The 115,343-nt window shown below is 37.4% G+C and carries 114 protein-coding genes, 2 pseudogenes and 1 riboswitch (2 of these 117 running past the window's edge); of the genes and pseudogenes, 93 read left to right on the top strand and 23 right to left on the bottom strand.

Annotated features, from left to right (window positions below; all coding sequences use genetic code 11):
- Both QUE18_RS08490 and QUE18_RS08485 read left to right on the top strand, forming a co-directional pair.
- Nucleotides 1-809 carry the 3' portion of an electron transfer flavoprotein subunit alpha/FixB family protein gene (locus tag QUE18_RS08490; protein ID WP_008392573.1) on the top strand. It extends 226 nt beyond the left edge of the window, so the window shows 809 of its 1,035 coding nt (coding positions 227-1,035); its start codon lies off the left edge, out of view; the stop codon is at nt 807-809.
- Nucleotides 810-938: 129 nt separating this feature from the next.
- Nucleotides 939-1,026, top strand: a riboswitch (cyclic di-GMP riboswitch).
- Nucleotides 1,027-1,440: 414 nt separating this feature from the next.
- Nucleotides 1,441-2,463 (top strand): nucleoid-associated protein, encoded by a 1,023-nt coding sequence (locus tag QUE18_RS08485; protein WP_015530386.1) that lies wholly within the window; start codon nt 1,441-1,443, stop codon nt 2,461-2,463.
- 92 nt (nt 2,464-2,555) lie between these two features.
- On the opposite strand, the gene QUE18_RS08480 is transcribed toward QUE18_RS08485, so the two are convergent.
- Entirely contained in the window at nt 2,556-3,896 is a 1,341-nt protein-coding gene (locus tag QUE18_RS08480; protein WP_009204512.1) for a butyryl-CoA:acetate CoA-transferase, read from the bottom strand.
- A gap of 227 nt (nt 3,897-4,123) precedes the next feature.
- Between QUE18_RS08480 and QUE18_RS08475 the strand changes: the two genes are divergently transcribed.
- The 5 genes from QUE18_RS08475 (at nt 4,124) to QUE18_RS08455 (ending at nt 9,077) form a co-directional block, all read left to right on the top strand.
- The gene (locus tag QUE18_RS08475; protein ID WP_040344527.1) at nt 4,124-5,509 is read left to right on the top strand and encodes a L,D-transpeptidase family protein; all 1,386 of its coding nucleotides are present in this window, start codon (nt 4,124-4,126) and stop codon (nt 5,507-5,509) included.
- A gap of 15 nt (nt 5,510-5,524) precedes the next feature.
- Complete coding sequence (gene mnmM, locus QUE18_RS08470) at nt 5,525-6,079, top strand: tRNA 5-(aminomethyl)-2-thiouridylate-methyltransferase MnmM (RefSeq protein WP_008391517.1); 555 nt, start codon at nt 5,525-5,527, stop codon at nt 6,077-6,079.
- A 73-nt stretch (nt 6,080-6,152) separates the two neighbouring features.
- Nucleotides 6,153-7,304: a D-alanyl-D-alanine carboxypeptidase family protein gene (locus QUE18_RS08465; protein ID WP_009204515.1), complete on the top strand. Its 1,152-nt coding sequence runs from the start codon at nt 6,153-6,155 to the stop codon at nt 7,302-7,304.
- 43 nt (nt 7,305-7,347) lie between these two features.
- A complete protein-coding gene (locus tag QUE18_RS08460; protein WP_009204516.1) occupies nt 7,348-7,698 on the top strand; it encodes an arsenate reductase family protein in 351 nt (116 codons plus the stop codon).
- The gene (locus QUE18_RS08455; RefSeq protein ID WP_008391512.1) at nt 7,695-9,077 is read left to right on the top strand and encodes an aminopeptidase; all 1,383 of its coding nucleotides are present in this window, start codon (nt 7,695-7,697) and stop codon (nt 9,075-9,077) included. Before QUE18_RS08460 ends, QUE18_RS08455 begins: the two co-directional genes overlap by 4 nt.
- A 142-nt stretch (nt 9,078-9,219) precedes the next feature.
- Here QUE18_RS08455 and QUE18_RS08450 read toward each other — a convergent pair whose 3' ends face one another.
- A complete protein-coding gene (locus QUE18_RS08450) occupies nt 9,220-9,585 on the bottom strand; it encodes a VOC family protein (RefSeq protein WP_009204517.1) in 366 nt (121 codons plus the stop codon).
- 126 nt (nt 9,586-9,711) lie between these two features.
- On the opposite strand from QUE18_RS08450, the gene QUE18_RS08445 reads away from it, so the two are divergent.
- From QUE18_RS08445 to QUE18_RS08430, 4 genes are all read left to right on the top strand, one after another.
- The gene (locus tag QUE18_RS08445) at nt 9,712-11,187 is read left to right on the top strand and encodes a L,D-transpeptidase (protein WP_040344529.1); all 1,476 of its coding nucleotides are present in this window, start codon (nt 9,712-9,714) and stop codon (nt 11,185-11,187) included.
- 184 nt (nt 11,188-11,371) lie between these two features.
- The gene (gene leuS, locus QUE18_RS08440) at nt 11,372-13,783 is read left to right on the top strand and encodes a leucine--tRNA ligase (RefSeq protein WP_009204519.1); all 2,412 of its coding nucleotides are present in this window, start codon (nt 11,372-11,374) and stop codon (nt 13,781-13,783) included.
- Between the two features lie 92 nt (nt 13,784-13,875).
- Nucleotides 13,876-14,577, top strand: coding sequence for an acyl-[acyl-carrier-protein] thioesterase (locus QUE18_RS08435; protein WP_009204520.1), 702 nt, complete (start codon nt 13,876-13,878; stop codon nt 14,575-14,577).
- 23 nt (nt 14,578-14,600) lie between these two features.
- Nucleotides 14,601-15,554, top strand: a complete 954-nt coding sequence (locus QUE18_RS08430; RefSeq protein ID WP_009204521.1) for an L-lactate dehydrogenase — start codon at nt 14,601-14,603, stop codon at nt 15,552-15,554.
- A 7-nt stretch (nt 15,555-15,561) separates the two neighbouring features.
- On the opposite strand, the gene QUE18_RS08425 is transcribed toward QUE18_RS08430, so the two are convergent.
- Entirely contained in the window at nt 15,562-15,825 is a 264-nt protein-coding gene (locus QUE18_RS08425; protein ID WP_008391501.1) for a hypothetical protein, read from the bottom strand.
- An 11-nt stretch (nt 15,826-15,836) separates the two neighbouring features.
- Nucleotides 15,837-16,322 carry a hypothetical protein gene (locus QUE18_RS08420; RefSeq protein ID WP_015530390.1) on the bottom strand — a complete coding sequence of 162 codons (486 nt, stop codon included), beginning with the start codon at nt 16,320-16,322 and terminating at the stop codon, nt 15,837-15,839.
- 60 nt (nt 16,323-16,382) lie between these two features.
- On the opposite strand from QUE18_RS08420, the gene QUE18_RS08415 reads away from it, so the two are divergent.
- Nucleotides 16,383-16,592 carry a hypothetical protein gene (locus QUE18_RS08415; protein ID WP_009204522.1) on the top strand — a complete coding sequence of 70 codons (210 nt, stop codon included), beginning with the start codon at nt 16,383-16,385 and terminating at the stop codon, nt 16,590-16,592.
- A 52-nt stretch (nt 16,593-16,644) separates the two neighbouring features.
- Here QUE18_RS08415 and QUE18_RS08410 read toward each other — a convergent pair whose 3' ends face one another.
- Nucleotides 16,645-16,881 (bottom strand): hypothetical protein, encoded by a 237-nt coding sequence (locus QUE18_RS08410; RefSeq protein WP_009263905.1) that lies wholly within the window; start codon nt 16,879-16,881, stop codon nt 16,645-16,647.
- Between the two features lie 142 nt (nt 16,882-17,023).
- Here QUE18_RS08410 and thiM point away from each other — a divergent pair, with 142 nt between their 5' ends.
- The 19 genes from thiM (at nt 17,024) to rsfS (ending at nt 34,874) form a co-directional block, all read left to right on the top strand.
- Entirely contained in the window at nt 17,024-17,851 is an 828-nt protein-coding gene (gene thiM / locus QUE18_RS08405; RefSeq protein WP_039861944.1) for a hydroxyethylthiazole kinase, read from the top strand.
- Nucleotides 17,805-18,476 (top strand): thiamine phosphate synthase, encoded by a 672-nt coding sequence (thiE, locus tag QUE18_RS08400; RefSeq protein WP_009204524.1) that lies wholly within the window; start codon nt 17,805-17,807, stop codon nt 18,474-18,476. Before thiM ends, thiE begins: the two co-directional genes overlap by 47 nt.
- A gap of 115 nt (nt 18,477-18,591) precedes the next feature.
- The gene (locus QUE18_RS08395) at nt 18,592-19,554 is read left to right on the top strand and encodes a phospho-N-acetylmuramoyl-pentapeptide-transferase (protein WP_040344532.1); all 963 of its coding nucleotides are present in this window, start codon (nt 18,592-18,594) and stop codon (nt 19,552-19,554) included.
- Nucleotides 19,555-19,680: 126 nt separating this feature from the next.
- Nucleotides 19,681-21,960, top strand: a complete 2,280-nt coding sequence (locus QUE18_RS08390) for a hydratase (RefSeq protein ID WP_009204526.1) — start codon at nt 19,681-19,683, stop codon at nt 21,958-21,960.
- Between the two features lie 20 nt (nt 21,961-21,980).
- Entirely contained in the window at nt 21,981-23,462 is a 1,482-nt protein-coding gene (locus QUE18_RS08385) for a Na+/H+ antiporter NhaC family protein (protein ID WP_009204527.1), read from the top strand.
- 1 nt (nt 23,463) lies between these two features.
- Nucleotides 23,464-24,420 (top strand): AAA family ATPase, encoded by a 957-nt coding sequence (locus QUE18_RS08380; RefSeq protein WP_009204528.1) that lies wholly within the window; start codon nt 23,464-23,466, stop codon nt 24,418-24,420.
- Nucleotides 24,421-24,494: 74 nt separating this feature from the next.
- Nucleotides 24,495-25,367, top strand: a complete 873-nt coding sequence (locus tag QUE18_RS08375; protein ID WP_015530393.1) for a DUF58 domain-containing protein — start codon at nt 24,495-24,497, stop codon at nt 25,365-25,367.
- Nucleotides 25,367-27,451 carry a transglutaminase-like domain-containing protein gene (locus QUE18_RS08370; protein ID WP_009204530.1) on the top strand — a complete coding sequence of 695 codons (2,085 nt, stop codon included), beginning with the start codon at nt 25,367-25,369 and terminating at the stop codon, nt 27,449-27,451. Before QUE18_RS08375 ends, QUE18_RS08370 begins: the two co-directional genes overlap by 1 nt.
- A gap of 102 nt (nt 27,452-27,553) precedes the next feature.
- Nucleotides 27,554-28,018, top strand: a complete 465-nt coding sequence (locus tag QUE18_RS08365; protein WP_009204531.1) for a C40 family peptidase — start codon at nt 27,554-27,556, stop codon at nt 28,016-28,018.
- A 221-nt stretch (nt 28,019-28,239) separates the two neighbouring features.
- Nucleotides 28,240-29,421, top strand: a complete 1,182-nt coding sequence (gene fabV, locus QUE18_RS08360) for an enoyl-ACP reductase FabV (protein ID WP_009204533.1) — start codon at nt 28,240-28,242, stop codon at nt 29,419-29,421.
- Nucleotides 29,421-30,560 (top strand): ribonuclease E/G, encoded by a 1,140-nt coding sequence (locus QUE18_RS08355; RefSeq protein ID WP_009204534.1) that lies wholly within the window; start codon nt 29,421-29,423, stop codon nt 30,558-30,560. The genes fabV and QUE18_RS08355 overlap by 1 nt, the downstream gene beginning before the upstream one ends.
- Nucleotides 30,561-30,652: 92 nt before the next feature.
- Entirely contained in the window at nt 30,653-30,961 is a 309-nt protein-coding gene (gene rplU, locus QUE18_RS08350; protein WP_009263894.1) for a 50S ribosomal protein L21, read from the top strand.
- 18 nt (nt 30,962-30,979) lie between these two features.
- Nucleotides 30,980-31,306: a ribosomal-processing cysteine protease Prp gene (locus QUE18_RS08345; protein ID WP_008391484.1), complete on the top strand. Its 327-nt coding sequence runs from the start codon at nt 30,980-30,982 to the stop codon at nt 31,304-31,306.
- Nucleotides 31,307-31,311: 5 nt separating this feature from the next.
- Nucleotides 31,312-31,593 carry a 50S ribosomal protein L27 gene (rpmA, locus tag QUE18_RS08340; RefSeq protein ID WP_008391483.1) on the top strand — a complete coding sequence of 94 codons (282 nt, stop codon included), beginning with the start codon at nt 31,312-31,314 and terminating at the stop codon, nt 31,591-31,593.
- A gap of 140 nt (nt 31,594-31,733) precedes the next feature.
- Nucleotides 31,734-33,017 (top strand): GTPase ObgE, encoded by a 1,284-nt coding sequence (obgE, locus tag QUE18_RS08335; RefSeq protein ID WP_008391482.1) that lies wholly within the window; start codon nt 31,734-31,736, stop codon nt 33,015-33,017.
- Nucleotides 33,018-33,039: 22 nt separating this feature from the next.
- Complete coding sequence (gene yhbY / locus QUE18_RS08330; RefSeq protein ID WP_009263892.1) at nt 33,040-33,339, top strand: ribosome assembly RNA-binding protein YhbY; 300 nt, start codon at nt 33,040-33,042, stop codon at nt 33,337-33,339.
- 15 nt (nt 33,340-33,354) lie between these two features.
- Complete coding sequence (nadD, locus tag QUE18_RS08325; protein WP_008391480.1) at nt 33,355-33,978, top strand: nicotinate-nucleotide adenylyltransferase; 624 nt, start codon at nt 33,355-33,357, stop codon at nt 33,976-33,978.
- Nucleotides 33,947-34,519 carry a bis(5'-nucleosyl)-tetraphosphatase (symmetrical) YqeK gene (gene yqeK, locus QUE18_RS08320; RefSeq protein ID WP_015530396.1) on the top strand — a complete coding sequence of 191 codons (573 nt, stop codon included), beginning with the start codon at nt 33,947-33,949 and terminating at the stop codon, nt 34,517-34,519. The genes nadD and yqeK overlap by 32 nt, the downstream gene beginning before the upstream one ends.
- A gap of 1 nt (nt 34,520) precedes the next feature.
- On the top strand, nt 34,521-34,874 hold the full coding sequence (gene rsfS / locus QUE18_RS08315; protein WP_008391478.1) for a ribosome silencing factor: 354 nt from the start codon (nt 34,521-34,523) through the stop codon (nt 34,872-34,874).
- 66 nt (nt 34,875-34,940) lie between these two features.
- Here rsfS and lexA read toward each other — a convergent pair whose 3' ends face one another.
- Nucleotides 34,941-35,558, bottom strand: a complete 618-nt coding sequence (gene lexA / locus QUE18_RS08310) for a transcriptional repressor LexA (protein ID WP_008391477.1) — start codon at nt 35,556-35,558, stop codon at nt 34,941-34,943.
- 175 nt (nt 35,559-35,733) lie between these two features.
- Here lexA and yneA point away from each other — a divergent pair, with 175 nt between their 5' ends.
- The gene (yneA, locus tag QUE18_RS08305) at nt 35,734-36,024 is read left to right on the top strand and encodes a cell division suppressor protein YneA (RefSeq protein WP_009204536.1); all 291 of its coding nucleotides are present in this window, start codon (nt 35,734-35,736) and stop codon (nt 36,022-36,024) included.
- Between the two features lie 65 nt (nt 36,025-36,089).
- On the opposite strand, the gene QUE18_RS08300 is transcribed toward yneA, so the two are convergent.
- Complete coding sequence (locus QUE18_RS08300; protein ID WP_009204537.1) at nt 36,090-37,517, bottom strand: N-acetylmuramoyl-L-alanine amidase; 1,428 nt, start codon at nt 37,515-37,517, stop codon at nt 36,090-36,092.
- 114 nt (nt 37,518-37,631) lie between these two features.
- Entirely contained in the window at nt 37,632-39,059 is a 1,428-nt protein-coding gene (locus QUE18_RS08295; RefSeq protein ID WP_009204538.1) for an N-acetylmuramoyl-L-alanine amidase, read from the bottom strand.
- Nucleotides 39,060-39,323: 264 nt separating this feature from the next.
- Between QUE18_RS08295 and QUE18_RS08290 the strand changes: the two genes are divergently transcribed.
- The 11 genes and pseudogenes from QUE18_RS08290 (at nt 39,324) to QUE18_RS13935 (ending at nt 49,761) form a co-directional block, all read left to right on the top strand.
- Nucleotides 39,324-40,040 (top strand): AzlC family ABC transporter permease, encoded by a 717-nt coding sequence (locus tag QUE18_RS08290; protein ID WP_009204539.1) that lies wholly within the window; start codon nt 39,324-39,326, stop codon nt 40,038-40,040.
- Nucleotides 40,030-40,341 carry an AzlD domain-containing protein gene (locus QUE18_RS08285; protein WP_009204540.1) on the top strand — a complete coding sequence of 104 codons (312 nt, stop codon included), beginning with the start codon at nt 40,030-40,032 and terminating at the stop codon, nt 40,339-40,341. Before QUE18_RS08290 ends, QUE18_RS08285 begins: the two co-directional genes overlap by 11 nt.
- Before the next feature lie 60 nt (nt 40,342-40,401).
- Nucleotides 40,402-41,487 carry a 3-isopropylmalate dehydrogenase gene (gene leuB, locus QUE18_RS08280; RefSeq protein WP_009204541.1) on the top strand — a complete coding sequence of 362 codons (1,086 nt, stop codon included), beginning with the start codon at nt 40,402-40,404 and terminating at the stop codon, nt 41,485-41,487.
- Nucleotides 41,488-41,543: 56 nt separating this feature from the next.
- The gene (gene ilvD / locus QUE18_RS08275; RefSeq protein WP_008391468.1) at nt 41,544-43,208 is read left to right on the top strand and encodes a dihydroxy-acid dehydratase; all 1,665 of its coding nucleotides are present in this window, start codon (nt 41,544-41,546) and stop codon (nt 43,206-43,208) included.
- 25 nt (nt 43,209-43,233) lie between these two features.
- Nucleotides 43,234-44,922, top strand: a complete 1,689-nt coding sequence (gene ilvB, locus QUE18_RS08270; RefSeq protein WP_009204542.1) for a biosynthetic-type acetolactate synthase large subunit — start codon at nt 43,234-43,236, stop codon at nt 44,920-44,922.
- 36 nt (nt 44,923-44,958) lie between these two features.
- Nucleotides 44,959-46,041, top strand: a complete 1,083-nt coding sequence (gene serC, locus QUE18_RS08265) for a 3-phosphoserine/phosphohydroxythreonine transaminase (RefSeq protein WP_008391464.1) — start codon at nt 44,959-44,961, stop codon at nt 46,039-46,041.
- 9 nt (nt 46,042-46,050) lie between these two features.
- Nucleotides 46,051-47,214, top strand: a complete 1,164-nt coding sequence (locus tag QUE18_RS08260; RefSeq protein WP_009204543.1) for a phosphoglycerate dehydrogenase — start codon at nt 46,051-46,053, stop codon at nt 47,212-47,214.
- 10 nt (nt 47,215-47,224) lie between these two features.
- Nucleotides 47,225-48,310: an aspartate-semialdehyde dehydrogenase gene (gene asd, locus QUE18_RS08255; protein WP_009204544.1), complete on the top strand. Its 1,086-nt coding sequence runs from the start codon at nt 47,225-47,227 to the stop codon at nt 48,308-48,310.
- 123 nt (nt 48,311-48,433) lie between these two features.
- Nucleotides 48,434-49,303, top strand: coding sequence for a mechanosensitive ion channel family protein (locus tag QUE18_RS08250; RefSeq protein WP_009204545.1), 870 nt, complete (start codon nt 48,434-48,436; stop codon nt 49,301-49,303).
- Nucleotides 49,303-49,401 (top strand): annotated as a pseudogene (locus QUE18_RS08245) (IS200/IS605 family transposase); the annotation flags it as partial. The gene QUE18_RS08250 and the pseudogene QUE18_RS08245, both read left to right, overlap by 1 nt.
- Nucleotides 49,402-49,428: 27 nt before the next feature.
- On the top strand, nt 49,429-49,761 hold the full coding sequence (locus tag QUE18_RS13935; RefSeq protein WP_009263886.1) for a helix-turn-helix domain-containing protein: 333 nt from the start codon (nt 49,429-49,431) through the stop codon (nt 49,759-49,761).
- 286 nt (nt 49,762-50,047) lie between these two features.
- Here QUE18_RS13935 and QUE18_RS08235 read toward each other — a convergent pair whose 3' ends face one another.
- The 3 genes from QUE18_RS08235 to QUE18_RS08225 are packed head-to-tail and all read right to left on the bottom strand — an operon-like array spanning nt 50,048 to nt 52,787.
- Nucleotides 50,048-50,794: an aminotransferase class IV gene (locus tag QUE18_RS08235; protein ID WP_040344610.1), complete on the bottom strand. Its 747-nt coding sequence runs from the start codon at nt 50,792-50,794 to the stop codon at nt 50,048-50,050.
- A gap of 31 nt (nt 50,795-50,825) precedes the next feature.
- Complete coding sequence (gene pabB / locus QUE18_RS08230) at nt 50,826-52,193, bottom strand: aminodeoxychorismate synthase component I (protein WP_009204614.1); 1,368 nt, start codon at nt 52,191-52,193, stop codon at nt 50,826-50,828.
- A 15-nt stretch (nt 52,194-52,208) separates the two neighbouring features.
- Entirely contained in the window at nt 52,209-52,787 is a 579-nt protein-coding gene (locus QUE18_RS08225) for an anthranilate synthase component II (RefSeq protein ID WP_009263882.1), read from the bottom strand.
- Nucleotides 52,788-53,115: 328 nt separating this feature from the next.
- On the opposite strand from QUE18_RS08225, the gene QUE18_RS08220 reads away from it, so the two are divergent.
- From QUE18_RS08220 to QUE18_RS08205, 4 genes are all read left to right on the top strand, one after another.
- Nucleotides 53,116-56,682, top strand: a complete 3,567-nt coding sequence (locus tag QUE18_RS08220; RefSeq protein WP_009204612.1) for an RHS repeat domain-containing protein — start codon at nt 53,116-53,118, stop codon at nt 56,680-56,682.
- A gap of 37 nt (nt 56,683-56,719) precedes the next feature.
- On the top strand, nt 56,720-57,301 hold the full coding sequence (locus QUE18_RS08215; RefSeq protein WP_009204611.1) for a hypothetical protein: 582 nt from the start codon (nt 56,720-56,722) through the stop codon (nt 57,299-57,301).
- Between the two features lie 715 nt (nt 57,302-58,016).
- Entirely contained in the window at nt 58,017-58,991 is a 975-nt protein-coding gene (locus QUE18_RS08210; RefSeq protein ID WP_009204610.1) for an Eco57I restriction-modification methylase domain-containing protein, read from the top strand.
- A gap of 444 nt (nt 58,992-59,435) precedes the next feature.
- Nucleotides 59,436-60,161: a hypothetical protein gene (locus QUE18_RS08205; protein WP_022091764.1), complete on the top strand. Its 726-nt coding sequence runs from the start codon at nt 59,436-59,438 to the stop codon at nt 60,159-60,161.
- 267 nt (nt 60,162-60,428) lie between these two features.
- Here the strand turns inward: QUE18_RS08205 and QUE18_RS08200 are convergent, their stop codons facing one another.
- Complete coding sequence (locus tag QUE18_RS08200; RefSeq protein ID WP_009204607.1) at nt 60,429-61,241, bottom strand: Cof-type HAD-IIB family hydrolase; 813 nt, start codon at nt 61,239-61,241, stop codon at nt 60,429-60,431.
- 372 nt (nt 61,242-61,613) lie between these two features.
- On the opposite strand from QUE18_RS08200, the gene QUE18_RS08195 reads away from it, so the two are divergent.
- The 6 genes from QUE18_RS08195 (at nt 61,614) to thiI (ending at nt 67,072) form a co-directional block, all read left to right on the top strand.
- On the top strand, nt 61,614-61,889 hold the full coding sequence (locus tag QUE18_RS08195; RefSeq protein WP_009264377.1) for a hypothetical protein: 276 nt from the start codon (nt 61,614-61,616) through the stop codon (nt 61,887-61,889).
- Nucleotides 61,890-62,084: 195 nt separating this feature from the next.
- Nucleotides 62,085-62,816: an ATP-binding protein gene (locus QUE18_RS08190; protein WP_008391450.1), complete on the top strand. Its 732-nt coding sequence runs from the start codon at nt 62,085-62,087 to the stop codon at nt 62,814-62,816.
- A gap of 176 nt (nt 62,817-62,992) precedes the next feature.
- Entirely contained in the window at nt 62,993-63,952 is a 960-nt protein-coding gene (gene prmA / locus QUE18_RS08185) for a 50S ribosomal protein L11 methyltransferase (protein ID WP_008391449.1), read from the top strand.
- A 3-nt stretch (nt 63,953-63,955) separates the two neighbouring features.
- Complete coding sequence (locus QUE18_RS08180) at nt 63,956-64,693, top strand: 16S rRNA (uracil(1498)-N(3))-methyltransferase (RefSeq protein WP_008391448.1); 738 nt, start codon at nt 63,956-63,958, stop codon at nt 64,691-64,693.
- Between the two features lie 14 nt (nt 64,694-64,707).
- Entirely contained in the window at nt 64,708-65,850 is a 1,143-nt protein-coding gene (locus tag QUE18_RS08175) for a cysteine desulfurase family protein (protein WP_009204606.1), read from the top strand.
- A gap of 43 nt (nt 65,851-65,893) precedes the next feature.
- Nucleotides 65,894-67,072: a tRNA uracil 4-sulfurtransferase ThiI gene (thiI, locus tag QUE18_RS08170; protein ID WP_009204605.1), complete on the top strand. Its 1,179-nt coding sequence runs from the start codon at nt 65,894-65,896 to the stop codon at nt 67,070-67,072.
- Here thiI and QUE18_RS08165 read toward each other — a convergent pair.
- Nucleotides 67,056-67,289 carry an HPr family phosphocarrier protein gene (locus tag QUE18_RS08165; protein WP_008391445.1) on the bottom strand — a complete coding sequence of 78 codons (234 nt, stop codon included), beginning with the start codon at nt 67,287-67,289 and terminating at the stop codon, nt 67,056-67,058. The two genes, thiI and QUE18_RS08165, sit on opposite strands and share 17 nt — an antisense overlap.
- A 74-nt stretch (nt 67,290-67,363) precedes the next feature.
- Between QUE18_RS08165 and mtaB the strand changes: the two genes are divergently transcribed.
- The 17 genes from mtaB (at nt 67,364) to QUE18_RS08080 (ending at nt 82,333) form a co-directional block, all read left to right on the top strand.
- A complete protein-coding gene (gene mtaB / locus QUE18_RS08160; protein WP_009204604.1) occupies nt 67,364-68,686 on the top strand; it encodes a tRNA (N(6)-L-threonylcarbamoyladenosine(37)-C(2))-methylthiotransferase MtaB in 1,323 nt (440 codons plus the stop codon).
- Between the two features lie 84 nt (nt 68,687-68,770).
- Nucleotides 68,771-69,025: an IreB family regulatory phosphoprotein gene (locus tag QUE18_RS08155; RefSeq protein ID WP_008391443.1), complete on the top strand. Its 255-nt coding sequence runs from the start codon at nt 68,771-68,773 to the stop codon at nt 69,023-69,025.
- A 13-nt stretch (nt 69,026-69,038) separates the two neighbouring features.
- Nucleotides 69,039-69,458, top strand: a complete 420-nt coding sequence (ruvX, locus tag QUE18_RS08150; protein WP_009204603.1) for a Holliday junction resolvase RuvX — start codon at nt 69,039-69,041, stop codon at nt 69,456-69,458.
- A 12-nt stretch (nt 69,459-69,470) separates the two neighbouring features.
- Nucleotides 69,471-69,746, top strand: coding sequence for a DUF1292 domain-containing protein (locus QUE18_RS08145; RefSeq protein WP_008391441.1), 276 nt, complete (start codon nt 69,471-69,473; stop codon nt 69,744-69,746).
- A gap of 175 nt (nt 69,747-69,921) precedes the next feature.
- On the top strand, nt 69,922-71,586 hold the full coding sequence (locus QUE18_RS08140) for a ribonuclease J (protein WP_009264372.1): 1,665 nt from the start codon (nt 69,922-69,924) through the stop codon (nt 71,584-71,586).
- 1 nt (nt 71,587) lies between these two features.
- A complete protein-coding gene (locus tag QUE18_RS08135) occupies nt 71,588-71,989 on the top strand; it encodes a hypothetical protein (protein ID WP_008391439.1) in 402 nt (133 codons plus the stop codon).
- Nucleotides 71,986-72,648 carry an O-methyltransferase gene (locus QUE18_RS08130; protein WP_009204602.1) on the top strand — a complete coding sequence of 221 codons (663 nt, stop codon included), beginning with the start codon at nt 71,986-71,988 and terminating at the stop codon, nt 72,646-72,648. Before QUE18_RS08135 ends, QUE18_RS08130 begins: the two co-directional genes overlap by 4 nt.
- Nucleotides 72,635-73,876, top strand: coding sequence for a peptidase U32 family protein (locus QUE18_RS08125; protein WP_009204601.1), 1,242 nt, complete (start codon nt 72,635-72,637; stop codon nt 73,874-73,876). Before QUE18_RS08130 ends, QUE18_RS08125 begins: the two co-directional genes overlap by 14 nt.
- Nucleotides 73,877-73,973: 97 nt before the next feature.
- Nucleotides 73,974-74,597 (top strand): RNA polymerase sporulation sigma factor SigK, encoded by a 624-nt coding sequence (sigK, locus tag QUE18_RS08120; RefSeq protein WP_009204600.1) that lies wholly within the window; start codon nt 73,974-73,976, stop codon nt 74,595-74,597.
- A gap of 217 nt (nt 74,598-74,814) precedes the next feature.
- On the top strand, nt 74,815-75,558 hold the full coding sequence (locus QUE18_RS08115) for a DUF5058 family protein (RefSeq protein WP_008391435.1): 744 nt from the start codon (nt 74,815-74,817) through the stop codon (nt 75,556-75,558).
- A 16-nt stretch (nt 75,559-75,574) separates the two neighbouring features.
- The gene (locus QUE18_RS08110; RefSeq protein ID WP_009204599.1) at nt 75,575-76,267 is read left to right on the top strand and encodes a hypothetical protein; all 693 of its coding nucleotides are present in this window, start codon (nt 75,575-75,577) and stop codon (nt 76,265-76,267) included.
- A 15-nt stretch (nt 76,268-76,282) separates the two neighbouring features.
- A complete protein-coding gene (locus tag QUE18_RS08105) occupies nt 76,283-77,650 on the top strand; it encodes an amidohydrolase (RefSeq protein WP_009204598.1) in 1,368 nt (455 codons plus the stop codon).
- Nucleotides 77,651-77,777: 127 nt separating this feature from the next.
- Nucleotides 77,778-79,424, top strand: a complete 1,647-nt coding sequence (locus QUE18_RS08100; RefSeq protein ID WP_009204597.1) for a PucR family transcriptional regulator — start codon at nt 77,778-77,780, stop codon at nt 79,422-79,424.
- Between the two features lie 64 nt (nt 79,425-79,488).
- Nucleotides 79,489-80,130, top strand: coding sequence for a helix-turn-helix domain-containing protein (locus QUE18_RS08095; protein WP_009204596.1), 642 nt, complete (start codon nt 79,489-79,491; stop codon nt 80,128-80,130).
- Between the two features lie 158 nt (nt 80,131-80,288).
- Complete coding sequence (locus tag QUE18_RS08090) at nt 80,289-80,615, top strand: BlaI/MecI/CopY family transcriptional regulator (protein ID WP_009204595.1); 327 nt, start codon at nt 80,289-80,291, stop codon at nt 80,613-80,615.
- Nucleotides 80,608-81,255, top strand: coding sequence for a hypothetical protein (locus tag QUE18_RS08085; RefSeq protein ID WP_009204594.1), 648 nt, complete (start codon nt 80,608-80,610; stop codon nt 81,253-81,255). Before QUE18_RS08090 ends, QUE18_RS08085 begins: the two co-directional genes overlap by 8 nt.
- Nucleotides 81,256-81,277: 22 nt before the next feature.
- On the top strand, nt 81,278-82,333 hold the full coding sequence (locus QUE18_RS08080; protein ID WP_009264366.1) for a hypothetical protein: 1,056 nt from the start codon (nt 81,278-81,280) through the stop codon (nt 82,331-82,333).
- 73 nt (nt 82,334-82,406) lie between these two features.
- On the opposite strand, the gene QUE18_RS08075 is transcribed toward QUE18_RS08080, so the two are convergent.
- Entirely contained in the window at nt 82,407-82,550 is a 144-nt protein-coding gene (locus tag QUE18_RS08075; protein WP_015530419.1) for a hypothetical protein, read from the bottom strand.
- A gap of 192 nt (nt 82,551-82,742) precedes the next feature.
- On the opposite strand from QUE18_RS08075, the gene QUE18_RS13835 reads away from it, so the two are divergent.
- From QUE18_RS13835 to iscB, 7 genes are all read left to right on the top strand, one after another.
- On the top strand, nt 82,743-82,991 hold the full coding sequence (locus QUE18_RS13835; RefSeq protein ID WP_077327183.1) for a BlaI/MecI/CopY family transcriptional regulator: 249 nt from the start codon (nt 82,743-82,745) through the stop codon (nt 82,989-82,991).
- A 275-nt stretch (nt 82,992-83,266) separates the two neighbouring features.
- Nucleotides 83,267-84,508, top strand: a complete 1,242-nt coding sequence (locus QUE18_RS08065; protein WP_286256752.1) for a leucine-rich repeat domain-containing protein — start codon at nt 83,267-83,269, stop codon at nt 84,506-84,508.
- A 472-nt stretch (nt 84,509-84,980) separates the two neighbouring features.
- Nucleotides 84,981-85,211, top strand: a complete 231-nt coding sequence (locus QUE18_RS08060) for a hypothetical protein (RefSeq protein ID WP_008391413.1) — start codon at nt 84,981-84,983, stop codon at nt 85,209-85,211.
- Between the two features lie 68 nt (nt 85,212-85,279).
- Nucleotides 85,280-86,530 carry a leucine-rich repeat domain-containing protein gene (locus QUE18_RS08055; RefSeq protein ID WP_009204590.1) on the top strand — a complete coding sequence of 417 codons (1,251 nt, stop codon included), beginning with the start codon at nt 85,280-85,282 and terminating at the stop codon, nt 86,528-86,530.
- A gap of 211 nt (nt 86,531-86,741) precedes the next feature.
- Nucleotides 86,742-87,032: a nucleotidyltransferase family protein gene (locus QUE18_RS08050; RefSeq protein ID WP_008391410.1), complete on the top strand. Its 291-nt coding sequence runs from the start codon at nt 86,742-86,744 to the stop codon at nt 87,030-87,032.
- Complete coding sequence (locus tag QUE18_RS08045) at nt 87,019-87,252, top strand: nucleotidyltransferase substrate binding protein (RefSeq protein ID WP_009204589.1); 234 nt, start codon at nt 87,019-87,021, stop codon at nt 87,250-87,252. The genes QUE18_RS08050 and QUE18_RS08045 overlap by 14 nt, the downstream gene beginning before the upstream one ends.
- Nucleotides 87,253-87,525: 273 nt before the next feature.
- The gene (iscB, locus tag QUE18_RS08040; RefSeq protein WP_040344598.1) at nt 87,526-88,785 is read left to right on the top strand and encodes an RNA-guided endonuclease IscB; all 1,260 of its coding nucleotides are present in this window, start codon (nt 87,526-87,528) and stop codon (nt 88,783-88,785) included.
- A 105-nt stretch (nt 88,786-88,890) separates the two neighbouring features.
- On the opposite strand, the gene QUE18_RS08035 is transcribed toward iscB, so the two are convergent.
- Complete coding sequence (locus QUE18_RS08035; RefSeq protein ID WP_008391406.1) at nt 88,891-89,364, bottom strand: hypothetical protein; 474 nt, start codon at nt 89,362-89,364, stop codon at nt 88,891-88,893.
- Between the two features lie 127 nt (nt 89,365-89,491).
- On the opposite strand from QUE18_RS08035, the gene QUE18_RS08030 reads away from it, so the two are divergent.
- Complete coding sequence (locus QUE18_RS08030; protein WP_008391403.1) at nt 89,492-90,163, top strand: response regulator transcription factor; 672 nt, start codon at nt 89,492-89,494, stop codon at nt 90,161-90,163.
- On the top strand, nt 90,160-91,533 hold the full coding sequence (locus QUE18_RS08025) for a HAMP domain-containing sensor histidine kinase (protein WP_009204587.1): 1,374 nt from the start codon (nt 90,160-90,162) through the stop codon (nt 91,531-91,533). The genes QUE18_RS08030 and QUE18_RS08025 overlap by 4 nt, the downstream gene beginning before the upstream one ends.
- A gap of 46 nt (nt 91,534-91,579) precedes the next feature.
- Here QUE18_RS08025 and QUE18_RS08020 read toward each other — a convergent pair whose 3' ends face one another.
- Entirely contained in the window at nt 91,580-92,857 is a 1,278-nt protein-coding gene (locus QUE18_RS08020) for a cytidylate kinase family protein (protein WP_009204586.1), read from the bottom strand.
- A gap of 8 nt (nt 92,858-92,865) precedes the next feature.
- A complete protein-coding gene (locus tag QUE18_RS08015) occupies nt 92,866-93,291 on the bottom strand; it encodes a MarR family winged helix-turn-helix transcriptional regulator (protein WP_015530422.1) in 426 nt (141 codons plus the stop codon).
- Nucleotides 93,292-93,472: 181 nt separating this feature from the next.
- Between QUE18_RS08015 and QUE18_RS08010 the strand changes: the two genes are divergently transcribed.
- Both QUE18_RS08010 and QUE18_RS08005 read left to right on the top strand, forming a co-directional pair.
- Nucleotides 93,473-94,405, top strand: a complete 933-nt coding sequence (locus tag QUE18_RS08010; RefSeq protein WP_009204584.1) for a LysR family transcriptional regulator — start codon at nt 93,473-93,475, stop codon at nt 94,403-94,405.
- A 116-nt stretch (nt 94,406-94,521) separates the two neighbouring features.
- Nucleotides 94,522-95,817 carry an O-acetylhomoserine aminocarboxypropyltransferase/cysteine synthase family protein gene (locus QUE18_RS08005; RefSeq protein WP_008391393.1) on the top strand — a complete coding sequence of 432 codons (1,296 nt, stop codon included), beginning with the start codon at nt 94,522-94,524 and terminating at the stop codon, nt 95,815-95,817.
- 368 nt (nt 95,818-96,185) lie between these two features.
- Here the strand turns inward: QUE18_RS08005 and QUE18_RS08000 are convergent, their stop codons facing one another.
- A complete protein-coding gene (locus tag QUE18_RS08000; protein ID WP_008391392.1) occupies nt 96,186-96,695 on the bottom strand; it encodes a VanZ family protein in 510 nt (169 codons plus the stop codon).
- A 197-nt stretch (nt 96,696-96,892) separates the two neighbouring features.
- Here QUE18_RS08000 and QUE18_RS07995 point away from each other — a divergent pair, with 197 nt between their 5' ends.
- Both QUE18_RS07995 and QUE18_RS07990 read left to right on the top strand, forming a co-directional pair.
- Nucleotides 96,893-97,492 carry a sigma-70 family RNA polymerase sigma factor gene (locus tag QUE18_RS07995; RefSeq protein WP_040344594.1) on the top strand — a complete coding sequence of 200 codons (600 nt, stop codon included), beginning with the start codon at nt 96,893-96,895 and terminating at the stop codon, nt 97,490-97,492.
- Nucleotides 97,476-98,462, top strand: coding sequence for a DUF4179 domain-containing protein (locus QUE18_RS07990; RefSeq protein ID WP_009204583.1), 987 nt, complete (start codon nt 97,476-97,478; stop codon nt 98,460-98,462). The genes QUE18_RS07995 and QUE18_RS07990 overlap by 17 nt, the downstream gene beginning before the upstream one ends.
- Nucleotides 98,463-98,605: 143 nt before the next feature.
- Here the strand turns inward: QUE18_RS07990 and QUE18_RS07985 are convergent, their stop codons facing one another.
- The 4 genes and pseudogenes from QUE18_RS07985 to QUE18_RS13895 form a co-directional block, all read right to left on the bottom strand.
- The gene (locus QUE18_RS07985) at nt 98,606-100,603 is read right to left on the bottom strand and encodes an oxidoreductase (RefSeq protein ID WP_040344593.1); all 1,998 of its coding nucleotides are present in this window, start codon (nt 100,601-100,603) and stop codon (nt 98,606-98,608) included.
- A gap of 157 nt (nt 100,604-100,760) precedes the next feature.
- Nucleotides 100,761-101,651, bottom strand: coding sequence for a LysR family transcriptional regulator (locus tag QUE18_RS07980; RefSeq protein WP_040344592.1), 891 nt, complete (start codon nt 101,649-101,651; stop codon nt 100,761-100,763).
- A 175-nt stretch (nt 101,652-101,826) separates the two neighbouring features.
- Nucleotides 101,827-103,002, bottom strand: coding sequence for an RNA-guided endonuclease InsQ/TnpB family protein (locus QUE18_RS07975; protein ID WP_055231553.1), 1,176 nt, complete (start codon nt 103,000-103,002; stop codon nt 101,827-101,829).
- Nucleotides 102,965-103,333 (bottom strand): annotated as a pseudogene (locus tag QUE18_RS13895) (IS607 family transposase). The gene QUE18_RS07975 and the pseudogene QUE18_RS13895 overlap by 38 nt, the downstream one beginning before the upstream one ends.
- Before the next feature lie 296 nt (nt 103,334-103,629).
- On the opposite strand from QUE18_RS13895, the gene QUE18_RS07960 reads away from it, so the two are divergent.
- The 7 genes from QUE18_RS07960 to QUE18_RS07930 all read left to right on the top strand — a co-directional run bounded on the left by QUE18_RS07960 (nt 103,630) and on the right by QUE18_RS07930 (nt 110,227).
- Nucleotides 103,630-104,505: a shikimate dehydrogenase gene (locus tag QUE18_RS07960; protein WP_009203140.1), complete on the top strand. Its 876-nt coding sequence runs from the start codon at nt 103,630-103,632 to the stop codon at nt 104,503-104,505.
- 41 nt (nt 104,506-104,546) lie between these two features.
- Complete coding sequence (locus QUE18_RS07955) at nt 104,547-105,740, top strand: MFS transporter (RefSeq protein ID WP_008391377.1); 1,194 nt, start codon at nt 104,547-104,549, stop codon at nt 105,738-105,740.
- Nucleotides 105,741-105,812: 72 nt separating this feature from the next.
- Nucleotides 105,813-106,580: a type I 3-dehydroquinate dehydratase gene (aroD, locus tag QUE18_RS07950; RefSeq protein ID WP_008391375.1), complete on the top strand. Its 768-nt coding sequence runs from the start codon at nt 105,813-105,815 to the stop codon at nt 106,578-106,580.
- A 194-nt stretch (nt 106,581-106,774) separates the two neighbouring features.
- Complete coding sequence (locus QUE18_RS07945) at nt 106,775-107,269, top strand: TRAP transporter small permease (RefSeq protein ID WP_008391374.1); 495 nt, start codon at nt 106,775-106,777, stop codon at nt 107,267-107,269.
- Entirely contained in the window at nt 107,270-108,559 is a 1,290-nt protein-coding gene (locus QUE18_RS07940) for a TRAP transporter large permease (RefSeq protein ID WP_009203139.1), read from the top strand.
- 16 nt (nt 108,560-108,575) lie between these two features.
- Entirely contained in the window at nt 108,576-109,595 is a 1,020-nt protein-coding gene (locus QUE18_RS07935) for a TRAP transporter substrate-binding protein (protein WP_009203138.1), read from the top strand.
- Between the two features lie 131 nt (nt 109,596-109,726).
- On the top strand, nt 109,727-110,227 hold the full coding sequence (locus QUE18_RS07930; protein WP_008391368.1) for a YqeG family HAD IIIA-type phosphatase: 501 nt from the start codon (nt 109,727-109,729) through the stop codon (nt 110,225-110,227).
- Nucleotides 110,228-110,338: 111 nt separating this feature from the next.
- Here QUE18_RS07930 and QUE18_RS07925 read toward each other — a convergent pair whose 3' ends face one another.
- A complete protein-coding gene (locus tag QUE18_RS07925; RefSeq protein WP_009203137.1) occupies nt 110,339-112,327 on the bottom strand; it encodes an oxidoreductase in 1,989 nt (662 codons plus the stop codon).
- A 127-nt stretch (nt 112,328-112,454) separates the two neighbouring features.
- Here QUE18_RS07925 and QUE18_RS07920 point away from each other — a divergent pair, with 127 nt between their 5' ends.
- From QUE18_RS07920 to QUE18_RS07910, 3 genes are all read left to right on the top strand, one after another.
- Nucleotides 112,455-113,342: a LysR family transcriptional regulator gene (locus tag QUE18_RS07920; protein ID WP_009203136.1), complete on the top strand. Its 888-nt coding sequence runs from the start codon at nt 112,455-112,457 to the stop codon at nt 113,340-113,342.
- Between the two features lie 116 nt (nt 113,343-113,458).
- Nucleotides 113,459-114,241 (top strand): shikimate kinase, encoded by a 783-nt coding sequence (locus tag QUE18_RS07915; RefSeq protein WP_008391362.1) that lies wholly within the window; start codon nt 113,459-113,461, stop codon nt 114,239-114,241.
- 52 nt (nt 114,242-114,293) lie between these two features.
- On the top strand, nt 114,294-115,343 hold the 5' portion of the coding sequence (locus tag QUE18_RS07910) for an iron-containing alcohol dehydrogenase (protein ID WP_242852699.1). The gene runs 135 nt beyond the window's last position; 1,050 of the gene's 1,185 nt are visible here — the first part of the coding sequence; its start codon is at nt 114,294-114,296; its stop codon lies off the right edge, out of view.

Here is a 115,343-nt window from a genome sequence, read left to right as displayed (position 1 = left end):
AATACAGAACAGAACCATATACACATGCATTAGCATCTGTGATCAATGAATACAAACCAGAGATCATGTTAGTTGGTGCGACAGCAATCGGTCGTGACCTTGGACCTCGTGTATCTGCACGTGTTCAGACAGGTTTAACAGCTGACTGTACAGTTCTTGAAATCGGTGATTTCCCATTAAGAGCAATCCCAGGAAAAGAACAGAAACACAATCAGTTATTAATGACTCGTCCAGCATTCGGTGGAAATACGATCGCAACAATCGCTTGCCCAGACAACAGACCTCAGATGGCAACAGTTCGTCCTGGTGTTATGCAGAAGATTGATCCTATTGAAGGAGCAAAAGCTGAAGTTATCGAATACAATCCTGGATTTACTCCAGACAACAAATACGTTGAAATCATGGATATCGTTAAATCTGTTACAGATACAGTAGATATCATGGATGCTAAGATCTTAGTATCTGGTGGACGTGGAGTTGGAGAAGAAGGATTTGGAATGTTAAAAGAATTAGCTGAAGTTCTCGGAGGAGAAGTAAGCTGTTCTCGTGCCGTTGTTGATAACGGATGGCAGCCAAGAGATATCCAGGTTGGACAGACAGGAAAAACTGTACGTCCTAACGTATACTTCGCAATTGGTATTTCTGGAGCAATCCAGCACGTTGCAGGTATGGAAGAATCTGATATCATCGTTGCAATCAACAAAGATGAAACAGCTCCTATCTTTGATGTAGCTGATTACGGAATTGTTGGAGACTTAAACAAGATCGTTCCAGCTTTAACAGAAAAATTAAGAGCAGTTGTTAAATAATCATTTTTTGAGAATTTAATTTTTAAAGAGTCCGCGGATCAATACTTCCGCGGACTTTATGTATTGTTAAAAATAATTGACAGATTATGGAAAGTGTGATATTCTATATGCATAGTTAAAAGTTCATATTTATTCATAGGGCAAACCTGTTGAAAGACAGGGACGCAAAGTCAGAAGGGTCTAAGGTCTTATTGGACTATGACAGCCGGTTGCCACATTTAGCATTAAGGGAATGTGATATGGGTATTTAATCCAGATAGAGGCAGCCGTTATAGAAGAGATAATTCTATGAATGGTTTTTTGGTGTCAGGAAGTAGGGAGCCAGATAATAGAATCTGCCATACCGAGAGAATATCAGAAGTTGGTCCTATTAGAATATGAAATTTTATGTTTTCCACAGATTTTATTTGTGAAGGGCTTCACAGTAAGATTACCGGCAAGGGGTTGCCGATTCTTCATTGGTGGGAATACATGGGGATTTTTCATATTAGAAGAAGTCATGGTGTAGGGAACCATGACTTTTTATTTTCGTAGAAGAATTCTGTATAGCAGGATTCTTTCTTTTTGCGTAAAAATGATCGATATGATAAAATGATACACAATGGATAAAACAAAAAGGAGACAATCAATCATGGAACATATACAGAAAGATGATATTATTATCAGAAAAGGAATTTTACATATTTTGGACAGCCACACAGGATATCTTGGCTTATCCAGTCAGCTTTTGGAGATGGGACCAGATTTAATGGAATTTGTCAGAGGACATATTTTTAAGATCATGGAAAGTGATGATGCAAAAAGATGTCAGTTCAATGGAAGTGTTTCGCCAGTATTAAGTTTGTTAGAGAGCATGGAAGAATCAGATGATGAGAGCTTTATAGAGGCGACAAGAGTTTTAGGAGAAAATCTGTTTGATATCATGTGTGATAGTGTAACGATTCCTGCAGCGGATCTTCTTTGTGTGACTTTTCAGGTACAAAGTGTAATTCATATCGCACTGCTTAAGATGAATTACAAAGTGACTTATGTACATCGAGAAGAGGAAGATGCAGAAGCAAATGATATCGTGAAACAAAGAGTTATGCCAACGGATTCGGCAAAGCTTACAGAAGCAGTGATCATCGATCTGACAGAATACAAAGTACGTCTTGTAGAGAAAAAGTATGAGATGTTGAACGGGGATAAGATCAACTATCTTTCTGAGAGATTCTTACAATGCTATGCAGATCTGGCACCAAAGAAGAAATTTCAGATTCTAAATAAAGTTATTAACGATATAAACAACCATTATCCAGAAGATGGGATTGCGAAACGTTTGGACATGAAAAGCCGATTAAGAGAAGAATTTACGGAAAATCAGGCGTTTAAGGTGAATGAGATCGGGGATAAACTATTTGGAAATCATCAAGGTAAGAAGCAGGAATTTGATGAGAAGATTGAACGATATGATATGCAATATGATACATTTACAGTAGCAAAAGAAAATACAGTCAAGAAACTGGAATATCAGATGTTAGAGACGGATACAGGAATTGAGATCAAGATTCCGATGGAAGAATATAATACCAAAGATAATGTTGAGATCATTGAAGAGCCAGGCGGAGGCAGTACGATCATCATTAAGAATATAGAAAATGTAAAAATTAAATAATCAAATAAAAATCCCGAATCTGTAAAAGGTCCGGGATTTTTATTTGGTTTGGAAAATTTAAAAAACAATTATTAAAATAATTGATTGTTAGCTTATTTGTTGGATCTTCTCCAGATATGAGCAGTTTCCGCATCTTTGATCAGCTGATCTCTGAAATCTGGATGAGCGATATTGATCAAGGCTTCTGCACGTTCCCATGTAGACTTACCTTTTAAGTTTGCCATACCATATTCTGTAACGATGTAATGAGCATTCGAACGAGTATCTGTAACGACAGATCCATTATGTAATGTAGGAAGGATTCTTGAGAATGTTTCCCCTTTCTTATTTGTGAAAGTAGAAGATAAGCATACAAAACTCTTTCCACCATTAGATAAGTAAGCACCCATAACGAAATCAAGCTGTCCACCGGCACCACTGATCTGACGGATTCCTGAAGACTCAGCACTAATCTGTCCATATAAGTCAACATCTACCGCATTGTTGATAGAGATAAAGTTATCGATAGATGAAATCGTAGCGATGCTGTTTGTATAATCAACAGGAGCGCTCATGCACTCTGGGTTATCATTTAAATAATCATATAATTTTTTTGTACCTGCTGCGAAAGCATAAGTCTGACGGTAACGGTCGATGTTCTTGTGAGCACCTGTGATCTTACCGGCTTTTGCAATATCAACGAAAGCATCAACATACATTTCTGTATGAACACCAAGATCTTTTAAATCGGATTCTGCGATCAAAGATCCTACAGCGTTAGGCATACCACCGATTCCAAGCTGTAAGCAGGCTCCGTCAGGAATCTGATCAACGATCAGTCTTGCAACTGCCTGATCCACTTCTGTAGCAGCTCCGCCACCACCTAATTCGTCAATAGCAGGATTGTTTCCTTCAACGATCATGTCAACTTTGGAAATATGGATACCTTCTTCGAAACCACCAAGGCAACGAGGCATATTTTCATTAACTTCGACGATAACGCATTTTGCTTTTTCAAGCATAGCTGCTGTATGAGAAGCACTTGGACCAAAGTTAAAATATCCATGAGCATCCATAGGTGCAACCTGCATCATAACAACATCTGTTCCTGGAAGACAATCACGGTAATAGCTTGGTAATTCAGAATAACGGATCGGAGCGTAGAAAGAGAATCCTTCGTTGATCCATTTTCTTTCTAAACCACCCATATGCCATGAATTCCATGTAAAATGATCTGCTGGGTTTTCAATCTGAGTGATTGCTAATGGACGCATAACGATACCACCATGAATCTGAATATTTTCAAGATCAGGCATACGTTTTGCTAAAGCTTCGTCTAAAGCAACTGGAGTAGTAACACACCATCCATATTCCAGACGATCTCCGGATTTTACGACTTTGACAGCTTCATCAGCAGTTGTTAATTTTTTTTGATATTCTTGCGTGAATGACATAATAAGTCCTCCTAAAAATAAATTCCATGAAACGATAGTTTCATTGTTAACACACTAGTTATATTCTAACATTTTGTATCAGTAAGTACAAGAGAAAACGTTAAAAAATTATCAAAGCAGTTTAAATATTTGATGAAAAATTGATTTTATAAAAGTACAAAAAAAGTGTAGTTATTTTACAAAGATTGTACTATAATATGAAATTGTATTTAGGAGGGATAAAACAAATGGAAAATAAAAAACTGACGTGGAAACATTACCTTGGAATCGCAGTTGTTGCGGTATTGGTAATTTATTTAGTGATTGGTTTTAGTTTCAGTAATAAATTCTTCTGGGGAACTAAGATCAATGGAATGAATGTTGCTGGTAAGACAGCGGATCAAGTGATTGAGATGTTTGATAAGAAAGCAAATGACTATTCATTAACGATCAAGGAAAGAAAAGACAAGACAGAGACATTAACAAGTGATCAGCTCAGAACAAAGTTTGAAGGTGCTGATGAGATTAAACAGATTAAGGAAGATCAGGGGTCTTTTGGATGGATCAAGGGCTTATTTGGTTCAGAACATTATGATAATGTGACAATGTATTCATATGATACAAAGTCTTTCACAAAAGCCTATAAGAAACTGGATGCATTTAACAACAAGAAGATGATCAAGATCGCAAATGCAAAACCAGTATACAAAGATGGCAAATTCGAGATTCAGAAAGAAGAAGAAGGAACAGAACTTAAAAAAGATGTAGCAGCTAAGAAGATTGGAGAAGCAGTGAAAGATGGTCTTTCTACTATCTCACTGGATAAAGAAAACTGCTATGATAATCCAGAGTATACTTCTGACAATGATAAATTAATCAATCTGACAAAAGATATGAACAAAAAATTAAAAGGAAGTATTACATATAAATTTGGAAAACAAGTGGTAGTTCTTGATAAGAATACATATAGCAGCTGGTTGAAGATCAAGAAAGACTATTCAGGATATACAGTAGATAAAAATGCCATGGAAAACTGGGTATTGAAATTCATGTACAAATATAATACACAGTATGGATGGCACAAGTTTAAGACACATGATGGACGTACAAAGAAGATTTACGGTGGACCTTATGGATGGCGTATCAGCAAGGATAAAGAAGTGGCTTCTGTGAAGAAGATGTTAGCAAATGGAACAACAGAGACACGAGAGCCATACTGGAGAGAAAAAGGAAAAGTTTACGATGGTGTCAATGGGGATATCGGAGATACTTATGTAGAAGTAGATATGGGAGCACAGACGGTTTACTATTTCAAAAAAGGAAAACTTAAATTCGCAACATCCTGTGTTACAGGTAAGATGACAGCAGACCGTAAGACACCGGAGTGTGTTGCATATATCCTTTATAAACAGCCAAGTGCAACATTAAGTGGACAGGGATACAGTTCTGATGTTAAATACTGGATGCCATTCATTGGAAATGTAGGTTTTCATTCTGCACCATGGAGAGGTTCTTTTGGAGGAAGCGAATATATATCCAATGGATCTCATGGATGTGTCAATCTTCCAACATATGCTGCGGCTACATTATACAAACTTGTAAGTCAGGGAGACCCGGTTGTAACATATTATTAAAAAGGAATCAAAGAAATGAGAATTACTATGACAGACTGGATTCATCGAGTGCTAGATGAATATATCAAAGAAGGAGACTGCTGTATTGATGCAACGATGGGAAAAGGTGGAGACACTTATTATCTGTGCAGTAAAACAGGAGAAAGCGGAAAAGTCTACGCCTTTGATGTGCAGGCAGATGCATTAAGACAGACCAGAGAAAAACTGGATAAACATAAAATGAATGCAGAACTGATTTTAGATGGCCATGAGCATATGAAAGAATATGTCAAAGAAATGGCAGTATCTTGTATTATGTTTAATCTCGGGTATCTTCCAGGTGGGGACCATCATCTTGCAACAAAGACCAACACGACGATTCAGGCAGTTGAAGCAGGACTTGGGATGCTAAAGACAGGTGGGATTATGAGCATCTGTATTTACAGTGGCGGTGACAGTGGTTTTGAAGAACGTGATGGGGTGCTAGAATACCTAAGTCAGCTAGATGACCGTAAGTATTTTATTGCAAGACAGGACTTCCCCAATAAGAAAAATAATCCGCCAATGCCGGTATTTATCATAAAATTATAATAAAGAGACAATGGATTCCATATACTTGTATTAAATTGAACCTTAAAGTAAGCAAAAAAGAAGGGTACAGGATATGAAAACCATTGTTTCTGTTTTTTTATATGTGATAATATGCAGTATACAGATATATGCAGTGTCAGCAGAAGAAATAAACTTAAATGCAAAGGCAGCTGTGATCATGGATGCTGAAAGTGGGAAAATCCTCTATGAGAAATCCAAAGATCAAAAAATGCCGAATGCCAGTACAACAAAGATTTTAACATGTTTATATATTTTAAAGCACTGTGATCTTGATCAGATGGCAGAAGTTTCAAAGAATGCAGCGATGCAGCCGAAAGTAAGATTAGGGGTGAGAGAAGGGGAAAAGTATAAAGTCAAAGATCTGCTCTACGGATTAATGTTAGAGTCCTATAATGATTGTGCAGTTGTATTAGCAGAACATGCAGAAGGAAGTGTGGAAAAATTTGAAAAAAGAATGAATCAGATGGCAGAAAATCTAGGTACTTTGAATACCCATTTTGTAACACCAAATGGTCTGGATGGTATAGATAAGAAAGGACGGCATGAAACGACAGCACAGGATCTGGCAAAGATCATGGCGCGATGTATTAAGAATCAGCAATTTCTTGAAATCACGCAGACAAAACAATATACATTTACAGATGGCAGCAGAAAGAGAAGATTTATCTGCAATAATCACAATGCCTTGTTATCCAGCATGCAAGGAGTGATTTCTGGGAAGACAGGATACACTTCAAAAGCAGGATATTGCTATGTGGGGGCTGTAAAGCAGAAGAATATGACGATGACATTTTCTGTTCTTGCCAGTGGGTGGCCGCCGCACAAGACCTATAAATGGAAGGATGTAAGGAAACTGGTTCAATACGTCACAGATCATTACGAGAGACGAGAGATCATTGCAGATACAAGCAAGATCAAAGAAATAAGTATAAAAAATGGTCTTAAAGAAAAAGTCTTGCTAAAAACAGGAAATCTCAAGGCAGCATTTCTGGTAAAGAAGACAGATAAGATAAAGATTGAGAGTATCTTACCCTCTTTCATTGATGCACCCGTGAAAGAAGGACAGAAAGTCGGGGAGATCAAATATTTTATCAATGGAAAAAATCAAAAGAGCGTTCCAATCTACGCAAAGCAAAGCGTAAAACAAAAAGACTACTGGTATTATTTTGAGAAAATAATTCAAAGATTTACGCTGATAGCCTAATGTGCTATGATAAAACAGATAAGAAAACAAGGGAGGCGAAACAATGCTGTTTTTAGAATATCCAAAATGCAGTACCTGCAAGAAGGCAAAGAAATGGTTGGATGAACAAGATATATCTTACGAAGACCGTCATATCATTGAAGACAACCCAACGGTCGAAGAGTTAAAAGACTGGCACGAAAGAAGCGGATTGCCACTGAAGCGATTTTTTAACACAAGCGGTATGAAATATCGTGAGTTAGGGTTAAAAGACAAATTGCCAGAGATGTCAGAAGAAGAACAATACGAACTGCTTGCAACCGACGGAATGTTAGTAAAACGCCCACTGGTTGTAGGAGATGATTTTGTGTTGATCGGGTTTAAAGAAGCACTATGGAAGGAGACATTAGCATGAATCGAGAAAATGCATGGACAACATATGAAGAAGCAGATATCAAGGCATTAGAAGGACTTTGCAAGGAATACAAAGATTTCTTATCCAATGGAAAGACAGAACGTGAATGTGTAGCACAGTCGATCGAATTGGCAAAGAAAGCTGGATATCAGGATTTAGAAGAACTGATCAAAAACCAGACACCATTAAAAGCGGGTAACAAAGTATACCGCACATGGATGGAAAAAACGATCGCATTATTCCAGATCGGAGAAGATGCGATTGAAGATGGATTAAATATCTTAGGAGCACACATCGACTCACCAAGACTGGATCTTAAACAGAATCCATTATACGAAGACACAGAGATGGCATTATTAGACACCCACTATTACGGTGGAGTTAAGAAATATCAATGGGTCACACTTCCAATGGCATTACACGGTGTTGTTGTGAAGAAAGACGGAACAAAAGTCAATATCTGTATCGGTGAAAAAGATGAAGATCCAGTAGTGGGGATCACAGACCTTTTAATTCATTTATCAGGAAAACAGATGCAGAAGAAAGGAAATGTGATCGTAGAAGGAGAAGATCTTAACGTCCTGATCGGAAGCAAACCATTAAAAGGCGAAGAAAAAGAAGCAGTCAAGAAACAGTTGTTACAGTTATTCGATGAAGAATATGGAATCGAGGAAGAAGATTTCTTATCCGCAGAGATCGAAGTCGTACCAGCTGGAAAAGCAAGAGACTTTGGATTAGACCGCAGTATGATCATGTCTTATGGACAAGATGACAGAGTCTGTGCATATACATCCTTAGCAGCTATGTTAAATGTAGAAGCACCAAAGAGAACATCTTGTTGCATCTTAGTAGACAAAGAAGAAATAGGAAGTGTTGGAGCAACAGGAATGCACTCCAGATTCTTTGAAAATACAGTTGCAGAAATCTTAGCTTTAACAGGAGATTATAATGATCTGAGGCTTAGAAGAACGCTGCAGAATTCTTACATGTTATCATCTGATGTAAGTGCAGCTTTCGATCCAAACTATCCAAGTGTAATGGAGAAGAAAAACTGTGCATATTTCGGAAAAGGATTAGTATTAAACAAATACACTGGAGCCAGAGGAAAATCAGGGTCAAATGATGCAAACCCAGAATATATCGCTCAGTTAAGAAAGATCTTTGATGAAGCAAAAGTAGCCTTCCAGACAGCTGAACTTGGAAAAGTTGACGAAGGAGGCGGAGGAACGATCGCCTACATTCCTGCTGCCTACAGCATGAACGTCATCGACTGCGGAGTTGCAGTGTTAAGCATGCATGCACCATGGGAGATCACAAGCAAATCCGATATCTATGAAGTGGAAAAAGGATATGAAGCATTTTTGAAAAACTGCAGATAAGATTTGAAAAATTGCAGGAAAATATAGTATCATAATAAAAGAAGCAGATTCAAGTAGTGATCGGGAAATTGAATCCCGGCCAAACGCTTGGATTTGCTTCTTTTTATAAAAATACCTAAAACATAGAATATCTTTCAATATACTATTTCGCAGGGATGATCTCAATCCAATATCCATCTGGATCATTAATAAAATAAATCCCCATATCATGATTCTCAAAACAAACACATCCCATTTTCTCATGGAGTGCGTGTGCTTTGTCAAAATCATCTGCAGTCAAAGCCAGATGGAACTCTTCATCCCCAAGATTATAAGGTTCTTTCTGGTCACGCATCCAAGTAAGTTCTAATAAGAAATCAGAAGATCCATCCCCGAGATAAACGATTTTAAAACTTCCGTCGGAAGCATCCTTTTCACGAACTACATCAAGTCCGAGAGCTTCTTTATAAAACTCCAAACTTTTCTCAAGATTTAAAACGTTAAAATTAAAGTGATTAAATTGAAACATATGTATATCCTTTCTTACAATTCTTAAGTTTTTTTTAAAATTATAATAACAACAAATTTACGTGTTTACAAGAACAAAATGCAAAGATATAATGATAAGAAGAATGAACGAAAAGGAAGGAGCAATATGAAAACATTTCGATTAAGATGTAAAAAACTTTGTGCAGTGGTATTAATGATCGTGACAGCATTTGGATTCTCATTTGCAACACCAAAGACTGCACAAGCGGCCAATACAAAGTATTGGATCAAAGTCAACAAACAGGCCAATGTAGCAACCGTATACCAGTTAAAGAATGGAAGATACAAACCAATCAAAGCATTCCTGGTATCTTGTGGAGGTGCCAATACACCAGCAGGTACATTTTATACACCAGCCAAGTACCGTTGGCAGACACTAATGGGACCAAGTTATGGGCAGTACTGTACAAGAGTCCATGGAGGAGTCTTATTCCATTCCGTGTGGTATTATGAAAAGAATCCTTCAACACAGTCTACGGTTCAATTTAATAAACTTGGACAGACTGCATCTCATGGATGTATCCGTTTATCAGTAGGAGATGCAAAGTGGATCTATGATAATTGTGCATTAGGAACGAAAGTTACTGTATATAGCAGCAGTAATCCTGGACCTTTAGGAAAACCAAAAGGGATCAAGGTATCTACAGCAAGAAGACAGTATTGGGATCCAACAGATCCAAGCAAGAAGAACCCATACCGTAAACAGAAAGCTACATTGACAGTAGCTAAGAAGAAAGCTCAAACAGCAGAATATGGAACTTCTTATAACGTAAAATCAGGAGTTACAGCCAAAGACAAGATCACAAAGAAGAGCTTAACAAAGAACATTACATATACAACAACAAAATATGTAAAAGGTAAATACAGAAAAGCAAAATTTTCAACAAAATCTTTAGGAACATATCGTATTAAGTATACAGTGAAATCTTCTTTAGGAGTTAAAACAACAAAGACGATGGTTGTAAGAGTTGTTGATACATTAGCACCAGTGATCACAGCAAAGAACCGTACAGTGAAAGTTAATACAGCAAACGCGGTAACAGGTGTAACAGCGAAGATGAGAAGTGGAGCTAACAGAACAAGTGCAATGACAGTGAAGATCAAAGCACCTGGAGCATCTGCTTACACAACTTATACATATGCAAAAGCCAAAGCATATAAGTTTAGTAAACCTGGACAATATGCGGTACAGTACAGTGTGAAGAATACAAACAAACCATATAGAGCAGCAACAAAGAAGATTACGATCACGGTAACAGGAAATGTAAATGCCCAGATCAATACATCTGCTGAAATTGTAACAGCACCAGCAGCAAGTACAGATCAGACAGTGATCAATGCAGTTCGTGCAGTTGTAACAATCAATGATAATGGAACGGTTGTGGCAGGAACGAATATAACAGTTACAGTTGTTCTAGTCAAAGATCAGGCAGGAACAGTCACAGCAGCGAATGTTTCTTACAAAGGTAAGAATGGAGTGACAGTGACAAAACAGATCAAAGTTCAGTTTGAACAGGCAACAACAGGAACGACAGAACAGCAAACAACATCAACAGAGTCAACAGCACAGCCACAGCAGTAAGGAATCTTAAAAAGAAGGATGTATTTTAACGATACATTCTTCTTTTTTTCGAAGTTTTTTGACGGGAGAGTTGACACGGCATTTCAGTATGATAAAATAAATAAGATTAAAGAATTTATCAGCTGTTTTCACAAAGCATAGAAAGAAGACGGCCAGAGATAGATACGGCTAGGAGGAATAAAATATGGCAACACCTTATAACCATAAGGCAATCGAACAAAAGTGGAGAAAACACTGGCAGGAACATCCTGTCAATGTAAATGACGGTAAGAAACCTAAATATTACTGTTTAGATATGTTTCCATATCCATCAGGAAGTGGCCTTCATGTAGGACATTGGAGAGGATATGTGATCAGTGATGTATGGAGCCGTTACAAATTATTAAATGGATACTATGTCATTCATCCAATGGGATGGGATGCATTTGGACTTCCAGCAGAAAACTATGCGATCAAGATGGGAACACATCCTCGTATTTCTACAGAAGCCAATATTAAGAATATCAAACGCCAGATCAATGAGATTTCCGCAATCTATGACTGGGATATGGAAGTTAACACAACAGACCCAGAATTCTACAAATGGACACAGTGGATCTTCGTAAAGATGTTCAAGAAAGGCCTTGCATACGAGAAACAGATGCCGATCAACTGGTGTCCATCATGTAAGACAGGACTTGCGAACGAAGAAGTAGTAAATGGTAAGTGTGAACGCTGCGGTGCAGACGTAACCAAGAAGAACTTAAGACAGTGGATGTTAAAGATCACAGCATATGCAGATCGTTTGTTAGCTGATCTTGATAAACTTGACTGGCCAGAGAAAGTTAAGAAGATGCAGGCAGAGTGGATCGGTAAGAGCCACGGTGCAGAAGTTAACTTCAAAGTTGATGGAAGAGATGATGAGATCACAGTTTATACAACTCGTCCAGATACATTACACGGAGCAACATTTATGGTATTAGCTCCAGAACATGAATTAGCGAAAGATCTTGCAACAGATGAGACAAGAGAAGCAGTAGAAGAATATATCTATCAGGCATCCCTAAAATCATCTGTAGACCGTATGCAGGATAAAGAAAAGACAGGTGTATTTACAGGAAGCTATGCGATCAACCCGATCAATGGAGCAAAAGTACCAATCTGGTTATCTGATTATGTACTTGCAGATTACGGTACAGGAGCGATCATGTGTGTACCAGCGCATGATGACCGTGACTTTGAATTTGCTAAGAAGTTTGACATTCCGATCATTCAGGTTATCGCTAAAGATGGTAAAGAGATTGAGAACATGGAAGAAGCTTACACAGAAGCATCTGGTATTATGATCAATTCCGGAGACTGGAATGGAAAAGAATCTTCTGAATTAAAAGAAGAAGCACCAAAGATCATCGAAGAGATGGGAATCGGTAAGAAGACAACAAACTATAAGTTACGTGACTGGGTATTCAGTCGTCAGCGTTACTGGGGTGAACCAATTCCTATCGTTCATTGCCCAGACTGTGGAGCAGTTCCAGTACCAGAAGAAGAATTACCATTGACATTACCAGAAGTTGAGAAATACGAACCAACAGGAACAGGAGAATCTCCATTAGCAGACATCGAAGACTGGGTAAACTGTAAGTGTCCTGTATGTGGTAAGGATGCGAAACGTGAGACAAACACAATGCCTCAGTGGGCAGGATCATCATGGTATTTCTTAAGATACATCGATAACAAGAATAATGAAGAATTAGTATCTAGAGAGAAAGCAGACAAATACTTACCAGTAGATATGTATATCGGTGGAGTAGAACATGCTGTATTGCATCTGTTATATTCAAGATTCTACACAAAATTCTTATGTGACATCGGAGTGATCGACTTTGATGAACCATTCCACAAACTGTTCAACCAGGGAATGATCACAGGTAAGAACGGTATCAAGATGAGTAAATCCAAAGGAAATGTCGTATCCCCAGATGATCTTGTAAGAGATTATGGATGTGATTCCTTAAGAATGTACGAACTGTTCGTTGGACCACCAGAATTAGATGCTGAATGGGATGAAAGCGGTATCGATGGAGTGCATAGATTCTTAACAAGATTCTACAAACTTATCATGGATCAGAAAGACAAAGGTGTAGAAGCTGATAAAGAATTATTAAAAGTACGTCATAAACTGATCTACGATATCACAACACGTTTAAATAACTTCAGCTTGAATACAGTTGTGAGTGGATTTATGGAATATACCAATACATTAACAGCAATGGCTAAGAAATCTGGAGTTGACAAAGAAACTTTAGAGACAGCAATTGTATTACTCGCACCATTTGCACCACATATTGCAGAAGAATTATGGGAAGCAATGGGACATGAGGACAGCGTATTTGCTCAGACATGGCCAACATATGATGAAGAAGCTATGAAAGAGGATGAAGTAGAGATCGTTGTTCAGATCAATGGTAAAGTAAAAGGAAAACTTGTCATCGGTGCAGAAGAAGACAAAGATTCTGTTCTTGCGAAAGCTAAGGAAGTTCTTGGAGATAAATTAAACGGTAATATCGTGAAAGAAATTTATGTACCAGGAAGAATTGTAAATATCGTTCAGAAATAGAATAATAAAATGGCGCAGATAACGATAACAGTGTCTGCGTCGTTTTTTTCTCAAGATCAGTAAGGATATATGAAGATCAGAAAGGCTAAAACATGTATACATTTGACAGCAGAATCCGATACAGTGAAATAGACAGAAGTGGCAGATTATCGATTCCGGCAGTGGTTGATTATTTCCAGGACTGCAGTGCATTTCAGTCTGAAGAACTTGGTGTTGGAGTAGAATATCTTGCCAATAAGAAACGTGCATGGATCCTGAATTCATGGCAGATCGTTTTGGAAAGAAGACCAGAGGAATGTGAAAAGATCACAGTTGGAACATGGGGATCTGGATTTGACAAGTTTCATGCAACGAGAAATTTTATCATGAAGACAACACAGGGGGAACGATTAGCTTATGCCAATTCTATCTGGGTATATATAAACACAGAAACAGGAATGCCAGTCAGACCAACCAAAGAAGAAATTGATGTCTACAAATTAGAAGCCCCATTAGAGATGGAATATGAACCAAGAAAGATTAAACTTTCCAGAGAATGGGAAGAAAAAGAACCAGTGAAAGTACAAAGAAGCTGGATCGACAGCAATGATCATGTCAATAACAGCTGGTATGTCAAAACAGCATTTGAACAGCTGCCACAAGATTTGGAGATCAGACAGCTGAGGGTCGAATATAAAAAACAGGCGTATGAAGGAGATATTCTATATCCAAGATATGCAAGGGAAGAACAAAGGATACTGGTAGCATTGTGTGATGAAAAACAAAAACCATATGCAGTGATTGAATGTAGATAGATATTAGATGGAAGGAAAAGCAGATGAAACAGACGAAGATCGTAATTTTAGGAGCGGGACATGTCGGAACACACTGTGCATTGTCATTGATGTTTCGTAGTCTTGCAAATGAAATTGTTTTAATCGACATAGATGAAGAAAAAGCAAAAAGCCAGGCATTAGATCTTGATGATATGGGAGCGTGTCTTCCTGCGAAAGTTGTGATTCGTTCAGGCAGTTATGAAGATCTTGACGATGCGGATATTCTTGTCAATGCGATCGGACGAAGCCGCAAGGAGGGAGAGACAAGACTTGACATGTTCGGAGATTCCATGGAACGATTGAAAGATATCATTCCAAAGATTCAAGATACAAAGTTTCGAGGAATTCTGATCAGTATTACAAATCCTGCGGATGTAGTAGGAGAATGTTTGAGGAAAGCGTTAGGTATCGAGAGATTCCGTTGCTTTAGCACAGGAACGAGTCTTGACAGCTTAAGGATCAAGAGAATTTTAGAAGAGAAAACAGGATATCACAGAAATTCCATAAAGGCATTCTGCATGGGTGAACATGGGGATTCTCAGATTGTTCCATTATCCCGTGTGTCTGTCGGAGGGAAACCATTTGCAAAACTTCAAAAGGAGTATCCTGATACGTTAGGCAAGATTACGATCGAAGATCTACAGGACGAGGTTCGACAGGCGGGCATGACAGTGATCATTGGTAAGAAAAGTACAGAATTTGGAATTGGGATCGCGTTAAGTGAGATCGTCAAATCAATCGTATACGATGAGAAAAGGATCTGGCCGCTTTCTGTCCATCTGGATGGGGAGTATGGACAGAAAGACGTGGCAGCAGGAGTTCCGGTCGTGATCGGAGCAGACGGAATAGAAGAAATTGTAGAAATGGATCTTACAGAAGAGGAGAAAAGCCAATTTGCGCATTCCTGTGATGTGATCCGCGGTTATTTAAAGAAAGCAAAAGAAATGCTTTCTTAAACCTAAATTACATGATCAGTGGACGGATCATATCGATCCGCTGCTGTTCTTCTGGAGACATGGATTCTTTCAGACCATCGATGATCATGGAAATTTCTTCGTTTGTAAAAGAAAGACCTTGTTCTGAAAGACGGCTTGAAGCCGCCATAAGGTCTGGGAGAATTAATTCAAGAGGTTTTCCGTGGCAGCTGGAGATCACAAATTTTATGATTTCCAGCTTTTTTGGGTCAAGAGAAGATAAATGATCGAATGAAATAGGATCGTCAGACATAAAAAACTCCTTTATTTTTTAAGAATCTGGTTTAACTGGTTCATAAAGTCAGAATTTGGTTTTGCTGTATTAGTACAAGGACTGTCTTTTGCCATCATCATAGGCATTAGTTTTGAAAATAGATCATTGTTTTGGCTGTCAGAAGATGAGGGAGATGAATGGTTAGTCGTATCGACAAAACGCTGATAATTTTGATAGACTTCAAACATTTGCATCATCTGAAGAATTTGTTCGATCTGCATAGCGGTTTCCTTCGGGGCGCGAAGTTTCAGAGCATTTAGTAATAATTCCATAGAAGCAGGATCTTGATCAAAACCACAGGCAGAAAGAGTCTGTTCGTTGTCAAATTCAGAAGAGATTTTTGAAAGTTCGGTTAATTTGATATAAATGGCAGCAACCTTTTTTAAGTTTGGTGGGAGATATGGAAGGGCATCTTCTAACATATTAGAAGAGTCATTACGGAAAAAATTTTCCCAGGAAGTTTGATTTTGTTCCATGATTGTCACAACCTTCAGATTTTTTCTCATATCCTATAGTATTAGGAGGTGAAAAAAATTATGAATGAAATTTTGGTAGAAGAAGAAAATACAGTTTATGAACTGGATCCTGAGTGCTTAAGGCACAAAGAAGAACAAAGACAACTGGAAGAAAAGAGGAAACAGGAAAAACAAGAGAATGATAACTATCGGATGCAGAAGAGACCAGAAAAAAGGAATCAGAACAATATGTGGATCATCTGTTTGCTGTTACTGGTGATCTGCCAATAAAAAAGAGGATGCCGGATCAAAAGGCATCCTCTTTTATCAGAAATCATTAAATTCAGCATCCACATCCGCAGCCATTGTTGTTGCCACATCCAAAGCTGCCGTTACCACAGCAGCAGAGGATTAAGATGATCCAGATCAGGCTGTCACATCCGTTTCCGCATCCGCAGCCATCATTATTTCCGCCTCCACAGCAGCAAAGTAAGATTAAAAGAAGCAGACAGCTGTTATTTCCTCCAAAGCAAGATGAACCACAAGATCCTCCACAGCCAGTTGCAGCTAAATCACTCATGTTAAAACCTCCAAAAGATTTATTTACAGTTTATAGTATTCTGGGAATTATAAAGTGTGAGAAAATTCGCCAGTATACCTTTTTTAATATTTGTGGTATAATCTGCAATGAATGCAGGAGACAGGAGAAAAGAAGGAATCAGATGAAGAGAATAGATTTTGAGAGAATTTTTGATAATATCAGAAGAGATCAGACAATGGTCCATTGTATTACAAACTATGTAACGATCAATGATGTTGCGAATATGATCCTTGCGATCGGGGCTTCACCGATCATGGCAGATGACTGGATGGAAGTTAGAGAGATCACAGCAATGTGTGACAGTCTCGTGATCAATATGGGAACTTTAAAACAAAATACAGTGAGATCCATGCTTCTTGCGGGAAAAGAAGCGAATCAACGGGGTCATCTGGTCGTGTTTGATCCTGTGGGAGTCGGTGCTTCCAGATTCAGAAAAGAAACAGCGGCGAAATTGCTTAAGCAGATCCACTTTAACGTGATCCGTGGAAATATATCAGAGATCAAAACCTTATATGAGGGCAGTGATGATGGTTATGGTGTTGATGCGAAGAAAGATGATGCTGTGACAGAAGACAATTTGGAATATGTGATTCAAATGGCAAAGAATATGGCGAAGAAGACCAAAGCAGTGATCGTGATCACAGGAAAAACAGATCTAGTGACGGATGGACAGCAGATCTATTTGATCGATAACGGTGTTTTGGATATGTCAAGGATCACGGGAACCGGATGTATGTTGGATGGCGTGATCGCAGGATTTATCGGAGCTAATCCAGATCAGATCTTAGAAGCAGTGACGACAGCAGTTAGTGCGATGGGAATCTGTGGAGAATATGCAAAGGAGAAAGCAGAAGGAACAGGTACATTGAAAGTGCATCTGATGGATGCGATGAGTAATATGAATGCAGAATGGATGGAAAGGAGCAGTCAAATTGAGAGTAAATGCTGATGCAATGACTTTATATGCAGTAACAGACAGGACATGGGTAGAAGACACTACCTTGATGGATCAGGTGAAGGAAGCTTTGGAGGGTGGAATTACCTTTTTACAGCTTCGTGAAAAACATCTTTCCAAAGAAGAATTTATAAAAGAAGCAAGAGAAATGAAAGAACTGTCCAAGGAATACAAGGTGCCATTTGTGATCAATGATAATATAGAAGTGGCTTTGGCAGTTGATGCTGATGGAGTTCATATCGGGCAAGATGACATGTCAGTAGAAGAGGCAAGAAAATTATTAGGAGAAGATAAGATCATTGGGGTTTCTGCGCACAATGTAGAGGAAGCAATAAAAGCACAAAAAGGCGGTGCAGACTATTTGGGAGTTGGTGCAGTTTGTGCAACATCAACCAAGAAAGATGCCAATGTTGTCTCTAAGGAAGAAATTAAAAAAATCTGTCATACAGTAGAGATTCCAGTGGTAGCGATCGGCGGGATCAAAAAAGAAAATATCAAGACACTAGAAGGAACGGATGTTGATGGAGTGGCAGTTGTTTCAGCAATCTTTGCTGCAAAGGACATTAAAAAAGATACAAAACAGCTGAGAAGCCTCGTAGAGGAGATGAAGCAGAAATAGAACAAAACACGCGGAGTTTATGAAAATAAGAATTGCAATATTTTAAATCCGTGATATACTAGATAATTGTGTGATAAAAAAGAGTATACTAAAAAGATAATTAGGAGGAATACCAATGTTAAATATGATTGCCGGAAGTGTTTTACCGATCACGGCATTTATCGGAGTATTTTTTGCATTTGCTGCAACCTGTATCCTGACATCCTTTTTAAATGATTGGCTGCCAAGAGATATGGGAAGAGAATTTGCACATAATGGAAAGTTATCCGCAGGAAAACCAAGAGGTGCAGGGATCATTTTTATTTCTGTATTTTGTATCGCAGCATTGTTGTTTGGAGAGATGTCTGTGGAGATGTTTATTTATCTTGTTCTTGTTTTTGTTGAAATGTTAACAGGATTTATGGATGATGCAGCAGATGAGCCATGGGGAGAATACAAAAAAGGAATTCTTGACTTTTTGGTAGCAGCAGTTGCAGCACTTAACTATATTCATTTTAATTCTACTTATGTAGAGCTTGCAACGATCGGCGTGAAATTCTATATTCCACCAGTGTTGTTCTTTATTCTTACGATCATTCTTGTATGGGCAGCGATCAATGTAACAAACTGCTCTGATGGAGTCGACGGACTATCTGGAACATTAACGATCATTACACTGGTAACGATCTATGTGATCGATCAGATCCGTGGAAATGAAACACAGTTTCCATATATTATTTTATTGTTTGTTGTATGTATTCTTGGATATTTATGGTACAATGCAACACCAAGCCGTTTGATGATGGGAGATGCAGGAAGCCGTGCCATGGGAATTTTTATCAGTTTGGCAGTGCTTAAGACAGGAAGTCCTTTCTTGTTCTTATTAGTTGCATTGATTCTGATCCTGGATGGTGGATTAGGACTTGTGAAAGTAGCATTACTTAGATTCTTAAAGATACATATTTTTGCGAATACAACGATGCCGTTACATGATCACGTTCGTAAGAAAATCGGTTGGTCTAATACACAGACTGTTTTCAGATTTGCGATCATTCAGATCGTTATTTCAATTGCAACAGTATATATGATCCTTATTTAGAATAAATAAAAATAAAATATATAGGGTGCAGAGCCTTGGTGTCTGCACCTTTTTAACGTTTTACTTCCATAAAGTGTAGAAGTATGTTATAATAACTAGAAAAATGCATTGCAGGAGGACAGATACATGATTCAATTATTTTCAGAAGGTGCATATCTGGTAGACGGAATAACTTTGGTAAAAGAATCTGAAGCCGAAGCATTAAAGCAGCTTGCAGGTGAAGTGGTATCTAAGGAAGAAGCTTCTAAGAACACCATAGCATATGGTATTTTAAGAGACCACAATACATCTGGTAACATGGAGAAACTTCAGATTAAATTCGATAAATTAACATCTCATGATATTACGTTTGTTGGAATTATTCAGACAGCAAGAGCATCAGGAATCGAGAAATTCCCGGTACCATATGTATTGACAAACTGTCATAATAGTCTGTGTGCTGTTGGGGGAACCATCAACGAAGATGATCATATGTTTGGTTTAACAGCTGCAAAGAAATATGGTGGAGTTTATGTACCACCTCATCAGGCAGTGATCCATCAGTTCGCAAGAGAAATGTTAGCTGGCGGTGGAAAGATGATCCTTGGATCAGACAGCCATACACGTTATGGAGCACTTGGAACCATGGCAATGGGAGAAGGTGGACCAGAGCTTGTAAAACAGCTTCTTAACAGAACTTATGATATCAATATGCCAGGTGTGATCGGAATTTATTTAAAAGGAAAACCAGTCAAAGGTGTCGGACCACAGGATGTTGCACTGGCGATCATCGGAGCAGTCTTTGAAAAAGGCTATGTAAACAATAAAGTTATGGAATTTGTTGGACCTGGTGTATCTAATTTAAGTGCAGATTTCAGAATCGGTGTCGATGTTATGACAACAGAGACAACTTGCCTGTCTTCTATCTGGAGAACAGATGATAAGATCAAGGAATTTTACGAGATTCATGGAAGGTCTGAAGACTTTAAGGAATTGAATCCTGGAAAAGTAGCATATTATGATGGAATCGTGGAAGTAGATTTAGATAAGATCAAACCAATGATCGCTATGCCATTCCATCCAAGTAATACATACACGATCGAAGAGGTGAATGCAAACCTTGACGATATTCTTGCAGATGTAGAAAAACGTGCATTAGTAAGTTTAGATGGTGCAGTTGACTATTCTTTAAGAGATAAAGTCCACGATGGAAAACTTTATGTAGATCAGGGAATCATTGCAGGATGTGCAGGTGGTGGATATGAAAATATCTGTGCAGCGGCTAATATCTTAAAAGGAGCAAGTATTGGTTCTGATGAATTTACATTAAGCGTATATCCTGCAAGTACACCAATTTATATGGAACTTGTGAAGAATGGAGCAGTTGCAGATCTGATGCAGACAGGTGCGATCGTTAAGACAGCATTCTGTGGACCATGTTTTGGTGCTGGAGATACACCTGCAAATAATGCGTTTAGTATTCGTCATTCAACAAGAAACTTCCCGAACCGTGAAGGTTCTAAACTTCAGAATGGCCAGATTTCTTCCGTTGCATTAATGGATGCACGTTCTATCGCAGCAACAGCAGCGAATAAAGGATATTTAACACCGGCAACGGATGTAGAAGCAAGTGATTTTATTCCAAAATATCACTTTGACAAGACAATTTATGATAATCGTGTATTTGACAGCAAGGGTGTTGCAGATCCATCAGTAGAGATTCAGTTTGGACCAAACATCAAAGATTGGCCAGAGATGTCTGCACTTCCACAGAACATGTTATTAAAAGTTGTATCAGAGATTCATGATCCTGTTACAACAACAGATGAATTGATTCCATCTGGAGAAACTTCATCTTACCGTTCTAATCCATTAGGACTTGCAGAATTTGCGTTATCAAGAAAAGACCCTGCATATGTAGGACTTGCAAAAGAAGTACAGAAAGCACAGAAAGCGATCGAAGCTGGAGAAGATGCAGCGGAAGCATTCCCAGAAGTTAAAGATATCCTGGAGACAGTCAAAGAATCTTACGCGGATGTAACTCAGGATAATTTAGGAATCGGAAGCACGATCTTTGCAGTGAAACCAGGAGATGGTTCTGCACGTGAACAGGCGGCTTCTTGCCAGAAAGTATTAGGTGGATGGGCAAATATCGCAAACGAATATGCGACAAAGAGATACCGTTCAAACCTGATCAACTGGGGAATGCTTCCATTTACGATTGATAAAGGAGAACTTCCATTTAAGAACAAAGATTACATTTTTGTTCCAGATGTCCGCAAAGCAGTGGAAGACAAGCTTACAAAGATTCCAGCATATGTGGTAAATGAAGGAATGAAAGAGATCACCTTAACACTAGGTGAATTAACAGATGATGAGAGAGAAATCATTTTAAAAGGATGCCTCATCAATTATTACAGAGATTAAAGATTAAGGAGTAAATATACATGACAGGTACATTTTGGGCGATTCTTCCGCCAGTGATTGCAATTGTTTTAGCATTAATAACCAAGGAGGTATATTTATCGCTGATGATCGGAATTGCATCGGGGGCTCTGATGTATCATAATTTTCATCTGATCAAAGCAATGGATACCATTTTTGCAATCATGGGAGAGAAAATTGGAGCTAATTGCGATATTTTGATATTTTTAGTATTATTAGGAATTCTGGTAGCACTGATCACCAAATCAGGTGCTTCCAGAGCCTATGGAAAATGGGCAGCAAAAGCGATCCGCACAAAGAGACAGGCACTTTTTGCAACGATCTGTCTTGGAGTTGTGATCTTTGTTGATGATTATTTTAACTGTCTGACAGTTGGAACGGTTATGCGCCCTGTGACAGATAAACATAATATTACAAGAGCAAAATTGGCTTATGTGATCGATGCAACTGCAGCTCCCGTATGTATTATTGCGCCAATCTCAAGCTGGGCAGCAGCTGTAGGATCATCTCTTCCAGCAGGATGCAATATTGATGGATTTACCTTATTCTTGAGAGCAATTCCATTTAACTATTATGCATTGCTCACACTTGTATTTTTGGCATTTTTGATCATTACGAATATTGATTATTCAAAGATGAAACAATATGAATTAAATGCACATTTAGAAGAGATTGTTGAAGATGAAGAAGAAGTACCGATCGTTGGACATGGAAAGGTAAAAGATCTGATCTTGCCGATTTTATTTTTGATCGCTTCTTGTATTGGATTTATGTTGTACACAGGAGGCTTTTTCAAAGGGGTTCCGCTTGCAGAGGCCTTTGCTAATTGCTCCAGTGCGAGAAGTTTGGTATTAGGATCATTTTTAACACTGATCTTTACATTTATTTTGTATATTCCAAGAAAAGTTCTTGAATTTGTAGATTTCTGTGGAAGCTTTGCACAGGGATTTAAAGCAATGACATCAGCGATCATGATCCTTTGTCTTGCATGGACATTATCAGGTGTTTGTGGAGCAGAGTATTTAAATATTCAGGGATTTGTTAAAGCAGCTGTTGGTGGAAGTACAATGGCGATCGCTGTGATGCCGGTTATCTTCTTCCTGATTTCATTAGGACTTGCATTTGCAACAGGAACATCATGGGGAACATTTGGAATTTTGATCCCAATTTCTGTTACGATCTTAAGTGCTAATTATATGATGATGTCAGTTTGTGTAGGAGCGATTCTTGCAGGAGCTGTTTGTGGAGATCATATTTCACCGATTTCTGATACAACGATTCTTTCGTCTGCGGGAGCGCAGTGTAGGCACATAGACCACGTGGCAACACAGATGCCATATGCATTAACAGTGGCACTTTGTGCAAGTGTTGGATATATTTTGTCAGGAATTACAGGAAATGGATATATTGGACTTGCAGGAGCAGCAATAAGCCTTGCACTTGCTATGATGATCATTGTTATAACTGCAAAACGAGGAAGATAAGATGGATAATTTCTTTATGTACAAAAAAGCAGTCAGAGCAATGGATGAGATCAACCGTGTTATGGAAGGAAAAGGTCATACGGTGCATCAGATCATGACAGCGATTCTTGCAGGAGGACATATCTTGATCGAGGATATTCCAGGTGTAGGAAAGACAACACTTGCATTAGCCTTTTCAAAGGTATTGGGACTGGATTATCAAAGGATTCAGTTTACTCCGGATATCATGCCAACGGATATTGCAGGATTTTCTATCTATCATCAGGGTAGTGAAGAATTTGAATTCAAAGAAGGAGCAGCGATGACGAATCTTTTGCTGGCGGATGAGATTAACCGAACCTCACCGAAGACACAGTCGGCACTTCTAGAAGCAATGGAAGAAGGACAGATCACGGTAGATGGTATTACGAGAGATCTTCCAGATCCGTATATCGTTATTGCAACGCAGAATCCTTTTGGTTCTATTGGAACACACTCGCTTCCAGAATCACAGTTAGACCGATTTATGATCCGGACATCTCTTGGATATCCGGATATGGAGAGTGAGATCAAGATGTTAGCACAAGGAAGTGTGGATATGACGACCTCTGGGATCGAAGAACAGATCTCGGTGGAAGAATTGCGAAAAGCAAGAGAAGAAGCTGCACGATTATTTGTGCATGAAGATATTTTAAGATATATTGTCGAGATTGCGAATGAGACAAGAAGATCCAGAGACTTAGAACTTGGAATCAGTCCAAGAGGAACGATCGCACTTTTATCGATGGCAAAAGCAAATGCATATCTTGAGGGACGTGATTATGTAATACCACAGGATGTGAAAGATGTTTTCTTTGAAACTATCGAGCATAGGGTGATCAGAAGCAAGGAAGCGAAGGTTCAGAGGAAAACGAAAGAAGAGATTTTAAAAGCGATTCTTTATAAGATACCACTTCCAAAAGGAAATCAGAAAGGATAAAGATGTATTTTTTTGTCATAATATTTGCGCTTATATATTGGATCATTTATGGAAATTTCATTGGAGGGTGCCTTATGGCATCCTTATTTGTTGTGCTGGCTTATTCTGTCTGCAGGTGTCAGTCAGAACAAAAACAGATGATATTAACCATAGAAATGGATTCATTAGTACTTACAGAAGGCGATGAAGCAGAGATACGATTGAGGATTCATGGAATTACATCAAAGATAAACAGCTATACATTCCGATTGGAATATGAAATGACATCCAAGTTTCGAAAACAAAGAATGCGAAAGAAGAAAAATATCGTATGGAATCCACAAGAAGGAGATTCGATCACACTGTCTGAAATGATCACGGAATGTGACAGTTATCATATTCAGATTTGTTCAGTTTCGTGGGAAGATCTTACAGGAATGTATAAAGTAAAAAAAGAATTTAACAAACAAATATCTTTTCTTGTTATGCCAAAACGATATGAAATGGGATTTATGCAGGAAAAGATCGCAAGAAGAGATCTTATGGAACAAGGTTTTGAATACGATGGAGTCAGGAAATATCAGGAAGGAGACCGAATTTCAAGAGTTCATTGGAACCTCTATGCTGCGACAGGTGGACTTTGGGTGAGAAAAAATGAAGAAGAGGAAGAAGAACGCGTGAAAATCGGATTATCGTTGGATGATATAGAAAAAGACCGTATTTCTGATTATATGGCAGCTTTTTATTCTATTTCTTTCTTTTTGAAATCGCAGGGAGTTATACAGGAAATCTATTATGGGGAGCATAAATATCTGCTTTGCCATATAGAACAATATGAAGAATTGTTTACGGATATTTTTTGTGGAAAATATGAATTGTCATCGGATCCGATGGAGCATCTTTATAAGATTCCACTTTGTGAAAAGGGACAAGATCTGCAGAAATTTTTATATGATATGGAGTTATAATGTGTGGATATAAAAAAATAAAAATTGAATATATCATGATGGCAGTGGCTTTTGCATCTGTTGTATGGAGTATATTTGCTGGATTTCGGATTTCAAGGTTTCAGTGGCTTTTTGTGATGGGAAGTGTCATTTGGTTTCTCGGAATGTGTAGATTGCTTGATCAGAATAAGAGAAATATTGTAGTCATGGTTGTGATATGTATCATATACTGCATGCTTGCACACAGACAGCTGATCAATGGATTTCAGATCATCAATAATAAGATGGCAGAAGCATTAAATCAGAGTATGGATCTTGGATTTTATTATTACATTTCGGTGACGTTAGAACATAGTCGAAGGGACAGCGTACTGGCAGTTTTGTTTTTTGTGTTGGTGGCAGGAATTGTGCTTGGAATATTAAGATGTCGTCCATTGACTTTGTTTCTTACAACCGGTCTTATGGAAATGGCCGTTTTAATGATCGCGCCATATGGAATTTCAGCAGCGTTTTTCTTGTTTTTAGGTTCATGGATTGTTTATTTTAGTATACGAAAAGGAAAAAAAGGATTTGCGGCAGGATTGTATATTATGTTTCTGGCTGCCGCAGTACCTTTGTTTTTTTATGATCAGACGAATGTACCCACAGATACGATGATAAAACGAAATATTCTGATACAGATCAGGGAATGGACACAGGGGAAAGGCTATCTTGCAGTCGGGGGAATTGGGAATGGAAAGCTTCGAAGTGTAGGAGAAGTTTCTCCAAAAGGAGAAAAATTATTTCTGGTGTATGCCCCGGAAAATGCAGATCTGTATCTGAAGGGATTTGTTAGTGGCAGATATAAAGATGGAGAATGGACAAAGGAAAAGAAAAATACCTTGGTCTACGGTGGAGAAATGGCACAGGAACTGCCATATTTATTTCCAGATCTCTCTATGCAGGATTTTGCTGTTTATCAGAAAGGATATATTCAGACACCAAAAGATATTGCATTTTCTGAAAAGAGAGAAATAAAGATTCATTATCAGAAGATGCAGGAGAGTTTCTTATTAATACCATATTTTTCAGATGCGAGCAGAATTAATGGAAATGCAGCTGGAGACAGTGTGATAGAACGTAATACAGCAGATACGGAGTATACAACTTCTTATTATCAGATCAAGAATAACAAGAACCTGTTAGATATCAGTCAGAGATTTGACGTGATGTCTGTGTTAAAAAATGCGGGAGAGCTTGAAAAGAATTATGTTCGTTCTATGCAGGAGTATGGAACTTATGTACAGCAGAATTATCTTGAGATTCCAGAAGAGATAAAGAAGACAATAAAGCAGCTGAGTTGCCATGTAAATAAAGAAAATAGTATCTTATATAATATAGAAGAAATTCAAAAATTTTTAAAAAATAATTATCAATATACTTACCGACCAGGTTTAACAGGGCAGGATAAGGATCCGGTAAATGAATTTTTAACGGAGAGAAAAAGAGGGTTTTGTACCCAGTTCGCATCAGCGGCAGTTTTTTTGTTCAGGGAAGCAGGAATTCCGGCCAGATATGTAGAAGGATATAAGATCCGTGCAGATCAGTGGAGACTTGGAAAAGCACAGGTGACAGATTATGAGGCACATGCATGGACAGAAATTTATATTGAACATATCGGATGGATTCCGGTAGAAGTAACGGGAAGAGATACTGGAGAAAGTGTATATAAACATGTGGAACAGGAAGAAAAACAACGAAATGCAATTGTACCAAATAAAAAACAATTCGTAACAAATGTAAAGAAAATGTTTCAAATGATTCCAATCGTCATAATATTAGCAGTGATTTTTGCGTTCATAAAATTGTTACAAAAGAAAAGAAAATGGAATCAAATGACAAACAAAGAAAAAGTACTTTTTTATGAAAAACAGTTAGAAAAATATGCTGAAAATGGCGTAAAATCAAGGAATAACAGAAATTCCATGACATCAGAGATTATAGAGAAAGCAAGGTACAGTAACAAAGATATTACCAGACATGAACTAAATCTTGTAAAACGACATCTTGATTTATTAAAGAGAAAAAACGGAAATGTTACAAAAATATTAACAAAACTGAAATAATCTTAAAAAACTATTGACAATTGTTGCTCTTTATCGTACAATATCAACTGTTGAAAGAAATATTTGAAATAAATTTAAAATTGTAATATATCAGGAGTTAATATGAAACGAGTTATTTTAAGAGTGATGATGTTAGTAGCAATGGCATCGGCCGCAGTTACAATGAGTGTACATACAAGTTCAAAAGAAGTAAAAGCATCAGAAAAAGGAGATGCAGTTGTTAAATATGCAAAAAACTTTGTAGGGAATAGATACAGATACGGTGGATCAAGTCTTACAAAAGGAACAGATTGTTCAGGATTCACGAGAGGAGTTTACAAGAAGTTTGGAAAACGTCTTCCACATTCCTCAAGTGCACAGAGAAGATATGGTAAGAAAGTAAAAGGTGGAATCAAGAATGCTAAGGCAGGAGATTTAATCTGCTATAGCGGACATGTTGCAATCTATATGGGAAACAACAAGATCGTACATGCAAGTAATTCAGCACCATATCCAAGAGGTGGAATTAAGATTTCAAACAATGCAAGATACAGAAGAATCGTAACAGTACGAAGAATCGTTAAATAAAGAGGATAAGAAGAAGGTATTTTTTAGAAAAAGAAATACCTTCTTCTTTTGATGCTGAGAATAAAGTTTTGAAAACCTCCCAAGATAACCAACAAAATTTGAAAAAGTGTATTATAAAAATTTGACAGATAAAACCGATACATATTATAATTTGAAGGAATAAGTTGATAATAAACAATACACCTGTATAGGATGCAGATGTTTTTAAAGGAGAAAAATTTATGATCATTAAACCGAGAGTCAAAGATTATTTATGCTTAACAGCACATCCAGAAGGATGTAAAAAGAATGTGGAAGATCAGATCGCGTATGTAAAAGATCAAGGAGAGATTCCTGGAGATGCGAAGAAAGTGTTAGTGATCGGATGTTCTACAGGATATGGACTGGCATCAAGAATCGTGGCAGCTTTTGGATGTCATGCAGATACCCTTGGAATCATGTTTGAACGTCCATCTAATGGAAGAAAGACAGCAAGTCCTGGATGGTATAATACAGCTTCATTTGAACAGTTTGCAAACGAAGAAGGAGTTTATGCCAAGACGATTAATGGAGACGCGTTCTCAAAAGAAATCAAAAATCTTACGATCGAAACGATCAAGAAAGATCTTGGAAAAGTGGATCTGGTTGTATACAGCCTTGCAGCACCACGAAGAACAACACCAGATGGAGTGACATATCGTTCGGTATTAAAGACAACAGGGGAGGAGTTTACAAATAAGAATCTGAACCTTAAGGATAACAGTATTGGTATGAAGAGCATTCCTGCAGCTACAGAAGAGGAAGTAGAGGCTACAGTCAAAGTTATGGGTGGAGAAGACTGGAAGTTATGGATGCAGGCATTAAAAGATGCAGATGTGTTATCAGAAGATGCAAGTACTGTCGCATATTCTTATATCGGATCTGAACTTACGTATCCAATCTATTTTGAAGGAACGATCGGTGCGGCAAAGAAACATCTGCATCAGACAGCAGATGAGATTACGAAAGAAGTTGGAGTAAAAGCGCTGATCTCTGTTAACAAAGGATTGGTAACACAGGCAAGTGCTGCGATTCCTATTGTTCCATTGTATATGTCTGTATTATATAAAGTCATGAAGGAAAATAATGTCCATGAAGGATGTATTGAACAGATTGAACGTCTGTTTAAAGAAAAGAGATTATTAGCCGATACGATCACGGATGAACACGGATGGGTTCGTATGGATGATCTGGAACTTCGTGATGATATTCAGGATGAAGTGAAGAAACGTTGGGAAGAGATCAATACAGATAATGTTTCAGAACTTGCAGATGTTGATGGTTATTGGGAAGATTTTTACCGTATGTTTGGATTTAAAGAGGAAGGAATCGACTACGAAGCAGAAACAGATCCTGTTGTAGAAATTCCAAGCATCAAAGAATAATGGCATATACAGAGATTGTGATCACAAGGTTTGGCGATCATCTGGTCAGTATGTTATTAAAAGATGGTCATCCGGTAGAATTTCAATGTGTAAGTGAGAAGAATAAAGTTGATATTGGGAATATTTACATAGGAGTCGTAAAAAATGTTGTCAAGAATATCAATGGGGCTTTTGTTGAGTTCGATCAAGACGAAATAGGCTTCCTTTCCATGAGACATAGGCAATATAAAGCGGGTGATGAAGTGTTGGTACAGATAAAGAAAGAAGCGACAGAAGAAAAACGTCCGATGCTATCAGATCAGATAGAATTAACAGGGAAATATCTTGTGCTGACTTCAGATAAGCTGTCTGTAGGAATTTCCAATAAGATTCATCAGAAAGAAAAAAAACAGGAATTAAAAGAAATGGCAGAGCCTCTTGTGACACAGGAATATGGCTTTATTCTCCGTACAGAAGCTGCAAAAGCCGACAAAGAAGATGTTCTTATGGAAGCAGATCAGTTGTCTGCGAAATATCATGAGATCGTATCTAAAAGGCAATACCGCAAAGCTCCTCATCTTGTTGATACAAATTACGATGCATTGGAAGTGTTGGTTCATGATATCAAACCAGGATCGATCGATCGTATTGTGACAGATCAGGAAGAAGTAGGGGAACAGCTGAAAGAAAAAGGTTATGAAGTATTCTTATGTTCTTATATGGCAGGAGACATTGAACGAAGATATCGGTTTCGTCATTATCTTTCAGAGGTATTTAAACGTAAAATATTTATGAAGTCTGGAGGATTTCTGTATATCGAACAGACAGAGGCAATGGCAGTCATTGATGTGAATACGGGGAAATCCATTGGAAAGAAGAACCAGGAAGCACATATTAAGAAAATAAACTTAGAAGCAGCCAAAGAAGCAGCAAGGCAGATCCGCTTAAGAAATTTATCAGGGATCATCATGATTGATTTTATTGATATGAAGTCCAAAGATGATGAGAAAGAATTATTACAGGTAATGCAGCATTATCTAAATGGGGATTCTAAGAAAGCAGTTGCTGTAGATATTACAAAGCTCGGAATTATGGAGATCACAAGAAAAAAAGAAAAAAATCCAATTTTTCGACAAATAAGTATTGACATATTGAAATAGTGCTGTTATTATATATGAGTATGCCGCACAGCGAGGTTAAAGAATGCGAGAATCACCAAAGCTGGCGAGATTTGATAATAGGAGGTGCCGTGATGTACGCAATTATCGCAACAGGTGGAAAACAGTATAAAGTAAGCGAAGGCGACGTGATCAAAGTTGAGAAACTTGACGCTGAAGTAGGAGCTAAAGTAACATTTGATAATGTACTTTTAGTTGGTGGAGATACTGTTAAAGTTGGAACACCTACCGTTGATGGTGCGAAAGTTGAAGCTTCTGTAGTAAGCGAAGGAAAAGGTAAGAAAGTCATCGTTTACAAATACAAGAGAAAAACTGGATACCATAAGAAAAACGGTCATAGACAGTTATTTACACAGGTTAAGATCGATAGTATCGTTGGATAATATCCTGAGGATAGAGTTATGACAAAGATAACATTCTATCAGAGAGTCGATGGAACCTTTCAAGGTTTCCACTCACAGGACCATGCAGGTTACAGTGCGGAAGGACAAGATATTGTCTGTGCCGCAGTGTCTGCTCTGGTAATTAATTTTGTGAATTCTCTGGATGAACTGACAGATGATCACTATCAGATTGATGTGAACCAGGAAGACGCAGAAATTGACGTAGTATTTACGGAAGAGCTTTCCGAAGAGGGGAGCTTGTTATTAAGATCACTGATCCTTGGTCTGACTTCAGTAGAAGAAGAACATGGACAGTATTTAGATGTAATCTTTAAGGAGGTGTAACAAAAATGATGAAAATGAACCTTCAATTTTTCGCTCATAAAAAAGGAATGGGTTCTACAAAGAACGGTAGAGATTCCGAATCTAAGAGATTAGGTGCGAAAAGAGCTGACGGACAGTTTGTAAAAGCTGGAAATATTCTTTACAGACAGAGAGGAACAAAGATTCATCCAGGCGTTAACGTAGGACGCGGTGGTGACGATACATTATTCGCATTAGTTGATGGTATTGTTCGCTTCGAAAGAAAAGGTAAAGATAAGAAACAGTGTTCTGTACATCCAGTAGCATAATTTAATTGCATACAGGAACAGATCATTTGAGATTCAGTAATTACGGCTTCAAATACATATTTGAGGCCGTTTTTCATTATAAGATAATGAAATATTTTTGTGACTGGAAGTTGTTTTTTTGACACAGAAAGGAAAAGACAATGTTTGCAGATAGAGCTAATATTATAATCAGATCCGGAAAAGGTGGAGATGGCCACGTAAGTTTCCGGAGGGAACTTTATGTACCAAACGGTGGACCAGATGGTGGAGACGGCGGCCGTGGCGGTGATGTGATCTTTGTTGTAGATGAAGGAATCAATACTTTATCTGATTACCGTCACAGAAGAAAATTCAAGGCAGGAGATGGTCAGGAAGGTGGCAGAAGAAAATGCCACGGTGCTGATGGAGAAGACATCATCCTGAAAGTTCCGGCAGGAACCGTTGTAAAAGACAAGGAATCAGGGAAAGTTATCCTTGATATGTCTAATAAGAAGGAACCAGTTGTACTATTAAAAGGCGGTCGTGGCGGTAAAGGAAACCAGCATTATGCAACTCCAACCATGCAGGCACCAAAATATGCCCAGCCAGGTGGGAAAGCGCAGGAACTCGAAGTTATGCTTGAGTTAAAAGTTATTGCTGATGTAGGTTTGGTTGGATTCCCAAATGTAGGAAAATCTACATTTTTATCAAGAGTAACAAACGCAAATCCAAAGATCGCAAACTATCATTTCACAACATTAAATCCAAATCTTGGAGTTGTGGATATGGATGGAAGCAAAGGATTTGTCATTGCAGATATCCCAGGAATCATTGAGGGGGCGTCTGAAGGTGTTGGTCTTGGATTTGAATTTTTACGTCATATCGAACGTACAAAAGTTATGATCCATATGGTAGATGGAGCTTCAGTAGAAGGAAGAGATCCGATCGTTGATATCCATGCTATCACAGATGAACTTAAGAAATACAACAAAGAGATTCTAGAGAAACCACAGGTGATCGCAGCGAACAAGATGGATGCTATGTCTGAGACAGACAGAGAGACTGTGATCGATTTATTAAAAGAAGAGTTTGAACCAGAAGGAATCAAAGTATTCCCTATTTCTGCGGTAAGCGGGGAAGGTGTTAAAGAATTATTATGGCATGTACAGGGATTATTAGATGAATTACCAGAAGGTGCAACAGAATTTGAACAGGAATACGAATTAAACTTCGGAGAAGAAGAAGGTGGAATCTTTATCGGTCATCCAGAAGAAGGATTATATACCGTCGAAGGACCGAAAGTAGAGAGAATGCTTGGATATACTAATCTGGAATCTGAGCGTGGATTTGACTTCTTTCAGAAATTCATGAAAGAAAACGGTGTCATTGAACGTTTAACAGAAATGGGAATCGAAGAAGGAGACACTGTACGTTTGTATAATCTGGAGTTTGACTACTATAGATAGATATAATTGAATGGAGGATAACATGACAAGCAAACAGAGAGCTTATTTAAAGAGTCTTGCAATGAAGATCGATCCGATCTATAACATTGGAAAAGGAAGTATTTCACCAGAACTTGTACAGGGTGTCAGAGATGCTTTAGAAGCAAGGGAATTGATCAAGATCGGTGTTCTTCAAAACTGTATGGACGATCCAAAAGAACTGGCAAATGTTCTTGCAGAGAGAACAAGATCCCAGGTTGTACAGGTTATTGGTAAGAAGATCGTATTATATAAGGAATCAAAGAATCATAAGAGAATTGAACTGCCAAAAGCAGGGAAATAATATCGGAGGACAGCCATGAAGAAGATAGGAATTCTTGGCGGGACATTCAATCCGATCCATCATGGACATCTGATTCTTGGACAGGCAGCGAAAGAAGAGTTTGGATTGGATGAGATTTTGGTTATGCCAACAAAGAATCCGGCATATAAAAAGATCAGTGGCGGTGTCAGTGAGAAAAACAGAGTCGATATGATCAAGCTGGCGATCAGGGATTTTCCGTATTTCAAATTTAGTGATATCGAATTAAAACGTGAAGGAACAACGTACACAGTTGATACGTTAAGAGAACTTACAAAACAGGATACAGATTGCAGATATTACTTCATCATGGGAGCAGATTCGCTTTATCAGATCGAGACATGGAAAGATCCAGGACAGATTTTTACCATGGCAGATATATTAGTAGCTACAAGAAATGACTCAAGAAGTGCTCTGGATGCTCAGATTGATTATCTGGAAGAGAAATACGATGGCAAGATTTATCATTTAAGCAGTCCAAGCATTGAGATTTCATCCAATGATATCAGAAAAAGATGTAGCAATGGATCAAGTATTCATTTCTTCCTTCCAGAAGATGTGATTGATTATATAGAAAGAAATGATTTATATGGAAGTACAGCAGATAGAAGAAAAGCTTAAAACAGCGTTAAAACCATCCAGATACCGGCATACACTAGGAGTAGCTTATACAGCTTCCTGTATGGCAATGGTGTTTGGAGTGGATGTTCATAAAGCATATCGCGCAGGTCTTTTGCATGATTGTGCCAAAGGCTTTTCAATGGAGGAGCAAAGAGCGTTATGCAAACGATATAATATCAGTCTGGAGGGAACTTTAACCAAAAGTCCGCAGCTGATGCATCAAGAGATCGCTCCATTTCTTGCAAGCGATGAATATAAGGAACAGGATTCGGAAGTTTTGTCAGCAATCGCATGTCATACGACAGGGAAGATCGGTATGACACCGCTTGAACAGATAGTTTTTATTGCTGACTATATGGAACCAAATCGAAAGATGATTCCAGGACTTTCAAAAGTCCGTAAGCTGGCATTTGAGGATCTTGATAAATGTACAAAAACAATTCTTAAGAATACGATAGAGTACCTGACAGAATGTGGACAGGAAATTGATGAGCGGACAGTAGAGACTTATAAGTATTATAGAGACAAAAAGGAGAATTAAGATGGATCAGTCATTAAATATGGTAAAGATCGCATATGATGCGTTAGATGACAAGTTAGCAGAAGATATCAAGATTATTGATATTCGAAGCATTTCTGTTCTTGCAGATTACTTTATCATTGCAGATGGTAATAACAAAAACCAGGTACAGGCAATGGTAGATAATGTACAGGAAGAACTTTTTAAAGCTGGATATGAGATGAAACAGATGGAAGGGTATAGAGAAGGAAACTGGATCTTACTTGACTTTGGTGATATCATCATCCATATCTTTGATAAAGAAAACCGTTTATTCTATGATCTTGAAAGAATCTGGAAAGACGGAAAAGAAGTATCGATCGAAGAATTAAATTAAAAAGAATCATATGAAAAAAAGTCAGCTATGGGAATGCTTTGAAAGCATCTCGCAGCTGACTTCTTTTTATTTCATTGAACGATAAAGTCCAACGACTTTACCAATAATAGATACTTCTGATACGATGATCGGATCCATAGTATCATTCTCTGGCTGGAGTCTGTAATATCCATCTTCTTTATAAAATCTCTTAACAGTTGCAGAATCTTCGATCATTGCAACGACAATATCACCATTATCAGCAGTTGGCTGTTGTTCGACAATAACCATATCACCGTCAAAAATTCCGGCATTGATCATACTTTCTCCACGGACATGGAGCATGAAAGTATTCTTATTGCTGATATGATTTGGAAGCATTGGAAAATATTCTTCAATATTCTCTACCGCTAAGATCGGTTCACCGGCAGTGACGGTACCTACGACAGGGATATTGATGATCTCGCGGCGAGCCAGATTAAAATCATCATCGGTGATCTCGATCGCACGAGGCTTGGTAGGATCTCTATGAATGTATCCTTTTCTCTCCAAAGTCTCCAGATGGGAATGGACAGAGGAAGTAGAACGAAGATTCACTGCCTCGCAGATCTCGCGTACGGCAGGTGGATAACCTTTATCCAGGATGCGTCGTTTGATGAATTCAAGGATCTGTTGTTGTTTGTCACTTAATTGTTCTTTGGCCATGTATCATATCCTCCGTGTCTGTTTATAAACTATTCTTATCATAACATAGATCCGAAATGGAAACAAGTGTTCTCGAACAAAGTTTCGGAAAAAGCTTGACAAACAAATGTTCGAGAACTATAATACAGACATAAACAAAACAAATGTTCGATTATAGTTTGCGGAGGATGATATTATGAGAAGTAAGAGAAGAGTGATCGGAATTATCATAGCAGTAGTTTTTGTTTTTCTAATGAGTACTTTCCTTTTAAGTAACAACCTGATCGAGGCCCAGGAAACAAAAGACAAGCAGTTTACCAGCATTCAGGTGCAGAAAGGTGATACATTATGGAAGATCGCAAAGAAATATATGGGGAATGAATATTCGTCTGTTGACGATTATATTGAAGAGGTATGTCAGACAAATCATATATATGATGGAAAGATCACAGAAGACATGTATCTGGTGATCCCATATTATAAATAAACAACTGGCAGTCATACGGTTGATGTATGACTGCCAGTTGTGAATATAAATACTTTAATACAATATTATCGCCCAGTTGGGTTTTTACTAAAAGATGCTTTTGTGCTGTTATAGACAGCTTTTCCATAGTTTGTAAGATTAGAGTTCATTTTCTTTGCTTCAGATTTGTTAGAGATGAATCCAATCTCAGTTAAGGTAGAAGATGTCTTCGTATGACGGAGAACAGCTAATCCTGTACGGTTTACAAGACCTCGGTTTGTAAATCCTGTGGCAGAACGGATATAAGGATGAATGGTTGCTGACCAATTATAGCTTGTTAGTCCTGTAGAAGATTTATATCCTTTGGAATTGTATAAGGTTTCAGTTCCTGTAGCAGAAGATCCGGCAGAATTGATATGAACACTGTAGAATCTGTCTGCGCCAACTTCATTGGCAAGATCAGAACGCTCAGTAAGGCTTGGGTATGTATCAGATAATCTTGTATAGTAAACTTTGATATCTGGATCGTCATCAAAGTATGACTTTGCAGCCTGAACGATCTTTAATGTCATGTTTTTTTCTTTATATCCATTGGCAACTGCTCCAGAGTCTGAACCACCATGTCCTGCATCAAGTACAACGATCTGTTTGTACATTGCCTTTGGTGAATCATAGCGAACCTTGATATAAGAATCTGTCTGTGTTACTTCGAATCCTTTGATCGTAGCTTTTCGAGGCCTGATATATATCTTTGTATAGCCATTGCTGTAAGCTACAGAATAAGAATAGAAGCTTGAATCACCAACAACACTGCGATGTGACGCATCGGAATAATAAGAAGAATAATTTCCTTTAATGTTTACGATCAGACGATAGTTATTGTAATCGTCAGTTGTTGAGATGTCGCTCTCGGATAAGCCCTCTGGTTTATCAAGTTGTACATAATGTTCTCCATTTGTTGCTGGAAGCGTTGTAACGGAAGAAGATGCCTTATTACTGTTACTTGTTGAGAAAGTACCAGCATAAGAACTACTGCTCCATGAATAAGAATATCCAAGATGTTTTGCACAGAACTCACCAGGAACATAGATGTAATTTTTTTTCTGTTTATAGGAATATACACGGCGTGCAGGTGTTGGAAGTTTCTTTTTCTTTCCATTGACATAAGCATATTTGCTGCCACGTTTCATGGTGATCGTCTTAGAACCTTTTTTTAAAGTGATCTTCCATGTTTTAGAAGAGTAAGAATAAGAAACGCCTAATCCCTTCTGGAATACATAGCTTGCGGAATACATGGTTGTATCACCACGTAAGAAGCCAGGTGCTTTTGTTTTGATCGTCTTACCATTATAGATTGCACCGCGAGCTTTCTTTTTCTGCTTTTTACCAGCAACTTTTAAAGTGTATGTGCGTTTTGTCGTTGCATAGGATGCGGCAGATACATTTGCAGGTATTGCCGTACCAATGACTGAAACTGATAATAGTGTTGTAATAAATAACTTTTGTAATCTCATTGTTTATCTCCCTTTCTCATAGATTAAATCGTAACATATTTGTAATATTAATGCAATAAAAAGACTGTATCTCTTTGGATTTCCTGAGATACAGTCTGATATTATTAGATAAAATTAATTAAAAGAATTACAGAGTGACTGGTAAAGAGCAGATCCGATCGCCTCAGATCTAGCGTCAATTCTTGCAGATTCCGTGCTGTTAGAGATGAATCCCATCTCGGCAAGGGCACTCATCATTTTTGTTCCTCGAAGTACTGCAAGTCCAGGACGGTATACAAGGCTTCGGTCATAAGAAGACCCTTTTGTATACCCCATTCCACTTAGCGAAGAGGAATGAATGACATTGGCATATGTTTTGTAATCCTTATATAATGTTTCAGTTCCTTTTGCACTGGCAGAGTCTGCAGAATTGATATGTACACTTAAAAAACGGTCAGCATTGACGGTGTTAGCCAGATCATAACGTTCGGTAAGAGTAGGATACCAATCAGAGAGTCTGGTGTAATAAACCTTATACAGCGGATCAGAGTCAAAATTTGTCTTGATATTCTGAACGATCTTTAAGGTCATGTTCTTTTCAATATAACCGTTTCCAGTTGCGCCGCTGTCTTTTCCACCATGTCCGGCATCAATAACAATGATTCTGTAGAACATATCCTTTGGTGCCGCATACTTGACATAGATATAAGAATCTGTCTGAGTAACAGAGAATCCTTTGATTGTAGATGTTATCAGATTGATATAAGTTTTTCCATTTAGATAAGAAACTTTATAAGTTAAAGAATCTTTGATCGTGCGGTTAGAAGCTGTGTTAAAAAAGTTGCGGTAATCTCCGTCAATGATGATCTGTAACTGCTTATTCCAGTAATCATCGTTGGAACTTATAGAAGACGATGAAAGACCATCAGGTTTTTTGATCCGGATAGAATAATCAGATTCAGATGCTGTGATTTTTGTTGTACTTCCAGAAGGATTGGAAGTCTGAGGCTTTGTATTTGATGGAGTGGAAGGAGCAGGTTTAGCAGTACTGCCCTTTGAGATCACTCCTGATAACAGACGATTGTTCCATGAATAATTTAAGCCTAGTTTTTTTGCAACGATATCTCCGGGAACCATGATATAATTTTTCTTTTTTGCGATATAACGGATTTTTCGAGGTGCAGATGGAAGGGTGAATTTCTTCCCATTCAAGGTAGCTGTTCTGCTGTTTAAAGTCATCACAAGTTTCTGAGAATTTCGTTGTAATGTAACTCTTTTTTTGGAACTTGAATATGAATATTTTGTTCCAAGAGAAGAACAGTGACCGAAGATCCAGTATGCAGAATACATAGAAGTAGAACCTTCAATATATCCTGGAATTTTTGTACTTATAACCTTATTATTGTATCTGGCATTGATGGCTTTCTTTTTGACTTTTTTCTTAGAATGTATGTACTGAATCTTAAAATATTTCCCTGCAGCTATAGAAGCTGGTGTGGTTATTACACTTGATAGAAGAAGTGCAAGAGATAATCCAGTACATAAAATTTGTTTTTTGTTCATATATAATACCCCTCATATTCATTGTCGATTGTTAGTGCCATTATAATATGTTTTGTGTAGTTTTTCAACGAGAACATATTTTCTGTGAGATTAGGTTAGAATGTTGTGAAATTTCTGAAAAGTTGAAAAGAATTCTTTTATAAAATGAAAAATAGTTTCCAATCTGTCTAAGAATGTGGTATTCTAATATATAAGCTCGATTTTTGGGGGAAATTTTCTATATTTTTACAGGAATCGAATTATTTTGAACTATAGGAGCAGATAATGAAATCAGACAATGAATTTCGAAGAGGATTAATTGATGGAATTCCAATCGGACTAGCATATGTGGCTGTTTCGTTTGCATTTGGAATTTCAGGAGCGTCTAAGGGAATTCCTGTATGGGCACTTACTTTGATCTCAGCAACCTGTGTAACTTCTGCAGGACAGTTTGCAGCGGTCATAACAATGACGGCAGGAGGATCTTTGGTGGAATTAGTTTTATCACAGATCATTATTAATTTAAGATATTCGATCATGTCAATTGCGATCGGACAGAAATTAAGTGAGAAGTCGACATTGTGGAATCGGATCTCAATGGCATTTATGGTAACGGATGAGATTTTTGCAGTATCCTGTGCGGGGAGACATGAGATTACGCCTAGATATTTTTATGCTTTGATGTCAATTCCATGGATCAGCTGGACCATTGGAACTCTTTTAGGAGCGACGGCCAATACATTATTACCATTGATCTTAAGGAATGCACTTGGACTTGCAATTTATGGAATGTTGATCGGGATTATCATTCCACCAGCCAGACAAGATAAGCATATAACTATCGTGATCATTCTTTCCATGATCGTTAGTTTATTATTTAAATATATCAAAGCGTTATCTTTTATATCCAGTGGGTTCGTGATCATCATTTGTACCTTGATCGCAGCAACATTTGGAGCAATTTTATTCCCAGTAGAAGAGGAGGAGACTCATGAAGCTTAGCAGATTATTAGTTTATATTGCAGTCACAGCAGTTTCTACATATCTAATACGAGTCATCCCATTGGTTGCAATACAGAAGAAGATAGAGAATAGATTTTTTCGATCATTTTTATACTATGTTCCATATGCAGTACTGGCAGCAATGATCATGCCAGCAGTGTTTTATGCGACAGGAAATTTGATCGCATCGACAATTGGATTTGCAATTGCGATGATTTTTGCATATAATAAAAAAAATATTGTTACAGTTGCATGTGCAAGCTGTATCGGAGCATTTATTGCATTAGTAGTTTTAGGGTAAATTAATCTGCCAATTCATTGACAGACATAAGTAATATCAAGAAGAAATGAGGAAGAAGATATGAATTGTAATTTAGCAGTCATTAAAGGTGACGGGATCGGGCCAGAGATCGTCACAGAAGCAATGAGAGTTTTAGATGCTGTAGGAGAAAAGTATGGACATACATTTTCTTATACACAGATACTGATGGGTGGAGCATCCATTGATGTTCATGGAGAACCATTAACAGAGGAAGCTTTAGAGATTGCTAAGAAGAGTGATGCAGTATTAATGGGTTCGATCGGTGGAAATACAAGTACATCTCCATGGTATAAACTTCCAGCACAGTTAAGACCCGAGGCAGGCTTATTAAAACTTCGTAAATCCCTTGGATTATTTGCTAACATCAGACCAGCATACTTATATGATGAATTAAAGAAAGCATGCCCACTTCGTGATGAGGTGATCGGTGATGGATTTGATATGGTCATCATGAGAGAATTAACAGGTGGTCTTTACTTTGGAGAAAGACATACAGAAGAAATTGATGGTGTAAGAACAGCCGTTGATACATTATCTTACAATGAAAATGAAATCAGAAGAATTGCGATCAAAGCATTTGACATTGCAAGAAAACGTAAAAAACATGTGATCAGTGTTGATAAGGCAAATGTACTTGATTCTTCCAGATTATGGAGAGCAGTTGTAGAAGAAGTAGCCAAGGACTACGAAGATGTTACATATGAACATATGTTAGTTGATAACTGTGCAATGCAGTTAGTCAATAATCCACGTCAGTTTGATGTGATCTTAACAGAGAATATGTTTGGAGATATTTTATCAGATGAAGCAAGTATGATCACAGGTTCTATTGGAATGTTATCATCCGCAAGTCTTGCAGAAGGTAAGTTTGGATTATATGAACCAAGCCACGGATCAGCTCCAGATATCGCAGGACAGGATATTGCAAACCCAATCGCAACAATTCTTTCCGCAGCTATGATGCTTCGTTATTCATTTGATTTAGATAAAGAAGCAGATGAGATCGAAAAAGCAGTCAAAGCAGTTTTAGCAGATGGATACAGAACAGTTGACATTATGTCAGATGGAATGAAGAAAGTCGGATGTAAAGAAATGGGACAGCTGATCATTGATCAGATCAAATAAGAATTCGATGCTCACCATAGATAGAATGAGATATATTATACTAGGAGGTTAGTTTTATGAGTAATACATTTACAGAGGGAGAAGCATTTGCACCTCAAAGATCGTTATTTAACGCATTAGGTTTCACAAAAGAAGAGATGAGAAAGCCATTGGTCGGAATCGTAAGTTCGTATAATGAGATCGTGCCAGGGCATATGAATATTGACAAGATCGTAGATGCAGTAAAACTTGGAGTTGCTATGGCAGGTGGAACACCAGTTGTATTCCCAGCAATCGCAGTATGTGATGGAATTGCCATGGGACATGTTGGAATGAAATATTCACTGGTGACAAGAGATCTGATCGCTGATTCTACAGAATGTATGGCATTAGCACATCAGTTTGATGCTTTAGTTATGGTTCCAAACTGCGATAAGAATGTACCAGGACTATTAATGGCCGCTGCACGTGTTAATGTACCCACAGTGTTCGTCAGTGGCGGACCAATGCTTGCCGGACGTGTAAAAGGATGTAAAACAAGCTTATCAAGCATGTTTGAGGCTGTTGGATCTTATGCAGCAGGTAAGATCACAAAAGAAGAATTAGATGAATTTGAAAACAAAACATGTCCTACATGTGGATCATGTTCTGGTATGTACACAGCAAACTCTATGAACTGTTTAACAGAAGTTCTTGGTATGGGATTACAGGGAAATGGAACAATTCCAGCTGTGTATTCTGAAAGAATCCGTCTTGCAAAACATGCAGGTATGAAGGTTATGGAATTATTAGAGAAGAATATCCGCCCAAGAGATATCTTAACAGAGAAAGCGTTTGAGAATGCCTTAACAGTTGATATGGCACTTGGATGCAGTACAAACAGTATGCTTCATTTACCAGCAATCGCACATGAAGCAGGTGTTGATCTGAATCTTGAGAAGGCAAATGAGATCAGTAAAAGAACTCCAAACTTATGTCATCTTGCACCAGCAGGACATACATATATTGAGGAGTTAAATGAAGCTGGTGGAGTTTATGCTGTTATGAATGAATTAAATAAGAAGAATCTTCTTCATACAGATCTTATCACCGCAACAGGTAAGACAGTAGCAGAGAACATTGAAGGATGCGTAAACAAGAATCCAGAAGTTATTCGTCCGATTGACGATCCATACAGCCAGACTGGTGGAATTGCTGTATTAAAAGGAAATTTAGCACCAGATTCAGGTGTTGTAAAACGTTCTGCAGTTGCTCCTGAGATGCTTAAGATGGAAGGACCAGCCAGAGTCTTTGATTGTGAAGAAGATGCGATCAAGGCGATCAAAGGTGGAGATATTAAACCAGGGGATGTCGTAGTGATCCGCTATGAAGGACCAAAAGGTGGACCAGGTATGAGAGAGATGTTAAATCCTACATCAGCGATCATGGGTATGGGACTTGGATCAAGCGTAGCCCTGATCACAGATGGAAGATTTTCCGGAGCTTCCAGAGGAGCTTGTATCGGACATGTTTCTCCAGAAGCAGCAGTTGGAGGACCGATTGCATTAGTAGAAGAAGGAGATATTATTGCAATTGATATCGATGCCAATACATTAAATGTAAAAGTTTCTGACGAAGAATTAGCAAAGAGAAAAGAAAACTGGAAACCTAGAACACCTAAGGTTACAACAGGTTATCTTGCAAGGTATGCATCGTTAGTTACATCTGGAAACCGCGGAGCAGTTTTAGAAATCAAACAGTAATTAAGTAAGAAAAGAGGATCAAATGATGAAACAATTGACAGGTGCTCAGATTGTTTTAGAATGTTTGAAAGAGCAAGGCGTGGATACTGTTTTTGGGTATCCAGGCGGAGCAATCTTAAACATTTATGATGAATTATATAAACAGAAAAAGGATTTTACACATATCCTGACATCTCATGAGCAGGGAGCTTCTCATGCAGCAGATGGATATGCAAGATCTACAGGAAAAGTCGGAGTGTGCTTTGCAACCAGTGGACCGGGAGCGACAAATATCGTTACAGGACTTGCAACAGCGAATATGGATTCAGTGCCAGTTGTTGCGATCACATGTAACGTAGGAGTCAGCCTTCTTGGAAAGGACAGCTTCCAGGAAGTTGATATTTCCGGAGTCACAATTCCGATCACAAAGCATAACTTTATTGTAAAGAATATAGAAGAACTTGCAGACACGATCCGAAGAGCGTTTAGAATTGCAAAGACAGGAAGACCAGGGCCTGTTTTGATCGATATTCCAAAAGATGTGACAGCAGCAACGACCCTATATGAAAAATACAAACCAGCGAAGATCATACGTTCCAGTGAATATATCAAAGAAGTAGATATCCAGAATGCGATCAGCATGATCAGAGAAGCAAAACGACCATATATCTTAGTTGGTGGTGGAGCTGTGATCTCTGATGCAGCAGATGAATTAAAAGAATTTGCAGAGAAAGTAGATGCACCAGTATGCGATACCCTCATGGGAAAAGGAGCATTTAATGGTACGGATGAACGCTATAGTGGAATGCTTGGAATGCACGGAACAAAAGCATCAAATCTTGGAGTATCTCACTGTGACCTTCTGATCGCAGTCGGAACAAGATTTAGTGACCGAGTTTTAGGAAATCCAAAAACATTTGCAAAGAATGCAAAGATTTTACAGATTGATGTTGACCCAGTCGAGATCAACAAGAATATTTGTGTATCAGCTTCTATCATCGGAGATGTAAAAGCAGTATTAACAGTGATCAATCGCCGTTTAGAAGCCCAGGAACACAAAGAGTGGCTTGATACGGTCAAAGAATATAAAGAAAAGTATCCATTAACTTATGATAAAGGACGATTAACATGTCCTGAGATCATGGAAGCGATTTATGATATTACAAAAGGTGAGGCAGTCATTACAACGGAAGTTGGACAGCATCAGATGTGGGCCGCTCAGTTTTATAAATATGATAAACCACGTAAATTCTTGACATCTGGTGGTCTTGGAACAATGGGATACGGCCTTGGAGCCAGCCTTGGAGCCAAAGTTGGTAATCCAGATAAGATCGTAGTAAACATTGCAGGAGATGGATGTTTCCGTATGAATTTAAATGAGCTTGCGACAGCCTCGCGATACAACATTCCAGTGATCGAAGTTATTATCAATAACAGCGTGTTAGGAATGGTAAGACAGTGGCAAGATCTGTTTTATGAAGAAAGATATTCGTATACAACACTTCAGGACAAAGTAGACTTTGTGAAAGTTTCAGAAGGACTTGGGGTGCAAGCTAAGAAGATCACGGATATCGAACAATTCAAAGATGCATTCAAAGAAGCTTTAAATGCAGGAGAACCAGTAGTTCTCGATTGTCATATTGACTTAGATGACAAAGTATGGCCGATGGTTAATCCAGGAGGTTCTATTGAAGATGCATTTGATAAATCGGATCTTGAGGCGCAGGCAAGGTAATTTTTAATTTATTTTCATATAAAGGAGAGAAAAGAAATGGCAAGAGTATACAACTTTTCAGCTGGACCGGCAGTACTTCCGGAAGAAGTGTTAAAAGAAGCAGCAGAGGAAATGCTTGATTACAGAGGATGTGGAATGTCCGTTATGGAGATGAGCCACAGATCCAAGATGTTTGATGATATCATCAAAACTGCAGAAGCAGACTTAAGAGAATTAATGAACATCCCTGATAATTACAAAGTATTATTCCTTCAGGGTGGAGCATCCCAGCAGTTTTCAGCGATCCCTATGAATTTGATGAAGAACAAAGTTGCAGACTTCATCATCACAGGACAGTGGGCAAAGAAAGCATACCAGGAAGCTTCCAGATATGGAAAAGCAAACATTTTAGCTTCATCAGAAGATAAAACATATACATATATTCCAGATTGTTCTGACCTTCCTGTATCAGAAGATGCAGATTATGTATATGTATGCTATAACAACACGATCTATGGAACAAAATATCAGCAGATTCCAAATACAAAAGGTAAAATCCTTGTTGCAGATATGTCTTCCTGCATTTTATCTGAGCCAGTTAATGTAGAAGACTTTGGAGTGATCTATTTTGGAGTACAGAAAAACGTTGGACCAGCAGGAGTTGTAGTTTGTATCGTACGTGAAGATCTGATCACAGATGATGTGTTAGAAGGAACACCAACCATGTTAAAATGGAAAACACAGGCAGATGCAGATTCACTGTATAACACACCTCCATGCTACGGAATCTATATCTGTGGAAAAGTCTTCAAATGGTTAAAGGACCAGGGTGGACTTACTGCAATGAAGAAACGTAACGAAGAAAAAGCAAAGATCTTATATGATTTCTTAGACCAGAGTGAAATGTTTAAAGGAACAGTTGTGAAAGAAGACCGCTCTTTAATGAACGTTCCATTTGTAACAGGAGACAAAGATCTGGATGCCAAATTTGTAGCTGAAGCAAAAGAAGCAGGATTTGAGAACCTAAAAGGACATCGTACAGTTGGTGGAATGCGTGCAAGTATTTATAACGCAATGCCAAAAGAAGGTGTTGAGAAATTAGTAGCATTTATGAAGAAGTTTGAAGAAGAGAACAAATAAGGAGGAGCCATGTATACAGTAAAATGCTTAAACCCGATCGCAAGTAAAGGACTAGATTTATTTACAGAAGATTTTAAAGTGATCGATGACTTAGATAAAGCAGATGCAGTTTTAGTAAGAAGTGCAGCTATGCACGATCTTGCAGTTCCAGAAAGCCTTCTTGCAGTTGCAAGAGCTGGAGCAGGAGTTAACAATATTCCATTAGATGAATATGCAAAGAAGGGAATCGTAGCATTCAACACACCAGGAGCGAATGCTAATGGTGTAAAAGAACTTGTTGTTGCAGGACTTTTACTTGCATCTCGTGATATCATCGGTGGATATAACTGGGTTAAGGAAAATGCATCCGAAGAGAACCTTGCAAAACTTGTTGAGAAACAGAAAAAACAGTATGCAGGTAACGAATTAAAAGGAAAAAGTATCGGAGTTATCGGACTTGGAGCAATCGGTGTTTTAGTAGCAAATATCTGTAATCGTCTTGGAATGAAAGTTTATGGATATGATCCATACGTATCCGTACGTTCTGCATGGAGCTTATCAAGAATGGTAAAACATATCGCTTCCATTGACGAATTATTTGAGACATGTGATTATATTACAATTCACGTTCCATACATGGATTCTACAAAAGGAATGATCAACAAAGAAGCTATCGATAAGATGAAAGACGGAGTTACATTATTAAACTTCGCCAGAGGAGAACTTGTTGATAATCAGGCAGTGATCGAAGGATTAGCATCAGGAAAAGTAAAACATTATGTAACAGATTTCCCAAGTGCAGAAATCGCTGGAGTAGATAAAGTGATCACAATTCCACACTTAGGAGCATCTACAGAGGAATCAGAAGAAAACTGTGCAGAGATGGCAGTGGATCAGTTGATGAATTATTTAGAGAATGGTAATATTGTCAATTCAGTAAACTATCCAAACTGTGATCTTGGAGAAGCAAGTGGAGCAGCTCGTATTACAGTACATCATAAGAATCTTCCAAATATGATCGGTCAGTTAACAGCGATCTTGGCAGCAGATGGACATAACATTTCCAATATGTTGAATAAATCCAAAGGTGAATGGGCTTATTCTATGTTTGACATGGAAAAGAAAGCACCAACAGAAGAGACAATCAAGAAAATGGAACAGATCGACGGAGTCGTTCGTGTTCGTGTACTATAGGAGAGAAAAAATGAGTGAAAAATTAAGAGTTGGTATTTTAGGTGCAACTGGAATGGTTGGACAGCGTTTTATTTCATTACTTGAGAATCATCCATGGTTTGAAGTTACAACATTAGCAGCAAGCCCACGTTCTGCTGGAAAGACATATGAAGAAGCAGTTGGTGGACGTTGGAAAATGGATACTCCAATGCCAGAAGCAGTAAAATCTATGATCGTAAAAAACGTCAATGAAGTAGAAGAAGTTGCTTCTCACGTAGATTTTGTATTTAGTGCAGTAGATATGTCTAAAGACGAGATCAAAAAGATCGAAGAAGACTATGCAAAAACAGAAACACCAGTTGTATCTAACAACAGTGCTCACCGCTGGACACCAGATGTACCAATGGTAGTACCTGAGATCAACCCAGAACACTTCGAAGTGATCGAAAGCCAGAAGAAACGTTTAGGAACAACAAAAGGTTTCATAGCAGTAAAACCTAACTGCTCTATCCAGAGTTATGCACCAGTTTTAACAGCATGGAAAGAATTTGAACCATATGAAGTTGTTGCTACAACATATCAGGCAATTTCTGGAGCAGGAAAAACTTTCAAAGATTGGCCAGAGATGGAAGGAAACATCATTCCATACATCGGTGGAGAAGAAGAAAAGAGCGAACAGGAGCCTCTTCGTTTATGGGGACATATTGAAGACGGTGTGATCGTGAAAGCTGAAACACCAGTGATCACAACACAGTGTATCCGTGTACCAGTATTAAACGGACATACAGCAGCAGTCTTCGTTAAATTCAAGAAGAAACCAACAAAAGAACAGTTGATCGAGAAATTAGTAAACTTCAGCGGACTTCCACAGGAATTAGAACTTCCAAGTGCTCCAAAACAGATGATCCAGTACTTAGAAGAAGATAACCGCCCACAGGTAAGAGAAGATGTTGATTACGAAAATGGAATGGGAATCTCTGTTGGACGTTTAAGAGAAGATACTGTATACGATTACAAATTTGTAGGACTTTCTCATAACACAGTTCGTGGAGCAGCAGGTGGAGCTGTTTTATGTGCTGAGACATTAAAAGCAAAAGGATATATTACAAAAAAATAAGTATTGTAATGAATAGATAAACTTGCTATGATAAGAAACACGTAGAAATACGTGTTTCTTTTATGTTAAGCATATGTGTAAAATGAATATCAAAAGAAACACAAGAAAAAAAGAGGAGAGTTTATGTTAGCACAAATACAAGCGATGTTCGCAGTAGTGGACTTGGGCAAGATTAACTGGAATCAGTTTTTAGAAAAATATCTGGAAATTGCAATGAGTATCATAGGAAAAGTCATAGTATCATTTTTGATCATTGCAATTGGATTTAAATTGATCAAGATCTTAATTAAATTGTTAAAAACAACCCTTGAGAAGGCAGAGATCGATTATGGAGTTATCTCATTTTCCTGCTCCTTCATAAGGATTGGATTGCGTTGTATTGTAATCTTTATGGCAGTTGCACATATGGGGGTAGAGGTAAGTTCTTTTATCGCATTATTAGGATCTGCAGGTGTAGCAGTAGGTTTAGCATTACAAGGAACACTTTCTAATGTAGCAGGTGGAGTTTTACTATTAATCCTGAAACCATTTCAGGTAGGAGATTACATCGTATTAACAGGAACCGACTGCGAAGGAGAAGTTGCAGCGATGGATATTTTTTATACAAAGCTTAAGACAATTGATAACCGAGTGATCGTCATTCCTAACGGAACATTAAGCAATTCAAATCTGATCAACAACACAAAACAGGAACGAAGACTGATCGATATTGAAGTTGGGATCTCTTATGATGCAGATATCAAAGAAGTAAAAAGAATTCTTACAGACATAGCAAAAAATGAAAAAAGAATTCTTGATCAGGATGGAGTTAAGATTTTTGTGAGCAGTTTGGCAGACAGTTCTGTCATGATGGGGATCAGATGCTGGGTTTCAACATCTGATTATGTAGCAACTAAATGGGCGTTAAATGAAGAGATTAAGATTCGATTTGATGAGGAAGGAATCGAGATACCATATCAGAAATTGGATGTTTGTATTAAAAATGAAGTGTAATAATGTTCCGTGCGCAGCCGAGAACAGAACTTAGTAAATTTATCAATGCTTATAAAAGTGCCAGTAGCAGGCACTCCAGTAGAAGTGATCCGTCAATACATTGAAACCCAGGGAGAGAAAAAGTATTGAACATAGCATATCGTTTCCGGATCTATCCGACCGAAGAACAGAAGATACTTCTTGGCAAAACATTTGGCTGTTGTCGTTTTCTGTACAATCAGATGCTTGATGATAAGATTCGAGAGTATGAAAAGACAAAGAAAATGTTAAAAAACACACCGGCCATGTATAAAAGGGAATATCCATTTCTGAAAGAAGTAGATTCGCTGGCACTGGAAATGTCCAGCTTCATCTGGAAAAGGCATATCTATCACTGTGAGTGTGGAAATAAGATGGACAGAGATCATAATGCAGCGATCAACATCCGTGAAGAGGTAAGAAGGATGTTGACAGCATAAACTGTCCGTATCCGGACAATTGGATAATAAGAAAACATGCCCGTGTCCGGGCAAAAGAATCGCGGAGCACGCGAGGATAGCTTGTAGATACTTGGCTCAGTAAAGCCATTGAGCAAGAAGCCCCCACTTCAAAATCAGGGATTTAAGTGGTGGGAGCATGTCACATAAAATACCAGAAAATTAATTTCGTCCTCTAATCTAACTTTGGATTGGAGGCTTTTTTATGTTTAAATGTACTCATTCGCTGGATGCAAAAGCATCTACATGCGGTACAGCATGCCTATGGTTACATCCCCGGGTGGTTGACATACATTTCCAGATAAGATTTACGAAGCTGATTTGTTACCGTTCGTTCTTTAAAAGCCACATTTTCAATCTGAAAAAGAGGCATAATCCCCATCAGTGAATTCGTCAGAAAGCACTCATCAAATGTCACAAGATCTTCCGGATAAAGGATGGTCTCTTTGACATCATAAGTTTCCAGTATGTATGCCCGAAGGATTCCCGGTAGCAGGCCGCAGGAGAGTGTAGGCGTATAGAGTTTCTTTTCTTTTACAAAGAAAATGTTGCTCACTGTGCCTTCACAGATCTGACCCTTCGTGTTCAGAAAGATTTTCTCATTGATGCCAGCATTTATGGCAGCTCTTTTTTCTAAAATATTATCGCCATAATTTAACGTTTTATGAAACGTGAAGGGGGATGTTTCGTTTCGTCTTATGCTACTTATTGCGGAAGTAAAACCATTTTCATAATGAGCACTTGTATAAGGTGATTTTCGGTCAGAAAAAATGACATTTTCTTTCGTTAATATTATCTTCAGTGCACCATGTTCAATATAAGTACTGTTCAAATAATCTTCAATGGAATTTACGGTAACCTGGCGGTTTTCTAAATTTCCAAGATCAAATACATCGGCTGCGTGCTGAAGCCTTTGTAAATGTCTTTCAAGAAAAACAGGTTTGTTTTTCTCCACTGCGATCGTCTCAAAGGCACCCAGTCCGAATTGTACTCCGTCATCTATATGCAGATTCATGTTAGTTTCCTTTCGTATTATCATTTCCATATTACTGCAGGGCATCAAGGATAGCTTTTGCCTTCTGCAATGTTTCTTCGTATTCAAATTCTGTCTCCGATTCCGCTGTAATGCCGCCGCCGACACCTAAGTGATAGTGACCATCCACGTGCAAGACAGTCCGGATGACAATGTTAAAATCACAGTTTCCATCCAGAGAAAGATAACCAATCGAGCCGGTGTAAAGATTTCGCTTTCCATGTTCCAGTTCGTCAATCACTTCCATGGCGCGGTACTTTGGTGCACCAGTAATAGAACCACCTGGAAATGTCGCCATAAGAAGATCGGCAAAGTTTTTCTCGTCCGCCAGATCACCTTCAATCCTGGATACGAGATGAAAGACTGTTGCGTATTCTTCGATGGTAAATAAATCAGTTACTTTCACGCTGCCACTTCTGCAGATTTTATTCAGATCATTTCGTTCCAGATCGACAATCATAAGAAGTTCACTTTTATCTTTTTCAGAGTTTTCCAGTTCCTTTCGCAAACGCAGATCCTCTTTTTCGGTTTCTCCTCTTTTGCGGGTCCCTTTGATCGGTCTTGTCTCTACATGACCGTCAGTGAGTTTTAGAAAACGCTCCGGTGAAGCACATACAATCTGATAATGATCAAAATCCAAATAGCCGCCAAAGGGAGAAGGGTTATTTTTACGGAGATTGTAAAATACATCCTGTGGTGCTTTTTTGCTTTCAATCGTCAGTTGCTGTGTCATGTTGGCGATATAAATGTCTCCTTCGTAAATGTAGTGGATCATATCGCTGATTGATTTTTTGTAATCCTCTTTTTCAAAGTTTGCATGAACCTGGATCGGATATTTTTCTTTGACAGGCTTTACAGGTTCACTGTCACTTGTTTTTAAAATGGCATCTTCCAATTTTTTTAAAAGTATATCAGCAGGTTCGGTAATTCCATTGGTAATGAGGTAACTCTCTTTTTTGTGACAATCTTCAATAATAAATGCATCGTAAAATATGAGTACTGCATCTGGAATAGAGATTGTGTCTTTGTGGGAAGATGGAATTCCCATGAGCCTACGGCCATATTCGTAAGAAAAATATCCAAGTGCACCTGACGCAAGTGGCAGGTGGGAAGAATTCGCAGTTTTCTGTTTATCCAGATAAGATCTCAGATAATTTTCGAAAGAAATCGAGGTTTCTTCTGTATCATTAATATAAAAACGATCTTCACGTTTTTCAAGCTTCAGATAAGGTTTGCGGCCGATGATGGAATAGTGACCAAGCTCATTTACAAGAGAAGAATCGAGAAAAATCGCATTTTCTTCGGAAGGCAGTACTTGAAAAATCTTAGCTGCCGGAATGTACATATCTAGTTTTTTAATTATTGTATTCGTGTTCTGCATGAAAAAAATCCTCCATTATCCTCGCTGCTCTGCGATTTTGCAAAAGTTATTTAAAAGTGCATGTCCATATTCGGTACATACTGCCTCCGGGTGAAACTGTACGCCGTATAGTGGAAGCGTTTTATGAGAGATCCCCATGACAACACCGTCCGCGGTTGTGGCATCGATGCTGTAGTTATTGGAAATAGTGTCTTTATTTACGACGAGGGAATGATATCTTGTTACATTGAATTTCGTCGGAAGACCGGCGAAGAGACGAAGCCCATTGTTGGAAATCTCAGAGATTTTCCCATGGATCGGAAATATCCCTTTTTCCACCGTTGCACCAGAGCAGAGTCCTAGCACCTGGTGACCTAAGCAGACGCCAAGTATCGGTATTTTCTCTTGGAATTTTTCTACAATATCGATGCAAAGCGTCGCGTCCTGCGGGCGTTTTGGCCCTGGCGAGAGAATAATCCCGGAAGGCTGCATATCTTCAATCTCTTCCAGCGTGATCTTGTCACAGCGGATGACGGCAATTTCCTTTCCAAGCTCTTCAAAATAAGCTTTCAGATTATATACAAATGAGTCATAATTATCAATCATTAAATACATGTCTCTTTCCTTCCTTTTCTTTAATATGTGCACAAAAAAGGGACAACGACAGGAGCACAAAAAATGTGCCCTACAGTCGTTATCCCTTTCAAATGGTCCGTAATCTGTGAAACTAAACTTTATACTATCATAGATGCCTTTTCTCCGTCAAGAGTAAAGGAAAAGAAGCCATTGAAAATTGTGAGTTGAGAGCCTATAATCATAGTTAGGAAACTAGAGTGGGAATCCTCGGTCATATGATGAAGGGAAACTTGCAAATGTTTCTCACAAAAACAGCGGAGAAACAGCTTCCGTAGATCAGGCATATGCTTATGGAAGTAATGGGAAGATGAGCAAGATCATTGATGCAAAGAAGAACGGGTACCAGATCACTTATACAGGAGAAAAAGCAGAAAGATTTATCCGTCCGAATGGAGAATACCAGCAGCTTTCTTATGGAGATGGAACAACGACGGTATCTTCCCACAAGGCAGACGGAATCAAAACAGCACAGGATTCCATGAGTTTTGACAAGAATACAGGAAAGATCCTGAAAAAGAAGGATGCCAATGGAATTGAAAGCAGTTACAGTTATGATGATGGAGGAAAAGGCGGAGAACAAAATGGCTGGGTAAATGAATATCTTGTAAGAAAGATCAAAACGGAAGTGGATTATCAGGAGCTGGATGCTGCCGGACTGGTGAAATTTTTGAAAACAGACAAGGAAAAAGAAGAAACCAAAACAGTCACATCCTATGATGATCATGGACAGCCAACAACAGTCACGACAACAAAGGAAGGAGCCCATGATTCTGTAGAACAAACGACATGTCAGGATACTGTACAGGGAACGACACGGACAACAACAACGACACAGGGAGAAGAGAAAGAGACATCTGTGACAAAAACAGATGCCATGGGACGTGAAACAGAAAATACCAGTAAGGACAGGAAAGGAAATATCTTAAGCAGTACGGAAACATCGTATGATTTCATGGGAAGAGCGATACAGACGAAAGTAACATCCGATGGCGTGACACAGACAGAATCCAAAACATATGATGATAACGGAACGGTGGCAACAGAAACCAGTGCATCAGGAATAAAGACAGCGTATCGTTATGATTCACTAAACCGCGTGATCAAAGCAACAGAATCAGTAGACGGGACAGATACCGTCACGGAAACTTCCTATGGATATGAAGATGCACAGATCCATACGCTGAATGGAACGAAAGACTATCAGGATCTGAGCGTTCAGACAACAAAGACCAATGGACGTGTCAGTGAAAAGTCATGGACAGATGCAGCGGGGCAGATCGTCAGAAGTTTCAGCCATGGATTATATACGGATCATGTGTTCACCAGTGACGGAAAAGAGATCGCAACGATCAGTCTTGGAACAAAGACTTCCGGAGATGGAAAGATTGCCTTGCAGTTATATGACAAAGAAGGAAAACAGACAGCTGCGATCCAGAATCCAGAGATTACAAAAGGGACTTCTGATGCCACAGTAAAGGTTGGAAACAGTTCCATCTTACAGAAAACAGAGTATGACACAAAGGGAAATGAGACAACAAAAACCGATGGCAATGGAGATCAGATATCTTATGCTTATGATGACCAGAATCGTGTAACCGAGATCACACAGGGAGGACAGAAGACAAAAGTTTCCTATCAGGTGAATTCAGACGGATCAACGACAACAAGCGTTACAGATGCGAATGGACATGTCAAGCAGGAAACAGCCAGTGCATCCGGATCAGTGACAACAACATCGGATCTTGGAGACGGCAGTGAATCCATTACAACAAAGTATACCTATGATGACCGTGGAAATAAGATTTCAGAAGTCTATGCCAACGGGGCGAAAAAGACCTATGAATATAACAGCCGGAATCTTGTTGTAAAAACACAATCTTATGACAAAGAAGGAACAAAAACACTGATCAGTCGGTATCGTTATGATGATTATGGGCAGTTGCTGGAGATGACAGATTACAGGGTATCATCTGAAACAGAGACTGCGTATCGTTATACAGAATATACTTATGATCAAAGAGGAAGGATCACAGCATTTGCAGAGATCAGTCAGAATGCTCAGCCAACGGCAGATGATATCAAAGCACATCAGATCCGGTATACTTATAATGAGGATGGAAATCTCAGTAAGGTATCCTATCCGACAACCAAAGACGGAATCCAGTCATTATCTTATATTTATGATGAAAACGGATGGCTGCAGGAGATCAAAGGAGAACTGCATTCCAATGGGCAGACAACAGAGAAAGTCCTCAGAAGTTACAGTTACGATGCGTATGGAAAGGTCAAAGAGATCAAGGACTACAGAAATCGGTTAAAGAACGGTGCTCAGGCAGTTCAAAAAATCTATACCTATGACAGTTTTGACCGTGTCAAAGAGATGACCTACACAGATCTTGAGACAGGCAAAGTGATGGAATCCTACCGCTACAGTTATGACAAGAATTCCAATATCACAGAGAAAACAGAAGTCAACAACTATCCAAAAGAAGAGAAAGACAAAGTCAATGAGACAAAAGCCTATACTTATGATGCACTCGGACGACTGACAAAGACTGTGACAACCGATCATAAGAATGATGACAGGACAAAGACCGTTACCTATACTTATGACAAAGCTGGAAACAGAACCAAAGAAGATGATGGAACCACACAGACAGCGTATACCTATAACGGACTGGATCAGTTACAGACAGCAACAAAAGAAAAAGGAACCGCAGTTGACGAAGTCCGCCAGTACAGCTATGATGCCAATGGGAATCAGACAGATGTCAAAAACACAAAGACTGGACAGACAGAATCCTATACTTATGATGCAGAGAACCGCTTAAGCAAAGTAGCGGTAACTGACAAAGATGGAAAGACAGCTGTGATCCAGCAGAACCGTTATAACGGAGAAGGACAGAGGATCCAGAAAGTGGAAGGAAGCAAAACGACGAACTATTACTATCAGGACGGAGTAGTTTCTTACACAACCGATGGAGAGAACAGCCAGACATCCCAGAACCTGATCGGAACCGACGGAAATATCCTTGCAACACAGAGATATGGAAGTGACCATACGGACTATCTGTTGTATCATAAAGATATCCAGGGAAGTACCACAAGTCTTGTAAAAGAAGATGGAAGTGCTGATGCAACATACCGGTATACAGACTTTGGAGAGACAACGATCAACGGAGATAACAAAGCAGAGAATGAGGTTTGTTATACTGGAGGAATCTATGATCATAGTACAGGGCTTTATTATCTGAATGCAAGGTATTATAATCCAGAAGATGGACGGTTTGTGACAGAGGATACTTATCGAGGAGAGACTGCTAAACCAGAGACAGGACATTTATATGCTTATTGTGCGAATAATCCGGTGAATTATGTGGATCCTAGTGGACATAAGGCTAAAACAGTAATTTATTATAATAAAAAAGGGAAGGGTTTTAAGAAACAAGCAATGCATTCTCCATATTATAAGAATAGTCAAGTTACATTTAAATCTGTGATTAAAAAAGCACAATTTAAAAAAGAGTGGGATAAAATACCAAAAGGAACATCTGAATTATATTTATATTTGCATGGTGGGGTTAGTTGTTTGTATTTTGATGGTTCTGATATGAATTTAAAAGAGTTGTTAGCTTTAAAAAAGAAAAAAATAAAAAAGAAGATAGTATTGCTTTCATGTAAGGGAGGAATAGGAGACAAAAATAGTGTGGCTAAAATTATGGCTAAAAAATGTCAATGTGTTGTGTATGCATCTAGTTATCCATATGGATTATCTTATAGATATGATAAAAAGAAAAAAGTGTATTATCCTAGATATGGAGGAAAGCAAAATTATTATAATCATGAAAATCCATTAAAAAAATATAAACCTTAATGATGTTATTGAAGTATAAAAAAGAGGAGATATAGAGATGGAGAAAATTGTAATGTATTTAAAAAAAGTAATTATTTTGTTGTGTGGAATTGTACTAGGATATTTAACATCAAGAAGAACAGATATGTCAATCAGTTTAGAATGTATTCTAGGTGATGGCGTTTTTATTGTGTTAGTTATTACGATTATTATGGTAATAACTAAGGAGAAAATAAAATTAGGTATAAACTGTGCCATATTTGGATTATCATTTGTTATTGGTTCAACATGGATTAAGAATATAGAACTTTTTTTTGAATTTGGAAAACAGAATTATGATTATATTTTATGTGGATTAGGTGAAGCGATTATTATTCCTGTGATTTTTGGAGGACTAGGAATAATTCTATATTATTATCATAAAGAAGGCATTTTATCATTAATTTTATCAGGATTACCTGTTATGTATTGTTCATTTACTTTGATTTCTTATCAATGGGAGAACCAATTTTTGTTAGCAATTATTATCAATTTATTAATTTTAGTAATAGTTTTTTGCCTTACAGGTAAGAAATATATGAAATATAAAATACTTTTTATAGTTTTAGGAGGAGTGCTAGGTTTTTTCTATTTTGTTTGAATATATTAGTTGCTTTTTATGTAAAGAAAATAGAATAGATTTTATGAAATAGGTAGGATACAAATTTAAGGTCTCGTGGATCTTACGAAGTCGGAAAAAAGAGGTGCAATAAAACAAAGAAACATAGTTAAATGAAAAGATACGGTTATCAATAAGACGGCAGATGATGGGAACAGAAATGTCACAACCTATACTTATGATGACCAGAACCGTGTCACAGGTGTCAGCAGAAAGAATGGACTGGAACAGACATTAAAACTTATAGGAGCCTTCTCATTTTGTGGAAAGAGTAAGAAGGATGATCCCGCAGTCTTTTGGCTGTGGGATTTTTAAAAAAATATTCTTTTGGTGCAAAGAGATTAATTTTATTGCACAAAAATAAAATTAATGATAAACTGTAAATGAACTGATTATGGTTCATCTGATAATTTATACGTTTATTTAACAAACAAATAATAAGGAATCTCTTACTTCTAGGTGTAAACATAGGTAGGAGAGGAATTATCAAAAAGAAATGAAACGGCAGTAGCGGGCGGAGAGAAATCGGTATCCCCTACGGACATAAGGTCAAGCAACGTCGGTATTCCCGACATGTTGGACTCTGTGAAATTACCAACCGTGGATTGAAACAAATAACCAATAAAAACAGTCACATTCCCAAATGTTATGGCAGTGTGACTCTTTTATTGCAATGATATAAAGGAGTCTATTGATAATGTTGCGTACAATCGAAATGTACACAAATGAATATAAAGATACAACACAAAAGGAAATCCGAAAGAAAAAAGGACAGTTTTTTACACCGGCAGAGGTTTCAATGAGAATGGCTGCTGTAGAAAGTGAATATCCGAAGAATCAATGGATAAGGGTATTAGATCCAGGAGCAGGAAACGGCATTTTATCTTTTGCTGTGATTGATAAATTACTAAGAAGTGGGTATAAACGGCTTGATATTACACTGATTGAAACAGATAAAGAGATTTTGCCAGTCTTAGAATATACAATTACTAAAATTAGGCAAATCTGTGAATCATATCATGCAGAATGTTTCATTCATTATGTTGATCAAAACTTCATATTATGGGAATCCTCCTATTTATACGATATTGTCATATGCAATCCTCCATATATGAAAGTAAGAAAAGATTCTGTAGAAGCAACGGCAATGAAGACATATGTATATGGACAGCCTAATCTGTATGGATTGTTTATGGCGAAAGCAATTGAATTGTTATGCGATAATGGACAGTACATTTTTATTACTCCTCGTTCATGGACTTCTGGAAAATATTTTACAAAAGTAAGGAATTTCTTACAAAAAGAATTGAACATAAAAGAAATCGACCTTTTTTCAAGTCGTGATGAAGTTTTTCAGGGAGAGAAAGTTCTTCAGGAGACAATGATCTTATATGGAGAAAAAGGACAGATTCAAAATGAGAAAATTAAAATTAATATTCTTAAAGACGGAACTTTAGATATAGGAAACAGTTTTTGGGCAGCAGCAGATCAAATTAAGTTTAAAGGATCAGAACAATATCTGCTTTTACCAGAAAATGAAAATGATCTTAAAATTATAGATATAATGTCTGATATGACAGATTCTTTTGAGTCCAGTGGATATCATTTCAAAACGGGACCAGTTGTAGAATTTCGAAATTTAGAGCATATTCATGCACAAACCCATATATAAAAATTGAGATAAAGACGGGAAAGGTTTATTTGATGATTACTATCAGAAATAGTTCAACTGTGCTTATAGAGGATTATGAAAAAACATAATGACCAAAAAACAGGATAAAAAAATCATGGTATAGGACTTAGAAATGTGCGTGAAATAGTGTGTCGAAATAATGGAAGATTTTCTCTAGAAGGTAATGGAGAAGAAGTATCTACAAAGGTAATATTAAATTTAAAATCGACCGTTGACGGAGTTATAGTGGAAAATATGCAGAATTATGATATTCTCTTATTAAAGGAGGGTACTTTTTATGATTGCATGTTTGGTTACTAGTAATTCAAAAATCAAAATACAATCGTCAGACTCAAAAAATATCAAAGAAATAACAAAAGTAGACTTAGATGAAATTCTTGCGAGTCATTCTACGGAATGGGTATATATAGGGCGACCATTGAGATGAAGTTGCCCATTGAGGCTAGTGATGATGATGGGATATTGACTAAGAATGGAACAATGATATATGGTAAAGAAGATGATGCAGTAACAATAGGTGTGCAACCGCTAAAAGATGAAACTGGTAATGTTTCTTTTGAGGGAGTAAGGACACTTATTACTATTAATGAATCTACAGCATCTAAAGAATATACTTTTGCTTATGATCTACCAGAGGGATATTCATTGATAACTGCAAAAGATTATTATTGTGATATAATTGACAATGAAGCGGTAAATGAAAATGATTATGATACAGGTGAAGTTTACATTGTTAATAAAGATAACGTAATAGATACAGTTATTGATGCAGCATGGGCTGTTGATGCAAATGGGAATGATGTGGATACCTACTATGTTGTCAACGAAAATATTTTAACACAGGTTGTTAATTTTGATGAAAAAACGACATTTCCTGTTATTGCAGATCCATCTGCATGGAAAATTGCAAAATGTGCAGCTGCAATCGGTTTGATCGTTGCGGGTACAGTTATTGCGGCAGCGAAAGTTGCAAAAGTAGTAAAATACATTAAGACCCTAGGCGGAGTTAAAAAGGCTGCAAAATTGGTTGTGTTGGCTTATGCCGCAGGTGATGCGAAGAAGTATGCTCGGCATATAGGAGGCTCATTTAAAAATCTGTGTGAAATTATACTTGGAATAGATACCATTAAATCGCAATGTAAATTTTAGAAGGAGTTTATGGAATGTTTAGGATTTTAGAGAGTTTTCTATTGTTGGTTTTCGGAATTGGAATTTTATGTGAACAGTATACCCAATATCGAAACAACGTATCTAAAAAGAATTTATTCTTGTTTATAACAGCAATTATATTGATGATTTGTGTTGTGATTGTGGTTCTATGACAAAAAACTGTTTGTGATACACGTTTCTAATGGGTGACTGATTGTGTTGAAGTGAGGTATGCCTGTGAGAAACAGGTGCTGGAGAGGGCTGTCGTTAACGGCAGCCCAGTAAATGATTTAAAGTATGTGCGATACCATCTTCATTATTTGTAAGTGTTACTTCATCAGCAGCATCTTTTAAAGCATCGCATGCATTTCCCATAGCGACACCATGACCTGCAAACTGGATCATTTCCAGATCATTTTCTGCATCACCAAAAGCAATGACCTCAGATGAATCAATGCCAAGACCTTTGCATACATTGGAAAGACCAGAAGCTTTGCTGGTACCCACAGGAATTGCTTCAATATAATAAGGAGCAGTACGGACAAAAGTGACCTGATCTCTAAATGGCATTCCGATCGTTTCTAAAACATCATAAGTTTTTTGAGGATCGACAGCAGTAAGGATCTTATTTAAATGAAAATCAAGATGTTCTGTCAAGGAAGGAACCTCAACATACTCCATAGAATCATTCAATGCCTCTTCTTTGACGCGATATCCATTCTTGTCTGTGACATAAAGAACTTTCCCATCATCAATGATCGGATTTACAGGATAATCTTTCAAATGTTCTAAAAGCTCCATTGCGAGATCATCTGGGATGTACTTATCATATAAAACTTCATTTGTAGTAGTATCTACAACCTTTCCGCCATTGTAAGCAACGAGCATTCCATGATGTTCATTTAGTTTCAATAAATCTCTGGCATGAAAAAGACCAGGGAGAGGACGACCAGAAGCAAGAGCAATGCGGATACCCATTTCCTGAGCTTTAATCATGGTATTTAAAGTATCAGAAGTAATTTTGAGTTGGTCGTTATAAAGAGTTCCATCTAAGTCAACGGCGATTAGTTTGTATTTCATAAATTGTGTCCTTTCTATATGTTTTAATCCGTTCTTGTTGTTTGGTTCGTCATTGAATATAAATTGTTTATTTGTGTAGAAACAAACGGAATTTATACTAGTGACACTTATAATATATTATAACTAGAAAGAAAGTAGGTTGTAAAGTGTCAAAAATGGACGAGTACTGTATACAACATACAAGTTTAAAAATATCTATAAGGATATAATAGAAATCTATATATTAAAAATTAAGAAAAACTTAAATAAAAAGTAATTCTTTTGCAACATATACTGTATACAAAAGGAGTATAATGCCAATAATCAGTTCAAGAAAGTTTTTGAAATCGTTCAATGATTTTAAACACAGTATGTGAAAAGGAGAACTTTAAAATGATAAGAATGAAAGAAAATTATTATATAAAAAAATATTATGGAGATTTTGTATTACTAAAACGCGCAAAGAATAAAGAAAATTGCAAAAAAGTATTGGAAAAAGTTGGAGTATATGGTACTCTAAGAGAGGTAAAAGAAGCGATCATCAAAGAGATGATCAAAGATGAAGTTAACCATCGTAAGACGGAACCACTTTATAAACTGATTCCTTTGATGCGACAGATGTATAACAGATTTTACGAAGAGAATATGGAGTGTTGTTTCGTCGGATAGTCAGGAAGAACATGTCTTTGTTGGCATATTCGAATAATAAACAACCGAAAGAGCAGAAGGTTTATGGAGTGCCTTCTGCTTTTTCAATTTTTAAAAAAATTTTAAAAATGTTGTAAAAACAACGGATTTCCCAAATCATATCTATTATACTAACGATACAGTAAAGAATATGAGATCAAGAAAAGGAGAATAGATATGATTCGTAGAATTATTGAAATTGATGAAGATAAATGTAATGGATGTGGACTGTGTGCAGATGCATGTCACGAAGATGCGATCGGGATAGTTGATGGAAAGGCAAAATTATTAAGAGATGATTATTGTGACGGCTTAGGAGACTGTCTGCCAAATTGTCCAACAGGAGCGATCAGTTTCGTAGAGCGTGAGGCAGCTGCGTATGACAGAGAAGCGGTAGAAGCAAACATGAAGAAGAAAGCTGAAATGACAGCAAAAGATAAAATAGAAGAAAAGCCGGTATTCCACGGGTGCCCTGGAACAAGAATGAAGATCATGGATCATAAGGCAGAAGAGGTAGCGACAGAGCAGACAGCAACTGTATCTTCTCAGCTGTCTCAGTGGCCGGTGCAGATTAAATTAGTACCTGTTAATGCCCCATATTTTAAGGATGCGAATCTATTGATCGCGGCAGATTGTACAGCTTATGCTTATGGAAATTTTCATCAGAAATTTATCAAAAATAAAGTGACATTGATCGGCTGTCCAAAACTTGATGAAGGAGATTACAGTGAGAAACTGACACAGATCATTGCGAACAATGACATTAAGAGTGTAACGATCGTTAGAATGGAAGTTCCTTGTTGTGGCGGGCTGGAAAATGCGGCGAAGAAAGCGATTCAGGATTCCGGCAAATTCCTTCCATGGCAGGTTCACACAATTTCCATTGATGGAAAGATTTTAGAAGCATAGATTCATCATAAATACAGTTTGCGTATTAAGAAGATAGCGATGAAAGAGAGTTCCGAAAGACGACGGGATTCTCTTTTTTCTTGTATTCCAGCTTTTTGTATGATACACTAATTAATTGATATGTTATGAATACGAAATAAAAATATAAGATAGAAAGAGAAAGGAAATACAGTGTCATGGGATGGAATAAAATTACAATTGATACATTGACATCAGCAGAAGACATGATCAGTTATGAACTTACAGAACTTGGTGCAACTGGTGTGGAAGTTGAAGACCATGTATCATTGACAGAAGAAGAGATGAAAGTCATGTATGTGGATCTATTGCCAGATGATATCGCACCAGACGATGGAAAAGCAAAGATCAGCTGTTATTTTGATGAGAATGAAAATTTAGAGCACATTACAATGCAGATTCAGGCAATGCTTGAAAGACTTCGTGGATTTATGGATATCGGTGCTGGAACAATTTCATTTGATAAGACGAAAGAAGAAGACTGGGTCAATAACTGGAAGAAATTCTTTAAACCGATCCGTCTGGATGAACAGATCGTGATCAAACCAACATGGGAGACATTAGAAGACCAGACAGAAGATATGATCGTTGTAGAGATCGATCCGGGAACAGCATTTGGAACAGGTTCTCATGAGACAACAAAACTTTGTATTGAAGGAATGAAACCATATATTAAGGAAGATACAAAGATTTTGGATGTTGGATGCGGAAGTGGAATTTTGTCGATCATCGGACTGAAACTTGGGGCAGGTCATGCGGTTCTTACAGATATCGATCCACATGCAATCTCAGCTTCTGAGGAGAACTTTGAAGTAAACCATATCAGCAAAGATCAGTTTGAAGTATATCAGGGAAATGTTTTAGATGATAAAGAGTTTGCAGCATCCTTAGGATCAAAATGTTATCCGGTTGTTGTTGCTAATATTTTAGCAGATGTTATCTCACCACTGATCGAGATCGTAGATCAGTTTTTGGCAGAAGATGGTGTTTTTGTAATCTCTGGTATCATTGATACAAAAGAAAAAGAAATCGCAGACAAATTAAATGCATATGGATTTGATGTCATTGAGACAAGAAGAATGAAAGACTGGGTTTCTATGACAGCGAAGATGAGGTAAGAGATGTACCGTTTTTTTATAAAAGAAGAACAGATTCATGACGGAATGATCGAGATTTGTGGAAGTGATGTCAATCATATTAAGAACGTTCTCCGCATGAAAACAGGAGATAAAGTTTATTTAAGTAACGGATCAGATTTAGAATATGAATGCAGCCTTTTGGAATGGACGGACGATACGATTCTTGCGAAGATCGAAGATGTTCATGGCATGGAAACAGAACTCCCAGTAAAGATCACGCTGTATCAGGGACTGCCAAAAGGCGATAAGATGGAGATGATCGTTCAAAAAGCGGTGGAACTTGGGGTGGCAGAGATCGTTCCAGTTGCCATGAAACGTTGTGTTGTGAAACTTGATGCGAAGAAGGCAGCAAAGAAGGTAAGTCGTTGGAATACGATCGCATTAAGCGCAGCAAAACAGGCAAAACGAGGGATCATTCCAGAAGTTCGCGAAGTGAGAAATTTCAAAGATATTTTAGAAGAAGTACAAGATATAGAATTCATGCTTGTTCCATATGAAGAGGCAAAAGGGATGCAGGCATCCAAAGAACTGATCAGTCAGGCAAAAGGGAAGAAATCAATCGGGATCATCATCGGACCAGAAGGCGGTTTTGAAAAGGAAGAGATCGAACAGCTTAAGGCAGCAGGCGGTCAGACAATGAGCCTTGGAAAGCGTATCTTAAGAACTGAGACAGCAGGAATGACAGTTTTATCTATTTTGATGTTTACGATAGAAGAATAGAGGGAGAAAGCGACATGATTTATTTTGATAATGCAGCGACAACCTGCGTATTTCCAGAAGTTGTAGAAGCAATGCAGGATGCAATGCAGGTCACATATGGGAATCCATCTGCAAAACATATGAAAGGTATTGAAGCAGAGAATAAAGTAAAAGCTGCACAAGAATTAATTGCGAAGACATTAAGAGCAAAACCCAAAGAAATCTTATTTACATCTGGGGGAACAGAATCAAACAATACAGCGATCAGTGGAACAGCAATGGCAAATCGCCGCAAAGGAAAGCACATTATTACGACAAAGGTAGAACATGCTTCTGTATATGAACCAATGTATCATCTGGAAGAAGAAGGATATGAAGTGACATATCTTGATGTAGATTCAGAAGGAATCGTAGATCTTGATCAGTTAGAAGAAAGTATCCGAGAAGATACGATCCTTGTATCCTGCATGATGGTAAATAACGAGATTGGAGCCATTGAACCAATTGAAGAGATCGCAAAGATCATCAAAGCAAAGAATCCGAATACGATTTTCCATGTCGATGCGATTCAGGCATATGGAAAACTTCCGATCGTTCCAAAGAATATGGGAATTGACTTATTATCCACAAGTGGTCATAAGATCCATGGACCAAAAGGAATCGGATTTTTATATATCAAGGAAGGAACGAAGATCTCTCCGATCATTTTCGGAGGCGGACAGCAGAAAGGAATGCGTTCTGGAACGGAAAATGTACCAGGAATCGTAGGATTAGCTGTCGCATGTGAAAAGATGATCGGTAAAAACTATGAAAATGCTGAGAAGATCCGTGAAGTCAAAGAATATTTTCAGGAAAGGATCAAAGAGATTGAGGATATCAAAGACAATTCCGGAAAAGCACCACACGTGGCAAGTATCAGCTTTAAGAAGTTAAGAAGTGAAGTACTGTTACATGCCTTGGAAGACAGAGAAATCTATGTATCTTCAGGATCCGCATGTTCATCGAACAAAAAACAGGCAGTCAGTGGAACATTAAATGCGATCGCATTAAGTGATGAATTTAAAGATGGAACACTTCGTTTCAGTTTCTCAATTGAGAATACAAAAGAAGAAGTTGATGAAACGATCAAAGCATTAAAAGAATTAGTACCAATGCTTCGAAGATTTGTAAGAAAATAAAGACCACAAGAAAAGAAACAGTAAGAAAATAAAGGAGAATACTATGAAAGTAACCGCATTTTTGATCAAATACGGTGAGATTGCCATCAAAGGTAAGAACCGTTATATGTTTGAAGACGCATTAATGAAACAGATCCGCCATGCAATGGCACCCGTTGGGGATTTTAAAGTAAGAAAAGAATCTGGACGTATGTTTGTCGAAGCACAGGATGAGTTCGATTATGATGAAGCTGTGGAAGCACTGCAGAGAGTCTTTGGAATCGTTGGAATCTGTCCAATGGTCATCGAAGAAAACAAAGATATGGAACATTTGACAGAGACAGTTATCAAATTTATTGATGAACAGTATCCAGTCAAGGATTTTACATTCAAGGTTCATGCAAGAAGAGGAGATAAACAGTTCCCTCTTGATTCCATGGCGATCAATATGGAAATCGGTGGGCAGTTACTAGATGCATTTGAAGGGATCAAAGTAGATGTGCACCATCCACAGGTAATGGTGAATATCGAAGTGAGAAAATATATCTATATCTATTCTCAGGAAATCAAAGGACCAGGTGGAATGCCAGTCGGAACCAATGGAAAAGCGATGCTTTTATTATCCGGAGGAATCGACAGTCCAGTTGCAGGATATATGATCGCAAAACGTGGAGTACACATCGATGCAACATATTTCCATGCACCACCATACACAAGCGAGAGAGCAAAACAGAAGGTTATAGATCTTGCGAAGATCGTTGCAAAATATGCAGGACCGATCAATTTACATGTTGTAAACTTTACAGACATTCAGTTAGCGATCTATGAGAAATGCCCTCATGAAGAATTAACGATCATCATGAGAAGATATATGATGAAGATCGCGGAACATTTTGCAAATGAAGGTGGAAGCCTTGCACTGATCACTGGTGAAAGTATCGGACAGGTAGCAAGCCAGACGATCCATAACCTTGCGATCACAAATGAAGTATGTAATATGCCAGTATTCAGACCATGTATCGGTATGGATAAACAGGAGATCGTAGATATTGCAGAGAAGATCGGAACATTTGAGACATCCATTCAGCCATTTGAAGACTGCTGTACGATCTTTGTTGCAAAACATCCAGTTACAAAGGGTAATTTAAAGAGAATTAAGAAATCAGAAGAACATCTGGAAGATGTGATTGATGATTTAATGAAAGAAGCCATTGATTCTACAGAGATCATTCATGTAAAATAAATGGCTGAAGCTGAGACAGTATAACAGAAGCCTCATCAGAATCAAACGAAAGCTCTAAAGGCTTCGAAAGATCGAGGCTTAGCATACTCATCAGTGATCTGGCATCCACGACATAGTCATTGGCAACGATCTCAAACGTGCCAGAGTGCTTGTCAAGGATGTCGACAAACGAGTATAGGTCTTTGATGGAATTTAGTTTGATCAATGCATCATACATGGGATAATACTCCTTCCAATTAACAAGGATAGTGTACTCGTATTTGTCATAAAAGTCAACAAGAAAGGAATCGTATGAATTTACAAGGAAAAAGAGCGGCCATTGTAACTCTTGGCTGCAAAGTAAATCAATATGAAACGGATGCCATGTATGGAATGCTTAAGGAAGCAGGCGTTACGATGGTCGATCCGAAAGAAGCAGCAGATATCTACATTGTGAATACATGTTCTGTGACAAATATGGCAGAACGTAAATCAAGACAGATGCTTCACCGTGCAAAGAAGAAGAATCCAGATGTTGTTGTAGTAGCAGTTGGATGTTATGCTCAAGTTGGAAAAGAAGAATTATCAAAAGATACAAATATTGATCTGATCATTGGGAATAATAAAAAGAAAGACTTAATCCATATTTTAGAAGAGCATATGGGAGAGAAGGAATCAGCCGCAGAATCGATTGAAGTTATTGATATTGCACATGACCAGGAATATGAATCTTTGCATGTGGAACAATTAAAAGAACATACCAGAGCGTATATTAAAGTACAAGATGGATGCAATCAGTTTTGTTCTTACTGCATTATCCCTTATGCAAGAGGAAGAGTCAGAAGCCGTAAGATGGAAGAAGTGTTAGAAGAGATCACGAATCTGACAAAACATGGATGTCAGGAATTTGTGATCACAGGAATTCATGTTACATCGTATGGAAAAGATTTGGGAGATGTTACGCTGATCGATCTGTTAGAAGAGATCGCCAAGATCCCGGAAGTTAAGAGAATCCGTTTGGGATCTCTGGAACCTGGATTTATCACAAAGGATACATTGGATCGCCTTTCTAAGATGGAAAGTTTTTGCCCACATTTCCATCTGTCCCTGCAGAGTGGATGTGATTCTGTCTTAAAACGAATGAACCGTAAGTATACAACACAAGATATCAGAGAGAAATGTAAGGCAATTCGTGAACATTTCCAATATCCAGCATTGACAACAGATATTATCGTAGGTTTTCCAGGAGAGACAGAAGAAGAATTTGAAGAGACAAGAAAATTTTTAGAAGAGATCGATCTCTATGAAATGCATGTGTTCAAATATTCCATTCGAAAGGGAACGAAGGCAGCAGATATGAAGCCACAGATCAATGATCAGATTAAGGCAAAACGAAGTAATGTCTTATTAGAAATGTCAAAACAACACCAGAAAGAATTTGAGACAAAACAGTTAGGCATGGTCAAAGAAGTACTGATCGAAGAAAAGATGCATGGAAAAGATCATTATTATACAGGGCATACAAAGGAGTATATAAAAGTTGCACTTTACAGTGAAGAACCATTGGAAAATAAGATCGTGAAAGTAAAGCTAAGACAGATCTTAGATGATGGATATGTATTGGCAGAGTGTTAAACAGATGTGAAATTTTATGATTTCCATTGCTATTTCATACATTTTATATTAAAATGGTTAATAAATGAAAGGGACGTGATAATTATGGATAATAATCAAACACAACATTTTTCCGTTGTTAGAGAGGAACTGGATGTACACATGATCTTAGAGCGTGTATATGAGGCACTGCAGGAGAAAGGATATAACCCTGTCAATCAGATGGTAGGATATATTATGTCTGGAGATCCAACATACATTACCAGTCACAACAATGCAAGAAGCATCATCAATAAAGTCGAGCGTGACGATATCATTGAAGCACTGCTTGAGAACTATATTGAGACAAGATTAAAGTAGAGACCGTGGTATTATGAGAAGGATATTAGGGTTAGATTATGGGACGAAGACAGTCGGAGTGGCGTTAAGTGATGAGCTTCATATTACAGCACAGCCATTAGAGACGATTACAAGGAAAGATGCGAATAAGTTAAGAAAGACTTACGCAAGGATCGAAGAACTTGTGAAAGAATATGATGTTGAGAAGATTGTTTTAGGTCTCCCAAAGAATATGAATAATACAGTAGGTGAGCGCGGAGAAGATACTTTATCTTTCCGCGATGCCTTAGTGCGTCGGACAGGATTAGAAGTGATCTTGTGGGATGAGCGACTGACAACAGTAGCATCAGAGAAAGTTCTGATGGAAAGCGGTGTAAGACGCGAAAACAGAAAGAAAGTGATCGACCAGATCGCGGCGTCTATGATTTTACAGGGATATTTAGATTCCCTATAGGAGGAACAGACAATGAGCAAGAAAGACAGCAAGATTCTTTTTCTGGATGACGATGGACAGGAAATCGAATTTAATGTCATAGAACAGACAACGATCGCAGGTCAGACTTACCTTTTGGTAGAAGACTGCGAAGCATCGAGTGAAGATGAGAGCGTTGTATTGATCATGAAAGAAGTGCAGTTAGAGGATGACTATGTATCCTATGAGATCGTTGAGGACGATAAAGAACTGGATATGATCTCAGATATTTTTAACGCACTGTTAGATGGACTTGAAGTGAGTTTATAAAATATATAAGAGTGTTTAAAACAATGGATTGTCAGACCTACGTAGATATGGAGGAAGAAAGTTGAAAGACAATCAAGTAAGACAGCAGGCAAGACCAAAACGAAATAATTATTATGCAAATGATAACAAGAAATCATACAATAAGAATAATTATCAGGCAAGGGGAAGAAGACCAATGCCTAGAAGAAAGCCTAGCTCAGTAAAGATCATTCCACTTGGCGGACTCGGCCAGATCGGAATGAACATCACAGCATTTGAATGCAATAACCAGATTTTGATCGTGGACTGTGGACTTGCGTTCCCAGATGAGGATATGTTAGGAATTGATTTAGTTATTCCAGATATCACATATTTAAAGGACAATGCAAGCAAGATTCGTGGACTGGTTATCACTCATGGTCATGAGGACCATATTGGAGCGATTCCTTATTTCGAGAAGGAATTGAACGTACCGATCTATGCGACAAAACTTACCATGGCATTGATCGAGAACAAATTAAAAGAGCACGGTATTTTAAATAACGTGGAGCGCCATGTTGTGACACATGGTGACAAAGTAAAACTTGGAATCTTTAATGTAGAATTTATTAAGACAAATCACAGTATTGCAGATGCAGCAGCACTTGCGATCACAACACCAGCAGGTGTGATCGTGCATACAGGTGACTTTAAGATCGACCATACGCCATTATTTGGGGAAGCAATCGATCTTGCAAGATTCGCAGAACTTGGAAGTAAGGGAGTTCTGGCATTGATGGCAGATAGTACGAATGTAGAACGACAAGGCTATACACCATCAGAGAAGAATGTAGGAAAACGTCTGGACAATCTGTTCGCAGAACATTTAAAAGGACGTATGATCATTGCAACATTTGCATCGAACGTGGATCGTGTACAGCATATCATCAATTCTGCACATAAGTACGGAAGAAAAGTTGCAGTAGAAGGACGAAGCATGGTAAATATCATTGCGACAGCGTCCGAATTAGGATACATCAAGATTCCAAAGAACACATTAATAGAAACTGATCAGATTAAGAATTATCCTGACGATCAGATTGTTTTAATCACAACGGGAAGCCAGGGAGAGACAATGGCAGCATTATCCCGTATGGCAAACTCAACTCACAGAAAAGTATCCATCGTACCAAGTGATACGATCATATTCAGCTCAAGTCCAATTCCAGGAAATGAGAAGAACATTTCAAAGATCATGAATGAGCTGGCATTAAAAGGTGCACAGATCGTATTTGAAGATACACATGTTTCCGGTCATGCATGCCGTGAAGAATTAAGACTTATTTATGCACTGACGAAGCCGAAGTATGCGATCCCTGTTCATGGAGAATACCGTCATCTGATGCGTCATCGTGAACTTGCCATCGAGATGGGAATTCCAAAGGAGAATGCATTTGTATTGGCAGAAGGTGATGTTCTGGAGCTCAATAAGAGACAAGGAAAGATCGCTGGAAAAGTACAGGCAGGAGGAATCCTCGTTGATGGACTTGGTGTCGGAGATGTTGGTAACATCGTATTGAATGACCGTAAGTTACTGTCTCAGAATGGATTGATCATTGCAACAGTTACTCTGCAGAAACATGGCAATATGATCCTGGCAGGTCCAGATATCGTATCTCGTGGGTTTGTATATGTCAGAGAATCAGAATCTTTGATGGAAGGTGCAAGAGATGTTGCAAGAGATGCGGTAGAGGAATGCTTAGAACGTAATATCACAGACTGGGCAAGGATCAAGACGAAGATCAAAGACGAGCTTAGTAATTACATTTGGAAGAAGACAAAGCGTAATCCAATGATCCTGCCGATCATTACAGAGGTTTAAGATGAGTCTTTCAGAAGAGAAGAAGTTTTTTCATTCCGAAGGATGGCAACTGTTTTTTAGGACATTAAGCAGAGTATTTTTAATCTGTGCGATCTTCTGTATTTTCTATGGGGCGTATTTTGTGGCAGAACAGACATTTTCGAATCAGCCATATAATGCACAAAGCCATAAGAAAGTAACGGTCATTGTTACACAGAATGAGTCAGATGAGAAAGTTGCCGAAACCCTTGTTTCAAAGAAGCTGATCTATGGAAAGACTAGATTTGTGATCCGCAAATATTTCTCAAAATACAAAGATAAGTCGTTTATTTCAGGGACATATGAATTTACACAGTCTCAGGGAATGGATGACATTATGGGTATTTTATGCGGAGATCATGTATCAGAGGAGATCATACAATGATAGTGGATTTAAATATCACAGAATATATCCGCTCATTGATGAAAGAAGAGAAGAACGATTTAAGCCATATTGAATCAGAGGCCAGAGTCAATCATGTTCCGATCGTCAAACCAGAGACGAAGGAACTCTTAAGGACTCTGGTCCTTTTAAAGAAACCGATGAAGATCTTAGAAGTCGGAGCAGCAGTGGGATTTTCTTCTCTTTATATGAACAGTTACCAGCCGGAAGGCGGAACGATCATCACGATTGAGCGAAATGAAAAAAGAATCAAGAAAGCAAAAGAGAACATCAAAAATCAGGGAAAAGAAGAACAGATCACCTTACTAGAAGGAGATGCGATCGAGATCTTAAAAGGACTTGATGGAAGTTTTGACCTTATTTTTGTAGATGCAGCCAAAGGACAGTATATTCATTTCCTTGATGATGTACTAAGACTTCTGGCACCAGAAGGTGTGCTGGTTTCAGATAACGTACTTCAAGACGGAGACGTTGCCAGATCACGTTATGCGATCGAGCGAAGAGACCGCACCATTCATAAACGAATGAGAGACTATTTATATACGATCAAGAATCACCCACAGTTAGAGACAACGATCCTTCCGGTAGGTGATGGCGTAGCAATCAGTATCAAGATGGGAGAAAGTAATGAGAGACGTTGAATTATTAATTCCGGCAAGTAACTTGGAAGTATTAAAAGTTGCTGTGTTATATGGAGCAGATGCCGTTTATATCGGTGGAGAGATGTATGGACTACGTGCCAAAGCAAAGAATTTCTCCATGGAAGATGTTAAAGAAGGAATTGAATTTGCACATAAACACGGAGTGAAAGTTTATATCACTGCTAATATCGTGGCACACAACGAAGATTTAGAAGGAATCCGCAAATATTTTGAAGAATTAAAAGAGATCAAACCAGATGCACTGATCATCTCAGATCCTGGAGTTTTTATGATCGCAAAAGAAGTTTGTCCAGATATTGACCGCCACATCAGTACACAGGCAAACAGTACCAACTATGCAACATACAAGTTCTGGTATGATCAGGGAGCGAGCCGTGTCGTATCTGCAAGAGAATTATCTCTGGAAGAGATCAAAGATATCCGTGCTCATATCCCAGATGATATGGAAATCGAATCATTTATTCATGGTGCTATGTGTATCTCTCATTCCGGAAGATGCCTGCTAAGTAACTACTTTACAGGAAGAAATGCAAACAGCGGAGAATGCACACATCCTTGCAGATGGAAATACTCTGTGATGGAACAGACAAGACCAGGAGAATATATGCCAGTGTATGAAAATGAACGTGGAACATATATTTTCAACTCCAAAGACTTGAATATGATCGAATATATCGATCAGATCTTAGATGCGGGAATCGACAGCTTGAAGATCGAAGGACGTATGAAGACAGCTCTTTATGTAGCAACGGTTGCAAGAACTTACAGAAAAGCAATCGATGACTGCAAGGAATCCGTAGAAAAATACAGAGCAAATATGGATTACTACAAAGAAGAGATCGCAAAATGCACATACCGTCAGTTTACAACAGGATTCTATTTTGGAAAGACAGACGAAACTTCTCAGATATATGACAGCAATACGTATATTAAGAACTGCACATACATCGGAATCGTTCAGGGACATAATGACAAAGGATATGCACTCTTAGAACAGAAGAATAAATTCTCTGTCGGAGAGACGATCGAAGTTATGATCCCAGACGGAACAAACAAAGAAGTTATAGTGAAAGCGATCGAAGATGAAGACGGAAGACCAATGGAATCCGCCCCACATCCAAAACAGATGATCTATGTTGATTTTGGAGAAGAGATTAAAGAAGGATATCTGCTTCGAAGAAGAGAAGAAGTCGAAGAAGAGAATTAAGATAAGATCGGCAAAAACTTCAGAATAGAAATGGAAAAGCACTTTTCTAAGCAAAGTATCATAGTATGATAAAAAGGCTTAGAAGGGTGCTTTTCTTTTGCAAGAGTTTTTACAACCTTTATTACCAGAGGAAGAACGTCATTATCTGATCCTAAGCCGCCAGGGAGACATGAATGCGAGAAATTTGTTAGTGGAACACAACCTTCGTTTGGTTGCACATATCGTAAAGAAATATCATAATCTGGACAGGGAAAAAGAAGATATGATCTCGATCGGTGTGATCGGGCTGATCAAAGCGATCAATACGTATGATATCAGCAAAGGCCACCGGCTTGTCACGTATGCTGCAAGATGCATTGAAAATGAATTATTGATGATGCTTCGTCAGGAAAAGAAAACATCAAAGAACACATCCCTTTATGAGCCAATCGGGATAGATAAAGAAGGAAACGAGATCCATCTGTTAGATATTCTAGGAACACAGGAAACGGATTTGATCAAAAAGATCGAGCAGAAAGAAAATATCAAAAGAATCTATGAAGAATTAGAGAAAATGGAGATGAATAAGGAGAAGAAAACACTGATCATGCGTTATGGACTTTATGGAAGAGAACCAATGACACAAAAAGAAGTAGCAAAAAACCTTCATATTTCAAGATCCTATGTAAGCAGGATTGAAAAGAAAGCACTGATGTTATTAAAAAGTAAAATAAAGACATGACACACTTATATCTTAGATATTAAGAGAAAATGGTAGTTTTTCTTTTATTAATTTAATAAAGTGAAAAAATCTTCACTATACAAAGAAAATAATCATAAAAATCTTCGAAAACAAAGATGCCATATCAAAAAGTGAAAAATTTTTCATATCATTTCACCCACAAAACAGGTAATATAATTGCATACAAAACACACGGACCGATAAGGAGGATAAAAATATGGACGCAATGAAAATCGCAAATAGTATTCCAATGTGGCTTGCCTGTGCACTTCCAGTGGCATTTGTCATCTTACAGGCAGTCTTATTCGCAAGGGGTGCTTACAAATCAGGAAAGAAACTAGGACTTAACGATAAACAGATGAAAAAAGCAATGAAAAGCAGTGCGGTAACATCGATCGGACCATCCATCGTTGTATTAAGTGCGATGCTTTCTCTGTTAGTATCTGTAGGGGGACCAATCGGATGGATGAGATTATCTATGATAGGTTCCGTTATGTTTGAATCTATCGCAGCAGGACTTGGAACATCCGCTGTCGGGGTACAGCTTGGAACGGACACATTAACACCAGAAGCTTTAGGAATGGCAGTCTGGACCATGATCCTTTGCTCTATCGGATGGGCGTTATTCGCAACATTCTCTGCAAATAAGATGGATAAGATCGAAAAGAAAGTTTCCAGAGGAAATACAGGAACACTGACAACGATTGCTTCTTGTGCGATCATCGGTGTATTCTCAGCAATGTGCGCAAGCCATTTATCCAAACCATTTTATTCTATGATGATGAAAGCAGACCAGATCACAATGAGCGGAGCATGGAAGAATGCCTTAGCATGTGTGCTTGGAGCCGTGATCATGTTTGTACTTACCAAAGTTGCAAATAAAAAAGAGATCGGATGGTTAAAAGAATGGTCCCTGACGATCACAATTCTTGGAGCCATGATCATTACAGCATTAGTTTAAGCAGGAGGAAGATACGATGAACAATCAGGATTATTATAATAAAGAATATGTACCACAAGTCAATAAGATCGGTAAGATCACAGGATACCTTGGAGTTCTTCTTTCCTTTACTCCAGCACTTGTATTAGCTGTTGTCTATGGAATCTTACCAAAACCAGCTGCATTATTAACCGCATTTATCAGCGGAGCCAGTGCCTTTGGAGTGTTATGGTTTGTAGAACCGATCTCTTACTTTCCAGTCGTCGGAGCCGCTGGAACTTATATGGCATTCTTATCAGGAAATATCTCTAACATGAGAATCCCATGTGCAAGTATGGCACAGGTGGCAGCAGATGTAGAACCAGGAACAGAAAAAGGATCTGTTGTTGCAACCCTTGGAATGGCAGTATCTATCGTGATCAACGTATCTGTTCTTACAATTGGAGCAATTCTTGGAACTTCTGTATTATCCATGCTTCCAGATACGATCAAAGCCGCATTAAACTACTTGCTGCCAGCTTTATTTGGAGCTTTATTAGTACAATTTGGAATGAAAATGAAAAAACACAGCGTTATCATGGTTGTATTTGCGATCATCTTATATTTTATGATCGGAATGGGATACTTTAACTGGTTGCCAGGGGCATCCAACTGGCTTGGAACCTTAGGATGTGTCTTCGTAAGTATTGCTGTTGGAATGGCGACATTAAAGAATACAACAAAGGAATAGAAAGCAGGGGATAAAATGATCAAACAGGACGTTTATGATGAGGTGCAAGGGTTAGAGCCGTTGTGTCAGGAAATCTGTCATACTTTATGGAATCACCCAGAATTATCTGGAAATGAAAGAGAATCTGCCAATTTCTTAAGAAAAATCTTGAGTGAAGAAGGATTCACGATTGAGAACAATGAACATTTAGAACATGCGTTTATTGCAGAATACGGAAAAGGGAAACCAGTTATCGCAATTCTTGGAGAATACGATGCACTTCCTGGATTATCACAAAAAGCAGATATTAAAAAAGAAATGGTATCCGAAGATGGTGTCGGACACGGATGTGGACACCATATGTTAGGTGCCGCAGCTACAACTGCAGCCATTGCGATCAAACGTTTCTTAGAAAAAGGGAAACAAAAAGGAACAGTCAGATTCTATGGATGCCCAGAAGAAGAACTGTTAAGTGGAAAGGTAAAGATGGCATATTATCATATGTTTGATGGATGTGATGCAGCAGTGAGCTGGCATCCATCTGATACAAATATGGCACATGATCAAGCATATCTTGCGAATGCATCTGCACATTTTTATTTCCATGGAGTATCATCACATGCAGCATTTGCTCCGGAACAGGGAAGAAGTGCTTTAGACGCCGTGGAATTAATGAATGTTGGAGCAAACTATTTAAGAGAACATGTCATTGACCGCACAAGAATTCATTATTCTACAGACAGCGGTGGATTTGCACCCAATATCGTGCCAGACCAAGCAAGTGCATGGTATTTTGTCAGAGCACCACATATGAAGGATGTCAAAAGCACAATGGAACGATTAAAGAAAGTAGCAAAAGGTGCAGCGATGATGACAGAGACGACAGTGGATATTGAAATGGGATGTGGATGCTGTGAGTTATCCACAAACGAAGCATTTGCAGACCTTGCATATGCGAACCTGATTGAAGCAGATGGACCCAAATACACAAAAGAAGAACTACGATTTGCAAAAGAGTTGCAGAAAACCGTGGAACAAGGTATCATAGAGAAAGGAAAAAATCTTCACCAAGTTTATGATGAAGCAATGATCTTAGGTGTTTCGCCAAGAGATAAATGGAAAGAAGCAGAACTAAGTGCATCTTCTGATACAGGAGATGTCAGCAGGATCATGCCAACCGGTCTGTTTACAACTGCATGCTGGCCGATCGGATGCTCTCCACATACATGGCAGGCAACCGCAAGCGGAGGGACTTCCATCGGAGATAAAGGAGCCTTATATGCATCTAAAGTGGCAGCAGGAATCGTATATGATCTCTTTACAAAACCACAGGTCTTAGCGAAGATCACAAAAGAATTTAGGGAACGAAATAAAGAACCATACACACCGATGTATGAAGAATGATCGATATGCAAAGAAGCATCCGGTTCCTATGAGCAGTAGGAATCGGATTTTTTCTTATATATATGGATGTTTGATAGAAGATGAATGATTTATAGAAAAAACACGATAAAAATGGAGGAAATAAAGAATGGGAATCGCTGTCAAGGAACTACTGACACTAGAATACTTTAAAGACTATCACGTGATCGCAGGGAAATCAGGCTTACACAAAGAGATTCAGGGAACAACCCTCCTTGAAGCACCCGATGCCCTGCGCTGGGCAAAAGGAAAAGAGCTGGTCCTTTCCTCAGGATATGTATTAGCTCAGGAACCAGACTGCCTCGAAGAAGCATTTAAGTCAGGAAGCATGCAGGGAACTTCTGCCATGATGATCAAACGAGGCCGCTATCTTGACGAGATACCACAGCGATTAATAGATTTGTTCGACCAATACGAGATTCCACTGATCAGTATGCCATTTTCTGTTCCATGGATGGAATTGATGAGTCAGATCAATACCGCAGTGATGAACCGAACGATCCGAAGATTCAAAGTCCACAGCAATAATCATCTGCAAGTATCGGATCAATCCTACAAAGTCCAGAAGATCAATAAGATCCTGAGAGCCGTAGAAGTCGAGATGAAATTTCCGGCATTTATCTATGATCTTGCCGAAGAAAAAAGCTACTACAGTTCCCCGGATTTTAAACGAATCACAGAATCCTTCGGATTATCCGAAAGCGATTATTGGGAACCATCAATGCCCTATACGAAACATACCTTATGCGATTACATCAATATGGCAAGGATCCGCCTGATCAATCCTGGCAATTTAGAAGGACCACGTGTCAGCTGGATCATTATTCCGATCGTCATGGAAGATATCGTGCAGGCATATTTTGTCGTAATGGAATCCAGAGAATTTATCGATTACTACGATGAATTTGCCATCCGTATCGCATTTTTAACATTGCAAGGAGTCTACGAACAGATCATGATCGCAGAAAATATGGGAAATATCGGATTTGAGAACTTCATTCATTTAGCCCTCGATTACACAGAAAAAGATGCCAAGAAACTCTTTTATCAGGCAAATATCCAAGGAATTTCCGTAAATACAGCTTATCAATACATTGTATTTCACCAATGCAATGAAGGATACAACGCACGAAATGAAAGAAACACATTTTTGGAAGCCTTCCAGCAAAGCAAGTTAGGGAAGATCGGAAAGATTGCCTTTCTGGATGAAAATGATGGCTTGATCTTATTAGAAGCAGAAAAGATCCACAACAGCACACCCTGGACCAAAGACACGACAACGGAACTATTAAAAGAATTCCAGAGATACATCGGATTAAAATTTGTCGATATGAAACTGGAATTTGGAATCTGTCAGGAAGAAAAGACACTGTTAGAAGTCAGAGAATGTGTCAAGAAATGCCAGAAAGTATTAAAGATGGGAAGCATTATCTTCCCTGAAAAGGATATCTGGGAATACGAAATGTTAGGACCATTAACATGGATTGAGATTCCTGAGAATGAGTTAAAAGAAATGTTAAGGAAATATCGGGAGATGATGGAAGAAGAGAAGAATATTGAGTTGTTAAAGACATTAAAGATTTATCTGGAAAATAATATGAACTACAGCGTGACCGCGGAGAAGATGTATGTGCATATTAATACGATAAGAAAGAGAATTGATAAAGTGAATGATCTGGTGAAGATTGATTGGGAGGATCATGTGGATCGATTGAAGATGGAGATTTTATTGCAGTTTTTGGGATTGGAGGAGTGAAAATATTAATTTTTGTTGAGAAAGTATCGCACTTGCGATATAATAAAAATAAGAGGAAATAAAAATGGAGATGCACGCTTATTCTGAGGACTATTTGCTAACAGCACAAAGAATTCTAGGAGATATGTTAGACTATGCAGTAAATGAATATGAATTTGACCCAGACGAGTTTTATAAAATGTTTTTAGTATCCGATGTATCCAGACAATTTCAAGAAGGAAATCCAACATATATAGCAGGAAAAAATGGCTGTGAAATAGTAAAAGAAGTAATAAGATCAGCAGGACTTATAATGGAAGAAATTCCAGATGAAATGTATTTGGACAAATCACCAGAATATTGGGTTGGCTGGGCATTGGCGTACTATCAATGGTATACAGCAAGACCGTTTATGAAGATATACAAAGTAGTAACGATAGAAGATCTTCTAAAAATGTATTCCGTATATCATGAAATGGATATTATGAAATTCGTAGAAGCAATCAATGAAAAATGGGATCAATATTATACAGAAACAAATTTAAAACGTTTACGTAAAATTGCAGGATTGTCACAAAGAGAACTTGCAGATTTGTCCGGTGTTGCACTGAGACAGATTCAATTATTTGAGCAAAAAAAACGAAATATTAATCACACAAGAGCGATTGATGTATTGAAGATTGGGAAAGTTTTAGGATGTAAATCGGAAGACTTGTTAGAGATATAAAGTAAAAAGGGTAGATGTCATTTTGGCATCTATCTTTTTTATTGATATAATTAGCAAATCAATAAAGTTATATAAACGACTAAAAAATAAGTTGAATGAATGATTAAAATATGTTAATATAAAAATAACTAAAAAAGTTGTTTAAAGAGGTGGAGAATATGGAAAAATTAACAAATTTAGAAGAAATGATCATGAAATGTATTTGGGATTACGGAGAAGAGATTCCATTTTTACAAATTGGAAAAGAGTTAAAAGAACGGTTTGGCAAGGAATACAAGAGAACTAGTATACGAACTTATCTATTCCGTTTAGAAGATAAAGAATATTTGAAAGTGGATAAAAGGGGAAGAAATGCCTATGTTTATCCGATTATTTCGGAAAAAGAATATCGAAAAGAAAAAGCAGAAGATATACTGGACAATTGGTTTGATGGATCAGCAAAAGAATTATTTACTGCATTAAGTGAAAAATTAGCATATGTATAATGGTGAGTTTAATGGGGGTTTTTGTAAATGTAAATGCATCAGAAGATCAGGAAATGAGGAAGTAAATTATCTTGCAAGCTATCGTTTTATGATCAAAATAGGAAACGAATACGGAAAAGGAAAAACATATACATCTGTATCGAAAGCAGATATTCCCGGATTAACAGATACAAGTTATTCAAGAATCCGTTCAATGATGGCGAATCTACAAAAGAAGAGCTTTTTCAAAAATTATAGCAATGCAAATAAAAAAGCGTTTGTATTTGGAGTGGCAATGCATACTTCAACAGATACTTTTGCACATTCAACCTATCGTTATTACAATGGAACATGGTACAGTATAACGCATGCAATTAACGAAAAAAAAGGTCAGTATAAGAAAAATGAGGCAGACAATTCTAAGTTTGTACCAGAAAGATTTGATATGGCATATCGTGCAGAGAGAAATACATTATATCGTTATCAGGGAAAAAGATCTGATGTTGCAGTATGTCATGATTTCCATGCAGCAAATGATCCAGATAAATATTATCCATCAAATCCTGCGTTCAAAGTAAAACGAATTTCCAAATATGGAACACAGGTACATTTATCAGATGCTAATGTGATTGCACATTTTGCAACAATTAACTATAACTAAACCAATAAGGAGGTTGGTCATTATGAAACAAAAAAGATTTTACAGCTATGCACTTGCAACGAGTCTTTTGATTAGTTCATTCGGAGGCTTAGTGAATGTATCTGCAGCAACCTATCAGGATGCAGAAGAAGTTAAGGCACAAGAACATGTCAGCATCATGAAAATGGATGCATCAGCAAGTGATTTGTTCAAATTTTCAACAAAATCACAAAGTAAATGGATTCCAGTTTATCCACAGGCAGATGGTATTTTAGAAATTGGTGCAAATGTATCTGTATATGATAAGGATAAAAAGGCAGTAGCGACAATTCTTGATACAGAAGATCAACAAGTATTTGTACCAAATGTAAAGAAGGGAGAAGTATATTATCTAAAACTGGCAGATCAGATAAAAGATGAATTTGTAGCAACAATTTGTGTAAAAAAAGATAATGTGACACCACTTCAGACAAATATATTATATACACAGTCAGGGCAGGATAAAAATATTTATCAAGAATTCAAAACGGATAAGAGAAGCAGCCAAAGCATTTATCTCAAACCATCTAATTACAGTAATAAAAATGTTACATTCTACCTTCAAAAAAAGGAAAAAGGTGTATGGAAAACAATTACAAATAGGATGATAGCGGTTGCAAATGATCATAAAAGGGTAACCTTTGATACAGGACTAAAAAAAGGAGAATATCGTTTAGTATCCAATGCTGCAACAGGTCAGATTTATCAGATTGCACTTCAGAATCAGCCAGTCAGCAACAAATATCAGACAAAGAAAGCAAAAGCACAAACAATTAAAAAAGGAAAAACAGTACGGAATATTTATACAACATCAGAGAAAGCAGCCCGCTGGTATAAAGTAAAAGCAACAAAGAAGCAGAGCATAAAAATCAGTACAAATAATAATTCTGGTAAATTAGAAGTAAGCATTTACAAAAAAGGAAGAAAAAAAGTGCTGAAAAAACTTTCATTCAAAGGAGAGCAATCCAAGACATATCGTGTAAAGAAAGGTACCTATTACGTCAAAACTGCAAAATCAGGTGCGAAGATGAATGGAGAATACACGATCAGATGTAAATAGCCAATAATAACAAAGGTACATGGAAAAAGAAAGATGTCAATCAATTCATTTGTAATACTTTTGCTTCCCATTCCTATGATGTTTTCAGCATTAGTTCAAATGGTAGTTTGCGTTTTCTAGAAAAATCACGTTTGGGATTATTGCAGTATTTTTCATAGTTGATAGACACCTCGTGAATTTCAGATAATAAAATTTCTTTAATTTGTTGTGAATTCATTTGTTACCTCCTTTCAATTAATTTCTTACTTAATTACAAGGGCCGCTTTCGCAATCTTATTTTCATTCAATAGCGAAAGCGGCCGCACATTTTTGAATCGGTGGCAAGCATTTTTTGTAAAAAGGTGCAAAAAAGGAACCCCATATCATTTCTGATATAGCGATTCCTATTATAGCATCTTAACTTAATGACATTGGTATCCGAACATATCTCTTTCGTTTAGAAGAAAAAGGATATCTCAAAGTAGAAGTAAGAAAAAGAAGAGCATATATTAATGTAATCATCGACAAAGAAAGTTATAAAAAGGAAAAAGCAGGAGAAATATTAGAAGAATGGTTTGATGGTTCAGCGAAAGAATTGATAAGTGCGATCAGTGGAAATATTAAGAAAGATGATACAGAAGAATTGAAAGGCATTTTAGATGGTTTTGATTTTAAATAGGATAGTAATACAGAGTTTTGCATGGATAATATTAGCAACATTTCTTGGAACAATCATGTATCTCTTTTGGAAAGTTGTAGAAAAATTTGTTGAAAAATGTGGTTATGTTGATATTAATTATTTCATATGGAAAATAGTGATTTTATTAGTTGATAGATATAATTATACCATGATATAATAGCAATAGAATCAGAAGATTTTATGAAATAAGTGATGACCAGGGGCAGGGTAGTATGAAAAGAAGATGTGCAATAGGAAAAAGGAGGGTAATGCAAATGAAAAAAAGATTATTATGCTTTACCATGTTACTGACAGTAACGATCAGTGCAATCACATTCACGAATAATGTGAAAGCAGCAACCAAATGGAACACAAGTAAATCAGTCACGAAAGAAGAAAACGGTATCAAGTATTCTGCATATTTGACAGAAGATGGTAAAGAAAGCTGGATCTATCAGATTAAATTAAGCAAAAAGATCACAAAATTAACATTGCCAAAAGAGATTAATCAGGCAAAACTTACCAGAGTAGGATTTGGAGAAGAATTATATGGGGAAGGACATGATTCATATATAAATATTTTTGGAGATACGATCGAACCATGGCATGGATGCTACGGAACATTGTCATATAATGACAAGAATAAAAGAACGATTCAAGAAATTGTATTTCCCAATACCGTGAATCAGATAGAAGCAGCTTCATTTACCGGAATGACAAAGCTTAGGGAACTTAAGATGCCAGAGCAGGTTACAAAGGTACCATCTTATGCATTTGCAAAATGTACGGTACTTAGTAAGGTTACATTTTCAAAGAACATGCAGTCAATTGCAAGCAGTGCATTTTTACACAGTAATCAAGTGAAAACATTCAGTTGCCCAAAATCCAATAAAACATTTGCAGTGAAAAAAGGAATGTTGATGACAAAATCAGGAAAAACATTAGTGCTTGTACCAAACAAGATGAAAAAAGTCACAATCCCTACAAGTGTGAAAACAATTAAAGCAAAGACATTTAATGGTTCACAGGCAACAAGCATTGTAATTCCAAAGTCTGTAAAGAAGATTGAAGCAAAAGCATTATCTAGCAAAAAGGTTACAAAAGTAAGCTTAAGCAGCAAAAATAAGATTTACAAGATGGCAAATAACTGCATCTATCGGAAGTCCGATGGGTTATTAGTTGGAGTAATTGCAAAAACAAAGAAGGTTAGCATTCCATCCAAAGTAAAAGTGATTGATGATACAGTTTCTGTGATGGGAAAGATTGGCACGAAGAATCAGGTACATATTCCAAAATCCGTAAATAAGGTAGTGGAACGCTGGATGTTTTATGGAGACGCAACGGTGTACTTCCACGGAATGAAACCGCCAGTGATCGTTAGTGAATATAATGGCAATGAATTTACAGCACTGCCAATCTTTAATAAAGTCTATGTGCCAAAGAAAGCAAAGAATACCTATATCAAATGGGCAAAAGACAGAGATGGTTTGACATGGCATGATCTGCATACATTTTAACAAACGTAAGAAAACAATAATAGCAAAGAGATACATGGAAAAAAAGATGTAATTGGCTTGCATTATTAGGATGTAAATCGGAAGATTTGTTAGAGATATAAAGTAAAAAGGGTAGATGTCGTTTTGGCATCTACCCTTTTAAGACAGTATTGGTAAGATATTAGAAAAAGATATTATATATTTTATTTTGTCTTTCAATTAAAGTATAATATTATTTTAAATATTTACAATAAAAATATTTAAAAATAAAAAGAATTTCAAATCAAAATAATTATTGACAAATAACTGATTAAAGATATAATGAAAATAAGTATTTAAATTATTAGAGATGAGCAAAATGAATGTCTTTCAAAATTTTTTGACGGTAGATAACAATCAGCTCCTTTCGGTGAGTTGATTTTGACAACTTAATTATACCATTTGGGGATGGTTGTTACTATAAGATTCTAATGTTCAGAAGCGCAGATTTACAATGGCATATAGAATAGAACGAAATAATTTATATAGATACCAAGGAAAACGCAGTGATGTTGCGGTTTGCCATGATTTTCATGCAGCAGGAGATACTGATGGAAGCTACTATGTGGATGATAGTGCAAATAAATACTATAGAATAGTTAATATTTCAAAATATGCGACACAAGTAAAAATTACAGATGAAAATGTTATTAAACATTATGGGATGATAAATATTAGTAGATAATTATATTAAATAATTGTATAATATAAGAAAGCAATAAATATATTTTATAAACAAGGAGGGACAATCAAATGAAAAAAAGATTACTATGTTTTATCACTCTGCTAACAGCAACGATCAGTGCGGTCACACTCACGAACAATGTGAAAGCAGCAACCAAATGGAACACAAGTAAATCAGTCACGAAAGAAGAAAATGGTATCAAGTATTCTGCATATTTGACAGAAGACGGCAAAGAAAGCTGGATCTATCAGATTAAATTAAGCAAAAAGATCACAAAATTAACATTGCCAAAAGAGATTAATCAGGCAAAACTTACCAGAGTAGGATTTGGAAAAGAATTATATAATAAAGGTGAGGATGAGGATGCTTATCAAAATCTGTTTGGAGATACCATTGAACCATGGCATAACTGTTATGGAGATCTGTCAAATGATGATAAGAACAAACAGACCATTGAAACAGTAGCGATTCCAGGTACAGTAAATCAGTTGGAGATAGCAACATTTAGTGGTATGAAAAAACTAAAAAGTGTCGTGATTCCAGAACAGACAGCAAGTGTACCAGCATATACTTTCGCAAAATGCAGTGCATTATCTAAAGTAACATTTTCAAAAAATATGAACGAAATAGACAGCACAGCGTTTGTAAAGAGCAATCAGGTAAAAACATTCAGTTGTCCAAAAGCAAATAAAACATTTGCGGTGAAAAAAGGCATGTTGACAACAAGATCTGGAAAAACCTTAGTACTTGTACCAAACAAGATGAAAAAGCTTACAATTCCATCATCTGTAAAAGAAATCAAAGCAAATGCTCTAAATGGATCACAGGCAACAAGTATTGTAATTCCAAAGTCAGTAAAGAAGATCGGTGCCAAAGCATTAGAAAGCAAGAAGATTACAAAAGTAAGCTTAAGCAGTAAAAATAAGACTTACAAGATGGCAAATAACTGCATCTATCGTAAATCCAATGGAACATTAACAGCAGTGCTTGTTAAGACAAAGAAGATCACAATTCCATCCAAAGTAAAAGTGATTGATGATACAGTTTCTGTGATGGGCAAGATTGGCACGAAGAATCAGGTACATATTCCAAAATCTGTGAAGAAAGTCGTAGAAGATTGGATGTTCTTTGGAGATAGTGCTACCGTATATTTCCACGGAACAAAACCACCAGTGATCGTGAGCAAATTTAAAGGAAATGAATTCACAGCTCTTCCAATCTTTAATAAAGTCTATGTGCCAAAGAAAGCAAAGAAGACATACATTAAATGGGCAAAAGACAGAGATGGATTAAAGTGGAATAATCTGCATACATTTTAAATAAGAAAACAATAATAGCAAAGAGATACATGGGAAAAAAGATGCCAAAACTACAATGGCATCTTTTTTTTGATCATTAAGAAAAAAGAGATGTAAGTGGCTTGCATTATTAGGATATAAATTGGAAGATTTACTGGAGATATAAAAGATGTTATAATATTTCCAAGACATAAGATTCCATTTAATGTAGAAAATCAGGAGGCAGCAGGGTATGAAATACAATATTCCAGAAAGAGTTTTAAAGGACATTTCTGCATTTGCAAAAAAATATTCAATCAATAAAGTAATTTTATTTGGATCGAGAGCAAGAGGTGACAATACAGAGAGAAGTGATATTGATATTGCTGTATATGGCGGAGATTTTGACTCTTTTTATTGGGATATTAAAGAAAAAGTACATTCTCTTTTAAGTTTTGATGTGGTAGAAGCAGATAAGCCAATTTCAGAGGAATTAAAACAAGAAATAGAAAAGGATGGTGTGATAATATATGAAAAAGCTTGAGAACTTTTCGAATTGTCTTGAAGTGTTAAAAAGTGCAGATTTTGAAATGGCAGATAATAATGATATTTACAGAACAGGCGTAATCGGACAATTTAATTTGACATTTGAGCTTGCATGGAAGGCATTACAAGAGATATTAAAAATGCACGGAGCAGACGGAGCGGCAACTGGGTCACCAAGAGAGATTTTACAGTTAGGGTGTGAACTACCCACAACCTAAAGGTAGTGGGCTTCTGTTAAATGGTTCACCAGACTAAGCATTCAGAAATGGATACTACGATATTTAGGTCATGATACCCTCGGTTGACGCAACAGACCGTCGCTCTATCGTACATATTTAAGTTAGGTCAGAGTAAGAACAGCCTTGTGATATGTATGCGAAAAAGCCTTTATATCATTGTCGAGTTGAAGTCGGAACAGTTGCATGGTAACAGTACAGCAAAGTACGCATCACCTACCATTTGGTAGAGTATTTATAAGGAGGAACTTATTTATGGTTTATGTGATTTCACAAGATGGTAAACCACTAATGCCATGTAGTGATCCAATTGCAAGATTATTACTTAAGCAAGGCAAAGCAAAAGTTAAGAAGCGTGAGCCATTTACAATTAAGTTAACTTACGAAACAACAAATCACACTCAAGGCTTAACTCTTGGTGTAGATACTGGAAGCGGAACTATTGGCACTGCTGTAAGTAAAGACAATGGAGATATTGTCTATATGTCAGAAGTTGTTGTAAGAAACGACATTACTGACAAAATGACACAAAGAGCAAAGTATCGCAGAAATAGACGAAATCGTAAAACTCGTTATAGAAAAGCAAGATGGTTAAATCGTGCAAGTTCTATCAAAAAAGATAGATTTAGTCCTACAATGCAGAGCAAACTTCACAGCCATGTAAGGGAAATAGAATACATTCAGTCTATTCTTCCCGTTACAGAAATGGTATTTGAAACAGGTCAGTTTGATATGCAGCTTATGAAAAATCCAAGTCTTGCCAACCCAAAAGTGAGACCATGGGGATACCAAAAAGGTGCTAATTATGGATTTGAAAATACCAAAGCAATGGTGCTTAATAGAGATAACTATACTTGTCAATGTTGTAAAGGCAAGCATAAGGATAGCAAATTAGAAGTCCATCATATTGTATTTCGCAGTCAAGGTGGCTCTGATGAAGAAAGTAATTTACTTACTTTATGTCATACTTGCCATAAAGACTTGCATAGTGGAAAGATTAACCCCAAATTGAGTGGTAAAGTTAAGGGTAACCTTAAATATGCTACACAGATGAATTCTATCCGTAAGCAGCTTTTCAGATTCTATCCAAATGCTATTGAAACTTTTGGATATGTAACAAAAGCGAATCGTTTGCATTTAGGTGTAGACAAAGAACATTATTATGATGCCTGTACTATCGCAACACAAGGAAATGCTTTTAATGTAAAGAGTAATCTTTACAAAAAGAAATGTGTTTCTGATGGTGATTTTCAAAAGACTAAAGGTATTCGTTCTGAACAACCTATTGTTACAGATAAGATTTGTGGTTTTAGAAAGTTTGATAAGGTTCGGTATTTTGGAAATGATTACTTTATCAAAGGAAGAATGTCTACGGGATATGCAATTCTTATGGATATTGATGGCAATAAGATTGACTTTAGCACAATGCCAAGAGGCTACAAAACACCAAAATTAAGTAATTGCAAACGCATTACAGCAAGGTCAACTGTAATGACGCAAGTAAAAGTAGTCTAACGCCATTCATCCACGGTCTAAAGACCATGGGTTTTCTGGCTGATTTTATATAAATTTTACTGAGATGGAAAAAAGATGCCAAAACTACAATGGCATCTTTTTTACCTAATCATCAATTCCAAATTTATTTTCCAAGGCATCTTCTAAAAGATCAAGCTGATCTTCCAATTTTTCTATTGTCTTTTCTCTGGATTTATAAACTTTGAAGCTTAGTTTACCGTTTTCATAAGCATGCTCAAATTCATCATCCAGATGATCAAGTTCATCATCAACCACATCAAGTTCCTTTTTCAAAGTGTAAAAACGTTTTTCGTTGACAGATGCATTGGAAGATGAAGTAGCATTATTTACTTTTTTAGTGAGTTTTTTGATTCTTTTTTTATAAGCTGAAAAATCATAAGAATCATTCTTGGCATCTGAATCAGAGGTAGAAGAATCAGTGGTATTTTCTGTAGTGGAAGTTGTTGTTGCAATTTCCTGTGTTGTGGTAGCCTCGGCAGAATCTTTCTTTGAAGGACTGCATCCTGCAAAAGCAAAAATGATAGAACATGTGAAGAATAAATATAATATTTTTTTCATTGTAAACTCCTTTCTTTGGTTGGGATAGATTTCCTTTTGTTATAAATAGCATAACCAATAAACATTAAAATAACATTAAAAATAGGTGCTGGATTCAAAAAACAGATTGTATTATAATAAAGGCATCATGAGAATATTAGTTGTTGAAGATGAAAAAGATTTAAGAAATATTATAAAGAAACGTTTGGTAAGAGAGCATTATAGTGTGGATGCCTGTGGAGATGGAGAAGAAGCGCTAGATTATATGGAGATGACATCTTATGATGGAGTTCTTCTCGACATCATGCTTCCTGGGAAGGATGGTTTTGCGGTTTTAAAGGAAGTTAGGCAGATGGGGAATGATACACCAATTCTCTTACTGACTGCAAGGGATGGTATTGAGGACCGGGTAAAGGGGCTTGACCTGGGGGCCGATGATTATCTGATTAAGCCGTTTGCGTTTGAAGAGTTACTCGCAAGAATCCGCGTGATGATGCGGAGAAAACCCCAATTTGTAACGAATCAGTTAAAGATTGCAGATCTTACTCTGGATCGGGATACAAGAATTGTGACAAGAGCAGGAAAAGAGATCAGTTTGTCGTCAAAAGAATTTATGGTGTTAGAATGTCTGATGCGGAATCAGAATATCGTGATGACGAGGCAGCAGATTGAACAAAATGCATGGAATTATGATTATGAGGGAGGGTCGAATGTTATTGATGTATATATAAGATATCTCCGAAAGAAAATTGATGCAGGATATGAGAAAAAACTGATCCATACGGTACGCGGAACAGGCTATGTGATGAGGGAAGAATGATGAAGCAGATGACGATCAAGAAAAAGGTCACATTATGGTATACAGGGATCATTGCACTTATTTTAGGAATGGTTCTTGTCTTTATGTTTTACTTTGTCGACAAAGTCGGGATTTCAGCGACAGAAGAAGAAGTCAGTGCGGCAGTGACTGGATTTTCTGCGAACTTTCAATTTCAGGATGGAACCTATTATTTATCAGAAGATACTCAGTTTTATCAGGATGGAGTCATGTTTTGTGTCTATGATGACAACGGGAAATTATTATATGGCACAATGCCAGAGAAATTTCCGAAACAGACGATCTTAAAGTCTCATACACCGAGGGTCATTACATCCGGCAGCAGCAAATGGATGGTATATGACAGTGTGCATACCTATGGAAAGAATAAGGCTATATGGATCAGGGGGATCACATCCATTCATGCGATCGAAGTATTTATGACAACATCTCAGAAAATGATGATCGTCTTATATCCCGTGTTCATTTTATTGATAGCAATGACAGGATATTTTATGCTGAAACGTGCATTAAAGCAGGTGGATCTGATCTGTGATCAGGTAGAGAATATCAGTTATGGAAAGGATCTTACAAAAAGGCTTCCATTGCCGAAAGTAAGAGATGAATTGTATGAATTATCTCATAAATTTAATCAAATGTTCGAAAGACTGGAAGAATCCTTTGAAAAAGAACAGCAGTTTACAGCAGATGTATCCCATGAACTTCGAACTCCAGTGACCGTGATCATTTCTCAATGTGAATATTTGATCGAAGATCCAGTATTAGAGGAAGAGGAAAAAGAAGAGATCATGATCATTTTAAGACAGGCAAGACGCATGTCGAAATTGATCAGTGAGATGTTAATGATCGCAAGAGGTGAGATGAACGAATCTTATGATATGGAAGAAGTTGATCTCATACTATTGACAGAAGTTATCGTAGAAGAATTGCGCGAGCAGGCAGAGAAAAAGAAGATTCAGATATCTGTTTCCAGTGATCGAGATGTAAAGATGATGGGAAATCATACATTATTATTGCGAATGATGATGAATCTTGTTCAGAATGCGATCAGCTATGGAAAGGAACATGGTCATATTGATATTCTATGGAAAGAACAAGGAGATATGATCATAGGAGAGGTAAAAGATGATGGGATAGGGATCGCTCAGGAAGATATTCCTAAGATCTGGGATCGTTTTTACCGGGTAGATAAAAGCCGTTCCAGAGAGAATGGAGGAACTGGACTTGGTCTTTCGATGGTTCACTTTATCGTGGCAGTTCATGGCGGGAAAATACATGTGGAAAGCAAAAAAGGAGAAGGAACAAGTTTTATATTTCAGTTTCCAAAAATATTAGAAAGTAGAAAAGGATAGATACCAAAGTTAATAAGGCATCTATCCTTTTTACAATCATAATAAATTACTGAATATGTTTCAACCCTTCACAAATGCTATCAAGCACAAAATCATCTCCAAGTGAAGTGTCCAGTGTCAGATGGTAGTTTCTGGATAATCCCCATGGTTGATGTGTATAATAATGATAGTTATCAGAACGCTTGCGGTTCATCTGGATTGCTTTCGTCAGTGCCGCATCATGAGATAAGTTTTCCGTTCTCATAATTCGTTTCACACGATACTCGGCAGGTGCATGTAAGAAGATTCGCATGCAATGAGGGCGGTCTCTTAAGATATAATCCGCACAACGACCGATCACAACACAATTTCCTTTTGAAGCAAGCTCATTGATTACTTTAGATTCTGCCGCAAAGATATTATCTTTTGGAGCTGGGTTCTGTGGTGCGTGAGAATATACCTGATTCACAAGATCATAAAGCAGGGAACTACGCATCTGTTCATCATTATTCTTGATGAATTCAGGATCATAACCAGTAGAACCTGCAGCCATCTGAATGATCTCATTGTCATAGAAATCAAATCCAAGACGTTTTGCAAGAGCTTCTCCAAGGTCATGTCCACCGCTTCCATATTCACGAGCGATCGCAATGACAATAGGAGTGTCTGTTGAATCTGTGTCAGTGTCTGAATCTGTGTTAGTGTCTGAATCTGGGAACAGCATTGGCTCCACAAAAGATAAGAAACGTCCAAATAAACGTGCAATAAATCCAACAAGTAAAGCGGCAATAACTGTACCTTCACGTACACCGTCTAACTTACCTGCGAATACAAAGGAAAGAACTCCGGCAATCACAGTCATAGATACGTCAAAACAGATTTTTGTGACACCAAATTCTGTATGCCATGTCATTACAATGGCACGTACAAAAGATTCCCCAGGAAGCATCGCAACGTTAGCAAGGACTTCTGTATACACACCAAATCCAAGGATCATACATCCGATCAGCAGATAAATGATCTTCATCAAATAAAAGGACGGATTTACAAATCCAAGAAGGATCATAGACCAGTCAATAAAATATCCGAATAAGATAGAGATTGGAATCTGTAACACGTGTTCCAGTTTAAAATTCTTTCGTAAGATCAACAGCTGTAAAAAGATCAGTAACAGGCTGAAGAAAATGGTGAAATTTCCAAGTGTAAATGGGAAATTAAGGCTCAGTACATAAGGAATGGAAGAAATTGGTGATGTACCAAGACTTGCTTTTGTGATCAGGGCAACTCCGAGAGAGTTAATATAAAGCCCAATAAAAAAGATGATATAACGTTTTAGTTTTTCCATGATGTGATTTACTCCTCTTTTGTAGTATTTTTATATAGTTTTTCAAAGATCTTTAGAAATTGTTCTTTTTCTGCATTAGAAATCCCAGAAAAAACTTCTTGTTCAAGAGATAAGAAAGCTTTTTCAATCGATTCAGACAGTTCCATTCCATAATCTGTCAGGAAAATATGAAAGGATCGGCGATTTCCGTTCAAATTCTTACGCTCGATCATATGCTGTTTTTCCATTCGATTTAAAATAGAAGTCAAAGAAGCAGGTTCGATATGACAAGCATGGGCAATGTCTTTTTGACTGGCACCATTATGATATCGAAGATGGTCTAAGACCTTTGGCTGGCCGGTTGAGAGGCCAAGTGGCTTTAAGACAGCCATGATTTTCTTCTGAAGGCTTAAATGATTGGACATCAGAAGATAATGATAAGATGATTCATACATAGATGATACTCCTTTTATGATTAGAAAGCTGATAGTTAGAATTCTAACTATTGAAACAGCCATCATTATAAGACAAAGCAAACCAATATGTCAAGAGCATTTCTTTCAAAAATTATAAGACAAGCGGCGAAAAATCAAGTATAATAAACCACGGACAGAAAAGATAAGGAAGGGAAGAACCATGACATTAACACAATTAAGATATATTATAGCAATCGCAGATACAGGATCTATGAATGAGGCGGCAAAAAGCCTGTTTATCTCACAGCCAAGTCTATCTCTTGCAGTCAAAGAATTAGAAAAAGAGATTGGAACAAGACTCTTTAAGAGAAGCAATCGAGGAGTATCAGTCACACAAGAAGGGATGGAATTCTTAAGTTATGCAAGACAGGTCGTTGAACAGTATCAGCTTATGGAATCTCGCTATATTGAGAAGAAAAATATCAAGAAGAAATTCGGAGTTTCCATGCAGCATTATACATTTGCAGTGAATGCTTTTGTGGAGATGGTCAAACAGTTTGGTATGGATGAATACGAATTTGCAGTCAGAGAGACAAAGACATACGAAGTGATCAAGGATGTCAAAGATTTTCACAGTGAGATCGGGATCCTTTATTTAAATGAATTTAATAAGAAGGTATTAAGCAAGATGCTGCAGGAATCAGGGCTTGAATTCCATCCATTATTGGAATGTGGAATCTATGTTTATATGTGGAAGGGACACCCACTAGCAGACAAAGAGGAGATTTCGATCGAAGAGCTGGAAGAATATCCATGCCTGTCATTTGAACAGGGGGAATATAACTCCTTTTATTTTGCAGAGGAAGTATTAAGTACCTATGAATATAAACGTCTGATCAAAGCAAATGACAGAGCTACTATGTTAAATCTCATGGTTGGGTTAAATGGATATACATTATGTTCAGGAATTATCTGTGAAAGCTTAAATGGTGATGATTACTGTGCTGTGAAACTAAAATCGGATGAGCTCATGACGATTGGCTATATCAAGCGAAAAGGAGTCGCGATCAGCCCATTAGGAGAGAAGTACTTAGAGGAGATCAAAAAGTATAAAGCTATGGGTGACGACTCTGGCTATAGGGATATCCTATAACTAGATGTTGACTTTTCATATTGGACAAGTAGGAAATCTAATGGTAAGATAAGTTTGTAATCAAGAAAGACAACATACAAAATTCAAAATAAAAGTCAACAAAGGAGATAGAAATTATGAGTAAAGAAAGAAATTATAAGTTTGAAACATTACAGTTACACGTAGGACAGGAACAGCCAGATCCAGTGACAGATGCAAGAGCAGTACCTATTTATCAGACATCATCTTATGTATTCAGAAATTGCGATCATGCAGCAGCTCGTTTCGGACTTGCAGATGCAGGTAACATCTACGGAAGATTAACAAACCCAACAGAAGATGTTTTTGAACAGAGAATCGCAGCACTAGAAGGTGGAGTTGCAGCATTAGCAGTAGCATCTGGAGCAGCAGCGATCACATATGCGATTGAAAATATTACAAAAGCAGGAGATCACGTAGTTGCAGCGAAAAATATTTACGGTGGAACATACAACTTCTTAGAGCATACATTACCAGATTACGGAATCGAAACAACATTCGTAGACATTTTCAATGAAGATGAAGTAAGAGCAGCAATCCAAGATAACACAAAATTATTATTCATCGAAACATTAGGAAATCCAAACTCAGACGTTGTAGACATTGAGAAAGCAGCAGCGATCGCTCATGAACACAACATTCCACTGATCGTAGATAATACATTTGCAACACCATACCTTGTAAGACCAATCGAATATGGAGCAGACATCGTAGTACATTCAGCAACAAAATTCATCGGTGGTCACGGAACAACAATCGGTGGTGTCATCATTGACGGTGGTAAATTCGACTGGGAAGCATCAGGAAAATTCCCATCATTAGTAGAACCAAACCCAAGCTACCATGGAGTAAGCTTTACAAAAGACGTTGGAGCAGCTGCATTCGTAACAAAGATCAGAGCATTATTACTTCGTGACACAGGAGCAACATTATCTCCAGTTCATGCATTCATCTTCTTACAGGGATTAGAAACATTATCCTTAAGAGTAGAACGTCATGTACAAAATGCATTAAAAGTTGTAGAATACCTGAAAAACCATCCAGCAGTAGAAAAAGTAAACCATCCATCTGTATCTGACGATCCAGAACAGCAGGAATTATACAAAAAATACTTCCCTAACGGTGGTGGATCTATCTTCACATTCGAGATCAAAGGTGATGCACAGAAAGCAAAAGACTTTATTGATCACTTAGAGTTATTCTCACTGCTTGCAAACGTAGCAGACGTGAAATCCTTAGTCATCCATCCAGCATCTACAACACATTCTCAGATGACTGAAGAAGAATTATTAGGATCAGGAATCAAACCTAACACAATTCGTCTGTCAATTGGTACAGAAAATATCGATGATATCATCGAAGATTTAGAGGAAGCTTTTAAAGCAGTACAGTAAGATAAGTTTTTCTTGCGAAATGTAAATTAAATGTCAATTTTCCTAAAAAATAATATAATCTCGACCTTAAAACGAAAATGCCTGGATAAGTGTAGGATAAGCTTGTTCAGGCATTTTTTGTAAAATTTAATTTGATTGGCCAATTGTAGGCTATGAGTATATGATAAAACATATTGATAGCAGAGAGATGATGAAATATAATAGGTTCTAGAATATTAATTTAGTTCCAGACAAACAGAAATTTGTAAGGAAAAAACTGTTGTCGTATATTACTTAAATTGGAATCCTTTAACCTATAACAGGAAACAACCTACGGGAATTCCGATAGCCTTTATTTCCATCACATACATCAAAGACTAAATTCAAATTTAATTAGCGTGAAAAATTGCCAATAAAAATCCAGATACAGCCGCACTTCCAAAAGCAGCGCAGATGAATACAACAATTTCTGTCATACGTTCATTTCGACAGATCTTATTAAGCAGAGAATAAATCAAAAGTCCAACAATTCCCCCAACTGTATTCATGATTACATCCGTAATATCACTGCGTCCAATTGCCAAAACATACTGCAGAACCTCATAAATCAAGCTTACAGAGAAGAAAGACAACACTTTCTCAGACAAATTCCAACGTCGATACAAAACTCCAATATAAATTCCAAAAGGGCAGAAAACAAGAATATTATCGATCATCTCAGAAAAGTTGATTCGTCCATTTGTGATCATGGCACCTTTGAATGGAATCAGATTCAGGCTTCGTATCCCATGATCGATCGTGTCAAAAGAAACTGCCATCTTAAATAAGATGATCCAGGTTAGTGCCGCCAGATAAAATACAAATAATAAATGAAGTAAAAAAGTTCGTTTGTTTTTCATAAAGAAATCCTCCTTGATCGTTATGATATGATCTTAACAAAGAAAAGAAACGAATAAGTTGATGTTTTTCTTTCACTTTTCTTAAGACATAATGGAAAAATAGATAAAAATGGACAGATTTTTCATTTCCAATACGAAGTAATAAATAGACCGGTAAATAAAAGTACTGTATACAGTAAGATATGGAGGGTAAATATGTGAAGATCAAGGAACAAAATTTGATAAAACAATTAAAGAAGAAAAATCCACAGGCGATCGATTACATCATAGATCAATATGGAGGCCTGATCAAAACGGTACTTCTTAAAAATCTTTATGATCAGAAAGACCATTGGGAAGAGTGTTTCAATGATTGTCTGTTGGCGGTTTGGAATCATCCAGAAAGATTTGATACGAAAAAAGGAGATTTCAAAGCTTTTCTGTGTGCCATTGCAAAATACAAAGCGATTGATCTTCTTCGAAAGGAATTAAAAAGAACATCAAAAGAGATTAGCATGTATGAAGAAGAATCGATCAAAGAAATCAAACAACTGTATCAGGAAGAGCGAGGATTTTTACAAGCAGAAGCAGATGCATCCGATGAAGAATTGGGAAAACTGCTAAAATGTCTTTCGGAAGAAGATAAGGATTTATTTTACCGAAGATATGTAAAAGAACAGTCAGTTGCACAGATTTCAGTAGAAACAGGGCTGCACAGAGACCGTATTTACTCAAGAATTTCCAAAGGAAAGAAAAAGATTCGGAAATTTTTCAAAGACAAAGATTACGGGGGTGAGGGTAATGAAACGAGAATATAGAGAAATCAATTTAGAAAAGTTTGTTCCAGAAGAGGAAGAAAAACTGACAAAAACAGAAAAAGAGCATATAAAGAAACAATTCTATGAAAGTACAGGAATTACAACAAAAGGACAACAAAAGAAGAAGCAGTTTAAGTGGTATTATATCCCTGCCGCATGTGTCGTATTTGGCTTGTGCGTGGCGATCACACCAATTAGGGATACCGCATTTGCAAAGGCATTAAAATCAATTGTCGGAATTGGCGAGCATCTTGGAAAAACAGAAGAAGATACTTATGTAACGCATGTAGATCAGGTAAAACAAGACAAAGACATAACGATAACATTAAAAGATGCCATCGCAAGTGACCAGCAATTAAGGTGTTCTGTTCTGGTAACAAACAAAGACAAAACAAAGACAAAATTAAAAGATGTTCAGATGGAAGATATGAAGATAAACGATCAGGAACCAGAAGAAAACAGAGGATATGCAGTTTTAGGAAAAGAAAATGTTAAAAAAGGAACGATACATTTCTTATCAGTCAACTATCAACGGCAGGATATACCAGTAAATCCTAAAATATCATTAAAAGTCCGGGTAAAAAACAAGTTGTATCATTTTAAATTTGTATTAAAGAATCAAAGGTTCAAAAAAGCAACAAAAACAGTGAGCATCGATCAAGAAATCAAAGTAAAAGGCCAGACAATTCAATTAGATGATCTGATCGTAACACCAATTGACCAGATCATTACAATAAAAGTGCTAAAGAAACAGCAGACTAAGATAAAGAATGAAGAAATATTGTTGTCTGGAACCAATCAGAGAGGTGATAAAGTCTATTTTGAAGCTTTCTTGGATGAATTTACAGGAAATGAATATCTGTATGGAACAAGAGAAAATGATGATCAGATGACATATGAATTGGATGAAAAAGATCTAACGTACACATTGAAAACAGAAGAAGGGCAGAAGCTTAAGATCAAACCATGAAAACAAAAACCCCTGAAGAATTGATTTTCTTCAGGGGTTTTTGCAACTTTTATATTTATTTTTAAGGTAGGTAGGATAGCAAGTTAAAATTTAAACCGCTTTCTTTATTGTATGATTGTTATTATTATATGTTTTGTTATATCTTACAGATATTCATGATCTGCAAGTACATTTAAGATGTTATGTCCTTCCTGAACACCATCAATGATTCTTCTAGCACGTACGCTGTCACCGATATTAATGATTTCAACGTTAGTATCAGCGAATGCTTCACGGATTTCATCAAGAACAGGAGCGTTTGCTCTCATTCCTAAGCATACGAATCCATAATCGAAAGGAAGATCTTTTTCTTCTCCATTAGCTTTTACTGTGAATGCATCAGCTTTTACTTCGCAAAGAGCTGTTTCAGTCATCTGATTTACATTGTGTTCTCTCATTAATGTGTTTGTTCCACATTTAGATACTGGATCTAAGTCTTTACCAATCTGAGGCATCATTTCTACGATGCTTACCTGCGCACCTTTTGGAGCAAAGTATTCAACAACGTCAAGACCTACAGCTCCACCACCAACGACAACAACTTTCTTACCTGTGCAGTTTTCTGGATAATCAGCTAAGTGGTTGATCATTCCTGTGATAGAAGCTACTTTAGATCCTTCTTTGTCGATGTGGTCATGTAATCCTTTGATTGGTGGAAGTAAAGGATTAGAACCTGTTGAGTTTACGATGATGTTTGGATGCAGTGCTTTAATTAATGGCAGAGTTGCTTCCTGTCCTTTGAAGATAAACAGGTTTGTTAATTTAGAAGCACGGTGTACAAGGTAGTCAGGGAAGTCTCTTAAACGTTTCTTATCTGGAATCTTAGAGATTTCAACAGCTAATCCACCAAGGTGATCATTCTTTTCGAATAAGAATGTAGTACATCCAACTTCAGCAGCTGTACAAGCAGCTTCAAGACCAGCAGTACCACCACCGATAACAACAACGTTACAAGGTTTATTTACTTTTTTCTTTTTATAATCAAATCCAGAGTTTACAGTAGGGTTTACTGTACAACGGATTGGACGGTTAACTCCGATACGGTTTCCAGCACATCCGATGTTACAAGAAATACATTTTCTGATGTCATCTTCATGTCCTGTAGCAACTTTTTTCACCCAGTGAGGATCAGCAATCAGTCCACGACCCATACCGATGATATCAGCATCTCCACGCTCTAAGATATCGTCAGCGACACGAGGATCACGGATGTTACCCATAGTTACACAAGGTTTGTTGTATTTTTCTCTGACAGCTTTTGCCATGTAAGATCTCCAACCATCTTTTAAGTAGTTGGCATCGATCTGGAACTGAAGAGAACCATTTAATCCAGCAGATACGTCAAATGCATCAACTTCTTCCTGGAAGTAAGAAAGTAACTCTAAAGTATCTTCTAATGTGTTTCCACCTTCCATCAGTTCATCAGCACTGATACGAACGAAGATAGGGAACATAGGTCCAACCTGTTTACGAACTTCTTCAACAACTAATTTTGTGAAGCGGGCACGGTTTTCTGGACATCCACCGAATTCATCTGTACGTTTGTTTGTTGTAGGAGACATAAACTGACTTAATAAGTAAGAATGTCCTGCATGGATCTCAACGCAGTCAAATCCACAAGCCTGTGCACGAGCAGCAGCTTCTCCATATTTTTTAACGATTTCATAAATTTCTTCTACTTTCAGAGGACGAGGAATCTCTCCACCTGCTTTAGAAGGAATATCAGATGCAGATACTGGCTGCATATTTGTTCTCTTAGACTGAGCAGAAGCACCAGCGTGGTTTAACTGAACACCAACGCAAGCTCCGTGAGCGTGTAATGTTTCACATAATTTGAAGAAACGAGGCATATAGTTGTCATGATCGATACGGATCTGAGTTGTTCCGTTAGATCCAAGTGGTGAATCAACACTTGCGTTTTCAACCATGATCAGACCAACTCCGCCTTTTGCTCTTTCTGTATAGTAATCAATGTGTAAGAAACTCATTTCTCCTGTCTGTTCACCGTAGTTAGTTCCCATTGGTGTCATCATGATGCGGTTTCTCATTGTCATGTTCTTAATTGTTAATGGTGTGAAAATGTTTTTATAGTTGCTTTTCATTAGAATTGAACCTCCAAAAAATTAAATCCAAAAAATCAAAAAATTAAATTCCATATAATCCGAGGTTGTTAGAATCATAAAAATTGGGTGAATGATTTATGATGGCTTTAGTATAACACACGGTTAATTATTTAACAAATAAATCTTTTTTGAAGAATCAATAAAAAATATCTATTGTTTCTTTTGTGAATTCAATAAACTTACGAACAGCAGGGATCATCGGCATATTTTTAAGATAAGCCATATAAACAGTGTGGTAAGGTTTTACATTACTAAGATGTAGGATTTCCACATCATATGCCTGTAATGATTCTACATGTGCAACAAAACCAATCCCAAAATCTTCTGCAACAAGGGAAGCGATGGCATTTTCATCCGAAGATTCAAAAGCGATAGACGGTTTGATATGGTTTTGTTTGTAAATAGAATTAGTAAAACGTCCAAGACCAGAAGTCTTATCATAACCAATGACTGGATAATCCAGCAGATCCTCTAAAACGAGTTTCTTCTTATATTTTAAAGGATGCTCTGGCGGGGTAATGATCACCATTTCCTGATTAACAACCGGAACAAACTCAATTTCCGGTTCATCGGCAACGAGAGAACCAAAAACGACATCATATTTTTCATTTTTCAGATCCGCAATTAGATTTTTTGTGATCTCCTGACTTAGAGAAAACGTGATCTCATGATTTTCCTGCTGATTTAAGAAACTTCGTACAAGTCTTGGAATATAACTTTTGGCAAGTGGAAATACATATCCGATATCAATGTGCCCGCTGGAACTGCCAGCTAAGGATTTCATTTTATTTTCAGCAATTTTGATTTCATCTATAATACGATTGACATGTTCCAAAAAGATAGAGCCGTATTTGGTAAGTTCGATATTACGTCCGTTTTTCTGAAATAAAGAAACACCTAATTCTTCTTCAAGATTAGCAATCGAACGGCTTAAACTAGGTTGAGAGATATTTAATTCTTTGGCTGCCTGGTGATAATGTTGTAATTGTGCGACCTTTTGAAAATAGTATAGTTGATTTAAATTCATACATACCGTTACTGAAAACTTATAAAAAGTTATAAACCTTTATGTTTCATTCCTACTTCAACGAGTATGCTTTTGTAACGAATCAATTCATGTACTACTCACAAGTTCCTGTACTCTCCATAGGCGTTAATTCCTGACTAACGTATCAGTACATATCTGTAATCACTTGAACATATTATGCTACAGATCGTTTCAGAACATCCTCTCCATATTTTTTAAGATTCAAAGCTGCCTGAAGATCTCTGTCAATTACATTTCCACATTCACATTTGTAAATACGTTCTGATAACTTCAGATCTTTTTTGATCTTTCCACAACAGCTGCATAATTTAGAACTTGGAAAAAATCGATCTGCAATGATCACCTGAATATTGTTCCACTCAGATTTATATTCCATCTGCCGCCTAAATTCATAAAATCCCTGTTGTTGAACTGCTTTGGATAAATGTCTGTTTTTCATCATTCCCTTTACATTTAGATCTTCGATACAGATAAAACTTGGTTCTCGTTTTACGATCTCTGATGTTATATGATGTAAATGATCATGACGGATATTGGTTAGTCTATGATTTAATATTAATAAAAGTTTTTCCTTTTTGATCACATTCTTCGTTTTACAGTATTCCTTTCCTTGTTTATTGTTCTCGTATGAACGAGAGATGCTACGCTGTAATCTGCGTTTTTGTTTCTCTAGTTTCTTAACTTTTTTCGTTTTATTGATGTTCTTATATTTATTACCGTCAGAACATATCGCTAGATCTTTGATCCCTAGATCGATCCCTATCCCATCATTGGAGGGAACGGTAACAGAGTCTTCGTATTCAATGCCTACTGTGATCCACCAGTTGATCCCATCATATTTAATACGGGGATTACTATAGTTACAATCCGTAGGTATCCGATTCTTTTCCGCAAGTCTGATCCAGTTTATCTTTTGCTTATTCTTCTTTTTGGAAGCAGCAAAACCCTCAATTTTTACATGCGTATCTGAAAATTGGATCTTTACATTATCCTGATAAAAAGATGGTATAGAAAATTTTCGGCTTTTGAATTTCGGAAACTTTGAACATCCTTTGAAAAATCTCTTATATGCATGACAAGCATCTTTGATCGCTTGTTTTGTTACATTATTTGAAACTTCATTTAACCAGGAATATTCCTCTGTTTTCTTTAATTGTGTAAATTCTTTTCTCAGATTACTATCCGATAGGAACTTACCACCATTTTTATAGTTTTCTTTTTCTCTTCCTAACGCCCAGTTATAAGCGAATCTGGCAGTATTGGCATATCGAAAAAGTTTTGTATTCTGTTTATTATTTGGGATCAGCATGACTCGAATTGTTTTTATCATCTTCTTCACCACCATCATCTATCAGTTCTTTTACAAGTTTTCTTGCTTTATTGGCACGTTTGAATTCAAATCCAAATCGTAACAATCTGTCTTTATAAAAAACAACCACCTTGTCCACTTTATTTTGAGATATTCATTTCATAAGTTCTTTTCTATCTAAATTAGGTTTTACATTCATAACTTGATTTAATTGCTCATGCGAATAATATCTATATCCATTACTGGAAGTGTGATGTGGATGAAGTTTCCCCTTTTTATCCCAATTCCTTAATGTTTGAACCGATATACCTAATATTTTTGAAAATTTATTGATAGAATAATATTTACTCATAAACAAATCCTCCATATAATATTTATAATTTATTCTACCAATAAAAATTATAAAATCCAACATATATTTATAATTTTTTATAAGCCTATTTTAACAGTTAAACACCTTCCTTATTATAGCAGTTAATAGTTATTTTCATTATAACACGATTGATAGCCTGAAGCTATCAAAAAACACTAAAAGATATATTGGAAGTATCAATTAAGATAGCATATAATATAACCATAAGGTTGTTAAAAAATTAACTTTTGGGTAAATGAAACTTATAACAAGCATATTATTTAAGGAGTAAAATTATGGCAGAGAGAATTACAGGACATACTGAATTAATCGGATTAATGGCTTATCCAATCAGACATTCAAGCTCACCTGCAATGCATAATGAAGCATTCGCAACATTAGGACTTGACTATGCATACTTAGCATTCGAAGTTGACAACAGCACATTAGAGGATGCAGTCAAGGGACTTCGTGCTTTAAAGATGGTTGGATCTAACGTATCAATGCCGAACAAAACAGTTGTAGGACAGTACTTAGACGAGTTATCTCCAGCAGCTAAAATGGCAGGAGCTGTTAACACGATCGTAAATGACAACGGAAAACTGATCGGACATATCACAGACGGTATCGGATACATGCAGTCATTAAAAGACAACGATATTGACGTGATCGGTAAAAAAATGACAATCGCTGGTGCTGGTGGAGCTGCGACAGCAATCGAGATTCAGGCTGCATTAGACGGTGTCAAAGAAATGTCAATCTTCAATATCAAAGATAAATTCTGGGCTAACGCTGAAGAAACAGTAAAGAAGATCCGTGAAAACACAGATTGTATCGTAAATCTTTACGATCTTGATGACAAAGATAAATTAAGAGAAGAAATTGCAGACAGCTACTTATTCGCACAGGCAACTGGTGTAGGAATGAAACCATTAGAAGGACAGACAGTTGTTCCTGATGAAACATACTTCCGTCCAGACCTGATCGTAACAGATACAGTTTACGCTCCAAGAGAGACAGAAACATTAAGACTTGCTAAGAAAGCTGGATGTAAGACAATGAACGGTCTTGGAATGATGTTATTCCAGGGTGATGCTGCTTTCCACTTATGGACAGGAAAACATATGCCGATCGAGCATATGAAAGAAGTATTAGATATCAAATATGACTAAGATCAGTCATAACCATATAGCAAACGAGAGGAATTATTAAAATGGATAAAAAATACATACCAAGTGCCTTAGTTCTTTATCTGAACTATTTCATTCATGGAATTGGATGTTCCATCTTAAGTCAGCAGGTAGTAAAAGAAATGCTCGCAAGCCAGTGGGGATTAAAAGATGTTATGGCAGTAACTTCCATTGCAGCAGCATTAGGATTGGGACGTTTGATCTCCCTTCCATTTGCAGGACCTTTATCTGACAAATTAGGACGTCGTTTATCAGTGATCATTGGATGTGCTTCATACGTTATTTTCTTAGTAGGGATCGCATTCTCACCAAACACAACAATTGCTTATATCGCAGCAGTTCTTGGTGGTATCGCGAACTCATTCTTAGATACAGCAACATATCCAGCTGTAACTGAAATTATTTACAAATATACAGGTATCGCAACAATGGGGATCAAATTCTTCATTTCTGTTGCACAGTTATTAATGCCTTTCTTCTTAGGTATTGTAGCAGGAACAAGCATGTCATACTTAATGCTTCCAGTTATCGCTGGTGTATGCATCGGTATCATGGGAATCTTAGCAATCTTTGCTCCATTCCCAGCAACATCTGAAGCAGGAAAATCTGAATCTTTCATCAGCAACTTAAAGAATGCACATTTTTCTATCGAGAGTATTGCATTGATCCTGATCGGATTCACAAGTACAGCTACATTCCAGTTATGGTTAAACTGTGCTCAGACATTTGGTACTGAAATTGCAAAAATCCCATCTCAGAACGTATCTGTGATGCAGACATACTATTCTGCAGGTACAATGGTAGCATTATTCGTAACAAGTGTATTGATCACAAAATTCAAACAGGTAAGATTCCTAGTGATTTATCCAGCAATCTCTCTTGTAATGTTAGCATTAGTTTACATTATTAAGACACCTATGATCTGCTATGTTGGAGCATTCGTGATCGGATATGCAGCAGCAGGCGGAGTACTTCAGATGGCAACAGCCGTTGTAAATGATCTGTTCCCTAAAATCAAAGGAACAATCACAAGTTTAGTTATGATCGCATCTAGCTTATGTAACTACACAATCTTAACAGCAGCTGCAAAAATGACATCTACAAGCGTAATCATGATGAATATCGTAATTACAGCAATCGGAATCTTATTAGCACTTTTCGTAAACGTACGTTATGGTGTATTATTAAAGAATGCAGAAGAGGCATCTAAAAATTAATTAGTATTGGTAATAGGAACTCCCGAGGTTTATGCTTCGGGAGAACGTTCGGACAATAGGAGGAAATTGTCAATGAATACAGTAAAAGTAAGAAATATTGAAATCGGAAGCGGAGTTCCTAAAATCTGTGTACCTATCGTAGGTGTTACAAAAGATGAAATCATCGCAGAAGCGAAAACATTTGACAGCATCCCTGTAGACGTTGTGGAATGGCGTGTTGACTGGTTCGAAGGAGTATTCGAATTTGATAAAGTAGAAGACGTATTAAAAGACTTAAGAGAAGCTTTAGGTGAAACACCAATTCTTTTCACATTCCGTACATCAAAAGAAGGTGGAGAAAAAGCAATCGAAGCAGAACCTTACAAAGAATTAAACATCGCTGCTGCAAAAACAGGATATGTTGATCTTGTAGATGTAGAAGCATTCACAGGTGATGAGATCGTAAAAGCAATCGTAGCAGCTGCTCATGAATGTGGAGTAAAAGTTGTTGCATCGAACCATGATTTTGACAAAACACCTGAAAAAGATGAAATCGTAAGAAGACTTTGCAAAATGCAGGAACTTGGTGCTGATATCCCTAAGATCGCAGTTATGCCAACTTGCAGACGTGACGTATTAACACTTCTCTGTGCAACAGAAGAAATGTATACAGAACATGCAGATCGTCCGATCATCACAATGTCTATGGCAGGAACAGGGCTGATCAGCCGTCTTTGCGGTGAAGTATTCGGATCTGCTCTTACATTCGGAGCAGCGAAAAAAGCATCTGCACCTGGACAGGCAGCAGTCAATGACTTAAATAATATGCTTCAGTTCCTTCATGAAAATCAGGGATTATAAGAACTGAATCTTTAAAAATTAAATGTAGAAGAGGAGAAGATTCTTGGTTATTCTTTTCCTCTTTTTTAAATACATAAAAAATATTTGCTGAAATCCTATTTTTTCAGTATAATTTAGTAGAGCAAATTGTTAAAGTTTTGCCATAGTTTGTGAAAATAAAGACTTTTGTTATAGAAAGTAGAAAGAGGTGAATCATGCTAAAATGGCTTGATGAGAATCTGGAAGAATTTCTAATGGTAGCATTATTGATCGCCATGACAGTGATCATGGGAATTCAGGTATTTGCAAGATATGCACTTGGAGCGTCCCTTTCATGGTCAGAGGAACTGACAAGATATTTATTTATCTGGTCAGGCTTTATCAGTGTTAGTTATTGTACTAAGAAATGTATTTCCATTAAAATCGAACAGTTTGTAGCAATGTTTCCAAGAAGAGGGAAAGCATTGTTCAAAGTGGTGAACCACACGATCGAACTTGCCTTGTTTTTATATCTGATTCCATATGCAGTTCTTTATTTAAAGAGTGCATTTGAAAGTGGACAGGTAAGTCCCGCATGTCAGATTCCAATGTATTATATTCAGGCAGCCCCGCTATTTAGTTTTGTTTTAGTAGCATTTCGTATCGTCCAACGTTGGATCATTGAATTTAAGATTGTGATCCGCAAAGATGAAGAAAAGGAGGAAAAATAAATGTCAGCAGCAGTCGTATTTTTACTCTTCTTTATTTGTCTGATCATTGCAATTCCGATTTCGATCGCCCTTGGGATCGTATCTGTACTTCCAGGAGCATTTGATCCATCATTTACAGCAAGTGGGACATTTGTCATTCGTTCTATGCTTGGAGGAATTGATAGTTTCCCATTACTTGCAGTTCCAATGTTTGTATTATCTGGAATGATCATGGCAAAAGGGGGAATCTCTAAGAAGATTTTTGACGTTTTTGCGTTTTTTATAGGAAAATTAACGGCAGGAATGCCATGTGCAGTAATTGTAACCTGCTTATTTTATGGAGCAATCTCAGGATCTGCACCTGCAACTGTAGCAGCAGTAGGAAGCATGACAATTCCAATCTTAGTTCGTTTAGGATATGACAAGTCATTTTCAACAGCAATCGTAGCAGTTGCGGGCGGGCTTGGAGTTATCATACCGCCAAGTATCCCATTTATCATGTATGGTATGGCATCTGGGGAATCTGTAAGTGATCTGTTTATGGCAGGAGTTGTACCAGGATTATTGATTGGTGCCTTATTGATGGTGTATGCCATTTATTATTGTAAAAAACATGGAGAAGATAAGGAAAAGATCGCAGCAGAGATCGATCAGTTACATGCAAAAGGATTTATTGGAGTATTTAAAGAAAGCTTTTTTGCAATCTTAAGTCCGGTTATCATCCTTGGATGTATTTACACAGGAATCGCATCCCCAACAGAAGCAGCGGTTATTTCTGTATTTTACTCTTTAGTAGTCAGTTTATTTATCTATAAATCCATGAAATTTAAAGATATCTGGGGAATCATGGTAGAAGGTGTGAGAACATATGCACCTATTCTGTTTATCTTGGCAGCATCCATTGCATTCTCAAGAGTATTAACATTGATGCGTGTACCACAGTCCATTAGTGCATGGATCTTAGGTAACTTCCATAATAAGATTGTGATCTTGCTTGTGATCAATATATTCTTGTTGATCGTAGGTATGGTCATGGATACGACACCAGCGATTCTTATTTTGACACCAATTTTATTACCGATCGTTACAGCAATCGGTATGAATCCGATTCATTTTGGTGTTATGATGGTTGTAAACCTTGCAATTGGTTTCGTTACACCACCAATTGGAGTCAACTTATTTGTGGCATCATCCTTAACGGATATTCCAGTGATGAAGATCGCACAGAAAGCAATGCCGCTGATTATCTGCTTCCTGATCGCATTACTTCTGATCACATTTATTCCACAGATCAGTCTGGCACTTTTATAAGGAGGTTTAGGATTTCATGAGAAAAATCATAAAAAGATCCGTCGTAGTTCTTCTTGCAGGAGTCTTATTATTCAGTTTATCCGGATGTAAGAAGAAACAAAAGAAAGACGAAGTACAAAGATATGCATGGCCGCTTGGAACTTCCAGTCCGGAAGATACGGTAACACAGCTTTATGCAGAGAAGTTTGCAAAAGAAGTTTCCAGATTAAGTCATGGAAAGATGAAGATCGAAGTTTATCCAAACAGTACGCTCGGAGGAGACCGTGAGCTTCTTGAGAGTTGTAAAGATGGGGATATCCCATTTGTCGTACAGAATACTGCACCACAGGTAACATTCCTTCCAGATACCGCAGTATTTGACCTGCCAAGTGCATTTACAACGATCCAACAGGCACGAGCAGCTGTTGATAATGAAGAGTTCTATCAGAAGATGGAGAAAGTATATCAGAAGGGTGGATACAAATTACTTGGATATGCCGATCAGGGATTCCGTGTTATGTCTACCAATAAGAATGTTAAGAGTATTAACGACTTCAAAGGGCAGAAGATTCGTACGATGGAGAACAGCTATCATTTGAAGTTCTGGAAGACACTTGGAGCGAATCCAACACCAATGACGTTCAGCGAAGTTTATATCGGACTTCAGCAGGGAACGATCGATGCACAGGAGAATCCTTACGAAGTTATCGTTTCCAGCAAATTATATGAGCAGCAGGATTATGTTGTAGAGACAAACCATCTGCCACATTATATTTCGCTGATTGTCAGTGATGAATTCTATAACAGTCTGTCAAAAGACCAGCAGAAGATCATCGATCAGGCATCGCAGACAGCGAAAGTGTATGCAAGAGAAGCATCTGACAAGAGAATCGCAGACCGTATCAAAACCATTGAAGACAGTGGTACAAAGATTGTGAAACTTGATGCAAAGACACAGAAAGAGATGCGTAAGCAGGCACGGCCAGTTTATGATGCGATCAAGAAGAATATCTCAAGAGATATTTATAATGCATATTTAAGCGGTGCAGAGAAATAAAATGAATGATATGAGACTAGAATTTTTGAAAAAACTGGTCTCATATTTTGTTTTCTTCTTGCTAATTGTAAAAAGCTGTTATAAAATAAACAAGATTGAACAATGTAAAGATGTAAAAAGGAAGATAAATTATGTTTCAGAAATTCTACCCGTCCGAAGATATCAGAAGTACTTATGATATTGATTTCGAACGATACTACAAAGAAGGATATCGAGGAGTGATCTTTGATGTCGATAATACGTTAGTACCACACAATGCACCAGCAGATGAACGTGCAAAGAAGTTATTTAAGAGACTGGATGCGATGGGGATGCAGTATTGTTTTACAAGTAACAACAAAGAACCAAGAGTGAAAGCGTTCTGCGAGGCAGTCGGTGGGAAATATTATGTATACAAAGCAAATAAACCATCGATCAAAGGATATGAGACAGCAATGAAACTGATGGGAACGGATAAGAAGAATACATTCTTCGTTGGAGATCAGTTGTTTACAGATGTTTATGGAGCGAACAGAACAGGTATACATAGTATTCTTGTAACACCGATGAATCCGAAAGAAGAGATTCAGATCGTCATAAAGCGTTATTTTGAAAAGATTGTGTTGTGGCAGTACCGTAAGAAAAAACATTAATGAAATAATAAAAAACATGGGTCAGATCTTTGTTATCTGGTCCATGTTTTTTATATATTTACAATATATTTCTTATCTTTTAAAGAAAGGTTTGAAATCAAAATTATGATCTTAGATGAAATCCTGACGTTCTAATGCAACTAAAATGTCACGACCTTCTTTTACACCTTCGATGATACGACGTGTCTGAGCACTGTCACCGATATTAAGTACTTCAACACCTTCATAGATGAAGTGGTTGTATAATTCCTGAAGAGAAGGAGTTGCAGACTGCATTCCAAGACATACAAATCCATAATCGAAGTCTAATTCAAGATCTTTATAGTCATGTCTTACAATAAAGCTGTGATCTTTAACTTCTAATAAAGAAGCATTTGGATACTGATTTACTTTATTCTTATTCATGAATTCGATAGAACCAGTCTTAGTGATAAAGTCAAGGTTCTCACCAAAGTGAGATTTCTGCTCAACGATCGTTACATCAGCTTTTCTAGGAACAAAGAATTCAACAACGTCAAGTCCTACGTTACCACCACCGATCACAACAACTTTCTTACCAGATAAATCTTCTGGATAAGAATCTACGTGATCTACCAGATCAAAGATCGTAGATACATTTCCTGCTTCTAAGTTCTCTTTTAATCCAGGGATATTTGGAAGAAGAGGAACGGATCCTGTTGCGTTAACAACGATATCTGGTTTGAAACCTTCGATAAATTCGATAGAAGCTTCTGTATTCTTACAGATAAACAGGTTCTTAAGTTTCATTGCACGACGTTCTAAGTACTGAGGGAAATATCCAAGACGCTGTTTGTTAGGCATCTTTCCTACACGTCTGGCAAGTCCACCGAGTTCTCCTGATTTCTCGATCAGAACAGTTGCACATCCAACTTCAGCAGCTGTGCATGCAGCTTCAAGACCAGCAGTACCACCACCAACAACGACAACGTTACATGGTTTCTTTAATTTCTTATCTTTATATAATGAACCTGAAACAAGAGCAGGATTGATGCTGCATCGGATAGGTTCATCCCCTAATGTTGCTGTACATCCATTGTTACATGAGATACAACGATTGATATCATCTGTGTTACCAAACTGAACTTTATTTACCCATTCAGGATCAGCGATCAGTCCACGTCCGATTGCGATCAGATCTGCTTCACCATCTTCAAGAATACGGTTTGCAACTTCTGGTTCACGGATATTACCACTTGTCTGACAAGGTTTTCCAGTCTTTTCTTTGATTGATTTAGACATATAAGATTTCCATCCATCTGGAAGGTAATCTGCATCATACTGGTACTGGATAGAACATGTAAGTCCAGCAGAAACATCAAATACATCAACGTAATCTTTGAAATATTCAACGATCTCTAATGTATCATCTAATGTGTTACCACCTTCAGCAAGTTCATCAGCACTGATTCCTAAGAAGATAGGAATATTTTCACCAACTGTCTCACGAACAGCTTTTAATACTAATGTAGTGAAACGTGCACGATTCTCTTTAGATCCACCAAATTCATCAGTACGGTCATTTGTTGTTGGAGATAAGAACTGGTTTAATAAATAACCATGTCCAGCCTGAATCTCAACAGCATCAAATCCTGCTGTAACTGCACGTTTTGCTGCTTCAGCAAATTTATCAACGATCGTGTAGATTTCATCTGTTGTTAAAGCACGAGGAATATCACCACCAACTCTGGATGGAATATCAGATGCAGATACTGGTTGGATGTTTGTTATTTTACCATTCGCTGCAGAACCAGCATGATTTAGTAAGATACTGATCTTAGATCCACAGTCATGGATGCTTTCACATAATCTGTATAATCCAGGAATATAATTATCGTGGTCGATACGAAGCTGGTATGATCCGCTTGCTCCTTGTGGTGAATAAACACTCGCAGCTTCAATCGTGATCAGACCTGTTCCGCCCTTTGCACGCTGTTTATAATAATCAATGATTCTTTCATTTACTTCTCCGGTATGCTCAGCAAAATTTGTTCCAATGGGAGTCATGACAATTCTGTTCCTTAATGTCATAGATTTTACTGTGTACGGTTCAAATAATTTACGGAAATTCTTTGCTGCCATAATTATGATCCTCCAATTTGTTTAATAGTTTTCTAAAAATAATTATAGCAAAGTAGATATATAAATGCAATGAAGAATATGGTATACTATCCATAAATAAATTTTATGAATTGAAAGGGAATAGATTATGAATTTGAATCATTTGTACTATTTTCGGGCATTAGCTAAGGAAGAACACTATACTAGAACTGCAGATATGCTGTCCATTACGCAGCCAAGTTTAAGTCATGCGATCTCATGTCTTGAGAGTGAATTAGGAGTGAAATTATTCGAAAAACAGGGGAGAAATGCAAAATTAACGAAATATGGAGCGTTGTTTTTACGTTATGTGGAGCAGTCGCTGGATATGTTGGATGAAGGAAAAAGGGTGGTAACAGAAACATCAGGAACCAGCGGTGGATTTATTGATATGGGGTATATCTTTACTTTGGGAAGTCATTTTATTCCAAATCTGATCAAAGGTTATCTGGAAGAAAAAGGGAAGAATCATATTCATTTTTCATTTGGACAGGGAACGACGAAGAAAATCGTGGAAGAATTAAAAGATGGGAAATATGATCTTGCATTTTCTTCTTATGTGGAAGGGGAAGATGAACTTGAATTTATTCCGGTTGGTCAGGAAGAACTGGTTTTGATCACACCAAAGGACCATCCATTGGCTCAAAAGGAAGAAATCGATCTTCTGGATACAGTTGAATATGATTACGTATATTTTACAAAGAACAGTGGATTAAGGCCAGTGATCGACAGTTATTTTTCAAGGATTAAAAGGCAACCAACGATCGCATATGAAGGGGAAGAAGATTCTTCTGTTGCAGGGCTTGTTGCAGCAGGATTTGGAATTGCGATCGTTCCAAAGATTCCGCTTCTTGATACAATGGATGTGTGTGTTCGTCCGATCATATCACCAGAGATCGAACGATATATATATCTTGTACTAAAAAAAGAAAAATATCTGACACCGGTTGTGAAAGATTTTATTTCATTTATCACAGATCAAAGTGAATTTGCCTAAATTATAGAAGCAATGAATTGAAAAAATATAGGAATGTATGATATACTGAACAAGACCGCACTTCATTATCTGAGAAGTATGGGGACATTTAGTATAGAAAAGGAAAGAACAAGAAGATGAGTCAGTTAGAAGAGATTAGAGAGAGATTAGATCTGTGTGATAAGAAGATTGTCTCTGTATTAGAAGAGAGAATGGATATCATCAAAGAGATCATGGTCTACAAGAAAGAGAATGGATTGCCAATCCTTCAGCCAGAACAGGAAAAGAGACAGCGTAAGATGCTGCTCACACATGTGGATGAGAATACCTATAAGGATGAGATTCTTGATATATTTACTTATATTGTAGAAAACAGCAGAAGAATTCAGGCAAAGACATTATTTACACATAACATCTTATTGATCGGATTTATGGGAGCAGGTAAGAGTACTGTTTCTACATATCTAAGTAAGATCCTTGCATCTCCACAGGTAGAGATGGATGAAGAGATCGTGAAGAAAGAAGGAATGTCTATCAATAAGATTTTTGAAGAATATGGAGAGACATATTTCAGAAACTGTGAGACAAACCTTTTGATCGAGCTTCAGAAGAAGAATAACCAGATCATCTCCTGTGGTGGTGGAGTTGCGCTTCGTGATGAGAACGTTGCTGAGATGAAGAAGAATGGAAAGGTCGTTTTATTAACAGCATCTCCAGAAGTGATCTTAGAGCGTGTCAAAGACAATGATGATAGACCATTATTACGTGGGAATAAGAATACTGAATTTATTTCTAATATGATGGAACAACGCCGTCCAAAGTACGAAGCGGCAGCAGATGTTGTAGTGAACACAGATTATAAGACTGTGGAAGAGATCGCAGAAGAGATCGTTGTGAAGTTAACAAGAGATGCAGATTAATCAGTAACATACAAGTTTTGCCCCTGTTTATGGGCAGATGGAGGATGAGCGAATGCATGGATTTACCCAGTATACACCAACAAGAATCATTTTTGGAAAAGAGACACAGAAGCAGGCAGGAGAACTTGCGAAAAGCTTGAAAGCTTCTAAAGTATTCGTTGTATATGGTGGAGGAAGTGTTGTAAGAAGTGGCTTACTTGATGAGGTAACTGATTCATTAGAAGAAGCCGGTCTTGAATATATGACAGTTGGAGGAGTAAAGCCGAATCCAAGGCTTTCATTTGCGAGAGAAGCAGTGAAGAAATCCATTGAATTTGGAACAGACTTTGTATTGGCAGTAGGTGGAGGAAGTGTGATCGATACCTCAAAGGCTGTTGCACATGGAACAGCGAATCCGGATACAGATATCTGGGAATTCTGGTCTAAGAAACAGACAGTGAAGAGATCTCTTCCTGTTGGAGTTGTATTAACACTTGCAGCGGCAGGAAGTGAGACAAGCGATTCAGCAGTACTTACGAATGAAGAGACGAAGATCAAGAGAGGTCTTTCCACAGATTTCAACCGCCCGGCATTTGCGATCATGAATCCTGAACTTACGTATACATTACCAAAGTATCAGGTAGGATGCGGCATTGTGGATATTATGATGCATACATTGGATCGTTATTTTACACAGACAGAGAATAATGAACTGACAGACGAGATTGCAGAAGGTCTGCTTCGTACAGTGATCAGAAATGGTGCGGTTGCGATTAAGGATTCACACGATTATAATGCGATGAGTGAGATCATGTGGGCAGGAAGTCTTTCACACAACGGAATTACAGGACTTGGAGCTGAGAAAGACTTTGCAGTGCATCAGTTAGGACATGAACTGAGTGCGAAGTTTGATATTGCACATGGGGCAAGTTTATCCGCTGTCTGGGGAGCATGGGCAACTTATGTATATGATGCAAAACCAGCCAGATTTGCGCAGTATGCAAGAAGAGTCTGGAATGTAGAAGAAGCTGACGATGTGAAGGCAGCACAGGAAGGAATCCGAAAAACAGTTACATATTTTGCATCACTTAATATGCCGACAAGTTTTCGTGAGGCGAAAGAA

This window comes from Anaerostipes hadrus ATCC 29173 = JCM 17467 (assembly GCF_030296915.1).
Classification (GTDB): Bacteria; Bacillota; Clostridia; order Lachnospirales; family Lachnospiraceae; genus Anaerostipes; species Anaerostipes hadrus.
This window is presented reverse-complemented; position numbering and strand designations above follow the sequence as displayed.

Excerpts from the sequence above, each read along its gene's own strand:
- QUE18_RS08485 (WP_015530386.1), top strand. The coding sequence starts at position 1,441 with ATGGAACATATACAGAAAGATGATATTATTATCAGAAAAGGAATTTTA.
- QUE18_RS08480 (WP_009204512.1), bottom strand. The coding sequence starts at position 3,896 with ATGTCATTCACGCAAGAATATCAAAAAAAATTAACAACTGCTGATGAA.
- QUE18_RS08475 (WP_040344527.1), top strand. The coding sequence starts at position 4,124 with ATGGAAAATAAAAAACTGACGTGGAAACATTACCTTGGAATCGCAGTT.
- mnmM (WP_008391517.1), top strand. The coding sequence starts at position 5,525 with ATGAGAATTACTATGACAGACTGGATTCATCGAGTGCTAGATGAATAT.
- QUE18_RS08465 (WP_009204515.1), top strand. The coding sequence starts at position 6,153 with ATGAAAACCATTGTTTCTGTTTTTTTATATGTGATAATATGCAGTATA.
- QUE18_RS08460 (WP_009204516.1), top strand. The coding sequence starts at position 7,348 with ATGCTGTTTTTAGAATATCCAAAATGCAGTACCTGCAAGAAGGCAAAG.
- QUE18_RS08455 (WP_008391512.1), top strand. The coding sequence starts at position 7,695 with ATGAATCGAGAAAATGCATGGACAACATATGAAGAAGCAGATATCAAG.
- QUE18_RS08450 (WP_009204517.1), bottom strand. The coding sequence starts at position 9,585 with ATGTTTCAATTTAATCACTTTAATTTTAACGTTTTAAATCTTGAGAAA.
- QUE18_RS08445 (WP_040344529.1), top strand. The coding sequence starts at position 9,712 with ATGAAAACATTTCGATTAAGATGTAAAAAACTTTGTGCAGTGGTATTA.
- leuS (WP_009204519.1), top strand. The coding sequence starts at position 11,372 with ATGGCAACACCTTATAACCATAAGGCAATCGAACAAAAGTGGAGAAAA.
- QUE18_RS08435 (WP_009204520.1), top strand. The coding sequence starts at position 13,876 with ATGTATACATTTGACAGCAGAATCCGATACAGTGAAATAGACAGAAGT.
- QUE18_RS08430 (WP_009204521.1), top strand. The coding sequence starts at position 14,601 with ATGAAACAGACGAAGATCGTAATTTTAGGAGCGGGACATGTCGGAACA.
- QUE18_RS08425 (WP_008391501.1), bottom strand. The coding sequence starts at position 15,825 with ATGTCTGACGATCCTATTTCATTCGATCATTTATCTTCTCTTGACCCA.
- QUE18_RS08420 (WP_015530390.1), bottom strand. The coding sequence starts at position 16,322 with ATGGAACAAAATCAAACTTCCTGGGAAAATTTTTTCCGTAATGACTCT.
- QUE18_RS08415 (WP_009204522.1), top strand. The coding sequence starts at position 16,383 with ATGAATGAAATTTTGGTAGAAGAAGAAAATACAGTTTATGAACTGGAT.
- QUE18_RS08410 (WP_009263905.1), bottom strand. The coding sequence starts at position 16,881 with ATGAGTGATTTAGCTGCAACTGGCTGTGGAGGATCTTGTGGTTCATCT.
- thiM (WP_039861944.1), top strand. The coding sequence starts at position 17,024 with ATGAAGAGAATAGATTTTGAGAGAATTTTTGATAATATCAGAAGAGAT.
- thiE (WP_009204524.1), top strand. The coding sequence starts at position 17,805 with ATGCAGAATGGATGGAAAGGAGCAGTCAAATTGAGAGTAAATGCTGAT.
- QUE18_RS08395 (WP_040344532.1), top strand. The coding sequence starts at position 18,592 with ATGTTAAATATGATTGCCGGAAGTGTTTTACCGATCACGGCATTTATC.
- QUE18_RS08390 (WP_009204526.1), top strand. The coding sequence starts at position 19,681 with ATGATTCAATTATTTTCAGAAGGTGCATATCTGGTAGACGGAATAACT.
- QUE18_RS08385 (WP_009204527.1), top strand. The coding sequence starts at position 21,981 with ATGACAGGTACATTTTGGGCGATTCTTCCGCCAGTGATTGCAATTGTT.
- QUE18_RS08380 (WP_009204528.1), top strand. The coding sequence starts at position 23,464 with ATGGATAATTTCTTTATGTACAAAAAAGCAGTCAGAGCAATGGATGAG.
- QUE18_RS08375 (WP_015530393.1), top strand. The coding sequence starts at position 24,495 with ATGGCATCCTTATTTGTTGTGCTGGCTTATTCTGTCTGCAGGTGTCAG.
- QUE18_RS08370 (WP_009204530.1), top strand. The coding sequence starts at position 25,367 with ATGTGTGGATATAAAAAAATAAAAATTGAATATATCATGATGGCAGTG.
- QUE18_RS08365 (WP_009204531.1), top strand. The coding sequence starts at position 27,554 with ATGAAACGAGTTATTTTAAGAGTGATGATGTTAGTAGCAATGGCATCG.
- fabV (WP_009204533.1), top strand. The coding sequence starts at position 28,240 with ATGATCATTAAACCGAGAGTCAAAGATTATTTATGCTTAACAGCACAT.
- QUE18_RS08355 (WP_009204534.1), top strand. The coding sequence starts at position 29,421 with ATGGCATATACAGAGATTGTGATCACAAGGTTTGGCGATCATCTGGTC.
- rplU (WP_009263894.1), top strand. The coding sequence starts at position 30,653 with ATGTACGCAATTATCGCAACAGGTGGAAAACAGTATAAAGTAAGCGAA.
- QUE18_RS08345 (WP_008391484.1), top strand. The coding sequence starts at position 30,980 with ATGACAAAGATAACATTCTATCAGAGAGTCGATGGAACCTTTCAAGGT.
- rpmA (WP_008391483.1), top strand. The coding sequence starts at position 31,312 with ATGATGAAAATGAACCTTCAATTTTTCGCTCATAAAAAAGGAATGGGT.
- obgE (WP_008391482.1), top strand. The coding sequence starts at position 31,734 with ATGTTTGCAGATAGAGCTAATATTATAATCAGATCCGGAAAAGGTGGA.
- yhbY (WP_009263892.1), top strand. The coding sequence starts at position 33,040 with ATGACAAGCAAACAGAGAGCTTATTTAAAGAGTCTTGCAATGAAGATC.
- nadD (WP_008391480.1), top strand. The coding sequence starts at position 33,355 with ATGAAGAAGATAGGAATTCTTGGCGGGACATTCAATCCGATCCATCAT.
- yqeK (WP_015530396.1), top strand. The coding sequence starts at position 33,947 with ATGGAAGTACAGCAGATAGAAGAAAAGCTTAAAACAGCGTTAAAACCA.
- rsfS (WP_008391478.1), top strand. The coding sequence starts at position 34,521 with ATGGATCAGTCATTAAATATGGTAAAGATCGCATATGATGCGTTAGAT.
- lexA (WP_008391477.1), bottom strand. The coding sequence starts at position 35,558 with ATGGCCAAAGAACAATTAAGTGACAAACAACAACAGATCCTTGAATTC.
- yneA (WP_009204536.1), top strand. The coding sequence starts at position 35,734 with ATGAGAAGTAAGAGAAGAGTGATCGGAATTATCATAGCAGTAGTTTTT.
- QUE18_RS08300 (WP_009204537.1), bottom strand. The coding sequence starts at position 37,517 with ATGAGATTACAAAAGTTATTTATTACAACACTATTATCAGTTTCAGTC.
- QUE18_RS08295 (WP_009204538.1), bottom strand. The coding sequence starts at position 39,059 with ATGAACAAAAAACAAATTTTATGTACTGGATTATCTCTTGCACTTCTT.
- QUE18_RS08290 (WP_009204539.1), top strand. The coding sequence starts at position 39,324 with ATGAAATCAGACAATGAATTTCGAAGAGGATTAATTGATGGAATTCCA.
- QUE18_RS08285 (WP_009204540.1), top strand. The coding sequence starts at position 40,030 with ATGAAGCTTAGCAGATTATTAGTTTATATTGCAGTCACAGCAGTTTCT.
- leuB (WP_009204541.1), top strand. The coding sequence starts at position 40,402 with ATGAATTGTAATTTAGCAGTCATTAAAGGTGACGGGATCGGGCCAGAG.
- ilvD (WP_008391468.1), top strand. The coding sequence starts at position 41,544 with ATGAGTAATACATTTACAGAGGGAGAAGCATTTGCACCTCAAAGATCG.
- ilvB (WP_009204542.1), top strand. The coding sequence starts at position 43,234 with ATGAAACAATTGACAGGTGCTCAGATTGTTTTAGAATGTTTGAAAGAG.
- serC (WP_008391464.1), top strand. The coding sequence starts at position 44,959 with ATGGCAAGAGTATACAACTTTTCAGCTGGACCGGCAGTACTTCCGGAA.
- QUE18_RS08260 (WP_009204543.1), top strand. The coding sequence starts at position 46,051 with ATGTATACAGTAAAATGCTTAAACCCGATCGCAAGTAAAGGACTAGAT.
- asd (WP_009204544.1), top strand. The coding sequence starts at position 47,225 with ATGAGTGAAAAATTAAGAGTTGGTATTTTAGGTGCAACTGGAATGGTT.
- QUE18_RS08250 (WP_009204545.1), top strand. The coding sequence starts at position 48,434 with ATGTTAGCACAAATACAAGCGATGTTCGCAGTAGTGGACTTGGGCAAG.
- QUE18_RS08235 (WP_040344610.1), bottom strand. The coding sequence starts at position 50,794 with ATGAATCTGCATATAGATGACGGAGTACAATTCGGACTGGGTGCCTTT.
- pabB (WP_009204614.1), bottom strand. The coding sequence starts at position 52,193 with ATGCAGAACACGAATACAATAATTAAAAAACTAGATATGTACATTCCG.
- QUE18_RS08225 (WP_009263882.1), bottom strand. The coding sequence starts at position 52,787 with ATGTATTTAATGATTGATAATTATGACTCATTTGTATATAATCTGAAA.
- QUE18_RS08220 (WP_009204612.1), top strand. The coding sequence starts at position 53,116 with ATGAGCAAGATCATTGATGCAAAGAAGAACGGGTACCAGATCACTTAT.
- QUE18_RS08215 (WP_009204611.1), top strand. The coding sequence starts at position 56,720 with ATGGAGAAAATTGTAATGTATTTAAAAAAAGTAATTATTTTGTTGTGT.
- QUE18_RS08210 (WP_009204610.1), top strand. The coding sequence starts at position 58,017 with ATGTTGCGTACAATCGAAATGTACACAAATGAATATAAAGATACAACA.
- QUE18_RS08205 (WP_022091764.1), top strand. The coding sequence starts at position 59,436 with ATGAAGTTGCCCATTGAGGCTAGTGATGATGATGGGATATTGACTAAG.
- QUE18_RS08200 (WP_009204607.1), bottom strand. The coding sequence starts at position 61,241 with ATGAAATACAAACTAATCGCCGTTGACTTAGATGGAACTCTTTATAAC.
- QUE18_RS08195 (WP_009264377.1), top strand. The coding sequence starts at position 61,614 with ATGATAAGAATGAAAGAAAATTATTATATAAAAAAATATTATGGAGAT.
- QUE18_RS08190 (WP_008391450.1), top strand. The coding sequence starts at position 62,085 with ATGATTCGTAGAATTATTGAAATTGATGAAGATAAATGTAATGGATGT.
- prmA (WP_008391449.1), top strand. The coding sequence starts at position 62,993 with ATGGGATGGAATAAAATTACAATTGATACATTGACATCAGCAGAAGAC.
- QUE18_RS08180 (WP_008391448.1), top strand. The coding sequence starts at position 63,956 with ATGTACCGTTTTTTTATAAAAGAAGAACAGATTCATGACGGAATGATC.
- QUE18_RS08175 (WP_009204606.1), top strand. The coding sequence starts at position 64,708 with ATGATTTATTTTGATAATGCAGCGACAACCTGCGTATTTCCAGAAGTT.
- thiI (WP_009204605.1), top strand. The coding sequence starts at position 65,894 with ATGAAAGTAACCGCATTTTTGATCAAATACGGTGAGATTGCCATCAAA.
- QUE18_RS08165 (WP_008391445.1), bottom strand. The coding sequence starts at position 67,289 with ATGTATGATGCATTGATCAAACTAAATTCCATCAAAGACCTATACTCG.
- mtaB (WP_009204604.1), top strand. The coding sequence starts at position 67,364 with ATGAATTTACAAGGAAAAAGAGCGGCCATTGTAACTCTTGGCTGCAAA.
- QUE18_RS08155 (WP_008391443.1), top strand. The coding sequence starts at position 68,771 with ATGGATAATAATCAAACACAACATTTTTCCGTTGTTAGAGAGGAACTG.
- ruvX (WP_009204603.1), top strand. The coding sequence starts at position 69,039 with ATGAGAAGGATATTAGGGTTAGATTATGGGACGAAGACAGTCGGAGTG.
- QUE18_RS08145 (WP_008391441.1), top strand. The coding sequence starts at position 69,471 with ATGAGCAAGAAAGACAGCAAGATTCTTTTTCTGGATGACGATGGACAG.
- QUE18_RS08140 (WP_009264372.1), top strand. The coding sequence starts at position 69,922 with ATGCCTAGAAGAAAGCCTAGCTCAGTAAAGATCATTCCACTTGGCGGA.
- QUE18_RS08135 (WP_008391439.1), top strand. The coding sequence starts at position 71,588 with ATGAGTCTTTCAGAAGAGAAGAAGTTTTTTCATTCCGAAGGATGGCAA.
- QUE18_RS08130 (WP_009204602.1), top strand. The coding sequence starts at position 71,986 with ATGATAGTGGATTTAAATATCACAGAATATATCCGCTCATTGATGAAA.
- QUE18_RS08125 (WP_009204601.1), top strand. The coding sequence starts at position 72,635 with ATGAGAGACGTTGAATTATTAATTCCGGCAAGTAACTTGGAAGTATTA.
- QUE18_RS08115 (WP_008391435.1), top strand. The coding sequence starts at position 74,815 with ATGGACGCAATGAAAATCGCAAATAGTATTCCAATGTGGCTTGCCTGT.
- QUE18_RS08110 (WP_009204599.1), top strand. The coding sequence starts at position 75,575 with ATGAACAATCAGGATTATTATAATAAAGAATATGTACCACAAGTCAAT.
- QUE18_RS08105 (WP_009204598.1), top strand. The coding sequence starts at position 76,283 with ATGATCAAACAGGACGTTTATGATGAGGTGCAAGGGTTAGAGCCGTTG.
- QUE18_RS08100 (WP_009204597.1), top strand. The coding sequence starts at position 77,778 with ATGGGAATCGCTGTCAAGGAACTACTGACACTAGAATACTTTAAAGAC.
- QUE18_RS08095 (WP_009204596.1), top strand. The coding sequence starts at position 79,489 with ATGGAGATGCACGCTTATTCTGAGGACTATTTGCTAACAGCACAAAGA.
- QUE18_RS08090 (WP_009204595.1), top strand. The coding sequence starts at position 80,289 with ATGGAAAAATTAACAAATTTAGAAGAAATGATCATGAAATGTATTTGG.
- QUE18_RS08085 (WP_009204594.1), top strand. The coding sequence starts at position 80,608 with ATGTATAATGGTGAGTTTAATGGGGGTTTTTGTAAATGTAAATGCATC.
- QUE18_RS08080 (WP_009264366.1), top strand. The coding sequence starts at position 81,278 with ATGAAACAAAAAAGATTTTACAGCTATGCACTTGCAACGAGTCTTTTG.
- QUE18_RS08075 (WP_015530419.1), bottom strand. The coding sequence starts at position 82,550 with ATGAATTCACAACAAATTAAAGAAATTTTATTATCTGAAATTCACGAG.
- QUE18_RS08065 (WP_286256752.1), top strand. The coding sequence starts at position 83,267 with ATGAAAAAAAGATTATTATGCTTTACCATGTTACTGACAGTAACGATC.
- QUE18_RS08060 (WP_008391413.1), top strand. The coding sequence starts at position 84,981 with ATGGCATATAGAATAGAACGAAATAATTTATATAGATACCAAGGAAAA.
- QUE18_RS08055 (WP_009204590.1), top strand. The coding sequence starts at position 85,280 with ATGAAAAAAAGATTACTATGTTTTATCACTCTGCTAACAGCAACGATC.
- QUE18_RS08050 (WP_008391410.1), top strand. The coding sequence starts at position 86,742 with ATGAAATACAATATTCCAGAAAGAGTTTTAAAGGACATTTCTGCATTT.
- QUE18_RS08045 (WP_009204589.1), top strand. The coding sequence starts at position 87,019 with ATGAAAAAGCTTGAGAACTTTTCGAATTGTCTTGAAGTGTTAAAAAGT.
- iscB (WP_040344598.1), top strand. The coding sequence starts at position 87,526 with ATGGTTTATGTGATTTCACAAGATGGTAAACCACTAATGCCATGTAGT.
- QUE18_RS08035 (WP_008391406.1), bottom strand. The coding sequence starts at position 89,364 with ATGAAAAAAATATTATATTTATTCTTCACATGTTCTATCATTTTTGCT.
- QUE18_RS08030 (WP_008391403.1), top strand. The coding sequence starts at position 89,492 with ATGAGAATATTAGTTGTTGAAGATGAAAAAGATTTAAGAAATATTATA.
- QUE18_RS08025 (WP_009204587.1), top strand. The coding sequence starts at position 90,160 with ATGATGAAGCAGATGACGATCAAGAAAAAGGTCACATTATGGTATACA.
- QUE18_RS08020 (WP_009204586.1), bottom strand. The coding sequence starts at position 92,857 with ATGGAAAAACTAAAACGTTATATCATCTTTTTTATTGGGCTTTATATT.
- QUE18_RS08015 (WP_015530422.1), bottom strand. The coding sequence starts at position 93,291 with ATGTATGAATCATCTTATCATTATCTTCTGATGTCCAATCATTTAAGC.
- QUE18_RS08010 (WP_009204584.1), top strand. The coding sequence starts at position 93,473 with ATGACATTAACACAATTAAGATATATTATAGCAATCGCAGATACAGGA.
- QUE18_RS08005 (WP_008391393.1), top strand. The coding sequence starts at position 94,522 with ATGAGTAAAGAAAGAAATTATAAGTTTGAAACATTACAGTTACACGTA.
- QUE18_RS08000 (WP_008391392.1), bottom strand. The coding sequence starts at position 96,695 with ATGAAAAACAAACGAACTTTTTTACTTCATTTATTATTTGTATTTTAT.
- QUE18_RS07990 (WP_009204583.1), top strand. The coding sequence starts at position 97,476 with ATGAAACGAGAATATAGAGAAATCAATTTAGAAAAGTTTGTTCCAGAA.
- QUE18_RS07985 (WP_040344593.1), bottom strand. The coding sequence starts at position 100,603 with ATGAAAAGCAACTATAAAAACATTTTCACACCATTAACAATTAAGAAC.
- QUE18_RS07980 (WP_040344592.1), bottom strand. The coding sequence starts at position 101,651 with ATGAATTTAAATCAACTATACTATTTTCAAAAGGTCGCACAATTACAA.
- QUE18_RS07975 (WP_055231553.1), bottom strand. The coding sequence starts at position 103,002 with ATGATAAAAACAATTCGAGTCATGCTGATCCCAAATAATAAACAGAAT.
- QUE18_RS07960 (WP_009203140.1), top strand. The coding sequence starts at position 103,630 with ATGGCAGAGAGAATTACAGGACATACTGAATTAATCGGATTAATGGCT.
- QUE18_RS07955 (WP_008391377.1), top strand. The coding sequence starts at position 104,547 with ATGGATAAAAAATACATACCAAGTGCCTTAGTTCTTTATCTGAACTAT.
- aroD (WP_008391375.1), top strand. The coding sequence starts at position 105,813 with ATGAATACAGTAAAAGTAAGAAATATTGAAATCGGAAGCGGAGTTCCT.
- QUE18_RS07945 (WP_008391374.1), top strand. The coding sequence starts at position 106,775 with ATGCTAAAATGGCTTGATGAGAATCTGGAAGAATTTCTAATGGTAGCA.
- QUE18_RS07940 (WP_009203139.1), top strand. The coding sequence starts at position 107,270 with ATGTCAGCAGCAGTCGTATTTTTACTCTTCTTTATTTGTCTGATCATT.
- QUE18_RS07935 (WP_009203138.1), top strand. The coding sequence starts at position 108,576 with ATGAGAAAAATCATAAAAAGATCCGTCGTAGTTCTTCTTGCAGGAGTC.
- QUE18_RS07930 (WP_008391368.1), top strand. The coding sequence starts at position 109,727 with ATGTTTCAGAAATTCTACCCGTCCGAAGATATCAGAAGTACTTATGAT.
- QUE18_RS07925 (WP_009203137.1), bottom strand. The coding sequence starts at position 112,327 with ATGGCAGCAAAGAATTTCCGTAAATTATTTGAACCGTACACAGTAAAA.
- QUE18_RS07920 (WP_009203136.1), top strand. The coding sequence starts at position 112,455 with ATGAATTTGAATCATTTGTACTATTTTCGGGCATTAGCTAAGGAAGAA.
- QUE18_RS07915 (WP_008391362.1), top strand. The coding sequence starts at position 113,459 with ATGAGTCAGTTAGAAGAGATTAGAGAGAGATTAGATCTGTGTGATAAG.